Annotated in this window: 109 protein-coding genes (2 of these 109 cut by a window edge); 60 read left to right on the top strand and 49 right to left on the bottom strand. The window is 67.9% G+C overall.

Features of this window, described 5'->3' with window-relative positions; genetic code table 11:
* Window positions 1-2,730: the 5' end (the start) of a condensation domain-containing protein gene (locus Q0A27_RS06000; RefSeq protein WP_291474147.1), read on the bottom strand. 3,981 nt of this gene lie to the left of the window's left edge; 2,730 of the gene's 6,711 nt are visible here — the first part of the coding sequence; its start codon is at window positions 2,728-2,730; its stop codon lies off the left edge, out of view.
* A gap of 86 nt (window positions 2,731-2,816) precedes the next feature.
* Between Q0A27_RS06000 and Q0A27_RS05995 the strand changes: the two genes are divergently transcribed.
* Window positions 2,817-3,068, top strand: coding sequence for a phosphopantetheine-binding protein (locus Q0A27_RS05995; RefSeq protein WP_291474146.1), 252 nt, complete (start codon window positions 2,817-2,819; stop codon window positions 3,066-3,068).
* Here Q0A27_RS05995 and Q0A27_RS05990 read toward each other — a convergent pair.
* The gene (locus Q0A27_RS05990; RefSeq protein WP_291474145.1) at window positions 3,065-4,831 is read right to left on the bottom strand and encodes an amino acid adenylation domain-containing protein; all 1,767 of its coding nucleotides are present in this window, start codon (window positions 4,829-4,831) and stop codon (window positions 3,065-3,067) included. The genes Q0A27_RS05995 and Q0A27_RS05990 overlap by 4 nt on opposite strands.
* Window positions 4,828-6,183 (bottom strand): SidA/IucD/PvdA family monooxygenase, encoded by a 1,356-nt coding sequence (locus tag Q0A27_RS05985; RefSeq protein ID WP_291474144.1) that lies wholly within the window; start codon window positions 6,181-6,183, stop codon window positions 4,828-4,830. The genes Q0A27_RS05990 and Q0A27_RS05985 overlap by 4 nt, the downstream gene beginning before the upstream one ends.
* Before the next feature lie 86 nt (window positions 6,184-6,269).
* Here Q0A27_RS05985 and Q0A27_RS05980 point away from each other — a divergent pair, with 86 nt between their 5' ends.
* Window positions 6,270-6,965, top strand: a complete 696-nt coding sequence (locus Q0A27_RS05980; RefSeq protein ID WP_291474143.1) for a GNAT family N-acetyltransferase — start codon at window positions 6,270-6,272, stop codon at window positions 6,963-6,965.
* Between the two features lie 120 nt (window positions 6,966-7,085).
* Window positions 7,086-7,718, top strand: a complete 633-nt coding sequence (locus Q0A27_RS05975) for a GNAT family N-acetyltransferase (protein ID WP_291474142.1) — start codon at window positions 7,086-7,088, stop codon at window positions 7,716-7,718.
* A gap of 21 nt (window positions 7,719-7,739) precedes the next feature.
* Here the strand turns inward: Q0A27_RS05975 and Q0A27_RS05970 are convergent, their stop codons facing one another.
* From Q0A27_RS05970 to Q0A27_RS05960, 3 genes are read right to left on the bottom strand one after another with little or no spacing between them, the layout of a single operon-like run.
* Window positions 7,740-8,882, bottom strand: a complete 1,143-nt coding sequence (locus Q0A27_RS05970) for an acyl-CoA dehydrogenase family protein (protein WP_291474141.1) — start codon at window positions 8,880-8,882, stop codon at window positions 7,740-7,742.
* The gene (gene sfnG / locus Q0A27_RS05965; RefSeq protein WP_291474140.1) at window positions 8,879-9,985 is read right to left on the bottom strand and encodes a dimethylsulfone monooxygenase SfnG; all 1,107 of its coding nucleotides are present in this window, start codon (window positions 9,983-9,985) and stop codon (window positions 8,879-8,881) included. Before sfnG ends, Q0A27_RS05970 begins: the two co-directional genes overlap by 4 nt.
* A 4-nt stretch (window positions 9,986-9,989) precedes the next feature.
* On the bottom strand, window positions 9,990-10,559 hold the full coding sequence (locus Q0A27_RS05960) for a flavin reductase family protein (RefSeq protein WP_291474139.1): 570 nt from the start codon (window positions 10,557-10,559) through the stop codon (window positions 9,990-9,992).
* A gap of 283 nt (window positions 10,560-10,842) precedes the next feature.
* Between Q0A27_RS05960 and Q0A27_RS05955 the strand changes: the two genes are divergently transcribed.
* The gene (locus Q0A27_RS05955) at window positions 10,843-11,889 is read left to right on the top strand and encodes a hypothetical protein (protein ID WP_291474138.1); all 1,047 of its coding nucleotides are present in this window, start codon (window positions 10,843-10,845) and stop codon (window positions 11,887-11,889) included.
* A gap of 580 nt (window positions 11,890-12,469) precedes the next feature.
* On the opposite strand, the gene Q0A27_RS05950 is transcribed toward Q0A27_RS05955, so the two are convergent.
* The 3 genes from Q0A27_RS05950 to Q0A27_RS05940 are packed head-to-tail and all read right to left on the bottom strand — an operon-like array spanning window position 12,470 to window position 16,466.
* Window positions 12,470-13,663, bottom strand: coding sequence for an acyl-CoA dehydrogenase family protein (locus Q0A27_RS05950; RefSeq protein ID WP_291474137.1), 1,194 nt, complete (start codon window positions 13,661-13,663; stop codon window positions 12,470-12,472).
* Window positions 13,660-15,090 (bottom strand): LLM class flavin-dependent oxidoreductase, encoded by a 1,431-nt coding sequence (locus tag Q0A27_RS05945; protein ID WP_291474136.1) that lies wholly within the window; start codon window positions 15,088-15,090, stop codon window positions 13,660-13,662. The genes Q0A27_RS05950 and Q0A27_RS05945 overlap by 4 nt, the downstream gene beginning before the upstream one ends.
* Window positions 15,087-16,466, bottom strand: a complete 1,380-nt coding sequence (locus tag Q0A27_RS05940; protein ID WP_291474135.1) for a styrene monooxygenase/indole monooxygenase family protein — start codon at window positions 16,464-16,466, stop codon at window positions 15,087-15,089. Before Q0A27_RS05940 ends, Q0A27_RS05945 begins: the two co-directional genes overlap by 4 nt.
* 254 nt (window positions 16,467-16,720) lie before the next feature.
* Between Q0A27_RS05940 and Q0A27_RS05935 the strand changes: the two genes are divergently transcribed.
* Both Q0A27_RS05935 and Q0A27_RS05930 read left to right on the top strand, forming a co-directional pair.
* On the top strand, window positions 16,721-17,740 hold the full coding sequence (locus Q0A27_RS05935; RefSeq protein WP_291474134.1) for an esterase-like activity of phytase family protein: 1,020 nt from the start codon (window positions 16,721-16,723) through the stop codon (window positions 17,738-17,740).
* A 4-nt stretch (window positions 17,741-17,744) separates the two neighbouring features.
* Window positions 17,745-18,989: an MFS transporter gene (locus tag Q0A27_RS05930; RefSeq protein ID WP_291474133.1), complete on the top strand. Its 1,245-nt coding sequence runs from the start codon at window positions 17,745-17,747 to the stop codon at window positions 18,987-18,989.
* Window positions 18,990-19,165: 176 nt separating this feature from the next.
* On the opposite strand, the gene Q0A27_RS05925 is transcribed toward Q0A27_RS05930, so the two are convergent.
* The 8 genes from Q0A27_RS05925 to Q0A27_RS05890 all read right to left on the bottom strand — a co-directional run bounded on the left by Q0A27_RS05925 (window position 19,166) and on the right by Q0A27_RS05890 (window position 25,833).
* A complete protein-coding gene (locus Q0A27_RS05925; protein ID WP_291474132.1) occupies window positions 19,166-20,068 on the bottom strand; it encodes a siderophore-interacting protein in 903 nt (300 codons plus the stop codon).
* Window positions 20,069-20,071: 3 nt separating this feature from the next.
* Entirely contained in the window at window positions 20,072-20,908 is an 837-nt protein-coding gene (locus tag Q0A27_RS05920) for an ABC transporter ATP-binding protein (RefSeq protein ID WP_291474131.1), read from the bottom strand.
* Window positions 20,905-22,017, bottom strand: coding sequence for an iron chelate uptake ABC transporter family permease subunit (locus Q0A27_RS05915; protein WP_291474161.1), 1,113 nt, complete (start codon window positions 22,015-22,017; stop codon window positions 20,905-20,907). The genes Q0A27_RS05920 and Q0A27_RS05915 overlap by 4 nt, the downstream gene beginning before the upstream one ends.
* Window positions 22,018-22,085: 68 nt before the next feature.
* Window positions 22,086-23,156: an iron ABC transporter permease gene (locus Q0A27_RS05910; RefSeq protein ID WP_291474160.1), complete on the bottom strand. Its 1,071-nt coding sequence runs from the start codon at window positions 23,154-23,156 to the stop codon at window positions 22,086-22,088.
* A 205-nt stretch (window positions 23,157-23,361) separates the two neighbouring features.
* Window positions 23,362-23,637, bottom strand: a complete 276-nt coding sequence (locus Q0A27_RS05905; RefSeq protein WP_291474130.1) for a hypothetical protein — start codon at window positions 23,635-23,637, stop codon at window positions 23,362-23,364.
* A 143-nt stretch (window positions 23,638-23,780) separates the two neighbouring features.
* Window positions 23,781-24,212, bottom strand: a complete 432-nt coding sequence (locus Q0A27_RS05900) for a hypothetical protein (protein WP_291474129.1) — start codon at window positions 24,210-24,212, stop codon at window positions 23,781-23,783.
* Between the two features lie 617 nt (window positions 24,213-24,829).
* Window positions 24,830-25,204: a hypothetical protein gene (locus tag Q0A27_RS05895; protein WP_291474128.1), complete on the bottom strand. Its 375-nt coding sequence runs from the start codon at window positions 25,202-25,204 to the stop codon at window positions 24,830-24,832.
* 299 nt (window positions 25,205-25,503) lie between these two features.
* Window positions 25,504-25,833: a hypothetical protein gene (locus Q0A27_RS05890; RefSeq protein WP_291474127.1), complete on the bottom strand. Its 330-nt coding sequence runs from the start codon at window positions 25,831-25,833 to the stop codon at window positions 25,504-25,506.
* Window positions 25,834-26,449: 616 nt separating this feature from the next.
* On the opposite strand from Q0A27_RS05890, the gene rplN reads away from it, so the two are divergent.
* Genes rplN through rplE form a run of 3 tightly spaced genes read left to right on the top strand, consistent with a single transcriptional unit; the run spans window position 26,450 to window position 27,711 of the window.
* Entirely contained in the window at window positions 26,450-26,824 is a 375-nt protein-coding gene (gene rplN, locus Q0A27_RS05885) for a 50S ribosomal protein L14 (RefSeq protein WP_014010870.1), read from the top strand.
* Window positions 26,825-26,827: 3 nt separating this feature from the next.
* Window positions 26,828-27,142 (top strand): 50S ribosomal protein L24, encoded by a 315-nt coding sequence (gene rplX / locus Q0A27_RS05880; protein WP_291474126.1) that lies wholly within the window; start codon window positions 26,828-26,830, stop codon window positions 27,140-27,142.
* Window positions 27,142-27,711 carry a 50S ribosomal protein L5 gene (gene rplE / locus Q0A27_RS05875; RefSeq protein WP_291474125.1) on the top strand — a complete coding sequence of 190 codons (570 nt, stop codon included), beginning with the start codon at window positions 27,142-27,144 and terminating at the stop codon, window positions 27,709-27,711. The genes rplX and rplE overlap by 1 nt, the downstream gene beginning before the upstream one ends.
* 342 nt (window positions 27,712-28,053) lie before the next feature.
* Here rplE and Q0A27_RS05870 read toward each other — a convergent pair whose 3' ends face one another.
* From Q0A27_RS05870 to Q0A27_RS05850, 5 genes are all read right to left on the bottom strand, one after another.
* Complete coding sequence (locus Q0A27_RS05870; RefSeq protein WP_291474124.1) at window positions 28,054-29,241, bottom strand: uroporphyrinogen-III synthase; 1,188 nt, start codon at window positions 29,239-29,241, stop codon at window positions 28,054-28,056.
* Window positions 29,238-30,515 carry a uroporphyrinogen-III C-methyltransferase gene (cobA, locus tag Q0A27_RS05865; protein WP_291474123.1) on the bottom strand — a complete coding sequence of 426 codons (1,278 nt, stop codon included), beginning with the start codon at window positions 30,513-30,515 and terminating at the stop codon, window positions 29,238-29,240. Before cobA ends, Q0A27_RS05870 begins: the two co-directional genes overlap by 4 nt.
* A gap of 130 nt (window positions 30,516-30,645) precedes the next feature.
* Window positions 30,646-31,020, bottom strand: a complete 375-nt coding sequence (gene nirD / locus Q0A27_RS05860) for a nitrite reductase small subunit NirD (RefSeq protein ID WP_291474122.1) — start codon at window positions 31,018-31,020, stop codon at window positions 30,646-30,648.
* A 13-nt stretch (window positions 31,021-31,033) separates the two neighbouring features.
* Window positions 31,034-33,670: a nitrite reductase large subunit NirB gene (gene nirB / locus Q0A27_RS05855; protein ID WP_291474121.1), complete on the bottom strand. Its 2,637-nt coding sequence runs from the start codon at window positions 33,668-33,670 to the stop codon at window positions 31,034-31,036.
* 1,172 nt (window positions 33,671-34,842) lie between these two features.
* On the bottom strand, window positions 34,843-38,889 hold the full coding sequence (locus Q0A27_RS05850) for a bifunctional nitrate reductase/sulfite reductase flavoprotein subunit alpha (RefSeq protein ID WP_291474120.1): 4,047 nt from the start codon (window positions 38,887-38,889) through the stop codon (window positions 34,843-34,845).
* A gap of 246 nt (window positions 38,890-39,135) precedes the next feature.
* Between Q0A27_RS05850 and Q0A27_RS05845 the strand changes: the two genes are divergently transcribed.
* Window positions 39,136-40,515 (top strand): MFS transporter, encoded by a 1,380-nt coding sequence (locus Q0A27_RS05845; RefSeq protein ID WP_291474119.1) that lies wholly within the window; start codon window positions 39,136-39,138, stop codon window positions 40,513-40,515.
* Window positions 40,516-40,923: 408 nt separating this feature from the next.
* Here Q0A27_RS05845 and Q0A27_RS05840 read toward each other — a convergent pair whose 3' ends face one another.
* From Q0A27_RS05840 to Q0A27_RS05805, 8 genes are all read right to left on the bottom strand, one after another.
* A complete protein-coding gene (locus Q0A27_RS05840) occupies window positions 40,924-41,205 on the bottom strand; it encodes a hypothetical protein (protein ID WP_291474118.1) in 282 nt (93 codons plus the stop codon).
* A gap of 75 nt (window positions 41,206-41,280) precedes the next feature.
* Window positions 41,281-41,856 carry a hypothetical protein gene (locus tag Q0A27_RS05835; protein ID WP_291474117.1) on the bottom strand — a complete coding sequence of 192 codons (576 nt, stop codon included), beginning with the start codon at window positions 41,854-41,856 and terminating at the stop codon, window positions 41,281-41,283.
* Between the two features lie 38 nt (window positions 41,857-41,894).
* On the bottom strand, window positions 41,895-43,013 hold the full coding sequence (moaA, locus tag Q0A27_RS05830) for a GTP 3',8-cyclase MoaA (RefSeq protein ID WP_291474116.1): 1,119 nt from the start codon (window positions 43,011-43,013) through the stop codon (window positions 41,895-41,897).
* Between the two features lie 201 nt (window positions 43,014-43,214).
* Window positions 43,215-43,994: a respiratory nitrate reductase subunit gamma gene (gene narI, locus Q0A27_RS05825; RefSeq protein ID WP_291474115.1), complete on the bottom strand. Its 780-nt coding sequence runs from the start codon at window positions 43,992-43,994 to the stop codon at window positions 43,215-43,217.
* Window positions 43,991-44,632: a nitrate reductase molybdenum cofactor assembly chaperone gene (gene narJ, locus Q0A27_RS05820; RefSeq protein ID WP_291474159.1), complete on the bottom strand. Its 642-nt coding sequence runs from the start codon at window positions 44,630-44,632 to the stop codon at window positions 43,991-43,993. The genes narI and narJ overlap by 4 nt, the downstream gene beginning before the upstream one ends.
* A gap of 80 nt (window positions 44,633-44,712) precedes the next feature.
* Window positions 44,713-46,365, bottom strand: coding sequence for a nitrate reductase subunit beta (gene narH / locus Q0A27_RS05815; protein ID WP_291474114.1), 1,653 nt, complete (start codon window positions 46,363-46,365; stop codon window positions 44,713-44,715).
* Entirely contained in the window at window positions 46,365-50,105 is a 3,741-nt protein-coding gene (locus Q0A27_RS05810) for a nitrate reductase subunit alpha (protein WP_291474113.1), read from the bottom strand. Before Q0A27_RS05810 ends, narH begins: the two co-directional genes overlap by 1 nt.
* Window positions 50,106-50,204: 99 nt before the next feature.
* Window positions 50,205-51,578 carry a NarK/NasA family nitrate transporter gene (locus Q0A27_RS05805; protein ID WP_291474112.1) on the bottom strand — a complete coding sequence of 458 codons (1,374 nt, stop codon included), beginning with the start codon at window positions 51,576-51,578 and terminating at the stop codon, window positions 50,205-50,207.
* A gap of 185 nt (window positions 51,579-51,763) precedes the next feature.
* On the opposite strand from Q0A27_RS05805, the gene Q0A27_RS05800 reads away from it, so the two are divergent.
* A complete protein-coding gene (locus Q0A27_RS05800) occupies window positions 51,764-52,216 on the top strand; it encodes a molybdopterin-binding protein (protein ID WP_291474111.1) in 453 nt (150 codons plus the stop codon).
* A 34-nt stretch (window positions 52,217-52,250) separates the two neighbouring features.
* On the opposite strand, the gene Q0A27_RS05795 is transcribed toward Q0A27_RS05800, so the two are convergent.
* The gene (locus Q0A27_RS05795; protein WP_291474110.1) at window positions 52,251-52,910 is read right to left on the bottom strand and encodes an NTP transferase domain-containing protein; all 660 of its coding nucleotides are present in this window, start codon (window positions 52,908-52,910) and stop codon (window positions 52,251-52,253) included.
* Window positions 52,911-53,084: 174 nt separating this feature from the next.
* Between Q0A27_RS05795 and modA the strand changes: the two genes are divergently transcribed.
* Genes modA through Q0A27_RS05780 form a run of 3 tightly spaced genes read left to right on the top strand, consistent with a single transcriptional unit; the run spans window position 53,085 to window position 56,003 of the window.
* Entirely contained in the window at window positions 53,085-53,933 is an 849-nt protein-coding gene (modA, locus tag Q0A27_RS05790; protein ID WP_291474109.1) for a molybdate ABC transporter substrate-binding protein, read from the top strand.
* A complete protein-coding gene (locus Q0A27_RS05785) occupies window positions 53,920-54,723 on the top strand; it encodes a molybdenum ABC transporter permease (RefSeq protein WP_291474108.1) in 804 nt (267 codons plus the stop codon). The genes modA and Q0A27_RS05785 overlap by 14 nt, the downstream gene beginning before the upstream one ends.
* Window positions 54,724-54,725: 2 nt before the next feature.
* The gene (locus Q0A27_RS05780) at window positions 54,726-56,003 is read left to right on the top strand and encodes a molybdopterin molybdotransferase MoeA (RefSeq protein ID WP_291474107.1); all 1,278 of its coding nucleotides are present in this window, start codon (window positions 54,726-54,728) and stop codon (window positions 56,001-56,003) included.
* A gap of 6 nt (window positions 56,004-56,009) precedes the next feature.
* Here Q0A27_RS05780 and Q0A27_RS05775 read toward each other — a convergent pair whose 3' ends face one another.
* Both Q0A27_RS05775 and Q0A27_RS05770 read right to left on the bottom strand, forming a co-directional pair.
* Complete coding sequence (locus tag Q0A27_RS05775; RefSeq protein ID WP_291474106.1) at window positions 56,010-56,432, bottom strand: organic hydroperoxide resistance protein; 423 nt, start codon at window positions 56,430-56,432, stop codon at window positions 56,010-56,012.
* A complete protein-coding gene (locus tag Q0A27_RS05770) occupies window positions 56,429-56,908 on the bottom strand; it encodes a MarR family winged helix-turn-helix transcriptional regulator (protein WP_291474105.1) in 480 nt (159 codons plus the stop codon). The genes Q0A27_RS05775 and Q0A27_RS05770 overlap by 4 nt, the downstream gene beginning before the upstream one ends.
* A 139-nt stretch (window positions 56,909-57,047) precedes the next feature.
* Between Q0A27_RS05770 and Q0A27_RS05765 the strand changes: the two genes are divergently transcribed.
* Together Q0A27_RS05765 and Q0A27_RS05760 are read left to right on the top strand one after the other, a co-directional pair.
* Window positions 57,048-57,992 carry a LysR family transcriptional regulator gene (locus tag Q0A27_RS05765; RefSeq protein WP_291474104.1) on the top strand — a complete coding sequence of 315 codons (945 nt, stop codon included), beginning with the start codon at window positions 57,048-57,050 and terminating at the stop codon, window positions 57,990-57,992.
* A 286-nt stretch (window positions 57,993-58,278) separates the two neighbouring features.
* Window positions 58,279-59,166, top strand: coding sequence for a formate/nitrite transporter family protein (locus Q0A27_RS05760; protein ID WP_291474103.1), 888 nt, complete (start codon window positions 58,279-58,281; stop codon window positions 59,164-59,166).
* A 19-nt stretch (window positions 59,167-59,185) separates the two neighbouring features.
* Here the strand turns inward: Q0A27_RS05760 and Q0A27_RS05755 are convergent, their stop codons facing one another.
* From Q0A27_RS05755 to Q0A27_RS05745, 3 genes are read right to left on the bottom strand one after another with little or no spacing between them, the layout of a single operon-like run.
* On the bottom strand, window positions 59,186-60,388 hold the full coding sequence (locus Q0A27_RS05755; RefSeq protein ID WP_291474102.1) for a molybdopterin molybdotransferase MoeA: 1,203 nt from the start codon (window positions 60,386-60,388) through the stop codon (window positions 59,186-59,188).
* Entirely contained in the window at window positions 60,388-60,960 is a 573-nt protein-coding gene (locus Q0A27_RS05750) for an NTP transferase domain-containing protein (RefSeq protein WP_291474101.1), read from the bottom strand. The genes Q0A27_RS05755 and Q0A27_RS05750 overlap by 1 nt, the downstream gene beginning before the upstream one ends.
* Window positions 60,961-61,230: a MoaD/ThiS family protein gene (locus Q0A27_RS05745; protein ID WP_291474100.1), complete on the bottom strand. Its 270-nt coding sequence runs from the start codon at window positions 61,228-61,230 to the stop codon at window positions 60,961-60,963.
* On the opposite strand from Q0A27_RS05745, the gene Q0A27_RS05740 reads away from it, so the two are divergent.
* The 5 genes from Q0A27_RS05740 to Q0A27_RS05720 all read left to right on the top strand — a co-directional run bounded on the left by Q0A27_RS05740 (window position 61,229) and on the right by Q0A27_RS05720 (window position 64,410).
* Window positions 61,229-61,372: a hypothetical protein gene (locus tag Q0A27_RS05740; RefSeq protein WP_291474099.1), complete on the top strand. Its 144-nt coding sequence runs from the start codon at window positions 61,229-61,231 to the stop codon at window positions 61,370-61,372. The genes Q0A27_RS05745 and Q0A27_RS05740 overlap by 2 nt on opposite strands.
* A gap of 414 nt (window positions 61,373-61,786) precedes the next feature.
* A complete protein-coding gene (gene moaC, locus Q0A27_RS05735) occupies window positions 61,787-62,344 on the top strand; it encodes a cyclic pyranopterin monophosphate synthase MoaC (protein ID WP_291474098.1) in 558 nt (185 codons plus the stop codon).
* Entirely contained in the window at window positions 62,341-62,832 is a 492-nt protein-coding gene (locus Q0A27_RS05730) for a MogA/MoaB family molybdenum cofactor biosynthesis protein (RefSeq protein WP_291474097.1), read from the top strand. The genes moaC and Q0A27_RS05730 overlap by 4 nt, the downstream gene beginning before the upstream one ends.
* Window positions 62,825-63,304, top strand: coding sequence for a molybdenum cofactor biosynthesis protein MoaE (locus Q0A27_RS05725; protein ID WP_291474096.1), 480 nt, complete (start codon window positions 62,825-62,827; stop codon window positions 63,302-63,304). The genes Q0A27_RS05730 and Q0A27_RS05725 overlap by 8 nt, the downstream gene beginning before the upstream one ends.
* A complete protein-coding gene (locus tag Q0A27_RS05720; protein WP_291474095.1) occupies window positions 63,304-64,410 on the top strand; it encodes a ThiF family adenylyltransferase in 1,107 nt (368 codons plus the stop codon). Before Q0A27_RS05725 ends, Q0A27_RS05720 begins: the two co-directional genes overlap by 1 nt.
* A gap of 308 nt (window positions 64,411-64,718) precedes the next feature.
* Here Q0A27_RS05720 and fdhD read toward each other — a convergent pair whose 3' ends face one another.
* The 6 genes from fdhD to purF form a co-directional block, all read right to left on the bottom strand.
* Window positions 64,719-65,732: a formate dehydrogenase accessory sulfurtransferase FdhD gene (gene fdhD, locus Q0A27_RS05715; protein ID WP_291474094.1), complete on the bottom strand. Its 1,014-nt coding sequence runs from the start codon at window positions 65,730-65,732 to the stop codon at window positions 64,719-64,721.
* A 28-nt stretch (window positions 65,733-65,760) separates the two neighbouring features.
* Entirely contained in the window at window positions 65,761-68,091 is a 2,331-nt protein-coding gene (locus Q0A27_RS05710; RefSeq protein WP_291474093.1) for an FdhF/YdeP family oxidoreductase, read from the bottom strand.
* Between the two features lie 69 nt (window positions 68,092-68,160).
* A complete protein-coding gene (locus tag Q0A27_RS05705) occupies window positions 68,161-68,445 on the bottom strand; it encodes a DUF6457 domain-containing protein (protein WP_291474092.1) in 285 nt (94 codons plus the stop codon).
* A gap of 21 nt (window positions 68,446-68,466) precedes the next feature.
* The gene (locus tag Q0A27_RS05700; protein WP_291474091.1) at window positions 68,467-69,615 is read right to left on the bottom strand and encodes a hemin ABC transporter substrate-binding protein; all 1,149 of its coding nucleotides are present in this window, start codon (window positions 69,613-69,615) and stop codon (window positions 68,467-68,469) included.
* A 34-nt stretch (window positions 69,616-69,649) separates the two neighbouring features.
* Window positions 69,650-70,351, bottom strand: a complete 702-nt coding sequence (locus Q0A27_RS05695; protein WP_291474090.1) for a nucleosidase — start codon at window positions 70,349-70,351, stop codon at window positions 69,650-69,652.
* Between the two features lie 32 nt (window positions 70,352-70,383).
* Window positions 70,384-71,877 (bottom strand): amidophosphoribosyltransferase, encoded by a 1,494-nt coding sequence (gene purF / locus Q0A27_RS05690; protein ID WP_291474089.1) that lies wholly within the window; start codon window positions 71,875-71,877, stop codon window positions 70,384-70,386.
* A 348-nt stretch (window positions 71,878-72,225) separates the two neighbouring features.
* Here purF and rpsH point away from each other — a divergent pair, with 348 nt between their 5' ends.
* From rpsH to Q0A27_RS05595, 19 genes are all read left to right on the top strand, one after another.
* Window positions 72,226-72,627, top strand: coding sequence for a 30S ribosomal protein S8 (gene rpsH / locus Q0A27_RS05685; RefSeq protein ID WP_291474088.1), 402 nt, complete (start codon window positions 72,226-72,228; stop codon window positions 72,625-72,627).
* Between the two features lie 17 nt (window positions 72,628-72,644).
* Window positions 72,645-73,181, top strand: a complete 537-nt coding sequence (rplF, locus tag Q0A27_RS05680) for a 50S ribosomal protein L6 (protein WP_291474087.1) — start codon at window positions 72,645-72,647, stop codon at window positions 73,179-73,181.
* Window positions 73,181-73,582 (top strand): 50S ribosomal protein L18, encoded by a 402-nt coding sequence (gene rplR, locus Q0A27_RS05675; protein WP_291474086.1) that lies wholly within the window; start codon window positions 73,181-73,183, stop codon window positions 73,580-73,582. The genes rplF and rplR overlap by 1 nt, the downstream gene beginning before the upstream one ends.
* A gap of 40 nt (window positions 73,583-73,622) precedes the next feature.
* Window positions 73,623-74,261 carry a 30S ribosomal protein S5 gene (gene rpsE, locus Q0A27_RS05670; RefSeq protein ID WP_291474085.1) on the top strand — a complete coding sequence of 213 codons (639 nt, stop codon included), beginning with the start codon at window positions 73,623-73,625 and terminating at the stop codon, window positions 74,259-74,261.
* A 2-nt stretch (window positions 74,262-74,263) separates the two neighbouring features.
* Complete coding sequence (gene rpmD, locus Q0A27_RS05665; protein ID WP_020441902.1) at window positions 74,264-74,449, top strand: 50S ribosomal protein L30; 186 nt, start codon at window positions 74,264-74,266, stop codon at window positions 74,447-74,449.
* Between the two features lie 4 nt (window positions 74,450-74,453).
* Complete coding sequence (gene rplO, locus Q0A27_RS05660) at window positions 74,454-74,900, top strand: 50S ribosomal protein L15 (protein ID WP_291474084.1); 447 nt, start codon at window positions 74,454-74,456, stop codon at window positions 74,898-74,900.
* A 592-nt stretch (window positions 74,901-75,492) separates the two neighbouring features.
* A complete protein-coding gene (gene secY / locus Q0A27_RS05655; RefSeq protein ID WP_291474083.1) occupies window positions 75,493-76,824 on the top strand; it encodes a preprotein translocase subunit SecY in 1,332 nt (443 codons plus the stop codon).
* Window positions 76,821-77,366: an adenylate kinase gene (locus tag Q0A27_RS05650; protein ID WP_291474082.1), complete on the top strand. Its 546-nt coding sequence runs from the start codon at window positions 76,821-76,823 to the stop codon at window positions 77,364-77,366. Before secY ends, Q0A27_RS05650 begins: the two co-directional genes overlap by 4 nt.
* 15 nt (window positions 77,367-77,381) lie before the next feature.
* On the top strand, window positions 77,382-78,176 hold the full coding sequence (map, locus tag Q0A27_RS05645; RefSeq protein WP_291474081.1) for a type I methionyl aminopeptidase: 795 nt from the start codon (window positions 77,382-77,384) through the stop codon (window positions 78,174-78,176).
* A 202-nt stretch (window positions 78,177-78,378) separates the two neighbouring features.
* Window positions 78,379-78,600, top strand: coding sequence for a translation initiation factor IF-1 (gene infA, locus Q0A27_RS05640; protein ID WP_014010831.1), 222 nt, complete (start codon window positions 78,379-78,381; stop codon window positions 78,598-78,600).
* Window positions 78,601-78,802: 202 nt separating this feature from the next.
* Window positions 78,803-79,171, top strand: a complete 369-nt coding sequence (gene rpsM / locus Q0A27_RS05635; RefSeq protein WP_014010830.1) for a 30S ribosomal protein S13 — start codon at window positions 78,803-78,805, stop codon at window positions 79,169-79,171.
* Window positions 79,172-79,174: 3 nt separating this feature from the next.
* Entirely contained in the window at window positions 79,175-79,579 is a 405-nt protein-coding gene (gene rpsK, locus Q0A27_RS05630; RefSeq protein WP_014010829.1) for a 30S ribosomal protein S11, read from the top strand.
* Between the two features lie 24 nt (window positions 79,580-79,603).
* Entirely contained in the window at window positions 79,604-80,209 is a 606-nt protein-coding gene (gene rpsD / locus Q0A27_RS05625; protein WP_291474080.1) for a 30S ribosomal protein S4, read from the top strand.
* Between the two features lie 72 nt (window positions 80,210-80,281).
* On the top strand, window positions 80,282-81,295 hold the full coding sequence (locus Q0A27_RS05620; RefSeq protein WP_291474079.1) for a DNA-directed RNA polymerase subunit alpha: 1,014 nt from the start codon (window positions 80,282-80,284) through the stop codon (window positions 81,293-81,295).
* A 68-nt stretch (window positions 81,296-81,363) separates the two neighbouring features.
* The gene (gene rplQ, locus Q0A27_RS05615) at window positions 81,364-81,885 is read left to right on the top strand and encodes a 50S ribosomal protein L17 (protein WP_291474078.1); all 522 of its coding nucleotides are present in this window, start codon (window positions 81,364-81,366) and stop codon (window positions 81,883-81,885) included.
* Between the two features lie 153 nt (window positions 81,886-82,038).
* Window positions 82,039-82,860, top strand: coding sequence for a hypothetical protein (locus Q0A27_RS05610; protein WP_291474077.1), 822 nt, complete (start codon window positions 82,039-82,041; stop codon window positions 82,858-82,860).
* Complete coding sequence (gene truA, locus Q0A27_RS05605) at window positions 82,853-83,722, top strand: tRNA pseudouridine(38-40) synthase TruA (RefSeq protein ID WP_291474076.1); 870 nt, start codon at window positions 82,853-82,855, stop codon at window positions 83,720-83,722. Before Q0A27_RS05610 ends, truA begins: the two co-directional genes overlap by 8 nt.
* Before the next feature lie 662 nt (window positions 83,723-84,384).
* Entirely contained in the window at window positions 84,385-84,633 is a 249-nt protein-coding gene (locus tag Q0A27_RS05600; protein WP_291474075.1) for a hypothetical protein, read from the top strand.
* Between the two features lie 26 nt (window positions 84,634-84,659).
* The gene (locus Q0A27_RS05595; protein ID WP_291474074.1) at window positions 84,660-84,926 is read left to right on the top strand and encodes a hypothetical protein; all 267 of its coding nucleotides are present in this window, start codon (window positions 84,660-84,662) and stop codon (window positions 84,924-84,926) included.
* Window positions 84,927-85,088: 162 nt separating this feature from the next.
* On the opposite strand, the gene Q0A27_RS05590 is transcribed toward Q0A27_RS05595, so the two are convergent.
* Entirely contained in the window at window positions 85,089-86,033 is a 945-nt protein-coding gene (locus Q0A27_RS05590) for a bile acid:sodium symporter (RefSeq protein ID WP_291474073.1), read from the bottom strand.
* 5 nt (window positions 86,034-86,038) lie between these two features.
* On the bottom strand, window positions 86,039-86,821 hold the full coding sequence (locus tag Q0A27_RS05585) for a hypothetical protein (protein WP_291474072.1): 783 nt from the start codon (window positions 86,819-86,821) through the stop codon (window positions 86,039-86,041).
* Between the two features lie 126 nt (window positions 86,822-86,947).
* Between Q0A27_RS05585 and eccB the strand changes: the two genes are divergently transcribed.
* Complete coding sequence (gene eccB, locus Q0A27_RS05580) at window positions 86,948-88,204, top strand: type VII secretion protein EccB (protein WP_291474071.1); 1,257 nt, start codon at window positions 86,948-86,950, stop codon at window positions 88,202-88,204.
* Window positions 88,205-88,498: 294 nt separating this feature from the next.
* Here the strand turns inward: eccB and Q0A27_RS05575 are convergent, their stop codons facing one another.
* Both Q0A27_RS05575 and Q0A27_RS05570 read right to left on the bottom strand, forming a co-directional pair.
* Window positions 88,499-89,548 (bottom strand): S8 family serine peptidase, encoded by a 1,050-nt coding sequence (locus tag Q0A27_RS05575; protein ID WP_291474158.1) that lies wholly within the window; start codon window positions 89,546-89,548, stop codon window positions 88,499-88,501.
* A gap of 71 nt (window positions 89,549-89,619) precedes the next feature.
* Entirely contained in the window at window positions 89,620-90,873 is a 1,254-nt protein-coding gene (locus tag Q0A27_RS05570; RefSeq protein WP_291474070.1) for a hypothetical protein, read from the bottom strand.
* Window positions 90,874-91,096: 223 nt separating this feature from the next.
* On the opposite strand from Q0A27_RS05570, the gene Q0A27_RS05565 reads away from it, so the two are divergent.
* From Q0A27_RS05565 to Q0A27_RS05515, 11 genes are all read left to right on the top strand, one after another.
* Complete coding sequence (locus Q0A27_RS05565; protein ID WP_291474069.1) at window positions 91,097-94,399, top strand: FtsK/SpoIIIE domain-containing protein; 3,303 nt, start codon at window positions 91,097-91,099, stop codon at window positions 94,397-94,399.
* Window positions 94,396-95,523 carry a type VII secretion-associated protein gene (locus Q0A27_RS05560; protein WP_291474068.1) on the top strand — a complete coding sequence of 376 codons (1,128 nt, stop codon included), beginning with the start codon at window positions 94,396-94,398 and terminating at the stop codon, window positions 95,521-95,523. Before Q0A27_RS05565 ends, Q0A27_RS05560 begins: the two co-directional genes overlap by 4 nt.
* 30 nt (window positions 95,524-95,553) lie before the next feature.
* Entirely contained in the window at window positions 95,554-96,327 is a 774-nt protein-coding gene (locus tag Q0A27_RS05555) for a FadR/GntR family transcriptional regulator (protein ID WP_291474067.1), read from the top strand.
* A 147-nt stretch (window positions 96,328-96,474) separates the two neighbouring features.
* A complete protein-coding gene (locus Q0A27_RS05550) occupies window positions 96,475-96,759 on the top strand; it encodes a WXG100 family type VII secretion target (protein WP_291474066.1) in 285 nt (94 codons plus the stop codon).
* A 53-nt stretch (window positions 96,760-96,812) separates the two neighbouring features.
* Window positions 96,813-97,094 carry a WXG100 family type VII secretion target gene (locus tag Q0A27_RS05545; RefSeq protein ID WP_291474065.1) on the top strand — a complete coding sequence of 94 codons (282 nt, stop codon included), beginning with the start codon at window positions 96,813-96,815 and terminating at the stop codon, window positions 97,092-97,094.
* A gap of 197 nt (window positions 97,095-97,291) precedes the next feature.
* Entirely contained in the window at window positions 97,292-97,735 is a 444-nt protein-coding gene (gene rplM, locus Q0A27_RS05540; RefSeq protein ID WP_291474064.1) for a 50S ribosomal protein L13, read from the top strand.
* Entirely contained in the window at window positions 97,732-98,244 is a 513-nt protein-coding gene (rpsI, locus tag Q0A27_RS05535) for a 30S ribosomal protein S9 (RefSeq protein WP_291474063.1), read from the top strand. The genes rplM and rpsI overlap by 4 nt, the downstream gene beginning before the upstream one ends.
* A gap of 255 nt (window positions 98,245-98,499) precedes the next feature.
* Window positions 98,500-99,846 (top strand): phosphoglucosamine mutase, encoded by a 1,347-nt coding sequence (gene glmM / locus Q0A27_RS05530; RefSeq protein WP_291474062.1) that lies wholly within the window; start codon window positions 98,500-98,502, stop codon window positions 99,844-99,846.
* Between the two features lie 108 nt (window positions 99,847-99,954).
* A complete protein-coding gene (locus Q0A27_RS05525) occupies window positions 99,955-100,299 on the top strand; it encodes a hypothetical protein (protein ID WP_291474061.1) in 345 nt (114 codons plus the stop codon).
* Window positions 100,296-101,318 carry a hypothetical protein gene (locus Q0A27_RS05520; protein WP_291474060.1) on the top strand — a complete coding sequence of 341 codons (1,023 nt, stop codon included), beginning with the start codon at window positions 100,296-100,298 and terminating at the stop codon, window positions 101,316-101,318. Before Q0A27_RS05525 ends, Q0A27_RS05520 begins: the two co-directional genes overlap by 4 nt.
* 35 nt (window positions 101,319-101,353) lie before the next feature.
* Window positions 101,354-101,716: a hypothetical protein gene (locus Q0A27_RS05515; protein WP_291474059.1), complete on the top strand. Its 363-nt coding sequence runs from the start codon at window positions 101,354-101,356 to the stop codon at window positions 101,714-101,716.
* Between the two features lie 34 nt (window positions 101,717-101,750).
* Here the strand turns inward: Q0A27_RS05515 and Q0A27_RS05510 are convergent, their stop codons facing one another.
* Window positions 101,751-102,704, bottom strand: coding sequence for an alpha/beta hydrolase (locus Q0A27_RS05510; RefSeq protein WP_291474058.1), 954 nt, complete (start codon window positions 102,702-102,704; stop codon window positions 101,751-101,753).
* Between the two features lie 18 nt (window positions 102,705-102,722).
* Window positions 102,723-102,845, bottom strand: coding sequence for a hypothetical protein (locus tag Q0A27_RS05505; protein ID WP_291474057.1), 123 nt, complete (start codon window positions 102,843-102,845; stop codon window positions 102,723-102,725).
* A 204-nt stretch (window positions 102,846-103,049) separates the two neighbouring features.
* Here Q0A27_RS05505 and glmS point away from each other — a divergent pair, with 204 nt between their 5' ends.
* The 6 genes from glmS to groL all read left to right on the top strand — a co-directional run bounded on the left by glmS (window position 103,050) and on the right by groL (window position 111,326).
* The gene (gene glmS / locus Q0A27_RS05500) at window positions 103,050-104,933 is read left to right on the top strand and encodes a glutamine--fructose-6-phosphate transaminase (isomerizing) (RefSeq protein ID WP_291474056.1); all 1,884 of its coding nucleotides are present in this window, start codon (window positions 103,050-103,052) and stop codon (window positions 104,931-104,933) included.
* A gap of 61 nt (window positions 104,934-104,994) precedes the next feature.
* The gene (alr, locus tag Q0A27_RS05495) at window positions 104,995-106,119 is read left to right on the top strand and encodes an alanine racemase (protein ID WP_291474157.1); all 1,125 of its coding nucleotides are present in this window, start codon (window positions 104,995-104,997) and stop codon (window positions 106,117-106,119) included.
* A 3-nt stretch (window positions 106,120-106,122) separates the two neighbouring features.
* Window positions 106,123-106,704, top strand: coding sequence for a tRNA (adenosine(37)-N6)-threonylcarbamoyltransferase complex ATPase subunit type 1 TsaE (gene tsaE / locus Q0A27_RS05490; RefSeq protein ID WP_291474055.1), 582 nt, complete (start codon window positions 106,123-106,125; stop codon window positions 106,702-106,704).
* A 201-nt stretch (window positions 106,705-106,905) separates the two neighbouring features.
* On the top strand, window positions 106,906-109,275 hold the full coding sequence (gene tsaD, locus Q0A27_RS05485) for a tRNA (adenosine(37)-N6)-threonylcarbamoyltransferase complex transferase subunit TsaD (RefSeq protein ID WP_291474054.1): 2,370 nt from the start codon (window positions 106,906-106,908) through the stop codon (window positions 109,273-109,275).
* Window positions 109,276-109,402: 127 nt separating this feature from the next.
* The gene (gene groES, locus Q0A27_RS05480) at window positions 109,403-109,702 is read left to right on the top strand and encodes a co-chaperone GroES (RefSeq protein WP_291474053.1); all 300 of its coding nucleotides are present in this window, start codon (window positions 109,403-109,405) and stop codon (window positions 109,700-109,702) included.
* A 7-nt stretch (window positions 109,703-109,709) separates the two neighbouring features.
* On the top strand, window positions 109,710-111,326 hold the full coding sequence (gene groL / locus Q0A27_RS05475; protein ID WP_291474052.1) for a chaperonin GroEL: 1,617 nt from the start codon (window positions 109,710-109,712) through the stop codon (window positions 111,324-111,326).
* Window positions 111,327-111,557: 231 nt separating this feature from the next.
* On the opposite strand, the gene Q0A27_RS05470 is transcribed toward groL, so the two are convergent.
* Entirely contained in the window at window positions 111,558-111,905 is a 348-nt protein-coding gene (locus tag Q0A27_RS05470) for a WhiB family transcriptional regulator (RefSeq protein ID WP_291474051.1), read from the bottom strand.
* 425 nt (window positions 111,906-112,330) lie between these two features.
* Here Q0A27_RS05470 and Q0A27_RS05465 point away from each other — a divergent pair, with 425 nt between their 5' ends.
* Window positions 112,331-112,930: a sigma-70 family RNA polymerase sigma factor gene (locus Q0A27_RS05465; protein ID WP_291474050.1), complete on the top strand. Its 600-nt coding sequence runs from the start codon at window positions 112,331-112,333 to the stop codon at window positions 112,928-112,930.
* Window positions 112,927-113,690, top strand: the 5' portion of a protein-coding gene (locus Q0A27_RS05460) for a hypothetical protein (protein ID WP_291474049.1). 73 nt of this gene lie beyond the right edge of the window; only the first 764 of its 837 coding nucleotides appear in the window; it begins with the start codon at window positions 112,927-112,929; the stop codon falls past the right edge of the window. The genes Q0A27_RS05465 and Q0A27_RS05460 overlap by 4 nt, the downstream gene beginning before the upstream one ends.

Raw genomic sequence — 113,690 nt, 5'->3', positions numbered from 1 at the left:
GGCCGGGACCCGGGCGGCAGCCGCCTCAGTCAGCGACACATGGGCGATGAGTTTCAGCGCGCCGGGCGCCCCGAAGGTACCGACGGCGGCACCGGTGATCTCGGGCAGGGCGAGCAGTGCGGCCTCGACCTCGCCGGGTTCGACACGGTGGCCGCGGATCTCCAGTTGGTCGTCGGCACGGCCGAGGAACAGGGTGCCGCGTCCGGGCATCCACCGCACCAGGTCTCCGGTACGGTAGCTGCGGATGCTCCCGTCGCTCCCGTCGATCTCACCGAAGACCTCGGCGGTCTGCTCCGGGCGACCGCGGTAGCCCGGCGCCACCTGCGGCCCGGCGAGGACGAGCTCGCCGACCTCGTTGTCCGGCACGGGTTCACCGTCGGTGTCCAGGATCAGCGCGGTCATGCCCGGCACGGCACGACCGATGGTGACCGGTCCCGGCGTCACGCGCGCGGTGAGGGCGTCCACCGTGGTCTCGGTCGGTCCGTAGACGTTCCATGCAGAGATACGCGACGCTGCGAGCCGGTCCCACAGGGACGCCGGTATCGCCTCACCACCGAGGATGACGGTGCTCACCGCGGAATCGTGGAGCGCACCGGAGTCGATGAGTGCACCGGCGAGCGAGGGGGTGGCGTCGAGCACGGAGATCCGGTCGCGCTGCAGCACGGTACGCACCGCGGCCGGATCACCGACGGTGCCGTGGTCGTAGAGGTGCACGGTGGCACCGGTGAAGATCCAGGCGAGCTGGTCCAGTGCGGCGTCGAAGGAGAAGGACGCCGTGTGCGCGACATGGAGGCGACCGTCGGTGGAGCGTGACCAGGCGTCCGGCCAGAGCTCGGCGGCGTGCCCGGCGAGCAGGGACTCCACGGCGGACCGGGTGATCTCCACGCCCTTCGGGGTGCCGGTGGTACCCGAGGTGTAGAGGAGATAGGCCAGGTCGGGGAGGGCCGCTGCGGTGCTGTCCGTGTCAGTGGTGCGCAGGCCGTTCTCGTCGAGGACCGCGACGGCACCGGAGTCACCGAGGATCTGTGTCCGACGCGCCGCCGGGTGCTCGCGGTCGAGGACGACGAAGGCGCGGTGGGCGCGCCACACGGCCAGGACTGCGACGGCGAGGTCCGGTCCCTTCGGCAGGTCGAGGGCGATGACCGAGCCATCGTCACCGGCACCGGACAGCTCAGTGACCAGGTCCGCGACCTGCCGGTGGACCTCGGCGGCAGTGAGCGAGACCGTGGCGTCGTCACTGACGAGCAGGGGAGCGTCCGCGGTCTCCCAGGCGCTCTCACCGGAGGAACGGACTCCGAGCCGGTCGACGAGTTCGTCGAGGGTGGGGACGACCTCGGGCAGGGGCTCCCCGGCCCGGTCCGCGGCGACGGTGGCACGGAAGGTGGCGTCCCGCAGGCGGACATCGGCCAGCGGGCCGGAGCAGGTGAGGAAGGCACGGATGTCCTCGAGTCGCTGCCGGGCGGTCGCCGCGGGGACGCTCAACGGGTCGGTCTCGAAACCGAGGTCGACGCCACCGTCGGCGGCCGGGGTGACCACGAGGACGAGGTCCTCCGGCGGGCCACCGGCGACATTGCGGAGAACACCGACGGTGCCGGCGAAATCAAGGGAGAAGTCGAAGGTCTTGAGGTTCAGACCGATGCCGTGCAACACCGCCGGGCCACCGGTACCACGCAGGTCGCGGGCCAGTTCGGAGCCGGGGTAGCGCTGGTGGGAACGGACCTCGTCAAGGGCGGAGTGTGCCGCGGCGGCGACCTGCTCCAGAGTGTCGGTGCCGGCCACCGGGAAACGCAGCGGCAGCATGTTCACCAGCATCGCCGGGGTGCGGCGCAGCGGGCCCGAGGTCCGGGCCATCATCGGCATCGCCAGCAGGGCCTCCTGCGAACCGTCGACCCGGGTACCGGTGAACCCGAACTTGCGCAGCCAGGCACCGTAGGCCGCCATGACCAGGTCCGACCAGACCAGGCCGGCGTCCTCGGCACGTGCCCGCAGGTCGGTCATCTCCCCGGCGGAGAGACGTACTGTCGTGGTGATCGAGGTCGTGCCCGCACCGTGGACATGGTCCTCGCGGCCGGTGGTGTCCGGGGCGGGGGTGAGGTAGTCGTGCCAGAACGCGCGGTCTGTATCCCTGTCCGCCGCGGCGTAGGCCAGGTCGGCTTCGACGATCTCGGCGATCGGGGCGAACCTGGTGCGCCGGGCGGCGCGTCCCCCCGCGAGTTCGGTGTAGTGCGCGGCGGTGCGGCGGGTGAGCAGCGCGGCGCTGTACCCGTCGACGATGATGTGGTGGTACAGCTGCACGCACCACACCCGACGCAGCCCGGCGTCATCGGAACCCAGGTCGAGGATCAGGTAGCGGTGCAGATCACCGTCGGTCATGGTGCGCCAGCGCTCACCGCAGGACGCCTTCTCCGCGTCGATGACCGCGTGGGCCAGCAGCACCGGGTCCGGCGCGCTGGAGAGGTCACGGATCTCCGGGCGGGACGCCGGGGTGTCGTCGACGAACTGCCGGGGACCGTCGGCGGTGTCGGTGAAGCGCAGTCGCAGGGTCTCGGACTCGTCTACGGTCAGCCGGACGGCTTCGGCGAGCAGGTCGACGGGGCTCTCCCCGTCCGCGCCGGAGGCCAGACCGTCGAGTTCCAGGACCTCGCCGACGACGTAGTAGGGGGACGTCGGGTCGAGGAGCTGGGCGTTCCAGATGCCGCGCTGGGCGGCACCGAGGTCGAGCAGGGACAAGACAATGACCTTTCAGGTCTGGTGAGGCTCAGTTAAGCCGGGGTGGTAGAGTCCGCGCGGAACAACCGCACAAGGAAAGGTGAAATATGACAGAGCAGGGCACTCTTGACGACCTCATGGCGTCCCTCCGGGTGAAGGTCGCCACGCTGATGAACATCGAGGTCGGCGACCTGGACGAGGACGAGGAGCTCATGGACCAGGGTCTGGACTCGGTCCGCCTCGTCGAGGTCGTCAGCTTCCTGCGGGATGCCGGTTACCAGGCCGACTTCGCCGACCTCGCCGAGGACAGCTCGTTGACCGCCTGGCGTGAACTCCTCGAGGATCTCGGGGAGAACTAGAACAGCTCCGCGAGAGCCTTCCGGTCGAGCTTGCCGTTGTGGTTCATCGGCAGGCTGTCGACCACGAGGATCTTCGAGGGGACCATGTACTCCGGCACCTCGCGCGCGAGCTGGGTGGCCAGTGCGGTGGTGTCGGGAGCATCCGCGGCGTCCTCGTCGGCGATGACGGCGGCGTAGAGCACCTGCGCGCCGCCCTCGTCGGTGGCGACGGCGGCGGCCTGACGCACACCCGGCAGATCCCGGAGGCGGGACTCGACCTCGCCGAGCTCCACGCGGTTGCCGCGGATCTTCACCTGGTCGCCGATGCGGCCCAGGAACTTCAGGATGCGGCGTCCCCCCACCTCGGTCCAGGAGACGATGTCGCCGGTGCGGTACATGCGTCCGCCGTCGGCCTCGGGGTACAGCGAATCGACGAAGACCTCGGTGGTCAGCTCGTCGCGGTTGAGGTACCCCAGGCCCACCTGCGGGCCGGCGAGGCACAGCTCACCGGGGGTGTCCCAGGCGTCACCGGCCGGGTCAACCTCTGTGCCGTCGTCGGCGATGACGTAGCAGGCGACGTTGTCCTCGGGCAGGCCGAGCAGGCTGGCGGTGTCGTCGAAGTCGGCGGCGTTGACCAGTTCGTCGGTGTACTCGATCCAGGTGACGTCCATCGCCGCCTCGGTCGGACCGTAGAGACCGTGCACGCGGCAGCCGATCTCGTCGCGGGAGCGGCGCACGATGTCCGCGGGCACGGCCTCGCCGCCGAAGATCATGTGGCGGATATTGCTGAATGCGCTCAACGGGACGCCGAAGTCGTCGAGGACGTCGAAGATGACGCGCATCAGCGAGGGGACCATCGACATGACGGTGACGTCGTAGCCGGAGATCATCTTCACCAACGCGTCGACGTCACCGGGCCACCAGTCAGGCGCCGGGACGACGACCACGCCGCCGGTGGCCAACGGGCCGATGAGCTCGGCGACGCCCACGTCGAAGCTCACCGGGGCCTTCTGCAGCATGCGGATCGGAGCGGACGCCTCGCCGGCCTCCGTCGTGGAGGTCAGGGCCCGGCCCATCCACAGCAGGTGGGCGGTGACGCCGATGTGCGTGTTCACCGCGCCCTTCGGCGTCCCCGTGGTGCCCGAGGTGTAGATGATGTAGCAGGGGTCTTCACCGCGCACCGGGCGGGACTGCTCGGTCTGGCTGAACGGGCCGGCGGTGGCCCAGGTCGGGTCGGCGGAACCGTCGAGGATCGCGCGACCCAGCGGCGAGTCGTCGGTGATCGTCGCGGTGACGATGCCGGACTTCGCCAGCTTGTCGGCCAGGCCCGCCGGGAGGGACGCCCCACCGAGGGCGAAGGCCGCAGCCGGCTCACAGTCGCCGAAGATGAAGGCGACCCGCTCGGCGGGATAGGAGGCGTCCACCGGGACGTACACCGCACCGGCACGGATGATGCCGGAGACGACGGCGGACATCCAGCCGCAGCGGTTGGCGAGAACGGCGACACGGTCGCCGGTGCCCACACCGCGGTCCCGCAGGTAGCGGGCGACGGCGGTGGCGCGACGGTCGAGCTCGGCGAAGGTCAGCGGACCACCGTCGCCCACGACGGCGGGGTCGTCGGGGTGGGTTGCCGCAGTCTGTGCGAACAGGACGTCGAGCGAGGCCGGCCCGATGTCGACGGTCGGGCCGAAGCGCAGGTCACCGGCGCGTCCGGTGTAGGCGGGGACTGAAGACGCTGAAGACGCTGAAGACGCTGAAGACGCTGAAGACACGGAGGCGGTCACAGGGTGATCCTTTCGGGAGACGGGACAGTGGCGGTAGGGGAGTCGGGGCGGACGCCGAGACCGGTGAGGACACGGTCGGACAGCTCACCCAGGCAGCTGAGGTTGGCGAAGCCGGGACCCTGCCGGAAACCGGCGAAGGCGGGGAGGAAGAGGGTGGGGGACATGCCTTCGAGGGCGAGGTCCTCGCCGATCCGGTCCTCGACGGCCCCGGCGGTGACCGCGCCACCGCAGGCGGAGATCAGCGAGGCGACGGTGCGCTCGTCCATCATCCGGGTGAACCACAGCGGCGAATTACCGCGGGCGTCGATGACCAGGTCGAACAGTTCGGTGCGCTCACCGGTGCGTCCGCCGGGCAGACTCTCGGTGAGATGCACGGCGGTGGCGCCGTCTGCGCCGGGCTCGCTGGTGACCGAGCTGACGCGTCCCCGCAGGTGGCTGACCCGGTCCTCGGCCATGAGGTTGGTCTGCACCCGGGCTGAGAACACACCCCGGTCGCAGCGGGCGATGACGTCTCGACGGGCGTCCTCGTCGAGCGTGGCCCAGGCGCGCGGGTCGGTGTAGATCTCGTTCTCGAAGACGCCCTCACCACGGGAGAAGATCGTCGCGGTCGGCGAGACGACGGCGATGTCCACCACATCGTGGCGGACCACTTCGTCGATGATCGACGCCGCGGTCTCGCCACCTCCGATGACGGCGACACGGCTGGCCGTGGGGAGGCGTCCTTCCCCTACCGCCGACCAGAAGCCGGAGACGGAGAGGACGCTCGGCAGCGGGGCGATGCGGCGGTCGGAGCGTCCTGGCCCGGTCATCATCAGGGCGTCCGCGGTGACGCGGGTGGTGGAGCCGTCGGCGAGGTCGACGGACAGGGACCAGCCGTCGGCGCCGAGGTTGCCGGTGCCGCGGGTATTACGCAGGCCGATGCGGGTGACCTGGCCGTTGACCAGGTTCATGCGGGTGTTCACCGCCGCCCAGCGCAGGTAGTCCGCCCAGAGGTAGTGGCGGGGTGAGGGGTGTCCGCGGTCGACCCAGGAGGCGTAGCGGTCCGTGGCGATGAGGAAGGCGTGCCAGCTCACTGACATGAGTTCGCGGTCAACGCAACGGTTGAGCGGGTCGGTCTCACCGGACCCGGCGATGCGGGTGCGGTAGGGGAAGCCGACGTCCTTGGTGGGGGAGGTGCCGAGCTGGTGGCGTCCGTCGGTCCAGCCTCCGCCGGAACGCCAGTTCCCGCCGATGCCCTGGTAGTCCACGACGGTGATGTCGGGGGTGGAGAGACCGAGGCTGCGCAGGGCGTGCGCTTTGGCCTGGACGGCGACCGCCTTGGGGCCGGCGCCGAGTATGACGAGTGATTTCACGTGGGTAGGCTACCCTGGGAAGGTCACCCTGATCAAAGGTAAAGGGTGGCTAACTTACTACGTCTCCCGAAAGTTGTTGCCGCACCATGTCCCACGACACTACAGAATCTGCCGCTCAGGCGGTGGATCCCGAGGTGGATCTCAGCGTCCTGCACCGCCTGCGCAGCGATGTTCCGTCTGAACAATTTCTCCCCGACCCGCCGCCCGTGCCCGCCGAACTCGGCCACGGGCTCGACGCACACTTCGCGGTCCGCCCCGCCGATCCTGAGCAGGACGCCGCGATGGTCGCCGACTGGATGCGGACCCCGCAGCTCGAAGCCGCGTGGGAGCAGCCCTGGCCCGCCGAGCGCTGGGCCGCGGACTGGCGGGCGAAGCTCTCCACCACGTACTCCGTGCCCGTCATCGTCTCCTACCGGGGCCGCGACGTCGGCTACATGGAGATCTACCGGCCGCACCGCGACGAGATCGGCAAGGTCTACCGTTCGCAGCCGCACGATCTCGGCTGGCATGTCGCCATCGGGGACGCGTCCTTGACCTCCAACGGCATCTTCGGACCGTTCCTGCGCGACCTCACCACGGCGCTCATGGCCGCGGACCCGGAGTGTCGGCTGGTGATCGTCGAGCCGGACGCCGGCAATGAGCGCGTCCACCACGGTCTGCGGGCCTTCGGTGCGGTGGACGCCGGTGAATGGCAGCAGCGTGCAGACCGTCGCGTCCGCCTGTTCCTCTGGCCGGCGGACGGGGAGGATGCCGAGGCCCGGCTGTTCGACCGGGAGAGCTGACCGGGGACTGGCCGAGACTGAACATCCTGTTCAGGATCGTGTGTTAGGGTCGCCTCTGTCGCAGCTCCGGCGACACCCCTACCCCATGTCTCTGTATCCCATCTCCTAAGGAACTCTCCCATGACCGCTTCCCCCTCACCGGTCCTCCCGCGCCTGCGGACCGATCTCCCTCCCTCCTCCATTCTTCCCTCACAGCCCCCGGTGCCGGATCTGACCGGGGGCTTCGCTGATTTCGCACTGCGGGTCGCCTCGCCCTCACCCGGCTCGGGGGACGCCGCCCTCGTCGCCGAGTGGATGTCGCTCCCGCACCTCGTCGAGACCTGGGAGCAACCCTGGGGTCCGGAACGCTGGGCGGAGGACTGGCGCGCGAAGCTGGCGACGACCTACTCGGTGCCGCTGATCCTCACACTGCGCGGGGAGTCGATCGGCTACATGGAGATCTACCGGCCGCACCGCGACGAGATCGGTGCGGTCTACGAGTCGGAGCCGCATGACCTCGGGCTGCACATCGCGGTCGGTGATCCGGCGCTGATCGGGCGCAGGGTGGTCGGCCCCCTGCTCGGTGCCCTGCCTCCGGCCCTGCTGTCCGCTGATCCGGAGTGCCGGGTCGTGGTCGTCGAGCCGGACCACCGCAACGAGCGGATGCATGCGGTGCTGCGTCGTGAGGGGTGGATGGACCAGGGTGAGCGGCAGCAGCGCGCGGACCGGCGGGTGCGGCTGTTCCTCTTCGGGGACGACGCCGCGACGCGGTAGTGCCACCGGCGCTGTGCGCCGCTACAACTGCGGCCCGAGTTGAGGTGCCTCGCCGGTGAGCGCGGCACGGCCCAGGACCGCTGCCTTGTCGCGTCGTCGTTCATGCAGGGTGTGGGTGCGCAGGTCACGCCAGTGGCGGTCGAGCCCCTCATCGCCGTGGCCGGAGGTGCCGCGGGTGCCGGTGAGTTCGAAGATGCGGGACGCCACATCGACCGTCACCGCCCCCGTGGTGGCTTTCGCGGCGGCGACCTGCAGGGCGGTGTCCGCGCGGTCGGCGTCCGTCGGGTCGGGGTGCGCCCACAGGGCGTCGAGCGCCCGGCCGGCCTTCTCCAGGACCGCCTCGGCGGCGAAGCGCTGCGCGGTGAGTTCGCCGGCGAGCTGAGCGGTGAGGTCATCGGGTGCGGAGCCGTTCCCGGCCAGGTCGACCGCCGCATCCAGGGCGGATGTCGCAATGCCCACGTCGATGGCCGTGTGCAGCAGCTGCGCGAACGCCCCGTAGCCGGGAAGTGCGAGTGCGCGGTCGAAGGTGTGGACACGGTGGTCGGGGACCGCGGCGTCCTGGAGGGTGACCGTACCGGAACCGGTGAAGCGCTGGCCGAGGGCGTCCCAGTCGTCGTGGACACGGATGCCGGGGGTGTCTGCGTCGAGGAAGGCGGCGAGGGTCTGCCGGTCCTCGCCGGGGTGCCTGGCGGTGACCGCCAGGACATCGGCGGAGGGGGAGCCGGTGCAGAAGACCTTCGTGCCGGTGAGGGTGTTGGTCTGGAGGACCACCGGATCGCGCTCGGCCTGGGCGTTGGCGATGAGGGTGCCGGCGCGCAGTCGGTCGGCCCAGTACTCCTCGAGGTCGGGGTGGTCGCCGGCGAAAAGCCAGCGGCTGAAGGTGAAGTGCGACTGCGGGATCTGCGCGAGGGAACCGTCGGCGGTGGCGAGGATCCGCAGGGCGTCCGCAATCTGTGACGGCGGCAGTTCCGGGCCGCCGAGCCGTGCCGGAACAGTGGCGGCGAGCAGGCCGGACCCCTTGAGGGCGGTCACGGCCTCGGCTATGCGTCGGGCCCGGTCGGTGTGTGCCGCCCGGTCTGTGTGGCCGGCGTGCGTGGCGTCCCCGGAGACGACGGCAGCCACCGCACGGGCGGCGGTGGCAGGGTCGGTGAGTACAGCGGTCATGCGTTGACGTGGGCGGGGGCAACGGCAGGGGCAGTGGAGTCACTGCGCAGCGGTGTGATGACCTCCTTGCCGAAGCGCTCGACCTCCTCCTGGAAGTTGAGATGTCCGGTGAGAACCAGGTCCGCGCCGATGTTCCGCAGCTCGTCGATCCGGTCGCTGATCTGGTCGGCGGTGCCGATGAGCCCGGTGCGGAAGCCGTCGTTGTACTGCACGAGGTCCTCCAGGGAGGAATTGGCCCACATGCCCTTGCCGTCGGCGGTGGACTGACCGGCCTGCTTGACCGAGGCGGCGAAGCCTTCGACCGCGCCCTGGTCGGCCTGCGCGATGATGTCGCGGAGCTTGTCGTGGGCCTGCTGTTCGGTGTCCTCGAGGATGACGAAGCCGTTGACCCCGATCTTCACCTCGCGTCCGGCGTCCTCGGCATGGCGGCGGACCTGGTCGATCTGGAGCTTCAGCTCGTCGACCGGGGCGCCGTTGAGGAAGTACCAGTCGGCGAAATGTCCGCCGTTGAACTGTGCGGCCGACGAGTTGCCGCCCTGGAACAGCTCGGGGGCGACGGTCGGGTGCGGGCTGATGGAGTAGTCGTGCAGGCGGTAGAAGTCACCGTTGAACTCGGCGTGGTCGCCGGCGAAGATCGCGCGGAGGACCTGCAGGAACTCGCCGGAGCGGCGGTAGCGTTCGTCATGCTCCAGCCAGGGCTCGCCGAACTTCCGGAACTCGTCTTTCAGCCAGCCGGAGACGACGTTGAGGGCGAAGCGTCCGTCGTAGAGCTCACTGGCGGTCGTGGCGAGGTTGGCGAGGACGGCGGGCTGCCAGAAGCCGGGGTGGACGGCGGCGATGACCTTGAGTTTCTCGGTGGCCTCGAGCAGTGCGAGGGAGAAACTGACGGACTCGTGCTGCGACTCGGCACCGTAGGACCCGAGGTAGCGGACCTGCGACAGGGCGTAGTCGAAGCCGACCTGCTCGGCGGTCTGTGCCAGGCGGCGGTTGTAGTCGATGCCCCAGTCGGTGGTCTGCCCGATGTCGGATACGACGAGGCCGCCGGAGACGTTCGGCACCCAGTAGGCGAACTGCAGGTTGTCGGTGATCTGTGCGGTGGACATGGTTCTACAGCTCCCCGACGGTCGTGACCTGCGAACCGTGGAAAACCAACGGAGCGGCGGACGGGGCGTGCTGGGCGACACGGTCGACCTCGAGAACCGCGGTGACGTGGTCGCCGGTGTCGAATTCGTTGACGATGTGGCCGGTGAGGTGGACCGCGGCGTCCTCCAGAAGGACGCTGCCCCGGTCGTTGTCCCAGGAGATGCCGTCGAAGCGCTCGTCGATCGGGCCGGCGAGCTGGCGGACGAGCGGGGCGTGGTCGGCGGTGAGGACGGAGATACCGAGGTGGTCGGCGGCGCGCAGCAGCGGCCAGGAACGGGAGGTCTTCTGGACGCTGACGGCGACGAGGGCGGGTTCGAGGGAGAGGCCGACGTAGGAGCCGACGATGAGGCCGATGGGCCTGCCGTCGACGACAGCGGCGAGGGTGGTGATCGGGGTCGGGATGGACGCCCACGCGGAGCGGAGCTCGGTGGGGGAGAGCGGTGTGGTGGTGCGCTCGGTGGTGTGGTTGGCGGTGGTTGAGTTAGCGCGATCGGCGGTGGTTGCTGTCGGTGCTGCGGAGGTCGGTGCTGTCATGTCCACGAGTAGACCACTCGGTCTGGATCGGACGCCATGATTACCGGAACCCCTGAATGGAAGGGTTCGGGCCGTCCGCTGCGTCCTCCCCGCGCCGGGCTTCAGATCTGCGTCAGGCATGCATCCGGCATTCTGTGGCACGGAATCCGGAATCCGTGCCTGACGCAGATGTGCTGCACGATGTGTGCGGGGAGTTCCGGTGGTTCCGCAGTGCACATGATTCCGCTGACCTACTATGACGGCAGCGCGACAGGGGGTCGTGCACCTGACAACGGGGGAACACATGGCACATGAGCCACAGGAGCGTACCGGGAAAGACGTGCAGGCAGACGCGCGGAGGGATGACCGCACCGATCCGCAGCAGCAGAAGAAGCCGGAACTCTGGACCACTGCCCGGCTGCGCAGGCAGGGCAGGTCCTCGGCCCAGATCGCCGCGGCAGTCGACGAGGGGACGATTCACCGGGTCATACCTGGTGTCTACAGCACGGAACCGCCCAACGACCTGCTCAGACTGCAGGTGCTGAGTCAGCGGCGACGCCGGGGCGTCACCTACACAGGCACCACCGCCGCCCACGTCTACGGGCTCGGTGGCATGGTCTGGCCGGCCACCGGAAGGGTGGACGTGAAAAGCAGCCGGGACGGTGGTGAACTGCTCGTCCTGTCGGTCGGTGCGACGGAGCGTGCGGTGACTGTCGGCGGGGTGTCCGTCACCTCGCCGATCGAGACCGCGGTCGCTCTCCTTGCCACCGGCTGGGACCGGGACAGATTGCGGACCTTCCTGACCACCCGCTACCGGGGAGCGAAGGGCAATGATGTGCTCGCCGAGGATCTGGTGGCGCTTCCGCCCCGGGCCAGGAAGGACGCCGCGTACCTGCTCGACGGCCTGGTCACCGGCACTGCGAGCGGGATGGAGCTGAAGGCAGTGAAGGCGATTCTCGAAGGGCTTGACGGTGCCGACGTCACGGTGACGGTCAACCATGTCGTCGCCGGGTACCGGTTCGACCTCGTCATCGAGGAGGCTGATCTGCTCATCGAGATCGACAGTTTCACCTATCACGGTCCGAGCGGCAGGGATTCGGCGGAGCGGACGTTCGAGCTGGACCGGTGGAAGGGCAACACCGCCGTGCGCGCCGGGTGGATGCTGCTGCGCTTCACCGACGACACGGTGCGGTGGCTCCCGGAACACATGGTCGAGATGGTCGTGGATACGGTGCGCTACAACCGGCGTCATTCCCGGAGCCGTCGACGGCGGACGCTGAAGGAGTTCCTGTTCTCGGACCGGCCGGCATGGTTCTGGCATCCGTTGTTGAAGCCGTCTTCGCGTATGTGAGGGGTGGGGGAGCACCGTCGAGGCGCAGCCGGCGCTGGTCACAGCGGACGGCGTCCGGCATGAGCTGCCGCGTAATCCTGATGCCGGACCGGATGCAGCGGCAGAGTGAGAGGGACGGGATGCACGAACTGCTCGATATCCCTCCTGTTGAGGGCTGACCGTTATGTTCACCGTGGTGCTGGGCGCCTGTGTGATCATTCCGGCCACGCTGAACTACACCATGCTGCGCATCGCGGGAGCTGGTGCATCCGTCGGTCGGAAGAAGGCCTGGACGAAGTGCGCCGCAACATGGTCGGGCTCGGAGCTTCCGAGTATGCAGCGGACAGACGTGTTGACAGCCGTGCGTCAGCAGATCGGCACGAACTGTCGTCCGCCGCTACCTGTGATTCGGAGGCGGTGCCGGTAGGGGCTTCAGTTCTGCGTCAGGCACGGATCCGGCATTCTGTGGAACCGATGTCCGGATTCGTGCCTGACGAAGATGTGCTGCACGGAGGTTGTGGGGCGAGGGTGCTGGTTGGGGCGTACCGGGCTGATGGTGCGACAGGACGCGGGGACGCGGGGACGTCAGCCTCAGTCAGTCTCAGTCAGCCGTACGCACACCGGCGGACCAGGCGAAGGCGAGCCCGTCGCCGGTCAGGTGGTAGCGCCCCACCGCCTGCTGCTTGTAGACCAGCGGGTTGTGCACCGCCAGCGTCCGCGCATTGCGCCAGTGCCGGTCAAGATCCAGCTTCTCGGACGCCACGGACGCCCCACCGGTCTCGAAGGCCTCGGACACGGCGTCCAACACCAGCGGCGCCAGCACGACCTGCGCCTCGGACGACGCCAACTCCGCGGCGTCGATCAGTGCGATGTCCCCGGGGGAGTCGAAGGACGCCGCCACCGCGTCCGCCACCGCCAGGACAGACGCCCGGGCGACCGACGCCGCCGAGTACACCCGCCCGAGCACCGCCTGCACCAACGGATCCTCCCGGGGCAGGTCCGCGGGCGCGTGGCTGAACGTGCGGTCCCGGGTCTCCACCCGGTCGCGGGCGTCATCGGCGGCTCGCCGGGCGATACCGGCCAGGGCGGAAAGGTGGAACAACTGCAGGTAGGCGGTGTCGATGACATGGCCCTCGTCCCCGTATCCACCCTCGGTCACGGCCGCGGCGTCCACCGCCACCCCGGTGAACACGGTCGTCCCGGAGCCGGTGAGTCGCTGGCCGAAGCCGTCCCAGTCGTCGAACTGGTGGACGCCGGGCGCGTCAGCATCCACCAGGACCGTCACCCGACGGCCGTCGAGATCCGCGGCGACACTGATGACATCGGCGTAGAGCGTCCCCGTGGAATAGTACTTCGTGCCGTTGAGCTGGTAGTTCCCGTCATCGGCGGGCGTCAGTCGGGTCTGGTAGCGGTCGACGGCGCCGACGCCCTTCTCCGAGATCGCGTTGCCGTAGATGATCCCCTCCCCGGCACGGCGGAGCCCCTCTGCGTCCCCGGTGGCGAGGAACCCCTCGACCGTGAAGAAGTGGACGCGCAGCGCCTGGGTGAGGTTCGAGTCTGCGGCCGCGAGGTCGGTGAGCTGGGCGAAGGTCTGTCGGACGGTGGCACCGAGACCGCCGTATTCGACGGGGACGCGCAGGGCGGTGAAGCCGGCGTCCCGCAGCAGCCGGACCTGCTCATGGGGCAGTTCTCGGTTGCGGTCACGGTCGGCGGCGCCCAGGGCGATGCTGTCGAGGACGGGGCGGAACCGGGCAGTGAGTTCGGCATCGGTCGGAGTGGGGGAGACGGTGGTCATGGGTGGGCTCCTGTCGGGACGGATGTCGGGGATGCGGTGAGCGCGGGGCGGTAGCGGGCGGCGGAATGGTTGTGGGGGACATGTGGTCCGGCGCCGGTGCGGTCGGCGAAGAGCTTCTCGCGCAGCGTGCCGGGGGCGTAGGCCGTCGGGTACTCGCCGCGGGCCTGGAGCACCGGAACGACATGGTCGATGACGTCACGGAACGTACCGGGTGTCACGGCGTAGGCGAGGTTGAAGCCGTCGATGCCGGTGGCCTCCACCCACTCCTCCAGTTGGTCGGCGACGGATTCGCCGGAGCCGACGACGACCGGGCCCAGCCCGCCGATGCCGCCGAATTCGGCGAGTTCGCGCACGGTCCACTCGCGTCCCTCCTCGCCGGCGGAGCGTTGGAAGGCAGCGACGGCGGACTGGATCGCATTGGACTCGATACCGGCCACCGGGTCGTCGAGGTCGAAGGTGGAGAAGTCGACGCCCATCCACCCGGACATCAGCGCCAGCGCGCCCTCGTGGTCGATGTAGCTGCGGTACTCCGCGGCCTTGGCGCGGGCGGCGTCCTCGGTGGCGTCGGTGATGACGGTGAGCAGGGCGTAGATGACGACGTCCTCGCGCGACCGCCCGGCGTCCGCCAGCTTGTCGGTGAGCGTACGGACGGTGGACGCCAGCGCCTCCTGCGTCGGTGCGGCGACGAACACCGCCTCGGCGTGGGTGGCGGCGAAGGTGCTGCCGCGGGAGGACGCCCCGGCCTGGAAGATCACCGGGGTACGCTGCGGCGACGGTTCGGAGACGTGGATGCCGGGGACCGTGTAGTGCGTCCCCGTGTGGTTGACCGGACGGACCTTCGTCGGGTCCGTGTAGACGCCGGAGACCGGGTCGGCGAGGACGGCGTCGTCCTCCCAGGACCCCTCCCACAGCTTGTAGAGCACTTCGAGGTACTCGTCGGCATGGTCGTAGCGGGCGTCGTGCTCGAAGGTGTCGAGCTGCCCGCGGGACTGCGTGTTCTCCGCCGCCGAGGGCAGGTAGCCGGTGACGACGTTCCAACCGAGGCGTCCGTCGGTGAGGTGGTCGAGGGTGCTGATCCGGCGCGCGAAGGGGAAGGGATGCTCGAAGGCGGTGCCGGTGGTCAGCCCGAAGCCGAGGTTGTCGGTCACCGCGGCCATCGCGCTGACCAGGGGCAAGGGGTCATTGACGGGGGTCTGGGTGGCGGCGCGCAGGGCGGCGTCCGGCGAGGCACCGTAGAGGTCGTAGAGGCCGAGGACATCGGCGAGGAATAGGCCGTCGAAGTAGCCGGTCTCCAGCAGCTGCGCCAGGTCGGTCCAGTAGCGCAGGTCCGTGTACTCACGCGAGTGGTCCTCGGGATGCCGCCACAACCCGGGCGACTGGTGGACCACGCAGTTCATGTCGAAGGCGTTGAATCGGATCCGGGTCATGCGGTGACCTTCGCCGTGGAGTTCCTGAAGGACGCCGCCAGCGCCGCGACATCTTCGGCGGTGCGCAGCGTGAGGGCGGGGGCGGGTTCGGAGAAGAGGGAGAACAGGGCGGTGGCGTAGGCGGGATCGGTGCCGGCGTTGCCGAAGAAGGCACCGGCGACCTCGGCGTACAGCGGGTCACCGAGGAACAGTGAGGTCACGGCCACGCCGGCGGCACCGTGCCCGGCCCAGTGGGTCTCGAAGAGGTCGGTGAGGAGGTCGGCGTCCCACGGTTGTCCGGAGGCCTCGGCAGCGGTCAGTCCCTCGACGAGGGCGGCGACCTGGAAGTCGCCGAGCTGTGCGCCCTGCCCGGCGATCGGGTCGACGGCTATGGCGGTGTCGCCGAGTGCGGCGACGAGATTCCCGCCGTCGGTGTACCCGACGGGGCGCCGCACCCGCGGGGTGACTGCGCCGGCGAGCCAGGAGTGCGGGTCGGCGTCGATGGGACGCAGCCGGTCGAGGTCGTCGGCGACATCGGGTAGGACGCGGTGGTGCAGGTCCTGGAGGATGCGCAGTGACGACTCGGCGTCGGTAGCCTCGGCGAAGGCCTTCTCGGTGGCGGTGCCGGGCTTGGCCCAGGCGAGGATGACCCAGGCGTCGATGCCGTCCTTGTGCAGGTAGGGTCCGACGAAGACCTCGCCTTCCCCGTGCAGGGAGAGCAGGGCGTTGTTGACGCCGGGGACCTCGGCGCGGCCGCTGAAGAGGTGGTCGGAGGAAAGGCCGGCGGCGGTGACGGTGAGGACGCGGCGCTGCGGGCCGGGATAGGGGGTGCGTTCGTGGTCGGTGGTGAAGGCGTCGGCCAGACCGCCCTTGCCGGTGGCGACGAGGGTGAGATCGTGCTCGGCGGCGATGCGGTCGAGGTCGGCCGGGGTGACGCGGGTGACGTGGAAGGCGCTTGCCGTGTCTCCGGTGAGGTCGAGGAAGGCGGCGAGTCGGTCGTCGGCGCGCAGCCGGGCGTCCACCGACTGGGCCTCGTAGGTGTAGCGGGCGGGGAAGCTGTCGACGCCGGACGGGTTGTCCGGGTTGGCGAGGCCGGCGGCGCTGGCACCGAAGTGGGCTGCGGGACTGCCGGCGTAGAGGTCGTCGATGATCTTCGCGTCGGCGGTGCGGGACGCGCCGAAGAGGATCGCGGTGCCGGTGGCGGGGACCTCGTCGCGCAGGGCCTCGCGGGTCCGGTCGGAGTAGAGGTCGACGCGGTATCCGGCGCGGGCCAGGACGAGGGCGGCACCTGCGCCGGCGAGTCCGGCGCCGATGACCGCGATACTGCGCGGTGCGCCGGCGGGGGTGGTCTGGGCGTTTTCGACCGACAGGTTGTCTGGGGTGTGCTGTGTGCTCATGGCCACGAGTAGACCACTCGGTCTGCGTGGGTGCCATGGATCGGCGCGTCCTGAATGGAAGGGGGGTGATCTCCGAGCTTCAGATCTGCGTCAGGCGCGGATCCGGCATTCTGTGGCATGGATCGGGCGATTCGTGCCTGACGCAGATGTGCTGCCGCCGTAGTCTGGGGCGGGTGAGGCAGGCGAGGACAGAGTTCTGAGTGCGGTCGGCGAGGTGGAGGTGGAATATGCGACGGACGGGGTGGACGCTCACAATGTCGGCGGGACTCGCACTGTCCCTGCTGGTGGTGCCGCTGGTCGGCGGCGTGACACAGCTGGTCGAACTGCGCGGTGACACCCCGTTTCAGGACGCCACGCGGGACGCGTACACCGACCTGACCACTCAGATCGAGTACATCGGGACGGTCGACATCACGGCGTCGGACGCCACGCGCCGCGGCATCTTCGCACATGTTCCGGTGGGCGGGATCTCGGGTATCGACTGTGCCGACGGCGGCAGTGGCACCCGCTGCATCGCGATCAGTGACGACCCCGGCCAGCGCGGCCCGGTGCGCGCCTACGACTTCAACCCGGACACGGGGCAGGTGGGGGAGCCGATCGTGCTCACCGATGAACGCGGCGTCCCCTACAAACCCGGCACCATCGACCCGGAGAGTATCCGGTTCGCCGGCACAGGCGAGGAGGCGGGCATCATCTGGACCGCCGAAGGCAGCTCCACGATCACCATCACTGACCGGCAGGGACGAGCGGCAACAACCCTTCCGGTCCAGGACGGTATCCGGCGCAATCAGGGACTCGAAGGCCTCGCCGTCACCGGCGACCCGCAACAGATCATCACCGCCACGGAGTCCGCGCCGGACAACCGCGCCCACCCGGTCATCACGGTCTACGAGGGGGAGCAGGAAGCGGCCTCCTACGACTGGCCCGGTACCGGCATCTCTGAGATCCTCGCCGACACCAGGACCAACGCCGATCCCGGCAACCCGGGGAACCTCCTCGTCCTCGAACGCGGCTACACCGGGGGCAGCGGAAATAGCTCGATGCTCTGGCGCACCACGCTCCCCGGTCCGGGAGGCACCGGAACCGGCGTCCTGAAGCGGGAACTGGTCGCGGACCTCGGTGCCCTGATCGGCCACGACACCGTGGGCAACACCGAGGCGATGACGTGGGCTCCGGGCCGGCGGCCCGGCACCACCGACGAACTCCTCATCGCCACCGACGACAATTTCAGCGACGACCAGCGCGGCGTCCTCCACCGGATCCGGGTACGTTGAGCTGGTGCGCAAGAACCTCTCTCTGCTGTTCCTCCTCCTCGCCGTCACCGTCGCGGCGCTCAATCTGCGCACCGGCATCGCGTCGCTCGGCCCGGTCCTCGATGACGTGCTCGACGCGTTCGGGGCGTCCGGCTCGCTCGCCGGTGCGATCACCGCGATGCCCGGCGTCTTCTTCGGCATCATGGGTCTGGCCGCCGTCCCGCTGGCCACGCGCGTCGGCCTGAGCCGCGCCCTGTTCGGCGGGATGCTGCTGACACTCTTCGGCCTCGCCGTCCGCCCCTGGGTCGGTGATGTCGCGGTGTTCCTGGTGCTCACGGCCTGTGTGGTCGGCGGCATCGCGCTCGGCAACGTACTGCTGCCGGCGTGGATCAAGAGCCATGGCGGACGCCACGCCGTCGTCCTCATGACGCTCTACTCCGCCGGGCTCGGCGCGTCCGGCGCACTCGGCCCGCTCTCGGCGATGTGGTTCTCCGGGGAGAACGCCTGGAAATGGGCACTGTTCATCTGGGTCATCCTCGCCGTGGCGCAGGTGCTGGTCTGGGCGTTCGTGGTGCCGCGGACCGGGCTCGACATCCCCGGTGCAGGGCCGACCTCCGCCACAGAGGAGGATGCCGAGACCGCCCGTCGACTGCGCGAGACCTCCCTCTGGCGGTCGCCGACCGCGCGGTTCCTCATGCTGTTCTTCGGGCTGCAGGCGATGAACGCCTACATCCAGATGGGCTGGCTACCGAAGATCTACACGGACAACGGTGTCAGCTCATCCACCGCGTCCATCGGACTGAGTGTCATCGGTGCGCTGAACATCGTCGGTGGGCTGCTGATGCCGGGCATCATCGCGAGGGTGACGGACCTGCGTCCTGTCCCGGCGGTTTTCGCCGTGCTGACAGGGCTGGGTTATGTGGGGCTGTGGCTGGCGCCGGGGACGGTGCCGCTGCTGTGGGCGGTGCTGCTGGGCATCGGCGGCTGCTGCTTCCCGACGGCCATCGCCCTGATTCCGGCCCGGTCGAGGACACCGCTGGTGACCGCACGACTGTCCGGTTTCGTCCAGCCGCTGGGGTACTTCCTCGCCGGGCTCGGGCCGTTCGTGCTGGGTGTGGTCCATGAGCAGGTCGGGTCGTGGGACGGGATCCTCATCGTCCTGGCGCTCATCGCGGCGCTCATGGGTGTGCTCGGTGTGCTGGCGGGAAAGCGGACCGTCATCGACGACGAGCTCACGGCGACACACTGGCGGGAGCTGGCGGGGCACTAGGTTCTGCACCGGGCGGCGCGCCGGGTCGGGCTCTCAGGGGTGGAATCAGACGACGAGATCAACCCACTGCGCCCGACCTGGCGTATGGAGGGCGTAGAAGAACGCAGGGACGACCCGACAGGTTGTTCTGAGCGCCGGAGACCAACCAGTCGGGTCGTGTGTCCGCGATGATGTATCTACGGACGCGGCCGGCCCTCGATCCAGTAGGCCACCCAGTCGGCGAAGTCACGGTCCACGTCCCACTCGTCGACGGCCATCTTGCGCACGGCCTTCGTCATCCCCGCCTCGCCGGATGCCCACAGGTACTCGGGGGACGCGGCGGGATGCCCGGCGTCGCGTTCACGACGCAGCGCATCACAGATCGCCTCAGCTTCAAGCCCGGGCGCGACATAGAGGATGGACAGCGACCCCACCCGTTCAGTCCACTCCTCAGCCAGCCCCGGTTCCAGCTCCTCGGGGGAGTGGGCGATCACCCGGACGTGGTATTTTACCAGGTCATCGGGGTGGTGGTCCTCGGTGAACTCCAACACGGCCCGGAGCGCGGGCACCGCCGAGGCGTCCGCCACGAACAGGGGACGCGAGGCATGCCGGATCCAGATCCCGTTGCACAGCCAGATCGCCGCCTCGTCCCCGACCGAGGCAGCAGCCACCCACAGTGCACCGGGGCCCGGGTTGTCGTCATGCATCACCACGTCGACATCGATCTCACCGACGGCGTCACCGGAGCTGGTGTCCACCCCGGCGTCCTGCCGGAAGTGCCGCACGGTGTACCAGCGCAGCTCCGGCCGCTCAGACTCCTCCAGTGCGGCGACGGCCGCGCGGATGTTCATACCGTCCGCCTCCAGCTCCGGCACAGTCGAACCCGGCGCCGGCATGAGCAGCCCGAAGTACTCGTCCGGTCCGGTCAGCTCCAGCGACGCAAGCCCGGGACCACGCAGCGTCAGCCGCCGCAGATTCGGCGCGATCTCGGACACCGCCGAGACGGTGACGCGCACCAGGCGCCCGGTCCCGCTCTCAGGCCGGTTCGGGTGGGTGAGCAGTTCAGTGGATGTGACAGCGGATGCGGGGAGCGTGGTCATGGGTTAGTTCTGCACCTTCTTGCCTTTGATGTCGTAGGGGTCGTTCGGCACGATGAGTGGACCACCGACCACCGGGTCCTCGATCACGGTGGCGTCCAGCTCGAAGACATCCTTGAGCAGTTCGGAGGTGATGATCGCCTCGGGCGTGCCGGTGGCGATGAGATCGCCGTCGCGCATGACGACGAGGTTGTCGGAGTAGCGGATCGCCAGGTTGAGGTCGTGGAGCACCATGACCACGGTGCGGTCGAGGTCGCGTCGCAGCCGGTTGACGAGATCGAGCACCTCGATGGAGTGCGCGAGGTCGAGGTAGGTCGTCGGCTCATCGAGGAAGAGCACCTCGGTGTGCTGGGCGAGAACCATGGAGATCCACACGCGCTGGCGCTGACCACCGGACAGGGAGTCCACCGGGCGGTCGGCCAGGTCGAGGACGTCGGTCATCTCCAGGGCGGCGTTGACCTCCTCCTCATCGGAGGAGGACCACTGACGGATCCACGACTGGTGGGGGTGGCGTCCCCGTGAGACCAGGTCGGAGACGATCAACCCGGGTGGGGCGATCGGCGACTGCGGAAGGACGCCGATGGTTTTGGCGATGTCCTTGCGCTTCATCCCTCCGATGTCGGTGTTCCCGAGGTGGACGTCGCCGCCCTGGGAGGGGATGAGGCGTCCGACGGCGCGCAGCAGGGTGGACTTGCCGCAGCCGTTGGGGCCGATGATGGTGGTGACCTGCCCGCCGGGGATCTTCAGCGACAGGTCGGAGATGACGGCCCGGTCCGGGGTGTAGCCGACACGCAGGTTGGTGGCGGAGATGGAGTGGTCGTGTGCGGAGGCGGGGTTCGTCATGAGGTCGTGGTCTTCCGGTTCGTCTTGATGAGCAGGTAGATGAGGAACAGGCCACCCACGGCGGAAGTGAGCAGGCCCACGGGCAGTTCGACGGGCAGCCAGGACTGGGTGATGATGTCGGCGGCGAGCAGCAGCATGGCACCGAACAGGCCGGACGCGATGATCGGTGGCGTGTCTCGGCCGCAGATCAACCGGGCGACCTGCGGGGAGACGAAGGCGACGAAGCCGATCGGGCCGGCCGCGGCGACGGCCATGGCGGCGAGGATGACGGACAGGACCAGCAGCAGTGCCTGGACGATCGTCACGTTCTGGCCGAGTCCCTTGGCCACGTCGGGGCCGAGGACGTTGGCGAACAGCTGGAAGGTGATCCAGACGAACAGCGGGCTGAGCAGCACGACGACCACGAGCACGGGCCGGACGCGTGACCAGTCGGCGGAGTTCAGCGAGCCGGCGAGCCACATCTGGGCGGACGCGGCGTCGTCGATGTTCGCCCGTGTCATGAGGAAGTTGATGAACGCGGAGAGCAGCGCGGAGATGACGATACCGGCCAGCACCAGGCGGAACGGGTCCACGCCACGGCGGTAGGCGAGCACCCATATCACGGCACCGGTGAGGAATGCGCCGATGAGGGACGCCACGGGGATGCCCACGTCGGAGAGCCACCCCACGATGCCGGTGGAGCCGCCGCCGAGGACGATGACGGTCACCGCCGCGGCGGAGGCGCCGGTGGTGATACCCAGTATGTCTGGGCTGGCCAGCGGGTTCCGGGTCACGGACTGGGTCAGTGCACCGGAGATGCCGAGGGCGGAGCCGACGAGGACGGCGGTCAGCGTCCTGGGCATGCGCCAGTCGAAGATGACGAGGTGCTCGATGCGGGAGCCGCCGTTGGTCAGGAGGATCTCGGCGACGCGCACCGGGCTGATCGGGTAGTCGCCGAGACCGAGGGAGACGGCGGCGAGGACGAACAGCACCACGACCATCGCGATGGTGGCGAAGAACTGGCGGGGACGCCACACCGTGGAGATCGGGCCGATACGGAACGCGGGTCGGGCGGCGACCTTGGCGCCGGAGACGTAGCGGTAGACACCGCGCCGACGTTGGCGGTCGATGCGCAGGTCGTCCTGTGCTGTGTCCTGTGCTGTGTCCTGTGCGGTGCCCGGTGTCGTGTTCGGGATACTCACAGTTCCACCACCTTGCGTCGGGTCAGCATCCAGATGAAGATCGGGGCGCCGACGAAGGCGAGGACGATACCGACCTCGAGTTCGCCGGGGCGTGTGATGACGCGGCCGAGGATGTCTGCGTAGATCAGCAGGACCGCGCCACCGAGGGCGGAGTAGGGGAGGATCCACCGGTAGTCGGGGCCGGTGAGGCTTCGCACGAGGTGCGGGATCACCAGGCCGAGGAAGCTGATGGGGCCGGCGGCGGCGGTGGCCGCGGCGGCGAGCAGGGCGATGATGACCATCCCGACAATGCGGGCGCGTCCGGTGTTCACCCCCAGGGCGGTGGCGACGTCGTCACCGAGGTTGAGCAGGTTGAGTGTCGGCCCGGTCATGAAGGCCAGCAGCAGGCCGATGAGGATCACGGGCAGCGCGGTCCAGAAGATGGACATGTCGCGGCCGGCGATGGAACCGACGGTCCAGAAGCGCATCCGGTCGAGGTTGTTCGAGTCGGTGAGCACGAAGGCGGAGATGATCGCCTGGAGCACGGCGTTCATCGCCGCACCACCGAGGATGAGTGTCATCGGATTGACGTTGCCGCCGGAGACGGACGCCAGGGCGAAGACGGCGGCGGTGGCGATACAGGCACCACCGAAGGCCCAGAGTGAGGTGGCCCAGGTGCCGGAGACGTTGAACAGCGCGAACGAGATCACCACGGCGAGGGCGGCACCGGAGGCGATACCGAGGATGCCGGGGTCGGCCAGCGGGTTGCGCGTGTGGCCCTGGATCAGGGCACCGGCGACGCCGAGGGCGGCTCCGACGATGATGCCGATGAGGGTGCGGGGCCAGCGGTACTCGACGATGACCTGGAGGTCGGTGTTGTCGATGTCGTGGTTGCCGATGGCTCCGGGCACCTGCCTGAGCAGTCCCCAGAGGTCGTCCATGGGGATGTTGCGCGAGCCGAAGGCGAGGCTGAGGACGAATCCGATCACCAGCAGGACGGTCAGTCCGATGAGCCCGATCAGTCGTCGGCGTCGCAGGGACGCCGTGGCTGACGGGGCACCGCGGCGTCCGGCTTTCGTGCCGGGCATTCCGGGTGGGTTGCCGTGGGCTGCCCCGGTAGTTGTACCGGTGGTCATGGGTGCGTCGGGACCTTTCGTCGGCTGCAGGACAGGTTAACCTTACGTTCGTGTTGTTTCGGGTGCAACGGAGGGGCCGATACAACGAAACCCCGGCCGGGTGGCCGGGGCGCCCGCATCCGTGGACCTCGTGGAGCGGATGCGGTCAGTTGGTCTGTCAGTTGCCGGTGGCGCCCAGGAAGTCCTGGGTGTCGGAGACGACGTTCTCGACATTGCCGCCGGCCGTGATGAGAGTGTTGACGGCCTTGAGGATGCCGGAGATGCTCTTGGCTGCGCCGGCGAAGGACTCGAGGCTGCCGGCGGCGTCCCCGGAAGGGAGGTTGGTGATGGAGCCGGTGGGGGTGTCTCCGGCGGGCTCGTCGGCTGCGGCGATGCCGGCACCGCCGATCGCGACGACAGCGGTGGTGCTCAGTGCGAGGAGAGTCTTCTTCATCTTCATGGTGTACCTCTGTTGCGGTTCGTGAGGGTCAGGGGTGTGCGCCGGGGCCAACGGAAAAGCCCCGGTCTGAGCCGGGGCTTTCTTCTGTGGACCTCAACGGTGGGGTGGGGTGCGTCGACGAGGACGCGGCTGCTGCCTTAGTTCGGCAGGGTGATGCCCTGCTGGGCGAGGAAGCCGAGGGTGTCGTTGACGACGCCCTGGTAGGCATCGGAGGCGTCGATCACGGCGTTGTAGGCACCGGCGATGGCGGCGACGGAGGCTGCGCCACCGGCGATGGAGGCCAGGGCGGCGAGGGTCTTCTCGTAGTCGATCTGGTCGCCGGTGTAGGAACCGAGGACGTCAGCGCCGGTGATGGAACCGAAGACGTCGCGGTTGGCGGACAGCTCGGCGGAGCCGGCGGTCGGGGCGGAGGAGTCGGGGGTGTCCTCACCGCCGGTGCTTTCGCTGGAGCCGGAGCTGAGATCGGCGCTGGCGGCAGTGTCGTCGTCCTGTGCGGCGGCGACACCGGTACCGGCGATGGCGACGGCGGTGGCGGTGCCGACGGTGAAGAGGGTCTTCTTGAGGGTCATTGGAGAACTCCTGGGAGAGGTGTGGATGTGAGGTCCGCGCTCCACGGTAACCGACCGTGTGTTGCCTGTCCACAGAACCAGTCCTATTTGGTCCGGCTGATCAAAGCTGGGGGAAAAGATGTGACGTCGCGGTCGGAACTGTCGAGTGTCCGGGTGAGAACCGGGGGTGGTTGTCGAGGGTGGACTTCACACAGTTGACTGTGGTGATCTTCTGGAGAGGCGCAACAGAGAGGCTCCGTCAGGAAAGCTCTGCTCAGCCGGGTAAGGGCGCCTGGGCGTGTAGTGGGCGTGTGTCGTGGGGCGTGTCGTGGGCGAGGCCGTTTGCGCGCCCGACCTCGGCTTCTCAGGGTGCGGAGGTGTCTCGGTGTGTGAACGGCCTGGCGGGATTGTCGGGACATGACGGAAGGCTTCGTGGTGGGCATGAATCCCCGACGGGCAACCGGTGACGACCACATAGGCGGGAAGCGGTCACGGTGAATACCGGGTCCGGAACGTGAGCGGATCCCCGGGGATTCGGGGACCCTTGGTCATGAACCGCCGAGAAGAATGACGGTGAACAGACAGAAGCACCGACCTGCGTGAGGTCGGGGCTTAGCGGTGCGGAGGCTGTGAAGGGTTTAGCCCGTGAAGGAGTTGATGAAGGCCTGGGTGTCGGCGGTGAACTCGTCGACGTAGGCCTGGAAGTCCTTCGTGGCGGAGTAGATCGACGGGAGGACCGAAATGGCCCCGGCAACAGCTGCACCGGTGGCGCCCACAGCGATAAGTGCGCTGACCGCCTGCGGGAGGTTGAAGACGCCCTGGTCGTCGCTGGAACCGAAGGCGGCGGCGAGCTGGCCGCCGAGGTCAGCGCCTTCGAGCGAGCTGACGGACGAACCGTTACCTTCGGTCGGCAGCTCGCCGGCGTTGTCCGGGGCGGCGTTGGCGACTCCGGCTCCGGCGACGGCGACAGTGGAAGCGGTGGCGACTGCGAGCAGGCTCTTCTTGATGGTCATGTCTGTGATCCTTCTGGTCACTGGGCCGGGCGGCGTCTGCCGTTATTCCCGGTGGCGGTGGATCCGCCGGACGAGAAGGAACTTAGACGCGTCCTCCCTGTCTGTCGCGGCGAGATTTCCTCCGTCACTTTGCGCCGGGAAACTCGACGAAATCTGCTCTTCATGACTGACGGGAGCTCGTCATACAAACGTTCGGAAGGGGACATCTCCCGGTAACAGAAACGCGAGAACCCCCGCGATGTATCGCGGGGGTTTCGGGGCGTCCGCAGTGAGGCTGCGGAGACTGATTCCGTGAGGGATCAGTTGGGGAGGTACTGGTTGGCCCACTCCTGGAAGTCCTTGATGGCACCGTCGATCTTCGGGAGGAGAGTGATGGAGCCTGCGACAGCGGTGCCGGCCGAGACGATGGCGCCGAGGGCACCGATGGCCAGGCCGAGCTGCGCTTCGCCATTGCCGTCGACGGAACCGAAGGTGGCGCCGAGCTGCTCGCCCAGGTCGAAGTTGTCGAGGGAGCCCTCAGCGGAAAGCTGGGGGGTGTCGGGATCGCTCTGGGCGTTGGCGACACCGGCGCCGGCGACGGCGACGGCGGAAGCGGTGGCAACCGCGAGCAGGCTCTTCTTGATGGTCATGTGACATGTCCTTTACGTCAATAAGGGAGGGGAACGCCGCAACCCAGGCAAGGGTACGTTAACGCGACGTTTCCCCGGATGTTACAGTCGTGTCACGGGAAGAAACCAGAGTGACATACGTCACAAGGGGTGAAAACAGGGGTGGCCGGTACTTGGTGACAGCCCCCGCAGTAATAGTGGCACACGGGCGGAGCATGCCTGGTGGAGACGGTGTTCTGCCCGAAGGTGAATGCTGTTGCCGGCGATGTGAGAAATGTCTCCCGGTGACGGGGACCACCTCTGGATGCGCGTGGTCGTTCGCCACTGTGCACGGCGACAGGCGGAGACCACGGGCGGAGGCGGCGGCTGGGGAGTTCGTGGGGAGGCGGCGTCCTCTGTTATCCCGGAGCGTCCGCCCCGCCGCATATTTGGACTCCGCCACCGCCGGTGGCATACTTGGGCGGTTGCCTGTGGTCCTACGGGCGCGGCCCGTTGTGTCCGACCCTTTCCACTGCAGGAAGAGGCGGAGACCTCCGGGACGCGACATGCCCACCGGACGGCATACAGGCACAGACCGGTGCGTGCGGGACGGAAATCCACACGCACACAGAACTACTAGGTCTACAAGGAGACTCCAGTGATCCAGCAGGAATCACGTCTGCGGGTCGCCGACAACACCGGTGCCCGGGAAATCCTGGTCATCCGCGTGCTCGGCGGATCCACCCGACGTTCCGGCGGCATCGGTGACATCGTCGTCGGCACCGTCAAGGAAGCCACCCCCGGTGGCGCGGTGAAGGCCGGCGACATCGTCAAGGCCGTCGTCGTCCGCACCAAGAAGGAGACCCGTCGTCCGGACGGCTCCTACATCAAGTTCGACGAGAACGCAGCTGTCCTCATCAAGGGCGCCGACAACACCGACCCGCGCGGTACCCGCATCTTCGGCCCGGTGGCCCGCGAGCTGCGCGACAAGCGCTTCATGCGCATCGTTTCCCTCGCCCCGGAGGTGCTCTAACTCATGAAGATCCGTAAGGGCGACAACGTCCTCGTCATCTCCGGCCCCGACAAGGGTGCCAAGGGTCGCGTCATCGAGGCCTACCCGGCCCGCGACAAGGTCCTCGTCGAGGGTGTCAACCGCATCAAGAAGCACGTCGTCAACTCCGCTCCGGAGCGTGGCGCCGAGTCCGAGGGCATCGTCACCCAGGAGGCTCCGATCCACGTCTCCAACGTGATGGTCCTCGACTCCGACGGTAACCCGACCCGCGTCGGCTACCGCTTCGACGAAGACGGCAAGAAGATCCGCGTCTCGCGCCGTAACGGGAAGGACATCTAATGAGCGAGAACTACACTCCGCGCCTCAAGGCCCGCTACAAGTCCGAGATCCGCGACACGCTCAACACCGAGTTCTCCTTCGAGAACGTCATGCTCATCCCGGGCGTGACCAAGGTCGTCGTGAACATGGGTGTCGGCGAGGCTGCCCGCGACTCCAAGCTGATCAACGGCGCCATCAAGGACCTGACCCTCATCACCGGTCAGAAGCCGCAGATCCGCACCGCCAAGAAGGCCATCTCGAACTTCAAGCTCCGCGAGGGTATGCCCATCGGCGCCCGCGTCACCCTGCGTGGCGACCGCATGTGGGAGTTCCTGGACCGTCTGCTGACCGTGGCCCTGCCGCGAATCCGCGACTTCCGTGGCCTCTCCGACCAGCAGTTCGACGGCCACGGTAACTACACCTTCGGTCTCTCCGAGCAGTCCATGTTCTACGAGATCGACGTCGACTCCATCGACCGTCCCCGCGGTATGAACATCACCGTGGTGACCACCGCCTCGAACGACGACGAGGGTCGCGCCCTGCTGCGCGAGCTCGGCTTCCCGTTCAAGTCCGGTCAGAACGCCGAGTAATTCAGCGTCTGCCGCCGTGGCCGGATGATTGTCCGGCCTCCGGTGCTTCACACCGCCCGCTCCTGTGCCTCGTGCACGAGGTGGGCGGTTTTGTGTCGGGTGGGTTGTTGAGGGGTGGTGAACCAGGGGAGTGGCCGGAGATGTGTGCGGTACAGGCGGCGCACACGGCGCGTCGCTCCGGGTCTCATGGGAGGGCACAGAAGTGCAGCAAGTCTGCGGCACTCAGAAATCCGCGTTTCTCTGCCACAGCTGCCGCAATTCTTGCCTGCCGCAGATCTGAAGCCCGTGGGGGCGGGGGGACGCCGTGTGTGGGCGTGAGGCACCGAAAGTCGGCGCCGACCCTCACGCCCCGCGCGAATGGATGGCAGCGAGGTCGGCGTCGTCCAGGGCGAGGCGGTAACCGCGCTTGTAGACGGTCTGGATCAGGTCCGGGGTCTCCAGGGCACTGCGCACCCGTGCGACCGCCACCTCCACGGCACGTTCCGTGGTCTGCCCGTCGGCCCAGCCGTCGGCCTTGCCGCCGACCACACCGGAGGACAGTTCCTCGGCGATCTCCGCCCGGGATCTCACCCGACCCGGCCGGGCGGCCAGGATCCGCAGGACATCTGACCCGGTGCGTCCCAGGGCGTGGAAGGTGCCGTCGAGCAGCGCACCACCGGTACGCATGTGCAGCGGGCCGAAGGCCGTGGCCGTCGCCGTCTCCGGGCCGGCCAGCTGGTTCACTGTCTCACGGACCAGCGCACCGAGCCGGTAACGCTCCGGGACGATGACGTCGATACCACGGGTACGCAGCGGGGCTGCGGTGATAGGGCCCACCGCGCCGAACATGGTGCGTTCGCCGGCGAGCTGGTGGATCGCCGGCAGCGTCCCGATGCGTTCCGCGGTCTTCAGCCAGGCGCGGGCACCCGGGGCGGAGGTGAACAGTACCGCGTCCACCGCCCCGCCGGCGACCAGGCCGGTCGTACGGGCGACGAGGTCCGGGTCCGGCGGCGGACCCCACCGGTAGATCACCAGACCACTGACCTCGGCGCCGGCGTCCTCGAGGATCTGCTCCATCAGCGGATCGCCCTCACCGTGGTGCTGGATGACCACCTTGGCGTCCCGCACTCCCTCGGCCAGCAGAAACTCGGTGATCTCGGCGGAGGTCTCGCTTTCGGCGACCCAGTCGATGTCCAGCCCCACGCCCTGGACCGCGCCGCGGGCCTTCGGGCCACGCACCAGAATCTGGGCGGATCCCAGGGACGCGAGGAGCTCCTCCTGGCAGCCGTCCTGTTCGGTGGCGTCCATCCAACCGCGGAAACCCACACCCGTGGTGACGATCACGATGTCCGGCGGATCATCGATGATCCGGTGGGTGGCGTCCAGCAGCTCGGCGTCGTCGAAGTGCGGGGTGATGGTCAGCGAGGGGGCGACGGTGGTCTCCGCGCCGTGGCGTTCCAGGGCGGTGGAAAGTTCACCGGAGCGACGGTCCACCGGCAGCAGGATGTGGCAGCCGTCGAGGGCGTGGGAGAGCTGACGCGCGCCGCTCATACCGCCACCTCGTCGGCAGTACCGGCGGCGTCGACGGTTGCGGCGTCCAGCAGGCCCTCGCGGGCGGTCTCGCCGATGACGATCACCGCCGGATTGCGCACTCCCTCCGCCGTCGCGACGTCACCGATGGTGCCGAGCGTACCGCGGACGCACCGCTGGTCAGCACGGTGGGCGCGCTCCACCACAGCCACCGGACGCTCCGGGGTGACGCCGGCGTCCAAGGCCGCGGCCGCGAACGACGGCAGCATCGAGGTGCCCATGAGGACGACCACGGTGGTGGCGTCGTCGTGGAGTGCCTCCAGCGTCGCGGGGCCGGGAAGTCGGTGACCGTTCACGATATGTACCGTATCCGCCGTGCCACGGTGTGTCAGCGGTACCCCCGCCGATTGCGGCGCAGCGATGACCGACGATACCCCGGGCACCACGTCCACCGGCACACCGGCGGCCCGGCAGGCCAGGATCTCCTCGCCGCCGCGTCCGAAGACGAAGCTGTCGCCGCCCTTGAGCCGGGCGACCGTCAGACCCCGTGCCGCCCGGTCGACGATGATCCGGTTGATCTCCTCCTGCGGGACCGGATGTCGCCCCGGCGCCTTGCCGACGTCGACGATCTCCACCCGGTCGCTGATCCAGCCCGGGAAACCCGTCGGCCCCAACCGGTCGTGCACGATGACGTCCGCGGACTGCAGGACGCGCTGGGCGCGGACGGTCATCAGGTCGCGGGGCCCGGGGCCACCGCCGAGCAGCACGACGCGTCCGGTGCCGGAACGCACCGGGGTGGTGGGCAGCTCACCGGTGTCCAGCAACTCCTGGATCCGGTCACGGACCTTCACCACACGCCGCGGGTCCGGCGCACCGGTGGAGACCACACCGACGGTGACCTCATCCTCGGTGGCCTGGGCGGCCAGCCGGGCAGAGCCCTCCGTGGCGTGACCGGCATCCACGCACCAGATGCGCAGCCGGTCGGCGGCCTCGGCGACCTCGGCGTCCACCAGGTCAACGCCGGTGGCGGTGTGGACCAGCCAGGCGCCGTCGAGGTCGGACTCGCGGTACCGGCGCGGAATCCAGGTGACTGCGGGGACGCGTCCCGTGCTGTCGCGCTCCTCGGCGAGACTGTCGAGCAGCCCGACCATGTTGTCGGAGAGTCGCGGGGCCACGATGCGCAGCACCGCGCCGGCGTCCCGCAGCCGGGCGGCGCGGCGGGCTGTCACGTCACCGCCGCCGACGAGAACGACAAGTCGGTCGCGGACATCGAGTCCGGTCATCAGAGCAGTCATGGTGTTCCTCCGTGGTCATCGGGGTGGATCGTCATCTATGACCGTAGGAACACCGGATTTCGGGTCACTGTCCCCTCGACTACGGGGCGGGGTCATTTTCCGCACACCCGAAATGCAGGGTGTGTGAGATTCAGCAGTGCACGAGGATCTTGTCCCCGGTGGCCTCCACCGGATAGACCGCGAGGCGGTGGTCGGCGTCCTCCAGGGAATGCCCGTCGGTCAGGCTGAAACGCTGCTTGAGCAGCGGGGACGCCACAGTCGGCTCGCCGTCGACCTCGCCGACGATGCCACGGGAGATCACCGCTGCCCCGGAGTACGGGTCGATGTTGGAGACCGCGAAAACGGTCGAGTCGGGCATGCGTCCGGCGCGGTCGGGTTCGCCGGTAGGGACGCGGAACAGAGCGATCTGGGTGCCGTCGGGCAGCAGGACGCCGGCCCCGAGGTTGTCTTCGAGCTGGTCGGCGCGGCAGACGGTGAAGGTGTGGGCAGCGGTGGTGACAGTCATGACGGGTGCCTCCTCAGGCAGCGGTGGTAGGGGTCGCGGTGGATGTCGGTGTGGATGTCGATGTGGATGCGGTACGGATGCCGGGCAACGGCAGTGGGACCTTGCGGCCGTCCTGCTCACCGAACCGGATGGTCGGGTCGGGGGATTCGGGGGCGTTGACGAAGGAGACGAAGCGACGCAGCTTCTCCGGGTCCTCGAGGACGGCGGCCCATTCGTCGGTGTAGTCCTCGACGTGACGGGCCATGAACTCCTCCAGGTCCGCGGCGATGCCGAGGGAGTCCTCGCAGACCACCTCACGGATGTGGTCGAGCCCGCCCTCGGTCGCCTCCACCCACGCCGCGGTGCGCTGCAGGCGGTCGGCGGTGCGGACGTAGAAACCGAGGAACCGGTCGATGTAGCTGATCAGGGTCTCCTCGTCGAGGTCCGCGGCCAGCAGTTCGGCGTGCCGCGGCGTCGCGCCACCGTTGCCGGCGACGTAGAGGTTCCAGCCGTGCTCCGTGGCGATGACACCGATGTCCTTGCCACGGGCTTCCGCGCACTCGCGGGCACACCCGGAGACGCCCATCTTCAGCTTGTGCGGACTGCGCAGACCCCGGTAGCGCAGCTCCAGGTCCACGGCGAGACGCACCGAGTCCTGCTGGCCGTAGCGGCACCAGTCGGTGCCCACGCAGCTCTTCACCGCGCGCAGTGACTTGCCGTAGGCCTGGCCGGACTCCATGCCGGCGTCCACCAGCCTGCGCCAGATGTCCGGGAGCTGGTCGACGCGGGCGCCGAACATGTCGATGCGCTGGGCGCCGGTGACCTTGACGTAGAGGTCGAAGTCGCGGGCGATTTCACCGACGACGATGAGCTGCTCCGGGGTGACCTGGCCGCCGGGCATCCGCGGGACGACCGAGTAGGAGCCGTTGCGCTGGATGTTGGCGAGGAAGCGGTCGTTCGAGTCCTGCAGGGCGGCGTGTCCGTCGTCGAGGACGTGGTGGGAGGTGTCGAGGGTGGCGAAGATGGACGCCATCGTCGGCTTGCATATCTCGCAGCCGTGGCCGGTGCCGAAGCGGCGGATGAACCGGGGGAAGTCCCGGATCCGGGTGGCGGCGGCGCACTGGAAGAGTTCCTCGCGGGACTGCCGGAAGTGGGCGCACAGGGACTTGTCCTGCTCCACGCCCTCGGCGTCCAGCAGCTGACCCAGCAGTCCGACACACGAACCGCAGCTGGTGCCCGCCCGGGTGCAGGTCTTCAGATCCGCCACGGAGCAGGCGCCGTCGGTGATCGCCTCGCGGATATCGCCCTTGGTCACGGCGTTGCAGGAGCAGATCTGGGCGGCGTCCGGCAGAGCGCTGACGCCGGCGGCTGTCCCACCCGGGGCGTCCCCGTCGGCCGGGGTGAGGAAGGACATCGGGTTCGGCAGGTCCTCGCCGACCATCGGACGCAGCATCGCGTACGCCTGGGCGTCACCGACGAGGACGCCACCGAGGAGCGTGGAGCCGGTGCGGTCCATCACGAGCTTGCCGTAGGTGCCGTTGACCGGGTCATTGACGGTCAGCGGACGTGCGCCCTCGGTGGTGGCGTGGGCGTCACCGAAGCTGGCGACGTCCACCCCGAGCAGCTTGAGCTTCGTGGACATGTCCGGATCTTCGAAGGCGGTGGCGTTGCGGCCGGTCAGGCGGTCGGCGACGATCTCCGCGGTGGTATAGCCGGGGGCGACGAGTCCGTAGCAGACCCCGTCGACCGCGGCGCACTCACCGACGGCGCTGATGTGCGGGTCTTCCGTCTGGCACAGACGGTCAGTGAGGATGCCGCCGCGCGGTGCCTTGGGCAGCGGTTCCGGGGTGGCGGAGTCCGCCAGGGCGTCGATCGGGCGGACGCCGGTGGCGAAGACGACGACATCGACGGTGAGCTCGCTGATGGTCGGGTTCTCCGGGGCGGGCTCGCCGGGAGCGGGGACGGGGGAGGAGAGGGTGAGGGTGAGGTTGTCCCTCTCCGCCGATTCGGCGATGAGGTCGGTGCCGGTGTCGACGTGGACCTCCACGCCGAGCTCGCGGACCTTCTCCGCCAGCAGGACGCCACCGTCAGCGTCCACCTGGATGGGCATCAGACGCGGGGAACGCTCGATGATGTGGGCCTTCGCGCCGAGGAGCTTGAGGGCGTTGGCGGCCTCCAGGCCGAGCAGGCCACCGCCGATGACGGCACCGACGGGCTCGCGACCGACGGAACGGGCGTCCTCGACGATGCGTCGGATGTCGTCGAGGTCGTCGAGGGTGCGGTAGACCGTGCAGCCGGGCAGGTCGTGGCCGGGGACCGGAGGGACCCAGGCGTAGGAGCCGGTGGCGAGGACGAGGTGGTCGTAGCGGACGGTGGGCTGTCCGCCGGCGCCGTCGTCACAGGTGACGGTGCGGGCGTCCCGGTCGATGCCGGTGGCCTGCGCGTGCACGACGTCAACGTGCTCCGGCAGGTCGGACATCTCGAGGAGGGAGCGGTCCCAGGAGGAGACGTAGCTGGAGAGGGCGACGCGGTCGTAGGCGTGGCATTTCTCGCCGGAGATCACGGTGACACGGGCGGACGGGTCGCGGTCGAGGATCTCGGTGACGGTGCGGTGGCCGACCATGCCGAAGCCGACGATGACGGTGTGGGGTGCTGCAGTCGTTGTGGTCATGATGCGAACGTTAAGGCTCTCTTGAAGACATCGACACTGGTGAGCGCACTGTTTTACGGTCGGTTCACGGTGAGGGTGCCGGTGGTGGAACTCGGACACGTCCACGAAACACGGCGTCCCCGGAGGAAATGTGGGCGCTGCGGCGCCCTCTGAGCTCGTACCGCCGTGTCTCTCTGTTCCCCGTCCCTGTTCCGCCGCCTGTGCCCATGGTCCACCCCATGTACGGAAGTAGTGGCGAGGGGCTGTAGTCAGGTACCTGATAACGACCTCTCACCACTACTTCCGTACACCCGTGGAGGTGGACCGACTCCTCGCCACTACTTCCGGACACCAGGTGTGTGGTGGTCTGCGACCGGAACAGTGTTCGGGGTGCGTCTGGCCCTCACCCCGCCACGCCGGTGCAGCAGATCTGCGTCAGGCACGAATCCGGGGTTCCGTGCCACAAAAGTCGTGATCCGTGCCTGCCGCAGTCGTGAAGCTCCGACGAACGGGTGAATGGTCCGGCAGCGCCGTGCTCCTCATGCAGCTACCGGTACCGAGCCTTCTCCTGTGCAGCCACCAGTACCGTGGCGCGGAAGTCAGGTACCTGATTTCCTCCTCTCGGTGCTGGTAGCGACAGTCAAGCCACATCGATTCTGGTAGCTGCAGCGGTAGGGCAGCGGTAGGGCAGTGGCAGGGCAGCGACCGGGCACTGACCGGGCACTGACCGGGCACTGACCGGGCACTGACCGGGCACTGACCGGGCACTGACCGGGCACTGACCGGGCACTGACCGGGCACTGACGGGGCACTGACGGGGCACTGACGGGGCCGGGTGGTTGTCATGGAGGGATCCGCTATCCGGCGGCGCTCCGGACGATCAGCCCTGTCACGACAAGAAACACCCTGCCGGCCGGATCCACAGGTGGATCGCAGTGGTCGGCGGGGTAACCAGGATCGCGACCGACATCCTCGGATGGTTCAGGTAAGAGCCTGAACCGGAGAGGTCGAGCACTTTGTGTTCGGGCAACTCTGGTCGTGTTACCGGCACTGCCGGGGTTGTTTTATGTCCAGCGACGGGCGGATCACTCCGGGAGTTACTGAATAACTGAATAGGCGCAATCGGAGCAACCGGACCGGGCAGGCGGAATCCGGGCAGCGCTCCGCGCGCATCAGCAAGCGACAGGACGCATTCAGTACACGTCACGCACGTACCGCTTCTCCGCCGAGAGCCGGGCGACGAACTCACCGGCCTCCGCCTCGCCCATCGCACCCTGCTCGGCGACGATCTGCCGCAGCGTCCGGTCGACATCGGTGGCCATCCGGGCGGCGTCCCCGCAGACGTAGAGGTGCGCGCCGCGCCCGATCCACTCCCACAGCTCCCTGGCATGACGCCGCATCCGGTCCTGCACGTACACCCGCTCGGATGTGTCGCGGGAGAAGGCGGTGGACAGCCGGGTCAGCGTCCCGTCACTGCGCAGACTGTTGAGCTCTTCGCGGTAGAGGAAGTCCGTCGCCTCGTGCCGCTCGCCGTAGAACAACCAGTTCTCGCCGGTTGCGCCGGTCTGCCGTCGATCCTGGAGAAACCCACGGAACGGGGCGATGCCGGTGCCGGGGCCGATCATGATCATCGGTGCGTCGGCCTGCTCGGGCGGCCCGAAGCTCCGGTTCGGGGAGATGAACAGCCGCACCTCGTCGCCGGATGCCAGGCCAGCGAGCCACCCGGAACTCACACCGCGACGCCGGTGGCCTTCCGTGCTCTTGAAACCCACAGTCGAGACGGTGATCTCCACCCGCCCCGGATCACTCCGCGGCGACGAGGAAATCGAGTACAGCCGCGGACGCAGCGGTGACAGCGTTTCCACCCACTCCTCGGCCGGCACTGTCACCGGGTAGGACGCCAGGACGTCGCACAACTGCCGGCCGTGGGCGTATTCACGCAGAGCCGCGGGATCGTCGGTGAGGGAGCCGAGACCGGACCCCGGGTGCTGGGCATGGATGAGTCGCAGCACCGCCGGGGTGATCGCGGTGATGTCGAGTTCCCCGGTGAGGGTCTCGATGAGGTCGTCGCCGGCGGACGCGTTGAGTCCGGTGCGCGCGAGGAACTCCTCGACGACGGCGGGCCGGTTGCGGGGCCAGACGCCCAGGGCGTCGCCGGCGGAGTAGGTGAGTGTGTCGGCGGGCAGCTCGAAGGCGTAGCGGCGGACCTCGCGGCCGGTGGAGACCGGGTCGCCACTGGTCAGTCGGGTGGATTCCAGTAGTCGGGTGGGTAGCGGGTTGTTACGGGACCAGGTGGATGCGGTGGGGGATGCAGGTGCTGAGGCGGCGTCAGCGGCCACGTCAGCGGCCGCGTCAGTGGCGTCCTCGGCAGTCTCCTCGCCCAGCTCCTCGGAGACGGCGGCGAGCCAGGCGGCCGCGGCGTCCTCGAAATCGGGTTCGCAGGAACCGCGCGGGGCGAGCTGCTGTGCACCGAGGCCGGTGAGCCGCTCGTCGAGACGGCGGGCGAAGCCGCAGAAGTCGGCGTAGGAGGAGTCTCCGAAGCCGAGGACCGAGTAACACAGATCAGCCAGTTCCGGCAGGTCAGACTGCCCGGAAAGAGAGTCCCAGAGGGCGGTGGCGTTGTCCGGGGCCTCGCCGTCACCGGTGGACGCCACGACGAACAGCACCGTGCCCGTCAGTTCGGCCGGGGTGACACTGTCCGCGCACCGTTCCTGCGCCGGGATGCCGGACGCCGTGAGCGCGGCCACGAGATCGGGGACGTACTCCTCGACGGTGCCGGTCTGGGAGGCCCAGACCACGGTCACCGGCGGCTGGTCAGGCTGTGCCTCCGGTGCAGCGGCGGGAGCAGGCGACGTTGCCAGCGGCACCCGGGCGAACAGTCCGGAGAGCACCCCGTCGACCCACGCCCGGTGCGGCTCCGCCAGCGGCGCATGGGGCGGGACGGTGGGGACCGCGTCCGTCGGAGGGGCGAGAGTGAGGGCGTGGACCATGCCGTCGAGCCAGGCACGTTCGGCGACCGTCCAGTCGGCGGTCGGGGCGGCGGCGAGCACTGCAGGCAGGTCGGGCAGATGGGGCACAGTATTCTCCTCGGCGGCTCCGCCAGCGGGAACAGCGGGCGCATCGGGAACAGCAGTCACCGACACCGCACACGCCTTGAACTCGGGCTGCAGGGACTCGGGATCCACGGCGTCACTGGTCACCTCGTTGACCGGGGTGTCCGCGTAGTGCATGGGGATGAAGCAGGTGCCGGGCACGATATCCGGACTGACCAGCGCGCGAGCGGTCACCGCACCGCGTCGGGAACGGACCTCGACCGGATCACCGTCCGCCGCACCGAGGCCCTCGGCGTCCACCGGATTGATCTGCACGAAACTCGACGGGTTGAGCTTCATCAGCTTCTTCACCCGCCCGGTCTTTGTCATCGTGTGCCACTGGTGCGGCAACCGCCCGGTGGTCAGGACCAGCGGGAACTCCTCGTCCGGAGTCTCGGCGGGCGGCAGCCACGGGCGGGCGTGGAAGCGGGCGCGCCGGGTCGGGGTGGGGAAGGCGAGGCGGGGGATGTCGCCGCCGTCGGTGACGAACAGCTCCTGGCTGACCCCGTCATTGAGATAGCGCACCGGATTCCGGCTCTCAGACTCTGGCGCGGCCGGCCACTGCACCGGCCCCTGCCGCAGCCGTCCATGGTCGACTCCCCGCAGGTCCCAGCCCGTCCTCGGATTGTGGAACCGGCGGATCTCGTCGAAGACCTCGGACGCGGAGGCGAAGTCGAAACCGGCGAAGCCCATGGCACGTGCGACCCGGCAGATCAGCTCCCAGTCCGGTAGGGCGTCGCCCGGGGCGTCCAGCAGAGGAGAGGTGAGCGTGAGGTTGCGCTCGGAGTTCACCATCACCCCGTCCGCCTCGGACCACAGGGCGGCGGGCAGCACGATGTCGGCGTGCCCGGCGGTGGCGGTGCCGGCGTAGGCGTCCTGCACGACGACGCAGTCCGCGGCGTCCAGCGCCTCGGCGACCGCGTTCCCGTTCGCCATGGAGGACGCCGGGTTCGAGCAGATCACCCACAGTGCCTTGACCGTTCCGTCCTCGTCGGCCAGGTCGCGGAACAGGTCCACGGTCCCGGAACCGCACCGGTCGTGCAGCGTCCCGGCGGGCAGATCCCAGATCTGTTCGACCTCTGCGCGCTGGTCGGCGTCCAGCACCGTGCGCTGGCCGGGCAGGCCGGGGCCCATGTAGCCCATCTCGCGTCCACCCATCGCATTCGGCTGGCCGGTCAGCGAGAACGGGCCCGCCCCGGGACGGCAGATCGCGCCGGTCGCCAGGTGAAGGTTGCACAGTGCGGTGGTGTGCCAGGTGCCGTGGATCGACTGGTTCAGCCCCATCGTCCACAGGCTGACGAGCTTCCGCGTCCCACCGATCCAGGACGCCGCCTGCTCCAGATCGGCCGCGTCTACCCCGGTGATTTCCGCGACGGTCTCGACCGGGTAGTCGGCGAGATGGTCGGCCATGACCTCCCAGCCCTCGGTGAACTCGGCGATGAAATCTTCGTCGGTGTCGCCGTTGTCCATGATCAGCCGCAGTAGTCCGTTGAGCAGCGCCATGTCCGTGCCCGGCCTGACCTGGAGGAACAGGTCCGCCTTTTTCGCCGTCGCCGTACGCCGCGGGTCCACGACAATGAGTTTCGCCCCCTGCTTCACCCGGTCCATCATCCGCAGGAAGAGGATCGGGTGGCAGTCGGCCATGTTCGCCCCGGTGACGAGGAAGACATCGGCGTGGTCGAGGTCGTCATAGGAACCGGGCGGGCCGTCCGCGCCGAGCGACTGCTTGTAACCCGTCGCCGCAGACGCCATGCACAGGCGCGAGTTCGACTCGATGAGGTTCGTGCGGAAATACCCCTTGGCCAGCTTGTTCGCCAGGTACTGCGCCTCGGTCGACATCTGTCCGGAGACGTACAGCGCCACGGCGTCGTCCCCGTGGTCCTCGCGCAGGGCGGTGAAGCGGGCGGCGACCTCGGCCACCGCGGCGTCCACCGGTGTCTCCTCTCCGTCGACGAGGGCCGCGGTCTGGCGTCCTCCGGAATTCAGCAGGTCGGCGGTCGTCGTGCCTTTGGTGCACAGGCGGCCACGGTTGGCGGGGTGGTCGGCGGTGCCCTTCGCGGAGAGGACGCCATGGTCGTCGCTCGTGAGGGTGAGCCCGCAGCCGACGCCACAGTACCCGCAGACGGTGTCCACAGTTGTTCCGGTCATGATCAGGGACGCTAAGCCCGTTGTATTGCCGGTTCGTCTGGTGCGCGTTACACGACTGGGAACAGGAACTCACGGCGTCCTTCCGTCTCCTGTGAGGACGTCACACCCCGTCACCTGCGCCGATGTGCGTTCGCCGACACCTGGGGGCCGCCACGTGAAGTTCCTGTTTCCGAGTTTCCCCGGGAGGTCCGGACTGCCTATATCTGGGGGAGTCCCTACCTGACCGAGACCGTGAGGAGCCCTTCCGTGACCGTCACCGCCCCCGTCCACAGCCCGCCTGAACCCCACCTCGAGATGAAGGAGGGACGCTGGATCACCAACTGGACCCCCGAGGATCCGGCGTTCTGGAACGGCCCCGGGCGAGCGACCGCCCGACAGAACCTCATCTGGTCCGTCTTCTGCGAGTTCCTCGGCTTCGCCGTGTGGCAGATGTGGTCGGTGACCGTCATCATGCTGCCGCAGGCCGGCATCGACATCACCAGCTCCCAGCAGTTCTGGCTGGTCTCCCTGCCGCCGCTCGTCGGTGCGACGATGCGCATCCCCTACAGCTTCACCGTCCCCATCTTCGGCGGACGCAACTGGACGGTGATCTCGGCTCTGCTGCTGCTCATCCCCACCGTCGCGACGACCCTGGTGCTCTTCGCCGACAATCCGCCGGTGTGGGTGCTGTTCGTCATCGCGGCGACGGCCGGACTCGGTGGCGGCAACTTCGCCAGCTCCATGTCCAACATCACCTTCTTCTACCCGAAGGCCGAGAAGGGGGCCGCACTCGGTGTGAACGCCGCCGGCGGCAACCTCGGCGTGGCCGTCGCCCAGCTGGTCATTCCGGTGGCTGTGTCCGTGTTCGCCTTCGGTGCTTTCGACCCGGCGCTGCCGATGGCCGGCCTGATCTGGATCCCGCTGATCCTGCTGGCCGCGTGGGGCGCCCGCCGCTACATGCACAACCTCACCTCGGCACGAAATGACATCCGGGGCTCGCTCTCGGCGCTGCGCGAGAAGCATCTGTGGATCATCGCCTTCCTCTATGTCGGCGCCTTCGGCTCCTTCATGGGCTTCGGTTCGGTGTTCCCGACCCTGATCAAGACCCAGTTCCCTGACTTCTCCTCCTTCACCGTGGTGGGGGCGACGCTGACCCTGGCCTTCCTCGGTCCGCTGGTCGGTTCGTTGGCGCGCCCCTATGGAGGACGCCTCGCCGACCGTGTCGGTGGAGCGCGGGTGAGCATCGTGGTGTTCGTGTGCATGGCCGTGGTGACCAGCGTGCTCGTGGTGTTGCTCGACAGCATCAGCTTCTCCGGCTACCTGCTGCTGTTCCTGCTGCTGTTCACCCTGACCGGGCTGGCCAACGGGTCGGTGTACCGGATGATCCCGACGGTGTTCGAACTGTCCGTGGCGTCCGATGATCCGGTGGGGCATGAGCGCAAGAGTGCCGCGGCCCTGGGCTACATCGGCGCGGTCGGTGGTTTCGGTGGCTTCGCGATTCCGCAGGTGCTGAACCTGTCGAAGAACACCACCGGTGGCTTCGACACCGCGTTCTGGATCTTCGCGGGGGCGTATCTGCTGATGGCCCTCTTGACCTGGGCGGTGTACCGGCGCCCCGGCACCCGCTTCGCCGCCGCGAATGTGTGAGTGACGGGGCAGGGCCACTGTCTGCTCTGCCCCCACCCGTGCAGCATGTCTGCGGCAGGCACGAATCCGGGATTCCGTGCCACGAAAGTGGCGATTTGTGCCTGCCGCAGACATGAAGCCTTTCCGCAGCTACCGGTACCGGACTTCCTTCGTGCAGCCACCAGTACGTGGGCGCGGAATTCAGGTACCTGATTTCCTCTTCTCGGTACCGGTGGTCGCAGCCAGAGGGCCGGGGGGGGAGAATAGACGGGCGTCGGAGTGGCTGTCACGGGAGACCCGACAGCCGTCGATGCTCCGGACGAGGGGTAGAAGACAGAAAGCGTGCCGCTGCCACCGGACGTCACAGCGGGTCGAGATGACGACGACCACGGAACGTCTACGTCGGGGACCCCTGGGCGTCCCGCCGAACTACCGGGTCATGAGGATCTCCGCGGCGCCGGCGAGCTCGGTGCTCACGGCTGAGAGGTCTTCGGGGGAGGCGGTGTCCAGCAGAGTGACGATGGTCTGGTGCGCCTTCTCGCGGTGCACGCGGTCATCGTCGTCCCACTCACCCGACAGGTGCGCGGAGATGAGGTGCGCGTCATCATCGAGTACCAGGGCAGCGTCGGTCGTCGTGGCAGCGGCTGTGGTCGTGGCATCGATGTAGTCCGACACGATGCCGCGCAGCGACGGCGGAAGAGGGGCTGGCATGGAAGACGATGTCATGCATTCCAGTGTTACCACGGTCACCCGGAACTGCAACCGGGAACGCGCACACCAGACCTCTCACACCCCGAGATCAGGACGGTAGTGGCGCAGCCAGGAGCCGATCTCACCCTGTCGCCAGGACGCCTCGAAGTCGCCGGGGAACAGGGCACCGTCCTTGTCGTGTACCGGCCTGCCGCCACGGAACGCCTCCGGTGCCTCCGTCATCCCGGAGTACCGCTCGACCAGTTTCGGGTCACCCTCCGGGTTGAGGGTGAGCATGGCGTCCCCGACGATGCCCACCCGGTTCGCACCCTTCGGGGTGGTGATGACACGCACGTCACCCCAGCGCATCAGGGTGGTCAGGGTGCCGTCGGTCGCGCGGATCCCGTCCGGGCTGAGGACCAGGCGCTGGTTGTCGCGGTTCGAGGCGTTCTTCAGGTTGCCGAAGAACATGCGGCACAGGATGACGCCGAGGACCGCCCCGAGGATGCAGCCCAACCACAGTTTCCCGACCAGGTAGGTCGTCACGACGGCGGTGGCGACGAACGCGGCGACGAAGGTGATGATGATCAGAGGAAGGGCGCGACGCATCCGGTCGGCGGAGCTCACGACGCTGCGCAGTTCGACCGGGGCGGTGAAGTCTGGGGTAGTCACCGCTTCAGCCTACCGGGGCAGAAGTTGAACACCGGAAACTAACCCCCGATGGCGCTCATCGTGCGCTCGGGCTGCACGTACTCCGGGTCATTGAGCGTTACCTCGTCAGAGCCGTAGGCCCGTGGCTTGAGCATCATCGCGCCCGCCCACACGTCGCAGATTTCCTCGTCGGATGCCCCGGAGCGCATCACCGAGAGCAGGTCCGTCTCCTCGTTGGAGAACAGGCAGCTGCGCACCTTGCCGTCGGCGGTGATGCGGGTGCGCGAACACGCCGCGCAGAAGGACTCGGTCACCGAGGCGATCACACCGACCTTGCCCAGTGCCGGGGAGGACGCGGACGCCTCCTTCGGCCGCACCTCCCACAACTGTGCCGGGGCGGACCCGCGGGGCACCGGGTCAGGGGAGAGGTCGAAACGCTCGGAGAGCCGGGCCCGGACCTCGGCACCGGAGACCAGGTTCTCCTTCGCCCAGGTGTGGTCGGCGTCCAGCGGCATCTGTTCGATGAAGCGCAGCTGGTAACCGCGGGTGACGCACCACTCCAGCAGGTCGGCGGCACCGGTGTCGTTGATGCCGCGCATGAGTACCGCGTTGACCTTCACCGGCTCCAGACCGGCAGCCTTCGCCGCCTCCAGGCCCTTGATGACCTGGGGGAGACGGTCGCGTCGGGTGAGTTCCTTGAACGCCTCGCGGTCGACGGTGTCCAGGGAGACATTGACGCGGGTCAGGCCGGCGTCCACCAGCTCGTCGATGCGCTTGTCCAGACCGATGCCGTTGGTGGTGATGGAGACCGGGATCTCCGGGTGGAGGCGTCGGACGCCGGCGATGATGTCCGCCAGGTCGCGACGGACCAGGGGCTCGCCGCCGGTGAACCTCACATCGCGCGCGCCGAAGATGCGCACCCCCAGGTCGGCGATGCGGACGGCTTCCTCGGCGGTGAGCAGGTTGTCCTTCTGCAGCCAGACCATGCCCTCGGCGGGCATGCAGTAGGTGCAGCGCAGGTTGCATTTGTCGATCAGTGAGATGCGCAGATCGTCGGCGACGCGTCCCCAGCGGTCGGCGAGTGCGCGGGCGGGGGAGGGAGAGTCAGGCACCGGCGAGGTGCGCGTCGACGAGGCCCGCGCGGGGCGCACCACAGGGGTCGGCAGGACGGTGGTCATGTTCTCAACCCCTTTCTCGTGGGTTGTGTCTCGGGCAGGTCTTCGGTATCTCCGGACCCGGTTTCGGTGTCTCCGTCCGCAGGTCAACCGGGTAAACGGCTGCCGTGTCCGGGGGCGGTTCACTGTAGGCCACTGTAACCCCGGGCCGCGTGAGCGACAACGGGAGCGGCCCGGTGGTGCCGTCTCGGACTCCTTGATCCATCACCTCCGCCGCTGGATCCGCTGGTCGAGTTCGCGCTCGGGAACTTCCAGCTGCTCCCAGGCGACCTCCCGCCGGGGCGCGGTTTTCGTCCGCGCGTCGCGGGACCGGTAGACGATGTACGGCCGACTGACATACCCCACCGGGGCAGAGAACGCGTGGACCAGGCGGGTGAACGGCCACAGCGCGATCAGTGAGAAGCCGCAGACCACATGGACCTTGAACTCCCACGGGACATCGGCCATCAGATCGGGGTTGGCCTGGAAGACCATGATCTGACGGAGCCACGGCGAGATCGTCTCCCGGTAGTCGTAGCCGTGCGGGCCGCCGAACACCTGGGTGGATACGGTGGCGGTGAATCCGGACAGGATCGCCACGCCGAGCAGAAGGTACATCACCTTGTCGGAGCGTGACGTGGCCAGGAACACCGTGCGGTTGACGCCGCGGCGGTATATCAGTCCGACCAGCCCCACGATCACTGCGATCCCGGCGATGGTGCCCGGAATGGTGGCGATCAGGTGGTAGGCCGTCTCGGAGACACCCACCGAGGTCGTCCACGATTTCGGGATGGCCAGTCCCATCAGGTGTCCGATGATCACGAACATCATCCCCCAGTGGAACAGGGGGGAGGCGAGGCGCAGGATCCGCGACTCGTAGATCTGGGAGGAGTGGCTGGTCCAGCCGAACTGGTCGGTCCGCCAGCGCCACACCACCCCGATGATGAAGGCTGCGGCGGCGAGCCAGGGGAAGCCGGACCACAGGAAGGTCTCGAAGGGACTCACGGCTGATGCTCCATTCCGGTAGCAGGCAGCGGGGTGCCCAGCCCGACGAGTTCGGACGGGGGACCGCTGCGGACGAGGCGGCGGTAGTTTTCGGCGGTGGCGTCGGACACGGACGGCAGTGCGGAACACACGCAGGTCACCAGCTCCGCATACGGTGAGTCCAGGTCGGACAGTGCTGCGCGGAGCACCTCCAGTCCGTCCCGGTGGGAGGCGAGCATCTCGGTCACCGGGTGCCAGCTGTCCCCCGTGGACTGCGCCGCGGATTCGAGCAGGACACACAGGTGGTCCGGCAGCTCCTCCCGGATCAGCGTGAAGCCGAGGTCCTCGATCTGGCGGGAGAACGCCAGAATCGCCGCGCCCCGTTGGCGGGTGTCGCCGACGGCGTAGTAGCTCAGGGACAGCGAGCACCGGCGACGCTGGTCGAAGGTGGCCACATAGTCCTGCTGGAGGGCCGACGGGCCGTCCACAGCCCGGTCGGTGGCGTACTGCAGGAACCGGGACAACCGTTCGCCTGTCTCCACCGGAAGATCACCGAGCGAGTCGCCGACCGCGGCGAGAATATCCGGCATGCGGTCATCGGGGTAGTCCAGGAGCAGCGCAGCGGACATGAACACCACGCGACGCTGGGCGTCGTCCATGGGGACACCGGCGGCGAACTCCTCGGGCAGGGTGCCCTGGAAATTGCGTCGGGCCTTGCGACGCCGGGGGATCACGGACTTCACCGTCCACCTCCCGGAGCAGTGCCGTGGGAGTCAGGGAACATCGCGTCAGGACGCTCTCCCCTCCAGCTCAGCAGCGAGACCTTGCCGTTGTCCCGGGGTGGGCCGTCATTGCTTCCGCCGCACCCGCACCCACTGCCGCAGGCATCGGGTGCGCCGGGTCCGGGTCCGACATCGCCGGCGAGCTCATGTGCCACCGACCGGGGGTCGGTGGAGCCGAAGGGGTCGAGTTCGGAGATGCCGCGTGGCGACTCTGGGGAGGCGGTGGGGATCACGTAGCGGTCGTCGTACTTGGCGATCGCAAGCAGGTGGTACATCTCCAAGATCTCCTCTTCGGTCATCCCGACTGCGGCGGGGATGGCGGGGTCGGTCTCCTTGCCGAGGTTGACGTCGCGCATGTAACTGCGCATGGCCGCCAGGCGTCGCAGCGACTTCTCCACCGGTCCGGTGTCTCCGGCGGTGAACAGTCCCGCCAGGTACTCCAGGGGGATACGCATCCGGGAGACCGCGGTGAGCAGCACCCGGTGGTTCTCGGCATCGCTACCGGTGGCGGTGACCTTGTCGACGATCGGGGACAGTGGCGGGACGTACCAGACCGACGGGAGCGTCCGGTACTCCGGATGCAGGGGCAGGGCGAGGTCGTAGCGGAAGATGAGGTCGTGGATCGGAGACTGCTGTGCCGCGTTGATCCAGGACGCCGGGATGTTCTCCTGGCGTGCCGCCTCGACGACCTGCGGGTCGCGCGGGTCGAGCAGGAGGGAGCGCTGGGCCTCATAGAGGTCCTGCGGGTCGGGGGTGGAGGCGGCCTCGGTCACCCGGTCGGCGTCATACAGCAGCACGCCGAGGTAGCGGAGTCGTCCCACGCAGGTTTCGGAGCACACGGTCGGCTGTCCGACTTCCAGTCGGGGATAACACAGGGTGCACTTCTCGGCTTTGCCGGTGCGGTGGTTGAAATAGACCTTCTTGTAGGGGCAGCCGGACACACACATCCGCCAGCCGCGGCAGCGGTCCTGGTCGACGAGGACGATGCCGTCTTCAGTGCGCTTGTACATGGCGCCGGATGGGCAGGACGCCACGCAACTCGGATTCAGGCAGTGCTCGCAGATACGGGGGAGGTGGAACATGAAACTGTCCTCGATCTCCCGCTGCACGCTCAGCCCCATCTCTTTCAGGACCGGGTCGGAGTCGATGGTGGCGGGGCTGCCGCCGAGGTTGTCGTCCCAGTTCGACGACCATGTCGGACGGTCGATGGGGCGTCCGTCAAGCCGGGAGTAAGGGTGCGCGGTCGGCTGCGTCTTCTGGTCGGCCGGCGTCGAGAGCAGTTTCTCGTAGCCGTAGGACCAGGGTTCGTAGTAGTCCTGGATGCCGGGCATCCGCGGGTTGTGGAAGATCGTCGCCAGCTTGGTCAGGCGTCCGCCGGCCCGCGGGGTCAGCATGCCGCGACGGTTGAGCTTCCACCCTCCCTGCCAGGTGTCCTGGTCCTCCCAGCCACGGGGGAAACCGACGCCGGGACGGGTCTCGACGTTGTTGAACCACATGTACTCGGTGCCTTCGCGGTTGGTCCACGCCTGTTTGCAGGTCACCGAGCAGGTGTGGCAGCCGATGCACTTGTCCAGGTTCATGACCATCGCGATCTGTGCCATGACACGCATCAGAACTCGACCTCCTGAGAGCGACGCCGGATCGTGGTGACCTCGTCGCGGTTGTTTCCGGTCGGCCCGATGTAGTTGAAGCCGTAGGTCAGGTGGCCGTATCCGCCGGCCACGTGCAGTGGGTTGATCATGATGCGGGTGAGGGAGTTGTGGGTGCCGCCACGACGTCCGGTGTGCTCATTGAGCGGGGTGCCTGCGGTGCGCTCCTGTGCATGGTTCATGATCACCGTGCCGGCGGGGATGCGGTGGGAGACGATCGCCCGGGCGGTGACGATGCCGTTGCGGTTGTGGGCTTCGATCCAGTCGTTGTCGGCCACGCCGATCTTCTCTGCGTCGACCTCGGACATCCAGACGACCTGTCCGCCGCGGGAGATGGAGAGCATGTGCAGGTTGTCGTAGTACTGGGAGTGGATTGACCACTTGTTGTGCGGGGTCAGGTAACGCACCGTCACCTCAGCTTCACCGTTGGCGCCCGTGACCGTTTCGCCGGGGCCGGTCTCGCCGTGCAGGTGGAGCTGGTCCAACGGAGGCCGGTAGATCGGCAGGGACTCCCCGTAGTCGATGAACCAGTCGTGGTCCAGGTAGTAGTGCATCCGTCCCGACAGGGTGTGCCACGGTTTGTCGTAGGCCAGGTTGATGGAGAACGCGGTGTACCGCTGGTTGTCCTTCGTGATGCCGGTCCACTCCGGGGACGTGATCACCTGGGTGGGACGTTCCTTCACCGCGTCCCAGCCGGTGCGTGTGCCCTCGTGATCCTTGATCAGGTCGGTCATGTCGACGCCGACCCGCCGTCCCTGGTTGCGGAATCCTTCGAGGGCCACGGCACCGTTGGAGACACCCGAGAGATGGAGGACCATCTCCGCAGCCTTCACCGCGGTGGTCAACTGCGGTCGTTCACCGGCCGAGGTGTGGCCGGTGCCGTTGAGCAGAGCGAGCTCCTCCACCTGTGTACTGACGTCGTAGGAGGTGCCGTGGGTTCCCGTGCCGAGTTCGGCGGTCAACGGGCCGAGGTGCATCCACTTCTCGTGGATCTTCGTGTAGTTCCGTTCCACCGGTATGAGCTTGGCCATGGACTCGCCGGGCACCAGTGGAGCGTCCTGGTCCGGCACCACGCCACCGGGCATGCTCAGCTCGTCGGGTGAATCGTGGCCGAGCGGTGCGGTGACGACATCGGTCTGCGTGCCCAGCCACTTCTCCGCGAGTGTCGACAGCCGCGCCGACAGATCGCGGAAGAGCTCGAAGTCGGTACGGCTCTCCCACGGCGGATTGATCGCCGCGTTGAAGGAGTGGATGAACGGGTGCATGTCCGTCGTGGACAGGTCGTTCTTCTCGTACCAGGTCGCGGCGGGGAACACCAGGTCGGAGACCAGGGTGGTGGACGTGTTGCGGAAGTCCGCCGTCATCATCAGGTCGAGCTTGCCCTCCCCGGTGCCGGGTGCCGTGTCGCGCCAGGTGATCGACTGCGGACGCTGTCCGGCGGGGAGTTCGTCGGCACTGGCGTCGGAGTCGACGCCGAGCAGGTGGCGCAGGAAGAACTCGGTGCCCTTCGCCGAGGATCCCATGAGGTTCGTCCGCCAGTTCAGCAGGATCCTGGGGAAGTTGTCGGGGTTGTCGGGGTCTTCGGCGGCGAAACGCATGCGTCCGGACTCCAGCTCCCCGGTGATGTAGTCCTTGAGGTCCTTGCCGGCCTCCGCGGCCTGGTCGGCCAGCAGCAGCGGATTGCGGTCGAACTGGGGGAAGGCGGGCATCCAGCCGCGCTTCATGGACTCCACCAGCGTGTCGGACGTCAGCTTGTCGCCGACGGTGCCGCGACTTGCCAGGGGGGACGCCAGCCGCGAGGCCCGGGTGTTGTCGTAGCGCCACTGGTCGGTGGCCAGGTAGTAGAAGCCGGTGGAGATCATCTGGCGCGGCGGGCGGGACCAGTCCAGCCCGAAGGCGTACTGGGACCAGCCGTTCATCGGCCGCAGTTTCTCCTGACCCACGTAGTGGGCCCAGCCTCCGCCGTTGACGCCCTGGGTGCCGCACATGGATGTCAGTGCGAGGAAGGTGCGGTAGATGGAGTCGGCGTGGAAGTAGTGGTTCACTCCGGCACCCATGATGATCTGACTGCGTCCCCCGGATTCGACCGCGTTGCGCGCGAACTCACGGCCGATACGTACGGCGGCGTCGACGGGGACCCCGGTGAGCTCCTCCTGCCAGGCCGGGGTGCCCACAATGCGGGCGTCATGGAAGTCCTCCGGCCAGTCACCGGGCAGGTCCAGCTCGGGACGGGGGACGGCGTAGTGGGCGAGCATGAGGTCGAAGACGGTGGTGACGGTGCGTCTGTTCACGGTGCGGACAGGCACGCCGCGGTGGACGATGCCGGCACCGATCGGCCCCGTACCGGTGGCGTCGGAAGCCTCCGCGTCCAGATCGAAGCGGGGGAAGAGGACCTCGGCGGTGGACGCCGGGGTGCCGTCGGTGATGTCGGCGATGCTCATCACGGGGTCGGCGTGGTCGAGACGGAGGTTCCAGCGTCCCTCGCCGTCGGCACCGTAGCGGTCGGCGACAGTGCCGCCGGGGTCGACGACGCTGCCGTCCGGCTGCATCACCACCAGGCGGTGGGTGGCGTTCTCCGTGGAAGCGAGAGCATCGTCACCGCTGTCGGCGGCGGTGAGGAACTTGCCGGGTGTGCAGGTGCCGTCCCCGTGGTCGTCGAGTTCGACGAGGAACGGCGAATCGGTGTATTTGCGCATGTAGTCGAGGAAGTACGGGGTGCGCTCACCGACGTGGAACTCGCTGAGGATCACGTGCCCCATGGCGAAGGCCAGTGCGCCGTCGGTGCCGGGGGAGATCCGGAGCCACTCGTCGGCGAATTTGGTGTTGTCGGCGTAGTCGGGTGAGACGACCACGACCTTGGTTCCCCGGTACCGGGCCTCGACCATGAAGTGACTGTCCGGGGTTCGGGTCACCGGGATGTTCGAACCCCACATCATCAGGTAGCTGGAGTTGTACCAGTCCCCGGACTCGGGCACATCGGTCTGGTCACCGAAGGTCTGGGGGGAGGCGGGCGGCAGATCGGCGTACCAGTCGTAGAAGGACAGGGCGACGCCGCCGATGAGTTCCAGGAACCGGGTACCGGCACCGTAGGAGATCTGGGACATCGCCGGAATCACGGTGAACCCGTGGATCCGGTCGGGACCGTAGCGACGGATGGTGTAGACGTGTGCGGCAGCGGCGATCTCCACGGCCTCCTCGTACGGTACCCGGATCAGACCGCCTTTGCCGCGTTGGCTGACGTAGGCCCTGCGCTTCACCGGGTCTTCCACGATCTCGCGCCAGGCGAGCACCGGATCGTCGTGGCGTGCACGGGCCTCCCGGTACATCTCGACCAGGACGGCACGGGCGTAGGGGAAGCGGATCCTGGTCGGCGAGTACGTGTACCAGGAGAAGGACGCACCGCGCGGACAGCCACGGGGCTCGTATTCGGGCATGTCGGGGCCGGTGGTGGGGTAGTCCACGGCCTGGGATTCCCAGGTGATCACCCCGTCCTTGACGTAGACTTTCCAGGAACACGATCCGGTGCAGTTGACTCCGTGGGTGGATCGGACGATTTTGTCGAAGGACCATCGGTCGCGGTAGAAACTGTCGGCTTCACGGCCTCCCTGGAGGAACAGCTGCCGTCCGGAGTGGTCGGTTGTTCCGTGGCGCACGTAGGAGCCCATGGAAAATAGTGGGCCGGGGGTGTCGGAAACAGTCATGATATGCACCTCGTCGTAGATGTTTCCTCGCGGTGGTCATCCGCAAGGAGAGTGTGAATCGCATACACTGCAGGTGGAATGCGAGTATTTATTCTGTTTTTATCCGGGGTAGGGGGCGTGTGGCCTGGCGTAGAACATCCACACGAGAACAGTGACCACAACGAAATAGACCACCATTCCCTGGAATACCAGAGTCGAGGAGATTCCGGACAGGAGCATGCCGACCACGAACGGTCCGAAAGCGCCGACTGCACCGGTCCAGCCGATGACTCCTCCGGCCTGGCGGGCGGGCAGGATCATGGGCATCTGTTTGAAGGTTCCGGCGTTGGCGGGGCCGGTGAAGAAGAACAGCGACAGCATCGCCGCCAGGAACCAGGGGAACTGATCGGGATCTGAGGGCTCGAGCAGGAAGGACGCCGCCAACGTGGACGCGGTCATGCCCACACATCCGACGAACGTCCAGATCGCACCGCCGAACTTGTCACACAGTGGACCCCACATAGCCCGGACCAGGGACCCGATCAGCGGTCCGAGGAAGGCGTAGGTTGCTCCGCCCGGGAGGTCGTCGACGGGAAAGGAGTCGGCGAGAGAGGAATCGCGCCCGTAGATCTCGTTGATGAGCAGGCCGAACTGTGCTGCGAAGCCGGAGAATGCTCCGAAGGTCATGAGGTAGACCAGGGTGAGGATCCAGGTGTTGCGGTTGCCGAAGATGTCGATCTGCTGGCGGAAACTTGCCTTGACCGGCACGTCCTTGAGGAAGTGCCAGGCCAGTGCGGCGGCCAGCACAGCCCAGGGGATCATCACGGCGGCAGCGTTGTGGACGAAGAGGAAATCGCCGTCGTTGGTGCGTTGTGGTGTGACGAATGTGATGCCGAGAAGGCCGAAGCCCATGATCCAGGGGCCGAGGAACTGGATCAGCGACATGCCGAAGTTGCCGATGCCCGCCTGCAGTCCCAGGGCCGTTCCTGACCTGCTTTTCGGGAAGAAGTACCCGGTCGAGGGCATGTACCCGGAGAATACTCCGCCGCCGATGCCGCAGAGGAAGGCCAGGGTGAGCAGCCACCCGTAAGGGGTGGAGCTGTCCTGGACGGCGAAGAACCAGCCGAGCATCGGGATGATGAACAGCAGGGAGGACATCGTCACGAGTCTGCGGGTTCCGATGATCGGCGGCAGGAACATGAACACCAGCCGGAACAGACCGCAGGACAGTCCGGGGATGGCGGTGAGCCAGTAGAGCTGGCCGGTGGTCAGGTCGAATCCGATCCGCGTCAGCAGGGGCGCGATGGCGGATACGAGATACCAGGTGGAGAACCCCATAATGAGCGAGAATGTCGAAATTGACAGGGTCCGCCATGCGATACGGGAATCCCAATGATCCTTATCTTCGGGATTCCATCCGTTGATGGTTCTTCCGGACGTGTCGAGTTCGTCCGGTGTGGTCGATCGGCCGTGCAATGTGGCCTGATGGTTCATAGTCGTCACCTGTGTGGATTGTTTGTTATATACTCTCCAACTGCGTCGACACGAATTCTATCAATAGAAATGAATGGAACGGATATGAGATGGATCACACGCAAATTACTCATATAAATCAAGGTCAGAAAGGAAAAGAAAAGTTCAGCAACTCCGATCGATCAGGGCAAGGGGGTACTGCGGCGGTGATCGTCGTCGACGACCGGGTCGCTTCCGGTGACCGCGCGAACCGTTCCGGTGACCGCGCAGTGGCTGACCTCGGCGAATTCGTCCGGGTGCTCGGGTGCACGGTCGTCGAGGAGACGACGCAACAGGTATCCCAGGCGCTGGACACCGCTCTCGAATCAGGGGTCGACCTGGTTCTCACTGTCGGTGGCACCGGATTGAGGACCCGCAGCGTGACGCCGGAGTGCACGGCGGCCCGCATCGGGATGAGAGTCAGTGGTCTGGAGACCCAGATTCTCCTGCGGGGTCTGGAATCGACTCCGTCGGCAGGGCTGAGCCGCGGGATCGTCGGCATCGTCGACCGCGGAGACCGACGCACACTGATTGTCAACGCCGCCGGCTCCCGTGGTGCGGTGGCGGACGCCGTGGCGGTGGTCGGTCCGCTGATCGGCAGCATCACCGAACAGCTGTGAGTGACCGGCCCGGTGCAGCGGCCGGATCAGCGGGTCAGCGTCCGTTCCGGTCCCCGAATCCGTGGGCGAGTGCGTCCTGCCAGGTATCCACGTCCGCGGCGGTCGACGCGGGAAGTTCGACGGTGTCGAGGTTCCCGCGGCCCGTCCGACGCAGCAGCCGCATGACCGAGGTGTTGCGGAGGTCTGTGTCTGCCGCCCGTCGAAGTGGGCCGAACCGGATCAGGCAGAACAGGGGCTGCAACCTGGACCCGGCTGTGCCGACAATACCGATGGTGCCGTGGTTACCGGCGGCGTGCTCCAGCAGCACGGCAACCCCCTGGTGCGGTGCTGTCAGATCAGCGGCGAGCAGCAGCACCAGATCTTCCTCGCCGGCGCCGGCGTCGGCCAGGGCCTCCACCCCAGCGCCGATCGCCGCCGCGGGCCCTGACAGGGGAGGATTCTCACGGACGCGCACAACTCCGGTCGGCAGTTCCGTCTCCGGGCCGACGACGATAAGCGTCTGACAGCCGGCGCAGGCGTCAAGAACCCTGTCGATCAGGCGATGTCCCGCATCGTCCGTGAGCAGGGGCTTAGGCGGGGTTCCTTCCGGCGCGGACGCCGCCAACCGGGACCCTGCACCGCCGGCGACGATGATCGCGTGGACCGGCGGACGTCCGGCCTCGGTGGTCTCCAGAGGGTGGGCGGATTCGGTCATGCCTTCAGCGTAGGCGGCCGTGGTGCTCCCCCCCGGTTCCGGCGTCTCCGTCCGCAGGTCATCGGGGCTATCGGGTGCCGCCTCCGGAGGCGGTCTACAGTAGGTCACTGTAACCCCCGGGCCGTGGGAGCGACAACGGGAGACGCTCAACCGGAACCGTCGAGAGGACCGATGATGACCCGAACCCTGCACCTGTCGCGCACTACAGCGCTGGCACTCTTCGCTGCACTGGCGGCCCTGGTGCTGCTGGCTTCCTGCTCGAACTCGCAGAAGGACAGTGAGAGCGAGGCGACCGCCACCGCCGCGGACACCGGCAGCTCATCCGGGGACATCACCGTCTTCGCCGCCGCCTCCCTGAAGAACGCCGGTGACGACCTGGCCGAGGCCTTCGCCGCCGACGGCCACGAGGGCACCAGCATCACCTGGAACTACGCCGGCTCCTCCAAGCTGGTCCAGCAGATCGGGCAGGGTGCGGACGCCGACCTGTTCATCAGCGCCGATGAGGCGAACATGGAGTCCGCCGAAGACCTCGACGAGTTCGCGGACGCGGACCCGCAGGTCATCGCCACCAACAAGCTCGTGCTCGCCACCGCGCCAGGCAACCTCGGTTCGATCACCGACCTCAATGACCTGAAGACCAACGACAAGCTGCGCATCGCCCTGTGCGCAGACGGCGTCCCCTGCGGCACCCTCGCACACCAGTACCTCGACGACCAGGGCATCACCCTCAAGGCCCCGACCGAGGAGGCGAACGTCTCCGACGTGGCCACCAAGGTCTCCACCGGTGACGTCGACGCCGGCTTCATCTACTCCACCGACGCCCAGGCGCTGCAGAAGAACCTCACCGACTCGCAGGGTCGCGTCATCGTCCTGGACATTCCCGGCATCGAGGACAACAGGTACCCCGCCGCCCTGACCTCCGACGGTGAGACGAACGAGACCGCCTCCGAGTTCCTCGCCTGGCTGCAGACCGACAAGGCCCGCGAGATCCTCGCGGAGTACGGGTTCGGTGCGCCGGCGTAGCGTCCCGGCCGCGCTGATCGCGGTCGCTCTCGTCGCGGTCCTGCTGCTGCTGGGCCCGCTGGTCGCGCTGCTGCTCAATATCCCGTGGGGCCGCGCGGTCGAGCTGATCACCGCCGACGAGGCGACCGAGGCTTTCGGTCTGTCCCTGACCACGGCGCTGGTGTCGACGGTGCTGTGCATCGTCCTCGGCCTGCCGTTGAGTCTGTGGATGGTCGACATGATGCGGCGTCATCCCCGTTGGGGCGACGCCCTCCAACTCATCATCTACGCCCCACTGGTGCTGTCACCGGTGGTCTCCGGCCTGGCCCTGGTCTTCTTCTGGGGACGCCACGGGCTCGTCGGGGAGTGGCTGGACGATTCCTTCGGCGTCCGCGTGGCCTTCACCTCGTTGGCCGTGATCGTGGTGCAGGTCTTCGTCTCCCTGCCTTTCTTCGTCTCCACGACGGTGACCTCGCTGCGCGGGGTGCCGCCGGTGGTGCAGGAGGCCGCCCGGGTCGACGGCGCCTCCCGCTGGCAGACGCTGTGGCGCATCACGGTGCCGCTGGCGGGCCCCGGCATCGCCGCCGGAACGGTCCTCGGTTTCGCCCGTGCGTTGTCCGAGTACGGCGCAACCCTCACCTTCGCGGGTAACGTCGCCGGGGAAACCCGGACGATCCCGCTGCTCATCGAGCTCGGTCTGAGCTCCAATGACATGGATCAGGCGCTCGGTGCCTGCATCCTGCTGCTCGGCATCTATGTGCTGGTGGTGGGTGGGATCGCCACGACCACTCTGCTGAGACGGAAGCGGTGACCATGCACGCACGCCCCCGGACGCCCGAAGAGCACCAGGGCGCCGTACGCACGCTCGTCGGTGACCGACCGGTCGTGGACCTGCCGGTCGCCGACGCCGTGGGCAGGCCCCTGGCGCAGGCGGTGGCGGCTGTCGAGGATTCGCCCCGCTTCGACAACTCCCAGATGGACGGCTACGCCCTGTTTCCCCGTCATCTCGCGGGCGGCACGTTCGTCGTGGGTGAGACCGTCGCCGCCGGCGTGGACCCGGCGTCGATCGCGTTCGGGGAGGACGCTGAGGACACTGAGGACGCTGAGGACACTGAGGACACTGAGGACACTGAGGACACTGAGGACACTGAGGACGCTGGGGACGCCGTGCTCCCGGTCATGACGGGCGCGAAGATCCCCACCGGGGCGGTGGCTGTGGTGCCGGTCGAGCGGTGCGAGCCGCCGGAGTTCCCGTCGACCGGTGCCTGTGTGACGGTGCCGGAGACCCCCGCCGGGCAGTTCGTCCGGCCCCGGGGGTCGGACATCGCCGCCGGTGACGAGCTGCTCGCGTCCTCCCATGTCGTCAATGAACGCACCGTCGGTGTGGCCTCCGCGCAGGGTCTCAGGACACTGCCGGTGCGCGAGCCGGCGAGGGTGCTGATCTGCACCGGTGGCGACGAGATCGGTGACGGCGACGGTGCCGGGACCGGTGCCGCGATGATCCGGGACGCCAACGGGCCGATGCTCACCGCGCTGTGCGAACACCACGGGATGCGGGTCGTCGGGCACGTCCGCACCACCGATGATCCGGTGGCATTCGGTGCGCTGCTGAGGGCCGCGGTCCGACGGAGCAACCCGACCGTGGTCGTGACCAGTGGCGGGATCAGTCACGGCAAGTTCGAGGTGGTGCGGCAGCTGCTTTCGCCGCTGCGAGGGGCGTGGTTCGGGCATGTCGCGCAGCAGCCGGGCGGACCGCAGGGCACGGCCGTCTTCGAGGGGACGCCGGTGGTGTGTCTGCCCGGTAATCCGGTCTCCACGGCGGTGAGCTTCCGGCTGTTCGTCGCACCGTTGTTGGGTGTGGCGTCCTCTCCGGTCACGGCGGTGCTGGACGCGCCGGTGACCGGCCAGAAGCACAAGGACTGCTTCCACCGGGCGGTGCGTTCAGTGGTCGACGGTCGGGTGCTGGTGCGGGCCGTCGGTGGGGCGGGATCACATCTGCTCGCCCAGTCGGTGGAGGCGGACTGCCTGCTGCGCGTGCCGGCGGGGGTGCGGCCCGTGCCGGGTGATGTGGTGGTGGTGTACCCGCTGTAGTGGGGCTCAGTCGTCGGCGACGGTGACGGTGACCTCGATATTGCCGCGGGTGGCGTTGGAATAGGGGCAGACCTGGTGAGCGGCGTCGGCGAGCTCCCGGGCCTGTTCGTGAGGAAGTTCGGGGATGATGACCTCGAGGTGGACGGCGAGCTGGAAGCCGTTGGCGTCGTTCGGGCCGATATTCACGCGCGCGCCGACGGAGGAACCGGTGACGGCGACCTTCTTCGCCCGGGCGACGCCCTGGAGGGCGGAGTGGAAGCAGGCGGAGTAGCCGGCGGCGAAGAGCTGCTCGGGGTTGGCGCCGTTGCCGGAGCCGCCCATCGCGGTGGGGATGGCGAGGTCGAGGTCGAGGCGGTTGTCGGAAGTGGTGACGTGGCCGTTGCGTCCGTCGCCGGTGGCGAGCGCTTCAGCGGTGTAGAGGGTCTTCATGGTGTGTCCTTTCGGTGGTTTCCGGTGGGGGTGTCCGTGTGGGCGTCCCGTGAGACATCCATGGCTGTGTCGCAGACTCCGTGGAGCCGACTGATGAGTGCGCCGGCCTCGGAATCGTCGGTGGTGGTCAGGATGTCGCGGATCTGACCGGGGATGTGGTCCAGGTCGTCGCGCAGGGCGAGGCCCGCTTCGGTGGGGGCGACGGTGGTGACGCGTTCATCGCCGGTGCTCCGGGTCCGGGTGATGTACCCGGAATTCTCCAGCCGCCGCAGGAGAGGAGAGAGCGTGCCGGAATCGAGCTTCATCGAAGCACCCAGTGATTTCACGGTCTGGGGGCCGTCGGTCCAGAGGATGACGAGGACCAGGTACTGCGGGTAGGTCAGGTCCCAGGGGGCCAACAGGGTGCGGTACGCCCGCGACACGGCTTTGGCGGCGGAGTAGAGGGCGAAGCAGCCCATCCTGTCGGTGATTCCCATGACTACGAGTATGGCACCGAATTAGATTGTGTACAACTTAATGGTACACAACTCGTTCTGAGGTGCTGGGGCGGTGCTGCGACGGTGCTGCGGCGGTGCCGGGAAAGAAGCCGGGCAGTGACCCGGTAATCTCGGTCACATGCTCCTCAGCCAACTGACCTACTTCGAGGCTCTCGCCCGGGAACGACACTTCGGCCGGGCGGCGGCGTCCTGCTTCGTGACAACCTCGACTCTGTCCGAGGCGATCCGGAAACTGGAGAAAGAGGTCGGATCACCACTGGTCAACCGGAGCCATTCGGCGTTCCAGGGGCTGACCCACGAGGGTGAGCTGGTGCTGACCTACGCCCGGCGGATCACCGCGGACCAGCGTCATCTGGAGGAGGACCTCGCCGCCGCGCGCGGTGAACTGTCCGCGACGGTGCGGGTGGGCGTGATCCCGGCGGGGACGGGTTGGGCGGCGCGGCTGCTCGACCGGATCGCCGAGGCTAACCCGCGGGTGCGCTTCGACCTGCGTGCGGGGCTGCGCAGTGAGGAAATCGTCGAGGGACTGCGCGCCCACGAGCTGGATGCTGGGATCATCCACACCGCGCCGGAGGTGGTCAGGGGCCAGCGGGTGACAACTGTCGGGTCGGTGCGATTCGCGGTGGTGGGTGTGCCTGCGCTGTTCCGTGAGCGGTTCGGGTCGGTGCCCTCGTCCCTGTCGGGGGCGGACCTGGCTATCTCGCCGGTGGCGGTTCTGTCGCCGGGGATGCTGGCGCGCGAGGAGTTCGACCGGGCGATGTCCGCGCTCGACGTGCAGGTCACGCCCGTGCTGGACTCCGACTCCGTCGCCGCGTTGTTGTCCAGTGCTGAGGCGGGACGCTGGTTCGCGGTCGTCCCGGAATGGGCGCCGCTGTCGGACCGGTTGTGCGCGGTGCCGCTGGTGGATCCGGAGGTGCGGCTCTCGATCGCGGTGTCCAGGCTGGACATCCGGCCGGTGACCTCGGTGGCCCGGGCGGTGGACGCTGCGGCTGCCGAGGTGGCTGCCGAGGTGGCTGCCGAGGTGGCTGCGGAAGTGGAGGCTGCCGGTGGTGCGTCTTCCTGAGTGGTCCCTCGTGAGTTCCCCTCGTGAGCTTCCCGTGTGAATACTCCTCCTCAGTGCGGCGCTTTCGGGGGTGAACTAGGGGGGGCTCCTGTCTGGTTGTATCGCAACCGGTTTCGGTGGGGCCGACCGCTGGACGACTGCGGTGCCTGGCGAGGGGGCATGATGTGGTGCAGGTCACCTGCTGCTTTCCGGGGTGGCGTCCTTCCTTCGTGGTGGGTGAACGGTTGGTGCAGTGGTGGTTGACGGCCGCTCGGCACAACATGACGCCGGGAGTAGTGTCGCCCCGGTGAGCGAGAATGCATCAACCGTGGAAACAGACGCCCAGGAAAGCCCGGCCACCCCGGCTCCGTTGGACGGCGCGGTGAACGCCGCCGCCGACAAGGCCGTCCTCAAGAAGGCGGGACTGTTCGCCGACGATCCGCTGCGCTACTCGGTGCGCGCGATCCTCGCGGGTGTGTACCTGACCCTCGGCACTGCATTCGCCGTCGTCGCCGGCAATGCGGTCGAGGGGGTGGCCGAAGGCCTCGGCGCGGTCGTCTTCGGGATGTGCTTCTTCGTCGGACTGGCCATGATCCTGCAGGTCGGGGCGGAACTGGCGACCGGCACCATGATGTTCATGGTCTTCGGTGTGGTCCGCGGTCATGTCTCCTGGCTACGGGCTGCGGGGATCATCCTGTGGACCGTGGTGCTCAACCTCGTCGGCGCGGTCATTGTCGCGGTGATCCTCGGACAGTCCGGCAAGCTCGGCGGACTCGGGGCCGACCACCTGCTCGCGACCCTGGCCGACAGCAAGCTGACCAAGGGGCCGTGGGGGATCTTCCTCGAGGCGATCCTCGCGAACTTCCTGGTCAACGTGGCCATCGTCGGTGGTCTGATCATGAAGGACTACGCGGGCAAGTTCCTGTTCACCCAGTTCGTCATCGGTGCCTTCGTGGTGCTGGGGCTGGAGCACCTCATCGCGAACTTCTCCCTGTTCATGCTGTCCCTGTTCTGCCTCGGCGACGGTTTCATGGACGGCGCCTCCGTGCTGGACTCGCTGACCTGGGCGAATGTGCTGGACAACTGGGGGATGGCCCTGGTCGGCAATGTCGTCGGCGGCGGACTGCTCGTCGGCGGCGTCTACGCCTGGCTGAATCAGGGGACCTCCAAGGGTGCGCGGCTCTACCGGGACTAGGTCCACCCGGGGCAGCCACCTACAGCGTCAGGAAGTCCACCGGATCACCTGCGACAAGCCCCTCCGACGGCACGACCAGCAGCACATCCCCGGTCGCGTACCCGGTGAGCATGTGCGAATGTGCACCCTCGACCGGGGTGCACACCCGGTCGGCGCCGAGAGCAGCGGGGATCAGCCGCACCCGGTCCCTGTTGAGCGGCTCAACCGACACGGCGCAGACCCCCGAGTGCAGCTCCGAGGACAGGCCCGCGAACGCGGCGACCGCCGGGACCACGAACGAGTGCAGGGCGACATGCGCGGCGAACGGGTTGCCGGGCGCCCCGATGATGAGCTGCGAACCGCGTCGGACGATCAGTGTCGGGTGACCCGGCCGGCACGCCACACCGGACGCCAGCACCTCGCCGTCATCACCAGATGCTGCCCGGGTGATGAACCGACGGGCGAAGTCCTGCCCGGAATGCCCTGAACCACCGGTGACCAGCACAATGTCGGCTTCAATGGTGGAGGGGCGGCGCAGCCAGTACTCCACCGCCACCGGGTCGTCGGCGACAGCCTCGGCAGAGGTCACGACCCCACCCCAGGATTCGACCAGTGCCGGGAAGGACACGGAGAAGGCGTCGCGTACCTCGCCCGGACCGGGCACACCACTGCGCACGATCTCATTGCCCGTGAAGGCGCACACCACCCTCGGACGCCTGGTCACGGTCACCTCATCGACACCCCCGGCCGACAGCATCGCGACATGACGCGGTGTCAGCCGGATCCCGTCGGCCAGTAGGTCGGCCCCGGCGGAGCGTTCCTGACCTGCAGGGCGGATGTCGTTGCCCACTTCGGGCTGCCCGGCGTGCAGCCGGGAACCGTCACAGGTGATCTCGGCGTCCTCGGATCGGACGACGGCGTCCGCCCCCTCCGGAAGAAGAGATCCTGTCAGGACCGGCAGCGCCTCTCCGTCGGAGAGTGCGCCGCCCGTGCGGTGGATGTTGCGTCCTGCCGCGCCTTCGACGGGGGTGGCGAGCAGTCGCCACGGTCCGGTGCCGCGCACAGCGAACCCGTCCATCGCCGAGGACGTGTAGTGCGGCACATCCATGGGGGAGACCACGGCGGACGCCAGGATCCGACCCGCCGCCTCCGCCACCGGAACCTGCTCGGTGCCTCGGCGGGCATGGTCGTGGACCGCGGATTCGACGGCGGCGCGGGCTTCGGACCAGCTGAGAGTGTTCATCAGTCCTGACCGTACCCGTTGCTGTACCCGTGCGCTGCGGCATCGGCCCAGGTGTCGATGTCGGCGATGGTGGGGGCGGGCAGTTCGATCTCGGACAGGTGCAGTTCCTTCACGATGCGCATGACGGGGGCGTCGGTGAAGTCGCCGACGCAGGCGTCCTTCAGGGCGGGGCAGGACGCACGGAAGAGCAGCGGTTGGAGGCGCCCGTCCGCGGTGATGACGCCCGGTCGGTCCAGGGCGGCGACGACGGACGCCGGGTCCGCGAGGTCGGCGGGCAGGACCAGGACATCGCCGGTGTAGTCGGCGGGGATCGCGGTCACACCGGCGGCGATGCCGGCGGCGGGACCTGCGAGCGGCGGATCTTCGCGGACGCGGGTGACGTCGTCAGGGAGAGGCATCTCGCCGGCGACGACGATCCGCCGGCATTCGGGGAGTACGGCGCAGGCGTCGAGGACACGGTCGATGAGACGGCGGCCCGTGGCATCCTGAAGAAGGGGTTTGACCGGGACCTCGGTGGGGGCGGATGCGGCGAGGCGTTCACCGCGTCCACCTGCGATGATCAGCGCGTACATCTATCCTCCGGCGAACGGCGGGAGGACGTCGACGCGCCGGACGGCGCTGAGGTCGACGGTGGTGGCGTCCGGGCGGGTGACCGTGCGGCCGTCGACGAGGAAGCTGCAGCGGTCGAAGATCTGGGCGAGCGTCATGCCGCCGGCGGTGGTTTCGGTGTGGGTGGTGCCGAGGGTGCCGAGCAGGTCGGACAGTGTTCCGGAGGCGTCTGCATTCTCCTGCGGGACGCCGCGTGCGGCCCGGGCGGCGGCGAAATAGTGGATCTCAACCATGGTCGTCCAGTGTAGGCGGCACGTCGCGGCGGGGGAGATTGACATCGCGGCGGGGCGCTACGTCGATGTCGAACTGGAAGAACTCGACGGATTCATGGATGACCTCGCCCAGGAGGTCATAGATGCCAGGCAGCAACGCTGATGCGAAGGATCCGCATGAGTTCGCTGGCCAGGCAGGATCTCCGGGGCATCCTGGACTGGACGGTGGAGCGCTTCAGGGAGGAGGCAATGAGGCGGTACCGGAATCTCTTCGCACGGCGCTCCGTGACCTCGTAGTCGACCCTGATGAGCCGGGACGTCGGCTTCACCCGGAGCTGGGCCAGGGGAAGCGGTCCTGGCATCTCAGACTGAGCCGTGACCGGGTGCGCGATGACCGGGTGTTGTCGCCCAGGGTGTTGTCACCCAGGGTGTTGTCACCCAGTCACATCATCCTACCGGTCTGATGAAGACACACGGTTCGTCGTCGGCATTGTCCATGAATCCATCGACATCGCGCGTCATCCTGGCCCTGGCTCGGGCGAACCCTGACCAGCTCTACCGCGTAATCTGGGCACCTATGAGCAGCACGGAAAACCCCGGGAACACCGGGAACACCGATAACACCGAGAACACCCACCTCACCCACGTCCGTGAGGACGGCTCGGCGCACATGGTCGACGTCACCGCGAAGAACGAGACCAGCCGCACCGCCGTGGCCACCGGCCGTGTCCGCACCAGGGAAGACGTGCTCGACATGATCTTCGACCCTGCCAACGGAGGCCTGCCCAAAGGGGATGCCCTGCCCGTCGCCCGCGTCGCCGGTATCATGGGCGCGAAGAAGACCCCCGAGATCATCCCGCTGTGCCACCCGCTGCCGCTCGGCAGGATCACCGTCGACTTCACCCGGGAGGCGGACGCCGTGCGCATCGAGGCCTCCGTGAAGACCCGCGGCGTCACCGGGGTGGAGATGGAGGCACTGACCGCGGTGACCAGTGCCGCCCTGACCGTCTACGACATGATCAAGGCGGTCGACAAGCACGCCGTCATCGACGACGTCCGCGTCCTCGCGAAATCCGGCGGTAAGTCCGGCGACTGGGATGTGCGTCCCGACGCACCGGGGGATGTGCGGTCATGACCACTGCACTCGTCGTCGTCGCGTCCACCCGCGCCGCCGCCGGTGAGTACGCCGACCGCACCGGCCCGGTCCTGGTCAGTTGGCTGCGCGAGCGTGGCCTGGAGGTTCCGGATGCCGCGGTTGTCGCCGACGCCGACATCCCCGCCTACCTCGACGAGGTTTTCGATGGAGACGCGACCGTTCCTGTCCCGACCATCGTGCTCACCACCGGCGGCACGGGCATCAGTCCGACCGACGGCACCGTCGCCGCCGTGAAGCCACTGCTCACCCACGAACTGCCCGGCCTGATGACGGCCGTCCACCTCAAGGGTCTGGAGAACGGCGTCCCCACTGCGCTGCTGTCCGGCGGCGTGGCGGGTACCGTCGGACGCACTTTCGTCATGACGCTGCCCGGGTCGACCGGGGGAGTGAAGGACGGCATCGCCGTGCTCGACCCCGTGCTCGACCACCTCATCGACCAGCTGGAAGGAGCCGGAGACCATGAGTGACCCCGTGAGCGGACCCGTGAAGGACCCCGCCTACGTCGCCGCGCAGACCGGCACCGTCATCCACACCGCGATCTCCACTGAGCCTCTCGAGACACAACTGGTAGCCGCGAAGGACGCCACGGCGACCGACGCGATGGGCGCCGTCGTCACCTTCGAAGGCACCGTGCGCGACCACGACAACGGCGAAGGGGTGACGCAGCTGACCTACACCCACCACCCGACCGCGGATGCGGTGCTGGCGCGGATCGCCGAGGAGACCGTCGCCGAGTACCCCGAGATCCGGCTCTGGGCCGAGCACCGCAGCGGTGAGCTCGGGATCGGTGACCTCGCTTTTCTCGTGGTCGTGGCGTCCTCCCACCGGGGTCCCGCCTTCGAGGCGGTCGCCGAGTTCGCCTCGCGCGTGAAGTCGGAGGTACCGATCTGGAAGGAACAGGAACATGTTGACGGATCGACTGACTGGGTGGGTCTGTGATGACTGACGAGACTGGCCACCCTGTCGACCACGCCCGGTACCGACGCCAGATCACGCTCGCCGGATTCGGTCTTGCGGCGCAGGAGAAACTGGCGTCCTCCCATGTCGCCGTGCTCGGCGCCGGCGGGCTCGGCTCACCCGCACTGCTCTACCTCGCCGCGGCCGGGGTGGGGGAGGTGACCGTCATCGATGATGACGAGGTCGCCACCTCAAACCTGCACCGCCAGATCATCCATGTCGAGGCCGCGGTGGGGGAGTCGAAGGCGGAGTCTGCGCGCCGGGAGATGCTGGCGCGGAATCGTGATCTGGTGGTCAACGTCGTGGATGCCCGACTGACCTCGTCGAACGCTGTAGAGCTGCTGGGGGACGCCGATGTCGTCCTCGACGGCACCGACAATTTCGCCGCCCGCTACGCCTGCTCCCACGGGTGTGCGGTGCTGGGGATCCCGCACGTGTGGGCGTCCATCCTCGGGTTCGACGCGCAACTGTCCGTCTTCGGTGCACCTGGTCCGCTCTACGAGGATGTTTTCCCGACACCTCCGGCCCCCGGAACCGTGCCCTCCTGCTCTGCGGCAGGTGTGCTCGGCCCGGTCGTGGGAGTTGTGGGGACCGCGATGGCGCTGGAGGCGGTCAAGGTGCTCACTGATATCGGTACACCCTTGACCGGCACGATCGGCTACTTCGACGGTTTGTCCGGCCGGTGGGAGTATATCCCGGTGCATGGTGATCCCGCGGTCGCGCAGCGGGTGAAGAGTGAGCCGACTGAGGTGGACGAGGAACTGGCGGTCGAGCTCTCTGATGACTCTGACATCCCGGATCTCACCGACGCAGTGCTCATGGACGTCCGCGAGCCCGATGAGTTCGAGACCGTGCATATCCCGGGTGCGGTGAACATACCCTTGTCCGTGCTCAAGGGTGGCGTCGACGGTGAGTTCCCTGAGGAGGTCGAGTACGTGGCCGACCGTGCGGCTGAAGAGGGGCGTCCTCTGGTGGTCTACTGCGCCTCGGGTGTGCGTTCGCTGAAGGCGGTCGACCTGTTGGCGGGCGCGGGTATCGCCGCGGTCAACTATCCCGGCGGTATCACCGCGTGGCTGGATCGGCAGTAGAGACCTGAGTGTCAACGGGCTGGTGTTGACGCCTGGTGCCCCGACTTCACTGTCGCCATCAGTACCGTGATGCGGAAGTCAGGTACCTGATTTCAGCATCTCCGTACTGGTGGCTGCACAGAGAGTGCTGGCGCTGGTCGGCCATCTGTCGCAGTGAGGTGGCATCTCCACGTGCTCGGTGGCATCTCTTTCTGTAACCTCGGCCGGTCCAGGCGACATAAGGAGATGCCACATTGCAGGAGGGGATGCCACCGACGTTTCACCAGTAGCCGGACGCCGGGAGGCCAGAACCTCGGAACGCCACCGCGTCAGGACGCCAGCTCACCGGAGTAGAGGTTGAACCTGTCGTCCCGGGTGAAGCCGGTGAGCAGCAGACCGGACTCCTTCGCCATAGCGACGGCCAGCGAGGTCGCCGCGGAGACCGCGACCAGTCCGGAAAAGCCCGCCAGCACGGCCTTCTGCACCAGTTCAAAGGATGCCCGGGAACTCATGACCAGGTAGGTGGCCTTGTCCGGGTCGTCCTCGGGGACATCACCGGGGAGACGATTCTCCAGGAGGAGCGCACCGATGACCTTGTCAGCGGCGTTGTGGCGCCCCACATCCTCGCGGATGACCAGGGGACGCCCATCGGCGGTGAACGCGCCGGCGGCGTGGACGCCACCGGTCTTCCTGAAGGCCTTCTGTCCGCTGGAGAACTGCCGGGGAAGGGAAACGACCAGTTCAGGCGTCGGATGCACCGGCGTCAGCGTGTACCGCTTCTCCTTCATGAGGTCATCGATGGAGGTCGTCCCACAGACGCCGCACGCGGAGTTGGTCACCAGGTTGCGGATCGGGAGCTCCACACCGGGGAGCGACCCGGCGCCCACCGGCAGAGAGGGGCAGGAGTCCCCGGCCGGCGGCTGGACCGGCTGGACCGGCTGGACCGGCTGCGGTGAGTCCGGCGACGCAGGGACGCCGCAGGTGGCGGTCGAAGGGTGTACACCGATATCAGCGACGCTGAACCCCGCCTGATCCCGCAACGACACATCCAGCGTGTTGTACGTGTTCTCACCCAGCGGCCCCACCGCCCCGGCACAGTAGCGCGCCTCCGAAATATCCGCCCGGGAAGTGATGACCCCCTCGGCGTGGAGCAGCCCGTGGACCAGTTCGATGTCGTGGCCCGGCGTCCTCATGGTGGTGGTGAGGTCCGTCCCGTCCACCCGGATCTGCAGCGGCTCCTCGACGGCGAGGGTGTCGGCCCTCGTGTCTACGGAAACACTCCCGTCGGAGCCGTCCTCCAGCCGAACCTTGGTGACCCGTGCCTTTTCCGTCAACCTACCCATGGATCGCCAAATTACCCCTACGGCTCATCTACTTCTCATTCGCAGGCATCGGCGGCATGTCCTCCGCGCGCTTCCCGGTCGGCTCCAGGTGGATGGGCATCGACTTCGAGACCGGGGTGTTGGACTCGTTGGCCGCGTGGTCCAGCGGGATGAGCACATTCGTCTCCGGGAAGTAGGTGGTGCAGCCACCGCGGGAGTGGTCGTACTCCACGACGCGGAAGTCGGGGGCACGGCGCTCGCCGTCCTCCCACACCGACACGAGGTCGACGATGTCGCCGTCGCGCACGCCGAGCTCGCGGCAGTCCGCCGGGTTGATGAGGACGACGCGGCGTCCTCCCCGGATGCCGCGGTAGCGGTCATCCATGCCGTAGACGGTGGAGTTGAACTGGTCGTGCGTACGCACGGTGTTCATCATCAGCTGTCCGGGCAGCAGCTCAACCGGGGAGATCTCGTTGACCGTGATGTGGGCCTTGCCGTCGGAGGTGGTGAACTTCCGCTCGCGGGGGCCGTTGGGCAGGTAGAACCCGCCCGGGTGCTTGAGCTTCTCGTTGAAGTTCTCGAAGCCGGGGATGGTGTTCGCGATGTGGTCGCGCAGCACGTCGTAGTTGTCGATCATCGGCTGCCAGAAGTCGTCGCCGAAGGTCTCGCGGCCGATCGAGCAGAGGATGTCCACCTCGCTCTTCAGGTCCGACTTCCGGTGCGCACGGCGCTTACCGGTGGACGCGTGGACCTTGCCGGCGGAATCCTCGACCGTCACGGACTGGCGTCCGGACTTCTGCATGTCCAGGTCGGTGCGCGAGCGCACCGGCAGAATCAGGGAACGACGCCCCGGCCAGGCGTGGGAGCCGTTCGGCTTGGTCGACAGGTGCACGGTGAGGTCGTTGGCCGCCATGCCACGCTCGAGCACGGAGGTGTCGGACGCGACGCGGACCAGGTTGCCGCCGAGCGACAGGAAGAACTTCACCTTGCCGTCGCGCATGGCCTGCAGCGAGGCGACGGTGTCGTAGCCGTGCTCGCGGGGGACCGGGAAGCCGAACTCCTTCTCGATCGCGGCGAGGAAGCTCTCCGGGGAGCGTTCCCACACACCCATGGTGCGGTCACCCTGGACGTTCGAGTGGCCACGCAGCGGGGCGGTGCCGCAGCCCGGCTTGCCGATGCGGCCGGTGAGCAGCAGGGTGTTCGTCATCTCACGGATCGTGGCGACGGCGTTCTTGTGCTGGGTGGCACCGAGGGTCCAGGTGATGATCGTGGAATCGGCCTTCTCGATGGCGTCCACCATCGCCAGGACCTGGTCGCGCGGGATGCCGTGGGCGCGGGCCAGCTCTTCATCGTCGAGGGACGCCAGGTGGGCTGTCAGATCCTCGTAGCCGGTGGTGTAGGTCTCGATGAACCAGTGGTCGACGGCCCTGTCGCGGGCCACGAGCTCCTTGTTCACCGCGAGGAACAGGGCGCGGTCGCCGTCGAGGCGGACCTGGAGGTAGTCGTCGGCGATCTTCTCCTTGGCGCCCAGGTAGGTCTTCACGGCCTGCGGCTCGCGGAAGGCCATGAGTCCGGCCTCGGGCATCGGGTTGATCGCGATGATCCGCCCGCCGTTCTCCTTGCACCGGGAGTACGCGGTCAGGGCGCGCGGGTGGTTGGTGCCCGGATTCTGGCCGACGGAGATCAGCAGGTCGGTGGTGTGGAAGTCGTTGATCGTCACCGAGCCCTTGCCGAGGCCGAGGGTCGCCGACAGGGCCGAGCCTGTGGACTCGTGGCACATGTTCGAGCAGTCCGGCAGATTGTTGGTGCCCATCCGCCGGGCGAGCAGCTGGATGGCGTAGGCGGCCTCGTTGACGGCCTTGCCGGAGGTGTAGAACACGGCTTCGTCCGGCTCGATGGACTGCAACTCCTCGGCGATCATGGCGATCGCGTCATCCCAGCTGATCGGCCGGTAGTGGCCGTCGCCGGAGTCCCGGTCGTAGACGAGCGGGTGGGTGATGCGTCCGACCTTGCCGAGCCAGTGGTCGGTCTTCTCGCGCAGCTCCTCGACGGTGTACCTCGCCCAGAAGTCGGGGCCGGCCTTGGAGGGGGTGGTTTCCTCGGCGACGGCCTTCGCACCGTTCTCGCAGAACTCGACGATGTTGAGGTCATGCTGGTCAGGCTCGGGCCAGGCGCAGCCGGGGCAGTCGAAGCCCTTGTGCTTGTTGATGGTCAGCAGGGAGGGCACGCCGTTGTTCGGCACCGCATGCTGCATCGCGTGAAGCACGGCGGGGACGCCGGTGGCGACCTTCTCGTTCTCGCTGATCCGCGGGTGATCGTAGCGGTTGGCCACCGGGTTGACCTGGTCGGCGACCGGCGGAAGTCCCTGGACATTAGTCATGTTCCCCATGCTAACCAGGAACGTGACCTGAGTCATATCCGGCGCATCAGGTTCCGCCGAACGGGGGTCTCAGTCCCCGGGATCGTCGCCGGACGCCGCGCGCTCGCGCACTGCAGCGATGAGCTCCGCGGGGTCGGAACCGGCACGCCCGGCGGCCAGACCGATCAGGAAGGCGGTCACCGGTGCGGCAGGACGCGACCGGTCGTGGGCGACGGTGCTGGTCAGCTGGAGGATATCGGCGACGAGGGCGCGTTCCTCGTCGCGGTCGATGCCGAGCTGGTCGGCGACGTCATCGAGCCAGGCGAGCATGGCCGCCTTCTCCTCGGGGGAACCTTTGGCGGGGGTGGAGTTCATGGCGCCTACCATAGGCCGTCGCTAGGACTCGGTGGCCTCGCGGTGGGTATCCGGGTCGTAGAGGGCGGACGCCGCGGAGAGCAGCATCTCACCGGTCTGCGGTCCGAAGCTCAGGGCCTGGGAGTCCGGGATCGCAAGGATGCGACGGTTCTGTCCGGCCTTGGTCTGCGCCACGCCGGGCTTGGTGAGCAGGCCGTCGATATTGCCGGTGGACTGCAGACCGGCGGACATCATGACCAGCACGTCCGGGTCGAGCTTCGCCAGTGCTTCGGCATTGGCCGGCGCCATGTCGGAGATGCCTTTCTCCGCCGCGACGTCCACTGCACCGATGCCCTCGATGAGCTCACTGGTGCCGGAGTCGGGGCCGAGGATGTAGAAGACACCGCCGTCACCGCGGGCGTAGAGGAAGGCGGCGCGCAGCGGGGTGCCGTCTGTGGCGGCGTCCGCCAGGTCCTTGATGGTGGATCGGGCCTCGTCGGCCTCGTCGGCGGCACGCTCGGCGAGCTGCTTACCTTCCTCCGGCAGTCCGACGATATCGGCGACCGTGGTGATGGACTCGGAGACGGCCTCCGCGCCGTACTCCGGGTCCTCCATCATGACGACGGGGATGCCCGCGTCGCGGATCTGCTGGACAGCGTCCTCCGGGCCGATGGACGGGTTGAGGATGATCAGCGTCGGGTCGAGGTTCAGGACCGCCTCGGCGCTGATGGAGTGGCCGCCGTGGGTGACCACGGGCAGGTCGGCGAGGCTGGGTTCCATCGAGGACACGGAGCGTCCGACGATGTTGTCGCGCAGGCCCAGGCCGGCGAGGGTGCGGGAGATCGTGCCCGAGATGTCGAGCGGGACGATACGGGAGACATCGTCGACGGTGACGTCGTTGCCGTCGGAGTCGGTGAGACTGACCGGCAGGGCGGGCTCGGCGTCCTCGGTCACCGGGGTGACGTCGCCGACGTAGGAGGCGTAGGAGACATCACGGGCCTCGGACGCGGCGGGGACGTCGTCGGCGGTGGGGAAGTCCTCGACAGCGGCGTCGAAGCTGGTCTCCTCGGCGTCGCCGACACCGCCGCCGTTCTCCGAGCCGGCACCGCAGGCGGTGAGCCCGACGGTGAGGAGTAGTGCGGTGACAGCGGCAAGAGGACGCCGTCGGCGTCCGGGCAGGAAGACACTCATGGGAATGAATGTAGCAATGATGGTGAGGCAGGCCTTAATCGGCGGTGAGCTCCGGTCGGTGGGGCGTAGTGAGCTGGCCGCGGGTGTGGGCGGCGATCTCGCGGGCCATGCGGGGCAGTTCCTCACGCCAGGAGTTGCCGGCGGAGTCCCCGGCGTCGTCGCTGATCACCTTGATCAACTGCACGGGCACACCGAACCACCGGGCGACCGAGGCGACGGCGTACCCCTCCATGTCGACGATGTCGGCGTCCTCGGCGAGGCGGTCACGGGTGGCGTCGGACTCCACGAAGACATCGCCGGTCGCCAGCGTGATCGTGGACGCCGCGTCCCGCTCGAGCCCGTCGAGGGTGTCCGGCGTGGCGCCGGGGACCGCCGCCTCCGCAGCGAGGTCGAGCGGCGGATACTCGTCGGCCCCGGTGAAGGCGGCGACGGAGGAGTGGGAGAAATCGTGCAGCAGCACCCGGTCGACCCGGTGCACACCCGTCAGTCCCGGACGCAGCGCCCCGGCGGTGCCGATGTTGATGATGCCGCCGGGCAGACCACCGGCGCGCAGGTAGCGGTGCAGACAGTCCGTCAGGGACAGGGTGGTGTGGATCCGGCCGATGCCGGTGAGCAGCACCGGCAGGTCGTCGAGCCCTTCGGTGAGGTGGGTGGCCTCGCCGGCCATCGCGACGACGAGCAGGGGACGGCCAGGGGTGATCTCCCCGTGGTGCAGGACGGTCTCTTTCCCGGTCATGGCTGGTCCTCTCCGGCTCTCTCTGACTCTCTCTAGCTTTCCTGGGCGTCCGCCACCCAGTCGAGGTACTCCTGGGTCACGTTGCCCGTGATGTAGTCGCCGGTGAAGCAGCTCAGGTCCAGGCCGTCGAGGTGCTGGTCGGTCTGACCGTCCATGATCGCCGCCTCCAGGTCGTCCACCTCCTGGTAGATGAGGTGGTCGGCGCCGAGCAGCTCACAGATCTCCGGGATGGTCCGGCCGTGGGCGATGAGCTCGGACTCGGTCGGGATGTTGATCCCGTAGACGTGCGGGTGGCGGATGGGCGGGGCGGCGGAGGCGAAGGTGACCTTGCGGGCGCCGGCGGCGCGGGCCATCTCGATGATCTGGGAACTGGTGGTGCCGCGGACGATCGAGTCGTCGACGAGCAGCACATGCTTCCCCTTGAATTCGGTGGACATCGCGTTGAGCTTCTGGCGGACGCTCTTCTTGCGGACCGCCTGGCCCGGCATGATGAAGGTACGTCCGACGTAGCGGTTCTTGAAGAACCCCTCGCGGTAGTCGATGTTCAGGACTTTCGCGACCTCCATCGCGGAAGGACGCGCCGAGTCCGGGATCGGCATGACGACGTCGACATCCTCGACCGGCATGTGCTCGGCGATGGTCTGCGCCAGCCGGGCGCCCATGCGCAGGCGGGAGTCGTAGACGGAGATGCCGTTCATCACGGAGTCCGGTCGGGCGAGGTAGACGTACTCGAAGGAGCACGGCTTGAGCTGCGGAGTCTCGGCGCACCCGCTGGAGTGGAGCTTGCCTTCCGGGGTGATGAACACGGCCTCGCCGGGAGCGAGTTCACGGACGAGCTCGTAGTTGCCGTTCTCCAGGACCAGGGACTCGGAGGCGACGACCCATTCGTCGTGGGCGTCCGGGTGGACGGACAGCTGCTCGGGGGTGGGGTGGCGGCGTCCCAGCACCATCGGGCGGATGCCGAAGGGGTCGCGGAAGGCGAGCAGTCCGTGGTGGGCGATCAACGCGACGACAGCGTAGGCGCCCTCGATGCGGCGGTTGGTCGCGGAGACGGCGCTGAAGATGCTCTCCGGGGTGAGGTCGGTCGGGCCCGTCGTGGCCTGCAGCTCGGAGGCCAGGACGTTGAGCAGCAGTTCGGTGTCGCTGGAGGAGTTGACGTGCCGGCGGTCGCGGTCGCGCAGTTCCTCGGTGAGCTCACGGGTGTTCGTCAGGTTGCCGTTGTGCACCAGGGTGATGCCGTAGGGCGAGTTGACGTAGAAGGGCTGCTGTTCCTCCTCGGAGGACGCCGCGCCACGGGTGGCGTAGCGGACATGGCCGAGGCCGACGTTGCCGAGCAGGGAACGCATGTCCCGGGTGCGCACGACCTCACGGACCTGGCCACGGGCCCGGAAGGTGTGCAGGTGGCCGCCGGCTTCGGCCGTGGCCATTCCGGTGGAATCCTGTCCACGGTGCTGCAGGAGAAGTAGAGCGTCGTAGATGTCCTGGTTGACCGGGCTGTTGCCGATCATTCCGACGATGCCGCACATGGTTCTGGGTATTCCTCACTGACGGGGTACTGCTCGGGCCGGTGGTGACCCTGAGGAGAATACGCTGTGAGGTGCCCGGACACCGATTCGGGACGGGGTGCAGGCGTCCTTCCGGACGCTGTTTGACCTTGTCGTGCCTGGTTGCTAGCGTAGACAGGTCCTGCGTGTCAGGACCAAGCATTCAACCACTTTGTCACAGGCCCTCCGCCCTCATGCGGCCGCGTCGTCACCAAGGTAGCGAGCAACCCCGGTTACTGAACCAGGGAAGCGTCAGTTGCCGACAAGGACGCGGTTTACGCCCGGGTGGACACGGGAACCGTGGCGAGAAAGGCACAAGGTCATTTCGTCATGACGATGACTGATCCCATCGCGGACATGCTGTCCCGCGTGCGGAACGCGTCCAACGCGTACCACGACAGCGTGTCCATGCCGTCCTCCAAGATCAAGGCCAACATCGCCGAGATCCTGAAGAAGGAAGGCTACATCGCCGACTTCACCGTCGAAGAGGCCGCCAAGGTCGGCAAGCAGCTCACCCTGGAGCTCAAGTACTCCAACAGCCGTGAGCGTTCCATCGCCGGTGTCCGCCGCGTCTCCAAGCCGGGTCTGCGCGTGTACGCCAAGTCCACCAACCTCCCGAAGGTCCTCGGTGGCCTGGGTGTGGCGATCATCTCCACTTCCCAGGGTCTGCTGACCGACCGTGAGGCGACCGAGAAGGGCGTGGGTGGGGAAGTCCTCGCCTACGTCTGGTAGAAGGAGGACGCAGCACAATGTCACGTATCGGTAAGGCCCCCGTGGCCGTCCCCGCCAACGTCACCGTCACCATCGACGGTCAGAACGTCGAGGTCAAGGGTCCGAAGGGCACTCTGTCCCAGGAACTCCCGGCCCCGATCACCGCCGTCCAGGAGGGCAACGAGATTCTCGTTCAGCGCCCGGACGACCACCGCAAGAACCGCTCCCTGCACGGTCTCTCCCGCTCGCTCGTCAACAACATGGTTGTCGGCGTCACCGAGGGTTACACCCAGAAGATGGAGATCTTCGGTGTCGGTTACCGCGTCCAGGCCAAGGGCAAGAACCTCGAGTTCGCCCTCGGTTACTCCCACCCGGTCCTCATCGAGGCTCCGGAGGGAATCACTTTCGCGGTCGACGGAAACACCAAGTTCTCCGTCACAGGTATCGATAAGCAGCAGGTCGGACAGATCTCCGCCAACATCCGTCGTCTGCGGAAGGACGATCCCTACAAGGGTAAGGGCATCCGCTACGAGGGTGAGCAGATCCGTCGCAAGGTCGGAAAGACGGGTAAGTAATGTCTCAGAGCAACGACAAGAAGCGTCTCCCGGTGGGCAAGGACATCTCCACCCGCCGTCGCATCGCACGTCAGCGCCGTCACTACCGTCTGCGCAAGAACATCTCCGGTACCGCCGAGACCCCGCGTCTCGTCGTCCACCGCACCTCCCGTCACATGCACGCCCAGCTGATCGACGATGTCGCCGGTCACACCCTGGCCGCTGCATCCACCACCGAGGCCGATATCCGTGCCATGGAGGGTGACAAGAAGGCCCGCGGTGCCCGCGTCGGCGAGCTCATCGCCGAGCGCGCCAAGGCTGCCGGTGTCGAAACGGTCGTCTTCGACCGTGGCGGCTACCAGTACCACGGTCGCGTCGCCGCTCTGGCCGACGCAGCCCGCGAAGGTGGTCTGAAGTTCTAATGCGCAACGACAAGATTTTCACCGACGGAAGGACTGCGTGATGTCGGAACGTGATCGTAACGGCGGACGCACCGCCGACAGCAACAACAACCGCGGTGACAACCGTGGTCGTGGCCGTGACGACCGCCGTGGCGGTAACCGTCGTGGTCAGGATGATGAGCGCTCGCAGTACCTCGAGCGCGTCGTCACCATCAACCGTGTCTCCAAGGTCGTCAAGGGTGGTCGTCGCTTCAGCTTCACCGCTCTCGTGATCGTCGGCGACGGCCAGGGCATGGTCGGCGTCGGCTACGGCAAGGCCAAGGAAGTTCCTGCCGCGATCCAGAAGGGTGCCGAAGAAGCTCGCAAGAACTTCTTCCGCGTCCCGATGATCGCCGGCACCATCACCCACCCGGTCCAGGGTGAGGCTGCCGCCGGTGTCGTGTGGATGGCTCCGGCCGCCCCCGGTACCGGTGTCATCGCCGGTGGTGCCGCCCGTCCGGTGCTCGAGTGCGCCGGCGTCCAGGACGTCCTGTCGAAGTCCCTCGGCTCCGACAACGCCATCAACGTCGTCCACGCCACCGTGGACGCCCTCAAGCAGCTGGTCCGGCCCGAAGAGGTCGCCGCCCGCCGTGGCAAGACCCTCGAAGAGGTCGCCCCGGCCGCGATGCTCCGTGCCCGCGCCGCAGGACAGGGAGCGTAACCATGGCACTGAAGATCACCCAGCGTAAGGGTAAAGTCGCCACCAAGCCGAAGCAGCGTGAGTCGCTGCGCTCGCTCGGCCTGAAGCGTATCGGACACTCGGTCGTCCGCGAGGACACTCCGGTGGTCCGCGGTCAGATCAACACCGTGCGCCACATGGTCGAGGTCGAGGAAGTTGCAGGGGAGTAAGAACATGAGCGAACCCATCAAGCTCCACGACCTGCGTCCGACCAAGGGTGCCAACACCGCCAAGACCCGTGTCGGTCGTGGTGAGGCATCCAAGGGTAAGACCGCCGGTCGCGGTACCAAGGGCACCAAGGCCCGCAAGCAGGTCTCTGCCGCCTTCGAGGGTGGCCAGATGCCGCTGCACATGCGCCTGCCGAAGCTCAAGGGCTTCAAGAACCCGGCCAAGGTCGTGTTCCAGGTCGTCAACGTCTCCGATCTGGAGGCCGCCTTCCCGAAGGGCGGCGACGTCACCGTCGCCGACATCGTTTCCGCCGGTCTCGTCCGGCCGAAGCAGCCGGTGAAGGTCCTCGGCAACGGTGAGATCTCCGTCGCGGTCAACGTCACCGCCGACAAGTTCTCCAAGTCCGCTGTCGAGAAGATCCAGGCCGCCGGCGGTTCCACCACCGAGGCCTAGTCTTCACAGTCCCGACTGTTGTCACTGCCAGGCACTGACAGGCACTGACAGGCACTGAGCCCCGTTCCCCCACTCGTGGGGGAGCGGGGTTCTGTCATGTCCGGGGGGGGCTTCAGGTCTGCGGCAGGCACAGAGTCGGGATTCACTGCCACAGAAAGCCCGATCTGTGCCTGCCGCAGACATGAAGCACCGGCGAACAGGGAGGGACAGAGAGGAACAGGGAGATACGGGGCGTACCGGGAGCCGAACCGGTTAGACCGGCGGGCGAGAGGCGACGGGACGCCACAGTGCCCCGCGGAACCCCGTCACATCCACCGTCACGCATCCGCCGGGGCAGCACTTGTGGAGTAGACCTGAGGGCGGCGTCCTGTAACGTTCTGAACTGCACGGACAGTCGCGCAGGGGGACAAACTTACCCGCCGACGGGGCACAGAAGAGGTCACCCCTGCTATCCTGTTGCAGTTGTCCAATATCCGCCGCCGGTCAGCCATGCCCGGGGACGGAAACACCATGTAGACCCATCGACACCGTCGACGCCCCGCCTCTCTCACGCGCAGGACGCCACCGACAGTGATCGAGCCAGGAGGCAAATGTGACCGCCATACTCTCGGCGTTCCGGGATGCCGATCTGCGCAGGAAGATCCTCTTCACCCTGGGGATGGTCATCCTGTACCGGATCGGCTCTCAGATCCCGACGCCCGGTGTTGACTACGCGACAGTCACAGAGCAGGTCCGTAACCTGACCGAAGACGGCCAGACCAGCATGTACAGCCTGATCAACCTGTTCTCGGGTGGCGCGCTGCTGCAGTTGTCGATCTTCGCGATCGGTATCATGCCCTACATCACGGCGTCCATCATCGTGCAGCTGTTGACCGTGGTCATCCCGCGGTTCGAGCAGCTGAAGAAGGAGGGGCAGTCCGGTCAGGCGAAGATGACCGAGTACACCCGCTACCTCACCGTCGCTCTCGCCCTGCTGCAGTCCTCGGGCATCGTGGCCCTGGCGAACAACAAGCAGCTGCTCGGCTCCGGCCAGCAGGTGCTGCAGGATGATATCGGCATCTTCGGCATCGTCACGATGGTCGTCATCATGACCGCCGGTGCCGTGCTCGTGATGTGGATCGGTGAGCTGATCACCGACCGCGGCATCGGCAACGGCATGTCCCTGCTGATTGTCGCCGGTATGGCCACCCACCTGCCGGCCCAGGGCATGAACATCCTGCAGGACTCCGGCGGATTCGTCTTCGCCGGTGTCGTCGTCGCGATGCTCGTCCTGGTCGTCCTCGTCGTCTTCGTCGAGCAGGGCCAGCGACGGATCCCGGTCCAGTACGCCAAGCGCATGGTCGGTCGCCGCCAGTACGGCGAGACCTCCACCTACCTGCCGCTGAAGGTCAACCAGGCCGGTGTTATCCCGGTGATCTTCGCGTCCTCCCTGTTGACTGTCCCGATCCTCATCACCCAGATCATCCAGTCCGGTGGCGGCGAGCAGGCGGACAACTGGTGGAACCGCGATGTCATGAACATCCTGACCGACCCGTCGGACTGGCGCTACATCGTGTTCATGGCCGTCATGATCATCTTCTTCGCGTTCTTCTACGTGTCGATCCAGTACGACCCCAACGATCAGGCCGACAACATGAAGAAGTACGGTGGATTCATCCCGGGCATCCGTCCGGGCCGGCCCACCGCCGAGTACCTCGGCCGGGTCATGAACCGTCTGCTCGCGGTCGGTTCCGTGTACCTCGCTGTGATCGCGATCATCCCGAACCTCGCCCTGTCCGCCGGAATCACCTCCGACGGAGGGGGTAACGGCCTCGGAGCGTTCGGCGGTACCGCTATCCTGATCATGGTCTCGGTCGCTCTGACCACCGTCAAGCAGATCGAGTCCCAGCTCATGCAAGCCAACTACGAAGGATTCCTCAAATGAGACTCGTTCTCCTCGGCCCGCCCGGTGCGGGCAAGGGCACCCAGGCGGCCATCCTCGCGGACGCGCTGCAGGTTCCGCACATCTCCACCGGCGACCTGTTCCGCGAGAACATCGGCAAGGAGACCGAGCTCGGCAAGCTGGCCCAGTCCTACATCGACGCCGGCAAGCTCGTCCCGACTTCCGTCACCGCCGACATGGTCCGGTCCCGCCTCGCCCAGGACGACGCCGCTGACGGCTTCCTCCTGGACGGTTTCCCGCGCACCGTCGAGCAGGCCGAGATCCTCGGCGAGATGCTCGGCGAGTCCGGTGAGAAGCTCAACGCGGTCATCAACTACCAGGTCTCCGAGGACGTCGTGGTCGAGCGCATGCTCTCCCGCGGCCGCAAGGACGACAACGAGGAAACCATCCGTACCCGGCTCCAGGTCTACCGCGACGAGACCGCGCCGCTGATCGACTTCTACAGCGACATCATCGTCGACATCGACGCCGAGGGCACCGTCGAGGACATCTCCTCGACCACCCTCGATGCGCTGGACCGCTAGAAAGCAGCAGGTACCGTGGGATTCCGCCGTTCACACAAGGTCATCCGGGGCAAGTCCCCGGCCGAGCTCGATGCCATGCAGGCAGCGGGCGAGATCGTGGGCAAGGCGCTGCAGGCCGTGAAGGCCGCCGCGAAGCCCGGCGTGAGCACACTTGACCTGGACGCTGTCGCCGAGGCGACGATCCGGGACGCCGGGGCCTACCCGACGTTCAAGGGTTACGGCGGATTTCCGGGGAGCATCTGCTCCTCGGTCAACGACATGATCGTCCACGGTATCCCGGACGAGAAGACGGTCCTCAAGGACGGCGACCTCGTCTCCATCGACTGCGGTGCGACCCTCGACGGCTGGGTCGGCGACTCGGCCTGGACCTTCGGTATCGGCGAGATCGCCGAGAACGTCCGCCAGCTCAACGAGGCCACCGAGTTCGTCCTCTACGAGGGGCTCAAGGCGATGGTCCCGGGTAACCGGCTGACCGATGTCTCCTGGGCGCTCGAGGAGGCGACTGCCGCGGCGTCCACGAAGTTCGGCGTCCCGCTGTACATCGTCGACGGCTACGGCGGTCACGGCATCGGGCACGAGATGCACGAGGACCCGTACCTGGCCAATGAAGGACGCCCTGGCAAGGGGCCGTCCATCGAGGTCGGTTCCACCCTCGCCATCGAGCCGATGCTGGCACTCGGGACCATCGACTCCTACGTCCTCGACGACGACTGGGGTGTGAAGACTCTGGACGGGTCCTTCGCCTCCCACTGGGAGCACACTGTCGCGGCCACCGCTGAAGGCCCGCGCATCCTCACTCCACGCTACTGAGTCTTTTCCGGGGTAGAGACCGGGGTCAACGGGGTGTGAGCCGGTATTGGCGCTGGGGCGCGTCATGCCGTAGACTCTTCCTCTGGTGTACACGCGGGTCGTCACGATCATCTGCGGGTACATCGTCCGAACAAGACTGTGTGGTCAGGCTACGGCTCCGGCACCTGCCGGCAGGCTGCCCTGACCTGGAAAAGTGGAGGATATGGCTAAGAAGGAAGGCGCCATCGAGGTCGAGGGCAAGATTGTCGAGCCCCTGCCGAACGCGATGTTCCGTGTGGAGCTGGACAACGGGCACAAGGTGCTCGCCCACATCTCCGGCAAGATGCGTCAGCACTACATCCGTATCCTTCCTGAGGACCGCGTGGTCGTGGAGCTCTCGCCCTACGACCTGACCCGCGGGCGCATCGTCTACCGCTACAAGTAGACCTGCCCTACCTGTCGTTCCGGCACATCTGTCCGGCACAAAGACATTCGCCTCCGTACACCATCCGTGGACGCCGCCGACGTGCGGATTCCACGGGCTCACCTCCGGCCGCGGCGGCCGGAGCCCGGCGTCCTTCCCTCAGGGAGGACGCCGGGATGTGTGGGGAGCAAACCGCCGCTCAAAAACCGGAAGGAACTGCCACATGGCACGCCTTGCTGGTGTTGACCTCCCGCGCGACAAGCGCATGGAGGTTGCACTCACCTACATCTACGGCATCGGCCCCGCCCGTGCCGCCGAGCTGCTGGAGAAGACCGGCATCTCCCCCGACCTGCGGTCCAAGGACCTCACTGACGAGCAGGTCTCCGCTCTCAAGGACGTCATCGAAGGGACCTGGAAGGTCGAGGGTGACCTCCGCCGCGAGGTCGCCGCGGACATCCGTCGCAAGATCGAGATCGGCTGCTACCAGGGTCTGCGCCACCGTCGTGGCCTCCCGGTGCGCGGTCAGCGGACCAAGACCAACGCTCGTACCCGTAAGGGCCCGAAGAAGACGATCGCAGGAAAGAAGAAGTAACAGATGCCTCCGAAAGCACGCGCTGGCGCGCGCCGTACCGGCCGTCGGGTAGTCAAGAAGAACGTCGCCCACGGTGCCGCGTACATCAAGTCCACCTTCAACAACACCATCGTCTCCATCACGGACGAGAAGGGTGCTGTGATTTCCTGGGCGTCCTCCGGCCACGTCGGCTTCAAGGGCTCCCGCAAGTCCACCCCTTTCGCCGCTCAGATGGCTGCCGAGTCTGCCGCCCGTAAGGCGATGGAGCACGGCATGAAGAAGGTTGACGTGTTCGTCAAGGGCCCGGGCTCCGGTCGCGAGACCGCCATCCGTTCCCTGTCCACCGCCGGCCTCGAGGTCGGTACGATCTCCGACGTGACGCCCCAGCCGCACAACGGCTGCCGTCCGCCGAAGCGTCGCCGCGTTTAATCAGGAAAGGACAGGAAACAGATAATGGCCCGTTACACCGGTTCAGCCACCCGTAAGTCCCGTCGTCTCCGCGTCGACCTCGTCGGCGGAGACCGCTCCTTCGAGCGTCGCCCGTACCCGCCCGGACAGGCCGGTCGAGGACGCATCAAGGAGTCCGAGTACCTCACCCAGCTGCAGGAGAAGCAGAAGGCCCGCTTCACCTACGGCGTCATGGAGAAGCAGTTCCGCCGCTACTACGCCGAGGCGAACCGTCGCCCCGGTAAGACCGGCTCGAACCTGGTCATCCTGCTGGAGACCCGTCTCGACAACGTCGTCTACCGTGCCGGCCTCGCCCGCACGCGTCGTCAGGCACGTCAGCTCGTCTCCCACGGTCACTTCACCGTGAACGGCAAGAAGATCAACGTGCCGTCCTTCCAGGTCTCCCAGTACGACATCATCGACGTCCGGGACCGTTCCCGCTCGATGCTGTGGTTCGAAGAGGCCCAGGAGAACCTGCTCGACTCCGTCGTCCCGGCCTGGCTGCAGGTCGTGCCGTCCACCCTGCGCATCCTCGTGCACCAGCTGCCCGAGCGCGCTCAGATCGACGTTCCGCTGCAGGAGCAGCTCATCGTCGAGTTCTACTCCAAGTAAGGAACCGTCCGGTTCCCTCTGTTCACCTCATGTGGCGTCAAATAGCGGACGCCGAGAAGGAGAAATACCCCGATGCTGATTTCCCAGCGCCCCCAGCTGACCGAGGAGTACATCAGCCCGGCACGGTCCCGGTTCGTCATCGAACCGCTCGAGCCCGGCTTCGGTTACACCCTCGGTAACTCCCTGCGTCGTACCCTGCTGTCGTCCATTCCCGGCGCTGCGGTGACCTCCATCCGGATCGAGGGTGTGCTCCACGAGTTCACCACCATCCCGGGTGTCAAGGAGGATGTCTCCGACATCATCTTGAACATCAAGTCCCTGGTCCTTTCCTCGGACTCCGATGAGCCGGTCACCATGTACATCCGCAAGGAGGGGCTCGGTGCCGTCACCGGTGCCGATGTCGTCGTTCCCGCCGGCGTGGAGGTCCACAACCCCGACCTGCACATCGCGACGCTGAACGAGCAGGGCAAGCTGGACATCGAGCTCGTGGTCGAGCGCGGTCGCGGCTACGTCCCGGCCGCCGCCACCACCGGTGAGATCGGCCGTATCCCGGTCGACCAGATCTATTCCCCGGTGCTGAAGGTCAGCTACAAGGTCGAGGCGACGCGTGTTGAACAGCGCACCGACTTCGACAAGCTGGTCCTCGACGTGGAGACCAAGAACTCCATCACCGCCCGCGACGCGATCGCGTCCGCCGGTGGAACCCTGGTGGAACTCTTCGGCCTGGCCCGCGAGCTGAACACCGAGGCTGAAGGTATCGAGATCGGCCCGTCCCCGCAGGAAACGGAGCACATCGCGGCCTACAGCCTGCCCATCGAGGATCTCGACTTCTCCGTCCGCTCCTACAACTGCCTCAAGCGTGAGGACATCCACACGGTCGGCGAGCTCGCCGCCCGCACGGAGTCCGATCTGCTGGACATCCGGAACTTCGGTCAGAAGTCCATCAACGAGGTCAAGGTCAAGCTCGCTGAGCTGGGCCTGGGTCTCAAGGACGCGCCGGAGGGCTTCGACATCAACAGCATCGAAGGCTACGACGCCGAGACCGGCGAGTTCCTGGACACCGAGGGCGAGGACATCGCCGAATAGAGGCATGACCGGTACCGGTCACCTGCCTGGAGCAAGCGCTCACCAGAAAACATTCACGAGGAGAAGTTATGCCTACCCCGAAGAAGGGTGCCCGCCTCGGCGGATCCGCTTCCCACCAGAAGAAGATCCTCGCCAACCTGGCTGCTCAGCTCATTGAGCACGGCGCCATCAAGACCACGGACGCCAAGGCCAAGCTGCTGCGCCCGTACGTCGAGAAGATCATCACCAAGGCCAAGAAGGGCACCGTGGCGGACCGCCGCAACGTCCTGAAGCTCATCACGGACAAGGAAGTTGTCGCTTACCTGTTCAACGAGCTCGCGCCGAAGTTCGAAGGTCGCAACGGCGGTTACACCCGCATCATCAAGCTGGAGAACCGTAAGGGCGACAACGCCCCCGTCTCCCAGATCTCGCTGGTTCTCGAGGAGCTCGCCTCCTCCGAGGCCGAGCGCGCCACCAAGGCCGCCGCCAAGGCTCCGGTCGAGGAGGCCCCCGAGGTCGAGGCTGAGGAGTCCACTGACGCCGACGCCGCGGCCGAGGCCGCCGAGGTCGAGGCTGAGGACGCAGCCGAGGAGACCGCCGAGGAGAAGTAGTTCTCCTGCGGCTGTCCTTCCCGGCCATCCCATTGACGACGCCCGTCCCTGCATGACGCAGGGGCGGGCGTCGTCGTGTTGTGGGGTTGCTGGTGGTGAACAGGCAGGTGCCTCACAGGGGAGGGGCGCGCGCCCGCTGCTAGAATCAGTGCAATGTCTCCGCGGTCCACCCTGCACAACCCCGTCTCGTACCGCACCGCCGGCGTCCTTCTGGTCGTCAGCGGTGTGCTGCTGATTGTCGGGCAGGTCGTGGGTATTATCCGGTGGAAGGGCATGTACTCGCTGACCGAGAACAGGTCCTCCGACCTTATGGCGTCGGAGTGCGGCGTCCTGCGGGATGATTCCGGAGTGCGGTTCGTGTGCAACCCGGTGAGTACGTTCACGACCACGATGGTGATCTGTTCCGGAATCGCGGTGATCCTCGCGAGTCTGCTCATGGTGCTCGCAGCGCGGCGGGAGGGTGACCGTGGTGTCTACGGGACGTCGTTGCTGCTGGGCCTGGCCGGCCTCCTGACATTGGTGACCACCATGTTCACCGTGGATGGCCATCCGCGGATCCACGACGCGTCTCTGCTGCTGTACCTGTTGGCGATGTGGGCGACGATGGAGGTCCTCGTCGATTCGGCGACGCGGCATGCCGAGACCACCGGCGACGCGCACCCACTGATCTACGGTGCCTATGTGCCGATCACGCGTGTCATGGAGTTCTTCTCGATCGTGGGTGCACTGACCCTGATCTTCTCCGGACGCGACGTGATGCCCGGCGCGTTCGAGCGGGTGGCGCTGGACACCCTGACGGTCTGGGTCGTGGTCTTCGGCCTGGGACTGTTCAGTCTGGGTGGCGCAGCGGACCGCGAGCGGATGCGCGTCGTGGAGATGGAGAAGCAGCAGCGGTCCGGACGCGTGGAGGCACCGGGTCCGTCGCTGAGCCCGGCGGCGATGGCCGGGTTCGGACGGGAGACGACGGGTGAGTGATCTGGTGGAGGGTACGGAACTCGTGCGGGTGCGTCTGGACGTCGCCTACGATGGCACGGACTTCCACGGCTGGGCGAAGCAGAAGGGCCCGCAGTCGCAGTTGAGGACTGTGCAAGGTGTGTTGGAGGAAAAGCTCTCGCTGGTCTTCCGCACCCCGGTCGAGCTGACGGTGGCAGGACGCACCGACGCCGGCGTTCATGCGACCGGACAGGTCGCCCATGTCGACGTGCCCGCGTCGGCGTTCGGCCAGCGGTCGCTGGAGCAGCCGTCAGATCTGGTGCGACGGCTGTCCCGGATGCTCCCGGCCGATGTGCGCCTGCACGGGGCGTCTGCTGCCGCCCCGGGGTTCGATGCGCGGTTCTCTGCGCTGCGCCGCCACTATGTCTACCGGGTGACGACGTCGATGGCAGGGCCGTCACCGTTGCGGGTCCGGGACACCGCGCAGTGGCGCCATCCGGTGGACCTGTCGGCGGTGCAGTCGGCGTCCGACGTGCTGGTCGGACTGCATGACTTCGCGGCCTTCTGCAGGTACCGCGAAGGTTCGACGACAGTGCGCGACCTGCAGTCCTTTGAATGGCGGGACGTGTCGACGCCCACGGAGCCGGAGACCTATGAGGCCTCGGTCGTGGCGGACGCCTTCTGCTGGTCCATGGTCCGCTCGCTGGTCGGCGCGGTCCTGACGGTGGGGGAGGGACGCCGCTACGAGGGGTTCGCGTCCTCCCTGCTTCAGGAACGTTCCCGGTCGTCCAAGGTGCCGGTGGCGCCGGCGTGCGGTCTGAACCTCGTGGCCGTCGACTATCCGGCGGACGCGGAACTGGCGACGCGCGCCGAGGAGACACGCACGAAGCGGGAGCCGGTGTAGAGGGCCGGTGCCTGGGGACTGCCTGGCGCAGCCGAGTGCGGCCCGGGCGTGGTCGGGGTTGTCAGGGTAGTGCTCGAGGTGTTGCAGGGAAAGTGTTGTCAATCTTCGGTTGCAGCACCTTTGACGACCTGGTGTTCTCCCGGAAACAGGACGTCTGTCCTGGTAACACTTCGGCATGTCGCCGACGAGTGGCCGGTCCTTAGCAGAACAGTCGACCGGGCGAAGCGACAGCGGTGCGAAGATTCTCTGCATACGCGTGCGGGTTGAGGACGTCGTCGAAGGTCCGTTGGACACTGCGCAGTGAGGTGTGGACGGAGGCCGCCAGATCGGCGGCGCTGCGGTTGCCGCCGGGGTCGAAGCGGACGGCCTCGGCGATGCGTCGGCCGGATCACTGGTGGGGGTGGGGAGATTGTCGTTGACCTTCGGGGCATCCTCAACGAGGAGCTCGCCCACGACCAGGACCACGAGGACGACCTGCGGGACTTCACGCTCTACGGCGGCGGTTCGCGCACCGATGCCGAGCACCGTGACCTGTTCGCCCGGGCGGGGTGTGGCGGACGTGGAGCAGTCGACCGTGGGCTGGGGCTTCACCCTCTACCGGCTGGGGTAGTTGACCCTGTTTCCCCATTGCCCACATAGGACGATGGGGCTGGATTGGGGTTATGGGTGCACCATTTGTCACCACGGACAAGCGTGGCCGGGTATCTCTCGGAACACGCCACGGAGACGAGACCTTCATCGTCGAGGAGACCGTCGGCGGCAGCGTCCTGCCGACCCCGGCGAAGACTGTCTCGGCGGTCGATGACTACATCGTCCACGACCCGAAGATCCTTGCTGCCCTGGCGGAGGAGCCTACTTCCGACAACACCGTGCCTCGGCGACGTCGGCCAAGGAACGGAGAGGGTGACTGATGGGGGACATTCAGGGGGAGGGTCCTGTGCTGTCCATTTCGGCAGCCGGGAGTCCGGACGAGCTGTACGGAAATGATCCTGCTCTCGCGAACCGGGTCGATGACCTACTTGACGAGATCGAGGACCAGATCGCGGACGATGACGCGCATTTCCAGGTCTTCGACAGTCCCGACGGGATCCGGTACTCGAGGAAGATCGCGACCGTGGGCCGAAGCTCAGCTGTGGTCGTGTGGAGTGCACGGCACCCGCAGCGGATGGTCGCCATCGAGAAACTGCCCGACGGGCTGATCTGAGCTGAGGGCAGGTAACGCGGGAAAGTGTTACCGGTCTCCCGCGTGCAGCAGATCTGACGACCTTGGGTTTTGCTGACAGCAGGACTCTTGTCCTGGTAGCACTTCGGCGGTGCGGCGGAGAAGCGACCGGATCAGTAGAGGACCCCGGGGGAGGGAACCTCGTCACCGCACCAGCTTCGGCACCACCCGCACCATCGTCACCATGACGAGCAGCTCGACCAGCGTCTGCGTCACCACCACCAGCGGTGACAGGTCATAGGCAGCCGGCAGGGCGAGGACCAACGGCAGCACCACCAGAGAGTTCCTGGTGACCGCGGTGAAGACCACCGCCCGGCGGGACGCCATCTCCAGTCGTGCGATCCGGGAAGCCGCACCACCGATCAGTGCCATGGCAAGTGGGAACACCACATACACCGGCACCACGACCACCAGGTCACGCCACCGGTCGGAGACGCCGTCGATCTGGGACGCTACGACCACCGCCAGGACCACCATCATCAGCGGCACCATCAGGTCGGCGAAAAGGTCGGAGAAGAACCACCAGCGTGCCCACTGGGTGGCCCCTGCCGCGACCAACGGCACCACGATCAGCCAGACGAACGCCGAGACGAACGGTCCCGTCTCGATCGATTCGACCACCTCGGCCCCGGCGAACAGACGTAGCCACACCGGCAGCAGCACCATCTGCGCCAGCATGAGCAGGGGAGTCGCGGCCAGTAGGCGGTCTGCTGCACCACCGGCCAGCCCGGTGAACACGATCACGTAGTCCACGCACGGTGCCAGCAGCACGAACAGTACCCCGACCAGCAACGCCCTGTCGGACGCGATGAACCTGGTCAACACCCACACCACCAGGGGGACGCAGAGGAAGTTCACCACGAAGACGGTCACCAGGAACCGCCAGTCCCGCAGGGCGTGTCCGATCCGGCCGAAGGGTACGGCGAGGAAGGTGGTGTAGAGCAGCAGCCCCAGGGCCGGGTTGATCGCCTGCTCCGCGGGGGACGCCACAGACGGGACCGACAGCCCGACCACTGCACCCACAAGCAGCGCGCACAGATACAGCGCGACCTGGTGGTCGTTCATCCAGGTGGCGAGGTGGCTGCGCATGGGGATCAGCGTAGCGGCAGCCGACGGAAGGGGAGTGTCGTCTCCCCGCAGCGCAGCTGTCCGGCGTCCAGGTCCACGGTGAGGTCGACCGCGATGCTGTCGGCCAGCGCAGCAGCATCCTCGCAGACCACTACCCGGCAGGTCTGCGGATGCCACGCTTCCCGCCACGCCGCCACCGTGGACACCACCGCCACATCTGCGCCCGCCACCGGTCCCACCGTCCGCCCGGTCACCGCCACCGTCGACACGACCTCCGCCGCCCTGGCCCCGCTGACCAGCACCGTGGCGCCCGGCGGCAGGTTCACCGTCACCGGTTCACCCGATGCATCCGTCCCGACCATCCAGCCGGGCACTGCGTCCACCGCCACATCACCGGTCACCTCACGCGCACCGGCGGGCAGTCCCGGCACCGCGCGGGCCAGCAGGCCACAGCCGGCGGCAGCGAACGGCACCCGCGCGGCGTCCTCCGGAAGAACTCCGACCAGGACCCGACCCGATGGGCGGGTCAGCGCGGCAAGTCCGGCGTAGGAACGCTGTGTCGGGCCGTCAGGCTTCGGCGGAGGTACCTGCACCACCATGGGCAGGTCAGCCCGCAGACCTGCGGCGAAGCGGTCCAGCAGCTCCCCGTCACACACCACCTGATCCCGCGCACCCCACAGATCGTGGTGCGGCGGGTGCACGTGGAACCACGCCCGCTCCGGTGTGTGTTCTGCGACGAGTCGACCCAGCCGGTGGCGTCCCCACCAGGCCGCTGTCCCTGTCCCGATCACGGCCACGGCGGCCGTCACTGTTCCCCACACAAGAGCTCCCCTGTCATGTATCTTTCTCAGCAGAATGTACATCACGGTGCGCCGCGGGGTCGGCGCATCGGGGGATTTCCGGGGCGCCCCGGGGGAATGTCAGGGGAGAACCACATGAGAACGACAGGCCTGCAGGTCTCCGGCTATTCCTTTCTGCTGCGGCGGATGGAGCTCGCGCTGGTCACCGGCGACCCACGCATGGCACATGATCCACTACGCACCCAACGACGCGCGGTCGCCGTCGGCGTGTTGCTCGCCCTGCTCGTCGCCGGCGGAATGCTGCTGGTCGCGATGCTGCGTCCGGCACCGTCGGTGGGGGACGCCGCCCTGGTCACCGATGAATCCGGGGCGCTGCACGTACGCCTCGGGGACGCCTTCCACCCGGTGACTAATGTGGCCTCGGCACGGCTGCTGCTGGGGTCGGCGGAGTCGCCGTCGAAGACCACCGCATCGAACCTGGCCGGGTTCGAGACCGGTCCGCCGGTCGGCATTCCGAACTCCCCGGGGCTGGTCCCGGTCACCGACGGTGAGGCTGACGGGTGGGCGCTGTGCGGGTCGACGGTCGTGGCTGCGTCCTCGTTGGAGGACGCCGGGCCGCAGGTCCTTGCCGCTCCATCGGGTCACTGGCTGGTCGTCGAGGGGGTGCGGATGCTCATTCCGGACGCCGGTCCCACCGTCGCCCGGGCACTCGGGGCAGTGCCGGTGCCGGCCGATGATGAGGTGGTGACGGTGCTGCGGCGTGGCCCGGATGCGGCGCTGCCGGCCGGTCGGTCCGGGTTGGACGCCCCCTTCGATGCGCAGGGGACGCTGGTGACCGCGGGGGAGCGGGCCTTCCTCGTCGCCGACGGTGGGTTGGCCGAGGTCACGGGGACGCGCCGGGCGGTCGCGGAGGCTCTCGCCGGTGCACCGGTGGTCTCTGACCTGGGGACCGTGTTGGAAGCTCCCGGGACGACGGCGCTGGAACAGTTGCCGGTGGAGGTGTCGTTCCGTGAAGTCGGTGGAGTATGCGCGGGGTCGACACTGGTGGAGGAGCCGGAAAAGACGTCGGGAGAGGAGCGGGACGGACACTATGCGGGTCCACGGGGAACCGTTGCCGTGGTGACCGAGCGGGGACTGGCCCTGGTCAGTGAGTCCGGGGTGCGGTACGCGGTGCCGTCGCCGGAGGAGCTCGCCGCGCTGGGGCTGCTGGATGACGGCGAGCTGCCGGTGCAGGTGCCGTGGCGGGTGATCGAGCCGCTGCCGGACGGTGGTGAACTGTCCGTCGAGCGGGCCCGGCTGACTGTTGAGGCGGGGTGGTGGGTGAGGCCCGAGGATAGCCCGCAGCCCGCTGGGGCAGAAACGACCCTGCCCCACCACCGGGACAACCGGTGACGGGGCAGGGTCGTAGGAGCAGTTCAGCAGAACTCGTCCTAGATGCTGCCGGTGACGGAGCCGACGACCTGGTTGAGGGCGTGGGCCACGCCGGAGATACCGGTGGTGAGGATGGAACCGACGGTGTTGACGATGGTGGAGATGGCGTCGAGCATGGAATGCCTCCTGTAAGGCGTCGTGTGAATGAACGGCAGCGGATCCGCTGCACTGGAAATGAGGCTACGGACCCTTCCGGTCTGTTCACTGGAGTCCGCCTGCGGGGACCGTGGCAGGTGCGTGACAGTCCCTGGAAAATCACCCGCGAGGACGCCGCGCCACCGCCACGCCGAGTGCCCCGACCAGCACCAGTGACAGCAGAGCCAGTGGAACACGCAGCTCAACGTTCTCGTCCGAGGCAGCGACCAGGTCCACCGCGTCATCCCAGGGAGCGTCCCGGTCGCCCGCCACGGGCTCATCGTCCATCACCGATGCGACCGCCGCCGCCGGATCGATCACCGGCACACCACCGGACCGGGCCGTGTCGACGAGCACCGACCGCACCTGCGCCGCCGAGTGCTCCGGACGCACCTGCCACACCAGCGCCGCAGTGGCAGAGACCACCGGAGCCGCGAAACTCGTGCCCGCGAACGGGTCGGGATCACCCACGATGGTCACCTCACCGGCAGCAGTGCGCAGCACCGTGGACACCGGACCACCCGGCGCGACCAGGTCCACCCACACCCCGGGCACCGAATAGTCGGCGACCACACGGCCGAGCCCCAGATCGTCCAGCCGGGACGCGTCGGCGACCCGGGCGTCCACCCCGCCGACCGTGAGGACGCCGGGCAGTGACGCGGGGAACGGCATCTGCCCCTCGGCACACTGTCCGGAATTGCCGGCCGCGGCGACGATGAGCAGCCCGGCGTCTTCTGCATCGGCGACCGCCCGGCGCAGTTCGACGGTGTCCTGGCAGGCCACCAGCGACATGTTCACGATCTTCACCTCGGGGTGCTCGCGGGCGTGGGCGACGGCACGTTCCAGGGCGTCGACCAGTCCGGCGACCGTGCCGGAGCCACGGTCGGTGACCTGGCGGTGGGAGACCACCCTCGCGCCGGGGGCCACGCTGCGCAGGACTCCGGCGACCGCCGTCCCGTGCAGGACGCAGTGGTCCAGATCCCCGTCCCGACCGGGGAGGACGCCGGGGGAGGAGGCACCGGTGTCCACCAGGGCGATCGAGACACCGGCACCGGTGGCGACATCGTGGGGCAGCGGCACATCCACCGGCAGCGCGTCACCGGGCTCAGGAACCCCGCACTGTTCGAGACTCTCCTGTGCGGTGGCCACCGGCGCCACAGCGACCGGCATGGCCGCCACGAACAGGAGGGCAGCGCACATCACCGTCGACCCGTGTCTTATCCGGTACCTCACCCGGTACTTCACCCGATCCCCCTGACCAGGTCGAAGACACCGGTGGTCGCGATGAGCAGCGGCACCGCGACCGCGAAGGCGACGGTCTCCAGGATGTCGATGACCCGGCCAGCCAGCGGGGAGGTGATCTTCACCGCGGGCAGGATCACCGGCAGCAGGGCCACGGCCGGCCACGGGGAGGTGCAGTGCACCAGGGTCCACACCGCGACGGTGACCGCGGTGACCGTGACCGTCACCGCGTGGGCCGGTCGGCAACCGCGGGCAGACAGGCCGGTCACCGCGACCGTCAGACAGGCCGCCACGGCGATCCACCCGGGCGTGGAACCCGGCGGGATGAGCTGGACCACGCCCGCGACGATGACCACACAGCAGGCGATGACCAGTACTGCGTGAACCTGTCGGGCCCGGTCAACGGCGGCGTCCTCGGAGTCTCCGGAGGTGGCCCTCTCTTCGGCCGACCTGGCGTCCTGTCGGCGCAGCCGGTCCGCCGCGGCGAACAGGCCCGTCGCCGGGATCCTCGGCAGCGGCACCCCGGCCAGTCCCAGGGCGGTCTGCCCGGAGACGACCAGGCCGGTCATCCCCGCCAACACCGTCAGCCCCGGCCAGAAGTTCACCGCCGCGGCGACGGCGAGGACCACGGTGACCACCCGTTCGGGTCCCGACCGCCACACCGCGCAGGCTGCGAGGACGCAACCGGTGAGTACATTGACCTGCACCCCGGCGCTGAAGGCGAGCAGGGCGGCCAGGGCCGTGAATCGCTTCTCGTGCAGGCTCGCTGCAGCAGCCGCCACTGCGAGAACCAGGGTGAGTACGGTGCACAGCAGTACCGTCGGACCGGCCGGATCCCCGGCACCGTCGAGCACACTGCGCGCCCGGTCGCTGATCTCGAGGGGATGCCACACCGGTACCCCGGGGCTGAACGGCGGCAGGACCAGGGTGGATGCCGCCGCCAGGAAGGCCGCGACCCACACCGAGGGATTGGCCGGCAGATCACCGCTGAGCCGGCCGACCGTGTCTGTCGGTGGAGCGGGCACTGTGGCGCGTGCCAGGGTGAGACGTTCCCCGGGGCGCACCCCGGCCGCATCGAGCCCGTGCTCGGGTCGCAGCACTCCGGACGGCCCACTGAGCTGCCAGTGTTCGCCGGGTGTGGCGTCCACCAGATGGGGCAGGAGTTCGGTGACCGGGACGGTCCCGGACACGGTGGCGTCGAGGACGCGTTCGCGCCCACGGTCGTCGACGACGGTGATACTGACGGCGATCACTGGTGGATTCCCCCTGGTGGATGATGCTGTGACAGGTACCGCGGCCCCCGGTGGCGCGGTATGTGAGGGCAACTTTAGGCGATAAACATTCCGCGTGCACCGGGATTGCGGTATTGTCGCCGAACACAGGCGTAAGCCAGAGATCATGTTGTCGGGGGTCCGGGGCCACAGGGGGCGCGGGCAGGGTCGATGACGGGGACTTTTTCATCCGAGGGGACAGCCGGTGCAGACGCAACCACCACCATCACTGCCGAAGAACAAGCAGCCGTTCCTGCGGCTGCTCATGCCCGCTGTCATGCTCGTCGCCGTGCTCGGCATGGTCGCCGCGATGATGCTCTCGGGGATGGCCCGCAGCCCGATGACCTTCATTTTCCCTCTGATGATGATCGGGTCGATGGTCATGATGTTCCAGCCCGGCGGCCAGGACGTCGACGAGATCCGACGCAGCTACCACCGCCATCTCGACGCGCTGACCGACGGCGTCCGGCGCGCCCGGCACACACAGCGGGTGGATGCCGAGCGCCGTCACCCTCACCCGCAGGCACTGTGGACCCGGGCGGCCGAGGGGATCGACGGGCAGGATGTCGAACCCGGCGTCGTGCGTCTCGGTACCGCCGTCCAGGCCCCCGCTGACCCGATCGACATCCCGGTCGACGTGCCCCCGGAAGATCTGGAGCCGGTGTGCGCGATGAGCCTGCGCGACCTGGCGACCCGGCATGCCACCCTCGACGCCCCGGTGGCGGTCGACCTGCGGGAGTTCCCGGTCGTCGCGGTGACCGGACCCGGGGCATCCGACCAGGTCAGAGCCATGCAGGGTGCGCTGGTACTGCAGGATCCGGGCGTCGTGGGCATCGACGGCCCACATGACCGGTGGCTGCCGCACGACGGCGCGCTGCGGATCAACTTCCGCTACAGTGCCGAGGTCGATTCACCTGCGCACCAGGCATCGGCACCTGCGCGCTGCACGGTCGTCGCCGACCCGGACGAGGCCGCCGAGGAGACCGCCCGGACCCGCGGCCTGCTGCTCCACTCCGACGGGGAGGTGCTCTCCGCGTGGACCGTCGACGGCTGGCGTCCCTTCGCCACCGCCGACCGGCTCAGCGACGTCGAACTCGCCGCCCTGTGCCGCGCCCGCTGTACCCGGCGCAGCGAGACCTCCCTGCTCGACCTGCCCGGTGGTGACCTGCGCGCGCCGATCGGCCGGGCCGGTCAGTCACCGGTGTACCTCGACATCCGGGAGTCCGCCAAGGGCGGCATCGGCCCGCACGGGCTGTGCATCGGCGCGACAGGGTCGGGCAAGTCCGAGCTGCTGAAAGCCGTGGTCACCAGCTTCGCCCACCACCACAGCGCAGAGGAACTGAACTTCGTCCTCGTCGACTTCAAGGGTGGTGCCGCCTTCGCCGGCCTGGAACGCCTGCCGCACACCGCCGCGGTGATCACGAACCTCTCCGAGGAGGCGGTGCTCGTCGACCGGATGCAGGACGCTCTGCTCGGCGAGATGCACCGTCGCCAGGAGACCCTGCGCGCCGCCGGCCTGACGACCGCCACCGAGTACAACCGGCGACATCCCGGCGAGATGCCTTCACTGTTCATCGTCGTCGACGAGTTCTCCGAGCTGCTCCACGCCCGTCCGGAGTTCGCCGAGGTCTTCGCCGCGGTCGGACGCCTCGGCCGGTCCCTCGGCCTGCACCTGCTGCTCGCCAGCCAGCGGTTGGAGGAGGGGCGCCTGCGTGGCCTGGAATCCCACCTCAGCTACCGCATCGCACTGCGGACCTTCTCCGCGGCCGAGTCCCGCGCCCTCATCGGCTCCACCGCCGCCCACGACCTGCCGGCCAACCCCGGTGCCGCGATCCTCGCCGAGGCCGGCGGGGCAGGCCAGGTGCGGTTCCAGTCGGCCTATGTCTCCGGTCCCGAGGTGCCGGCCGATCGACGCATCATCCGCGAACTCGGGGTGGAACCGGAGGCGACCGGCACGACGATGGACCTCGTCGTCGACCGGCTGGCCGGGCCGAACCTGCGTCCGATCTGGCTGGATCCGCTGCCCACCGACCTGCCGGCCAGCCGTCTTCTGGGAGCAGCGGAACACGACAGCGTCCCGTTGTGCGTCCCGGTCGCCCTGGAGGACCTGCCCTTCGACGGTGAACAACGACGCCTCGACATCGACCTGCGTCGTCGCCACTGGGCCGTCGTCGGCTCACCGGGCACCGGCAAGACCACCCTGCTGCGCACCCTCACCGTCGGGCTCGCCCTGACCAGCCCTTCTGTGGCGGTCTACATCCTCGACCCCGGCGGTTCCCTGGCCTCCCTGACCCGGCTTCCGCAGGTCGCCGCGGTCGTAGGCGCCGACCGGGTCGACCGGCTGCTCGATGAGTTGGAGCAGGACGCTTCTCCCGGTGTCACCCACCGCGTCCTGCTCATCGACGGGGTGGACACCCTGGGCGAGAGCGACCGTCGGCTCGCCACGCTGGTGGCCGGTGGCCTGGGACGTGGCGTCCACGTGGTCGTCACCGCGCTGCGCTGGACCTTCCGGCCCAGCCTGCGTGACCTGCTCACCGGGACCGTCGAGCTGAAGATGACGCCGACGGACTCCACGTTCCGTGACACCCAGCGCAGCCTGCCCGATGTGCCGGGTCGCGGCGTCTCCCCGGCAGGACGCCATATCCAGGTCGCCCATTCCGACGAGGAGGCCGTCGAACACGCCCGTCGGGTCAGTACGGCCCGTAGCGAACCTGACCTGCAGATGAAGCTGCTCCCGGAAAGGGTGTCCGCCACCGCAGCCGGTCCCGCAGAGCCCCGGAAGGTCGTCCTCGGCGTCGGCGGTCCCACCCTCGGTACCGTGACCTGGGACCCGGCGTCCTCCCCACATCTGACCGTGGTCGGTCAGGCCCGGTCCGGGGTGACGACCACGCTCCGCACCGTCATCGCCGGACTCGCAGATCCGGACGCGTGGGAGGAGGGGAGTGCGGAACTGCTCGTCGCCGACGGACGCCGCGGACTGCTCGGTGTGCCGGGCTACCGCTCCCCGGTGTCCTTCACCGACGAACTCACCCGCTGGGCCAGGGTGCTGCGCGAGAGGATCCCGGCCGACGTCACCACGCTGAGCCCGCAGATGCTGCGCGACCGCAGCTGGTGGACCGGCCCGGAACTCGTGGTCGTCGTCGACGACCTCGACCATTCGACCGACCTCGCTTCGGCACTCGACATCCTGGTGCCGCTGCTGCCCCATGCCGCGGACATCGGCCTGCACCTGGTCACCGCGCGGCGCAGTGCGGTGATGGGGCGCAGCACCTACACTCCGCTGCTCCAGGGGGTGCGCGACAGCACCGCCTGGGTGCTGCTCTCGGCGCCTCGGGAGGACGGTCCGGTCGCAGGTCAGGTGCTACGGCCCAGCACACCGGGGCGTGGCGTCCTCGTTGTCGGGGACGCCGTGGAACTGCAGGTCGCTGTGGCGGAGGAACCGACAGTGGATGAGACAGTGGATCAGACAGGGGATCAGACAGGGGATCAGACAGGGGAGAAAGAGTGAACGCGACAGGAATGACGGTGCAGGCGGTGTCGCTGGTGGAGTCCGGCATCCTCGTCAACGGATGGACGGTGACCGACCTGCTCAGCGGGTTCAGCGTCCGGTGCGACGCGCCGGGCGACAGCACAGGTCTGCTCTGGCGGGGCTCCACCGTGCCGCTGAGCAAGTTGGAGGCGGTCCGTGAACTCGTCGCCGAGGCACTTGAGGAACGCGCGGCGGACCCGGACCTCACCGATCCTAATCCGCGGACGCCACGGGTCCGATTCCCCTGGGGCGTGGGCGAATCCACCACCGATGTGCTGGTCACCGGGGAGAACGCTGCGACAGTCGCCGCCTACCTGCGCACCGTCGGGGTGCGGGCACGGTGCGTGGATCCGGACACCGCGCTGCGCCTTGCCGCAGACCTGGAGATGGCGCGTGCCGAGCTCGCTGAACTGGAGGGCGGGGAGCTGGAGGAGGAACCTGAGCAGGAGTTGGTGGACGCGGAGACTGACGCGGAACGCCCACCGGTGCGCCAGGCACTGCTCGCCGTCACCGCTGTTGTCGTGGTACTGGTCGGTGTCCTGGCCGTGGCAGGCATCCTCCGACGGGGCGGGGACGAGTCTGTCGCCGCCGCACTGCCGACCGGGGCGACCTCCAACGTGGTGCCGACGCCGGAGCAGGAGTCTGTGGCCGCCGCGCCCACAGACGACGCACTGTTCGCCGACCCGGTGCGCCGCGGCGACGCCACCCCGGAGCACATCACCGAGCGTGCGGACATCCCCGTCAACGCCGACCTCGACGGCTGGACCCTGCGCGAGGCCACCGACCGCCGTGAGATCTGGATGTCGGACGACCCGGACGCCCGCATCCTCGTCGCCGCCACCCCGACCCCGCTGGGCACCCAGGAAGAACTCGACGCCCGACTGCTCACCGGCCTCGCCGACATGCCGGCGGCGAAGGTCACCTCGCAGCACCCGGTGGACTACGCGGAGGACAGCGGACGGTCGACCACCCGCTGGCAGGTGCGCCTCATCGACGGCCACCAGGTCTCCGTCGGCTGCCAGTACCGGGCGGGCACCGCAGAGGAGACCGCAGGACGCCTCGCCGCCTGTGACAGGTTCACCGCCACCGCCCGGGTGGGGTGAACCGGCGCTCACCGTGGTAGAACCGACGGCATGTCAGAAATCTCAGACTCCGGGCGTCCTGCACCTCGGACCAGCACCCACTCGCTGGTCGTCGAGGCGATCGAGAACCGGATCCTGTCCGGGGCACTCGGCGTCGGCGACATGCTTCCGCCGGAGCGTCAGCTCGCCGAACAGCTCGGCGTGAGCCGAGCGGCAGCCCGCGAGGCGATCCGGGTGCTGGAGAGCCACGGCGTACTCGAGTCCCATGTCGGCTCCGGTGCCCGTGCCGGGACATTCATCACCTCGATGCCGACCACGGCACTGAGCCGATTCCTGAAACTGCATGTAGCGCTCAACAACTTCGCCCTCGACGAGGTCGTCCAGACCCGCATGATCCTCGATGTCGAGAGCGCGCGCATGGCCGCCGAACACCGCGACCCCGAGATGCTCGAACTCATGGAGCAGGAGCTCGCCGCCATGGACGGGGACGAGGAGGCCGACGGTGCCGACAGTGCCGACAGTGCCGACAGTGCCGAGCTGAGCCGGGAGGACTTCGGGGACGCCGACACCCGCTTCCACGTCGCCCTGGCCCACGCTGGCGGCAACCGTCTCTTCGCCGACATGACGCAGGCGATCCGCGAGTCACTGCGCGCCCCGCTGCTGGAGGGCTACCGGGCGCGGGAAGACTGGACCGCCATGCAGGCCACACTGCAGTACCAGCACCGCGCGCTGCTCGATGCGGTGACCCGGGGGGACGCCGACCTGGCCGCGGAACTCGCCGCCGAACACGTCCGGACGTCGTACCAGGTGCTGTCCGGGAAGTGATGTCGGCAGGGAGTAATTTCGGCAGGGAGTAATTTCGGCGGGGAGTAATTTCGGCGGGGAGTGAACCGGACGGGGGTCTGTGGAGTCTAACTAGGGGACGGCCTCGACAGGGGCCCGGAACCTACACAGAAATATGAGGGGGAAGCCATGAGCTTCAGGACAACCACCGACGTCATGCATGCCACCGCGGGGAAAGTGGACACGGTCAACGACCAGGTACAGGCCGAACTGAACCGGCTGCAGGGCACCGTAGATTCCGTGCAGGGGGTGTGGCGGGGCGAGGCGCAGGCGTCCTTCGGGAATCTGATGGTCCGCTGGAACGACGCCGCCCGCGAGCTGCGCGCGGCACTGACCGGCATCGCGGAGAACATCCGCGGCAACGCCCGGTCCTTCCAGCAGGTCGAGGATGACAACGTCGCGGCGTTCCGCTGACCGGCACCCACCAGAACTCCACCACAGATCAGCCACAATCCGAGGAGACAGCAATGATCCAGTACGACTTCGCCATGATCGCCCAGGCGGCCGCCGACATCCGCGCGACCAGCCGCAACATCAACGGAATGCTCTCGCAGCTCAAGGGTGACGTCGCCCCGATGGTCGCCGAGTGGGAGGGGACGTCCGCCGTGGCCTACCAGGACGCCCAGCGCCGGTGGGACAACTCCCTTGAGGAGCTCAACATGGTGCTCGACTCCGTCGCCCGTACCGTCGACGACGCCAATGCGCGGATGAGCCAGATCAACACCAGCGCAGCGAACAGCTGGGCGTGACGGTCACGGGCGTCCCCACGGGTTTGGCACACGTGACCGGGGGGGAGTACTGTCTTTCAGGTTGCGGTCACCCCGGTGTATGCCCCGGTGACCGGTCCGCGGGTCTCAACCGGCCGCCGCGGGCACCCCGGAAACACGGTGAAAGCCTGATTCAGGGCAGACGGGCCGGCAGCTCCATGAAGACAAGGAGTCCTTAAGTGACTACTTTCCACCCGAAGAGCGGTGACATCACCCGTAAGTGGTACGTCATCGACGCCACTGACGTGGTTCTGGGCCGTCTCGCCACCCATGTTGCAGGTCTGCTGCGCGGCAAGGGCAAGGCCATCTACGCCCCGAACACCGACTGCGGTGACAACGTCATCATCATCAACGCCGACAAGGTCGCGATCTCGTCCAACAAGCGTGACCGCGAGTTCCGTTACCGCCACTCCGGTTACCCGGGCGGTCTGAAGACCATGTCCCTGGGCCGCTCCCTGGAGCTGCACCCGGAGCGCGTCGTGGCTGAGGCGATCACCGGCATGATGCCGCACAACCGTCTCTCCCGCCAGTCCGTGAAGAAGCTGCGCGTCTACGCCGGTGCCGAGCACCCGTTCGCCGCCCAGCAGCCCGAGACCTACGAGATCAAGAAGGTGGCCCAGTGAGCGACAACGAGAACTACGAGGCCACTGAGGCCGTGAGCGAGGAGTTCGTCGCCACCATCGGTGACACCGTCGCTGAGGTCGAGGAGACCGACGAGGCCACCCCGGCCGTCGCCGATCTCTACGAGGGCCCGATCCAGACCGTCGGTCGCCGCAAGGAGGCCGTCGTCCGCATCCGTATGGTTGCCGGCTCCGGCCAGTTCACCTGCAACGGTCGCACCCTGGAGGACTACTTCCCGAACAAGCTGCACCAGCAGCTGATCAAGGCTCCGCTGGTCCTGCTGGACCGCGAGAACCAGTTCGACTTCCAGGTCAACCTCAAGGGCGGTGGCCCCTCCGGCCAGGCCGGCGCGATGCGTCTGGCTATCTCCCGTGCCCTGAACAAGTACAACCCGGAGGAGCGGGCCGCCCTGAAGAAGGCCGGCTTCCTCACCCGTGACGCCCGTGCGGTCGAGCGCAAGAAGGCAGGTCTGCACAAGGCCCGTCGCGCCCCGCAGTACTCCAAGCGCTGATTGTCCGGGGCCCTGCGCCCCGCCTGTCAGCCCTGGTGGGCTGTGTCCCGGTTCTTCCGGGCAGAGACGCCGTCCATGGCGCACCCCGTGTGCGCCGTGGGCGGCGTCTCGCTGTGTCCGGGTCGCGGGTGTGCCCGCATCGCGCAGCCTGAGGCTGTTCCGTCACCCGCTCGAACAGCCTCTGGCTGCGTGATGCCGACACAGTCCCGGCACCGACACCGGAACTCGCACCCCCGCCCACTAGACTGGCTCCCCATGAGCAGACTTTTCGGAACTGACGGGGTGCGCGGTCTGGCCAACCGTTCCCTGACCGCCCCCCTCGCCCTGCGGCTGGGGGCCGCTGCGGCACGCGTCCTCACCGAGACCACGACGGGCTCCCAGCGTCGACCGGTCGCCGTCATCGGACGCGACCCCCGCGTCTCCGGCGAGATGCTGGTCGCGGCACTCTCGGCCGGCATGGCGTCCCAGGGCGTCGATGTGCTGAACGTGGGCGTGCTGCCTACCCCGGCGGTGGCCTTCCTCACCGACGACTACGGCGCGGACATGGGTGTGATGATCTCGGCGTCCCACAACCCGATGCCGGACAACGGCATCAAGTTCTTCGCCGCCGGCGGCCACAAGCTCGACGACACCGTCGAGGACGAGATCGAGGCTGCCATGCTGGAGCTGAAGGAGTCCGGCCCGACCGGCGCCGGCATCGGCAGGATCATCGAGGAGTCCGGTGACGGCCTGGAGCGCTATTTGTTCCACCTGGCCTCCTCCGTGCCCGCACCGCTCGACGGAATCCGAGTCGTCGTCGACTGCGCCAACGGTGCCGCCAGCGAGGCCGCCCCGCAGGCCTACGCCCAGGCCGGGGCGGATGTGGTGGCGATCCACAACCACCCGAACTCCTACAACATCAACGACGACTGCGGTTCCACCCACATCAACGTCGTCCGGGATGCCGTCCTGGAGCACCACGCCGATCTCGGTCTCGCCCATGACGGGGACGCCGACCGCTGTCTTGCGGTGGACTCCGAGGGCAACATCATCGACGGTGACCAGATCATGGCGATCCTCGCGGTGGCGATGAAGGAATCCGGCGAGCTGCGCAAGAACACCCTCGTCGCCACGGTCATGTCCAACCTGGGCCTGACCCTGGCGATGAAGGAGCAGGGTATCGAGCTGCGCCGCACGAAGGTCGGTGACCGCTACGTGCTCGCCGACCTCAACGCCCAGGACCTGTCCCTGGGTGGCGAGCAGTCCGGCCATGTCGTCATCCCCGCGCACGGCACCACCGGTGACGGCACGCTCACCGGCCTGTCGATCATGGCCCGGATGGCGGAGACCGGTCGTACCCTGCGCGAACTCGCGTCGGTGATGACTGTGCTGCCGCAGACCCTGGTCAATGTGCCGGTCGAGGACAAGGAGCGGATCCACACCTCCCCGGTCGTCGCCGAGGCCGTCGCAGCGGCGGAGAAGGAGCTGGGCGAGACCGGCCGGGTGCTGCTGCGCCCCAGCGGCACCGAACAGGTTTACCGCGTGATGGTGGAGGCCCCCACCGCCGCCGACGCCAAGAAGATCGCCGGGCAGTTGGCCGCGGTGGTCATCTCCGAGGGCTGATATTTCCCGGCAGTATTCGTGGTGGTGCGGGAACCTTCCGGGCCCCGGTGGAGTCAAACAGGGGTATGACTGTCCGCCACCGGGGCGTGGCAGGGGAGGAGGACCACTGTGAGGGCACATACGGACCGGATGTCCGTCGATCCGGACCGGGGAAGGGACGCCGTCACCGCCGCTCTGGCCGCGGTCGACGCCGCCGGACCGGGGACGCGACCGGAGACATCACCAGCGACGCCGTCCGCGGCGTCCTTCGGTCAGGGGCTGGGGATCAGGGGTGCGGCGGTCGTCGCGCTGTTGGCCGGTGCGCAGGACACCCGCGCGGAGCACCTGCGCCGGATCCGGGCAGGACTGGAGGACGCACAACGGTCGGTGCAGCGTATCGCCGGTGCGGACCACCGGTCGGCCGGGACGGTCGCAGACACCGGACGGACGACCGGCGGGGGTGGTCTCCGGTGACCACCGTTGCCAGGGCCGAGACGGACGCCGCCCTCGGTACACTCGCCGCCACCGCGGAGCAGACCGGCTGTCCGCCGGAACCGGTGCGCCGGATGTGCGAGCTGGGGGAATTCACCCGGGGTCTGGACACCGCCACCATCACCGCGGTCGCCGGTGCCGGTGGCACGGTCGTGGACTCGGCGGCTCAGATCGCTCCACTGGTCACCGAGGCCGCCGGGGTGATCGAAGGTATCGGCGGCGGGGTGCCGAGCCAGGGACTCTGTGACGCCGGGGACGCTCTCGTCTCCCACAGTGGACTCTGGCAGGACGCGGTGAGCTCGGTGGGCAGCTGCGCCGGGGCGATGGACCAGCTGACCGCAGGGTGCGCGGAGGAGATCAGTGCTTTCGTCGAGGACGTGTGCGGGTTGGCGTCCACCGCACTGGCGTGCGGTGCCGGTGATGCCGCCGCCGGCATGGTGCAGGGGGCGGTGACGGTGGTGTCCGACATGCTCGGTCAACGCAACAACGGCCTGGAGGCGCTGGTCGACATCACAGTCGGTGACTGTTTCCCGGCCGCCGACGACATGCTCATCGCCGGTGCCGGCGGGGCGGCAGGTCTGGCCGTCGGGGGCGGTGCCGCAGTCGCCGTCGGTGGCGCGTTGGAGATGGCCGCGGAGTTCACCGTGGAGTCCGCCGGGGAGCCCGCCGCCGGGCCGTCCGACTGCCCTGAACCGGCACCCGAGCCGACCTGTCCTGAACCGGAGCCCAGCGTGGACCCGGTCCACGGCTTCGACAAGACCGACCGGCTGCCGGACGCCACGGGCGCCCCGACTGTCGTCGCCGAGGTGGGCACCGCCCCGGCCGCGGAGGACACCCCGCCGGTGTCACCGGCAGCTGTCGGGGAGACCCCGGAGACTGCATCAGCCGGGGATGCCGGGGATGCAGGGGACGTCGCGACCGACGGGTGGAACCCGGACATCTGGACGACCGACGCCGGCGTATCCACCGGCACCACGCCCGAGTCCGCCGACGCCTGGTGACCGCCACCGGGCCCATCTGAAACAGGAGAGAGACCATGACAGATTCCGTGACAGGCACCGCGACAGGCACCGCGACAGGTGCTGTGTCAGAGACTGCACGCCCCACACAGATGAGTGACGCCCACCGGGCGGTGATGGACGAATACCTCGGCAGCATGCGTCGGGCCAGCGAGGACTTCGTCGAGGCCTACCGTGCCCAGACCGAGGTGCTGCGGAAGTTCACCGCAGAGGTGGAGGCGGTGATGGCGGACAAGGATCTGCCGGACACCCTCCGTCGCAGCCTGGAGAAGGTCGCCGGACAGGCGGACCGGGACGGGAATGCCGAGGCACCCCACCGGATCCCACCGGCCCGGCAGGGCAGGTCCCCCGACGACCTCTTCAATGCCCGGTTCCCCTGAACCGGGCGGCCCGTAACGGGCCACCGACCACAGGTCAGCGGTGAAGGATAGCGTCCTGCAGCTTCTCACCCGGGTCGAAGAACTCGGGGAAGGACTCGAACAGTTCCCGACGCGTCGCCGTCGAGGTTCCCTTGATGTCGGGGAGATCCGCACCGAACCGGTGCAGCGGAGTGAAGGCTTTCGCCTCCCCGTTTTCCACCGCGCCGTCGCCGGCGATGAAGCCGATGATGAGTGCACGCACCAGCTCCTGGACTGCGAACTCGAGACCCGCGCCACCGATGCCGACCTTGCGCAGCACCGGCTCGCTGAACCCCGCCGGGCTGCCCTTGAGGATCTTGCGGTAGCCCACCGGGCCACGCCAGTTCGCGGCGAGACGTCCCGCATTGCCTGTGGGTACTGAACCGGGGCGCCCCGCCTCCAGCACCAGGCCGGGCGCCTCCACGACACGGGCGGCCTCGTAGCAGCTGGGGGTGGTGTCCGACGGGTACACGGCGATGACGCCGGCCAGGGACGGGGTGTCACCGGAGCTCGGCGTGGTGACCGGACGGCCCGCCGCCGCGAGCACCGCAGTACCGGCACCCATGCCGTGACCGGCGAGGTACAGACGGTTGACGTCGACGACCGTGGCGCCGTCACCGAGCTTCACGCCGGCGAGGATCTTCAGTGAAGATTCCAGGTCGGCGGCGAAGCCGCGGTGGTCAGGCCGGAAGCCGGTTTCGGTGTCCGGAGCTGCGACGGCGATGCCCCAGCTCGCCAGGTTCCGCAGCGTGACGTGGTAGGCGTCTGCCGAGATCCGCCAGTCGTGCGCGAACACCAGACCGGGCACCGAGGTGCGCTTCCTGCGTCCGGAACGACCGGCGCCACCGGACCCGTTGACGGGTACGTAGACCCGCCCCGGCAGTCCGGCGACACCGAGGTCGCCGACATGGACGTCATAGGGACCGGGCCTGCCGAGGCGGGCGATCAGGTTCTTCACATTCTCAGCCACGGTCACAATGATAGGGGATCAGAACGGCAGCAGTGCCCAACCGCCGGGAACCTGGACGAACTGGCCGCCCTGACCAGCGACACGGGGATTGCCGAAGTCGGCCGGGGTCAGCTGGTAGCCACCGACGGCGAGAGTCTTCATTCTTCATTCCGGACAGTTCTTTGTGAGTCAGATGGACAGGGGATCCTGGTAGGGGTCGGAAGCAGGATGCTTCCGGGGAAGAACATCAGGACCGTCACGTCCGAAGTCCATGGACGGAACATACGGGTTCCCTACCAGTCGACCGGACACCCTCAGGCACACCGGAGTAACCCCCGGAACGACTGTCTCGGTAGGGTGGTGCGCATGTGTGGAATCGTTGGTTACGTCGGAGATGCGGCCCGTAACGTCAGTGCCCTCGACATCGGTCTGGACGCTCTGGCGCGGATGGAGTACCGGGGGTATGACTCCGCCGGAATCGCGGTGGTGCGCCCCGGTGATCTCGAGGTGGAGAAGAAGGCCGGCAAGCTGGCGAACCTGCTGGACCAGATCGACGCCGCCGGCGGCCGGGACAGTGAGCGCTTCGCCGGTGCGACCTGCATCGGCCACACCCGCTGGGCCACCCACGGCCGGCCGAACGACACGAACGCCCACCCGCACGTCTCCTTCGACGGCAAGGCCGCGATCGTCCACAACGGCATCATCGAGAACTTCGCCGAGCTCCGCGCGGAGATCGAGGCCGCCGGCATCGAACTGACCAGCGAGACCGATTCCGAGGTCGCCGCCCACCTCGTCGCCCTGGCCTACAACGGCGGCCCGACCGCCGGTGACTTCGAGGCGTCCGCCCTGGCGGTGCTGCGTCGTCTCGAGGGTGCCTTCACCCTTCTTTTCACCCACGTGGACGCCCCGGGCAAGATCGTCGCCGGACGCCGCTCCACCCCGCTGATCGTCGGTGTCGGCGAGGACGAGATGTTCCTCGGTTCCGATGTCGCCGCCTTCATCGCGCATACCCGGAAGGCCGTCGAGCTCGGCCAGGACAATGTCGTCGTCATCACCAAGGACGACTACCGGGTCATGGACTTCGACGGGACGCCCGCCGAGGGCCGCCCGTTCGACATCGACTGGGACCTGGAGGCCGCCGAGAAGGGCGGTTTCGACTCCTTCATGATGAAGGAGATCTTCGAGCAGCCCGCCGCCATCCGCGACACCCTCGCAGGCCACTTCGTCGACGGACGTGTCGTCCTCGACGAGCAGCGCATCTCCGACGAGGACCTGCGCCAGGTGGAGAAGGTCTTCGTCGTCGCATGCGGCTCGGCGTACCACTCCGGCCTGCTCGCCAAGTACGCCATCGAGCACTGGGTGCGGCTGCCTGTCGAGATCGAGGTCGCCAGCGAGTTCCGCTACCGTGACCCGGTGCTCGACAAGCAGACCCTCGTCGTCGCCGTCTCCCAGTCCGGTGAGACCGCCGACACCCTTGAGGCCGTCCGCCACGCCAAGTCCCAGGGTGCGCGCGTCCTGGCGGTGTGCAACACCAACGGTTCGCAGATCCCGCGTGAGTCGGATGCCGTGCTCTACACGCACGCCGGCCCGGAGATCGGTGTGGCGTCCACCAAGGCCTTCCTCGCCCAGATCGCGGCGAACTACATCGTCGGCCTGGCGCTGGCGCAGGCCCGTGGCACAAAGTACCCCGACGAGATCGAAGACATCTTCGACCAGCTGGAGGCCATCCCGGCGAAGATCGAGAAGACCCTCGAGCTCAAGGACCGGATCCACGGCCTCGCCGAGCAACTCGGCCCGATCCGGACGATGCTCTTCCTCGGTCGCCACGTCGGCTACCCGGTGGCGCTGGAGGGCGCGCTCAAGCTCAAGGAGCTGGCGTACATCCACGCCGAGGGCTTCCCCGCCGGTGAGCTCAAGCACGGCCCGATCGCGCTGATCGAGGAGGACCTCCCGGTCGTCGTCGTGGTTCCCTCCGCGCAGGGACGCGAGATCCTGCACTCCAAGATCGTCACGAACATCCAGGAGATCCGGGCCCGCGGCGCGAAGACCATCGTCATCGCCGAGGAGGGCGACGAGTCGGTGAAGCCCTACGCGAACTTCCTGCTCGAGATCCCGGCGTCCGGCACGCTGCTGCAGCCGCTGCTGTCCACGGTGCCGCTGCAGTTCCTGTCGGCCGAGATCGCCCGCCAGTGCGGCAACACCGACATCGACAAGCCCCGTAACCTGGCCAAGTCGGTCACCGTCGAGTAACCACCACACAAGACGAAGGAACGGAACCACGGACACCACGCACGTCCTCGCTGAAACAGTCATCGACCTCAATGCGGTGGCGCACAATGTGCGCACGCTGGCGGGGCTCGTCGCCCCGGCGGGCGTCATGGCCGTGGTGAAGGCCGACGGCTACAACCACGGCATGGCCGATGTGGCCCGCACTGCAGTGGACGCCGGCGCTGCAGAGCTCGGCGTCGCCACGCTCGGTGAGGCCCTTGCACTGCGGGACGCCGGGGTCAGTGCCCCGGTCACCGCGTGGATATGGATCGTCGGGGAGGACCTGCGCGGTGCCGCCGAACAGGACATCACCCTCGGGATCCCCTCGCTGGCACACCTGGAGGCCGCTGTCTCCACCGCCGCCGAGTCCGCCGCAGCAGGACGCCCGCTGAAGGTCGGCCTGATGGTGGACACCGGGCTGTCCCGCTCCGGCATCAGCCCGACGGAGTGGCCCGCCGCCCTGGATGCCGCCGAGGCCGCCGTCGACGCCGGTCTGCTCGATGTCACCGGTCTGTTCTCTCACTTCGCCAGTGCGGACGACCCGCTGTCCCCGACGACGGATCTGCAGGAGAAACGCTTCTCCGCCCGCATCGGCGAGTGCCGTGCCCGCGGCATCGACGTCCCGGTCAACCATATCGCGAACACCCCGGCGGCTCTGTCGCGGGTGGATCTGCGCCACGAGATGGTGCGTCCCGGCGTCGGGATCTACGGGGTGGACCCGTGTGCGATCCCCAGCGGTGTGGAACTGCGTCCCGCGATGACGTTGCGTGCGAAGGTCGTCACCACCCGTGTCGTGGAGAAGGGCGAGGGTGTCAGTTACGGGCACCACTGGATCGCCCCGGAGGACCACCGCACCGCCGTGGTCGCCATGGGCTACGCCGACGGCCTGCCCCGGGCGATGTCCGGCAACTTCGGCGTGACGATCGACGGTACGTGGTACCCGCAGATCGGCCGGGTGTGCATGGACCAGATCGTCGTGGACCTCGGACCGGTGGCCGCGGAAGGGCCGGGCGCGTCGGTGCGCCCCGGTGACTGGGCGGTCATCTTCGGCGAGGGAGGACGCAGCGTCCGCGAGATCGCGGACGCGGCGGGCACCATCGACTACGAGATCCTCACCATGCCGCGTGGCGGCCGTGTGGCCCGCCGGACCATTCCCGTGGGGGAGTGAACCATGGGCGTGGATGTCACCGCCGACTTCACCGCCCCGTCCGGGACGGTGCCGGCATCCTCTGCGGAGGCCATGCGTCAGTTCGGCGAGCAGCTCGGTGCGGTTCTGCAGGCCGGCGACGTGGTCGTGCTCACCGGGCCCCTGGGGGCCGGGAAGACCACCTTCACCCAGGGGCTTGTCCGTGGCCTGGGGGCGAAGGGTCGCGTGCAGTCGCCGACCTTCACCATCATCCGGGAGCACAAGGCCGGTAGCCGCCCCGACGGGACGCCCGGTGTCGGCCTGCTCCACATGGACGCCTACCGGCTGCTCGGAGACGCGGTGCACACCGCCGTCAGCGAGGAGGGCGCGGACATCCCCCGCGAGGCGGTGCTCGACATCCTGGAGTCCCTCGACGTCGACGATGACCTGGGGGACCGGGTGCTCGTCGCGGAGTGGGGCAGAGGAGTGGTGGAGACCCTGTCGACCCGGGTCATCGACGTGGAGATCGTGCGTGATGAAGGCGCAGAGGAGACTGATGCTCTCGCTGATGACGATGAGCCACGTGACCTGCTGTGGACCTGGATCGACAGAGGCAAGACTCATTAATTACTCCCCCTGTGTTTAACCCCCGACGGGGGTTTCCGGAAGAAATCGGGTGCAAGGGATTGTGTAGATGACGCATCACGTGCATAATGGGTCTCGGATCACTGTGAGGGGTGTATCCAACAGGAACCCCGCTGCAAATGGAGAGTGCAGCGGGGTTCCGCCTTATCTTCACCGGGGGCGGGGGAAGTAGAATCCGTGGTCATGCATGTTCTCGCGGTCGACACGTCCACCTCCTACGTCGTCGCCGGGGTGGTCGACATCCCCGACAACTTCTCCGGCGCCACAGGCATCCCTGCCACTCCCGCCGTTCTCGCCCACCGCACCGAGCTGAATCCGCGTGGGCACATGGAGGTGCTGACCCCGAACATCGTCGACTGCCTCGCCGAGGCGGGCCTGTCCCCGGCCGACCTGGACGCTGTCGTCGTCGGCACCGGACCCGGTCCGTTCACCGGTCTGCGGGTCGGCATGGCCACCGGCGTGGCCTTCGGCGAGGCGCTGAACATCCCGGTCCACGGCGTCGAGAGTCACGTCGCCACAGCCTGCGCGGCAGAAGAGCAGGGGCCGGTCCTCGTCGTCTCCGACGCCCGACGCCGGGAGTGGTACTGGTCCGTGGTGGACGCCACCACCGCCCACATCACCGACGGTCCTACGGTGACCGCCCCCGGCGTCCTCACCGAGCGGCGCCCGGGCGCGACCGTGCTCGCCACCCGTGAGATCGCGGCGAAGCCCGATCTGGTGCCGGCCTCCTGGACCGTCACCGACGAGGACGCCCACCCCACCCCGGAAGGGCTGGTCATCGCGGCCCTGCGCCGCCACACCCTCGCCGGACTCCGACGCCCCGGCGATCCGCTGCGTGCGCTCTACCTGCGCCGCCCGGACGCCGTCGAGCCGACCCGCAGGCCGGTCTCCGAGGCGCTCGACTTCAGCGGCGTCGATCTCGCCGAGGCCGTCGGTACCCCGGTCGTCGCCGCACTGACCGTTGAGGACGCCGAGGCCTGCGCCGCCATCGAGGAATCCGTCTTCGCCGGCGACTCCCCGTGGTCGGCCGCGGTCTTCCGTTCCGAGATCGCCGCCCCGCACACCCGCTATATCGGCCTGTTCCGGGAGGGCACCCTGCTCGGCTTCGCCGGCCTGGCCATGGCCGGTCCGCCGGACGACCCCGAGTTCGAGGTCCACACCATCGCCCTGTCCCAGGACGCCCGGGGCCACGGCTGGTCGAAGCTGCTCATGGACCCGCTGATCGAACTCGCCGACCGTCACGGTGGCCCGGTGTTCCTCGAGGTCCGTACCGACAATGAGCCCGCCGTCGGCCTCTACCGTGCCTACGGGTTCGACGTCACCGGCACGAGGAAGGGCTACTACCAGCCCTCCGGGGCGGACGCCTTCACCATGCACCGCCCGGCGGCCGCGCAGCCCTCCGTGGCGACCGACAATGCCGGAACCCCTGCGTCCACCCCGCGCATCATCTTGGGGATCGAGAGCTCCTGCGACGAGACCGGCGTCGGCATCGTCGAGCTTGGGGAGCGCGAGGGGCAGACCCGCGTCACACAGATCAGCAACCGCGTGGCGTCCTCCATGGAGCAGCACGCCCGGTTCGGCGGTGTGGTCCCCGAGATCGCCTCGCGTGCACACCTGGAGGCACTCGTCCCCACCTTGCAGGCAGCCCGCGCCGACCTGGAGAAGGCCACCGGACGCACCCGCCCGGACGCCGTCTCCGCGACCGTCGGACCGGGTCTGGCCGGTGCACTGCTCGTCGGTGCCGCCGCGGCGAAGGCCTGTGCCGCGGCCTGGGAGGTGCCCTTCTACGGGGTCAACCACCTCGGCGGTCACGTCGCCGTGGACACCCTCCACACCGGCGACACCTACGGCACCGACCGGGACAAGGACATCCCCGATGACCTGCCCCATGCCGTCGCCCTGCTGGTCAGTGGCGGTCACACCCAGATTCTCGAGGTGCACGGGGTGGGTAAACCGATGGTTGAACTCGGCTCCACCCTCGACGACGCCGCCGGCGAGGCCTACGACAAGGTCGCCCGGCTGCTCGGTCTCGGCTACCCGGGCGGCCCGGTCATCGACCGGCTCGCCGCGAACGGTGATCCGGCCGCCGTTCCCTTCCCTCGCGGCCTGTCGAAGAAGTCCGACCCGGTCTACGACTTCTCCTTCTCCGGGCTGAAGACCGCGGTCGCCCGCTTCGTCGAACAGGCGGGACGCCACGGTGAGACCGTCGCCGTCGAGGACCTCTGTGCGTCCTTCCAGGAGGCGGTGGTCGACGTGCTGACGGCCAAGGCCGTGAAGGCCTGCCGCGACACCGGGGCATCCGTCCTGCTGCTCGGCGGGGGAGTGTCGGCGAACCGTCGGCTGCGTGCCCTGGCCGCCGCACGCTGTGCGTCCGCCGGGGTGACGCTGCACGTCCCCCCGCTGCCGCTGTGCACCGACAACGGCGTGATGATCGCGACGCTGGCCGCCCACCTCATCGGGGCGGGGACCGCGCCGAGCGGGCTGCGGGTGGCGACCGACCCGTCGATGGACGTCGAGGTTCCGGTGCTGGCACTCGGAGAGGTTGAGCGTTAGCACTCAACCGGGGTAGAGTGCCAAGAGGTTGCAAGACACACAGTTGTTCACCCGCGACGACGGCTGTGCAGGCTCACCAACCGGCACAAGCAAACTCATTCGGACTGAATACACGGAGGTATTCATCGTGGCCAACGTCAACATCAAGCCCCTCGAGGACCGCGTCCTCGTCCAGATCGTCGAGGCTGAGACCACCACCGCGTCGGGTCTGGTCATCCCGGACTCCGCCAAGGAGAAGCCGCAGGAGGCCACCGTCGTGGCCGTCGGACCGGGCCGCTGGCACGATGACGACGACCGCATCCCGATGGACGTCGCCGTCGGCGACACCGTCGTCTTCTCCCGCTACGGCGGCACCGAGCTCAAGTACGACGGCCAGGAGTACCTGCTCCTGAGCCAGCGCGACATCCTCGCCGTCATCGAGAACTAGGAGCCCCATGTCGAAGCTCATCGCATTTGACCAGGAGGCCCGCGAAGGCCTCCAGCGCGGTGTCGACACGCTGGCGGACTCCGTGCGCGTCACCCTCGGCCCCAAGGGCCGCAACGTCGTGCTCGACAAGGCCTTCGGTGGCCCGACCGTCACCAATGACGGTGTCACCATCGCCCGCGACATCGACCTCGAGGACCCCTTCGAGAACCTCGGTGCCCAGCTGGTGAAGTCGGTCGCCATCAAGACCAACGACATCGCCGGTGACGGCACCACCACCGCCACCCTGCTGGCACAGGCCCTCATCAACGAGGGCATACGGACCGTCGCCGCCGGCGCCAACCCGCTGGAGCTCAACCGTGGCATCGACGCCGCCGCCGAGAAGGCCCTGGCGTCCCTGCGCGAGCGTGCCCGGCCGGTCGCCGACAGCACCGCGATCGCCAACGTCGCCACCGTCTCCTCCCGTGACGCCGAGATCGGCGCCAAGGTCTCCGAGGCCATGGAGAAGGTCGGCAAGGACGGCGTCCTCACCGTCGAGGAGTCGCAGTCCATCTCCGACGAACTCGTCGTCACCGAAGGTGTCTCCTTCGACAAGGGCTACCTGTCCCCCTACTTCGCCACCGAAGAGGAGACCGGACACGCCGTCCTGGAGAACGCTCTGGTGCTCCTCGTCCGCGAGAAGATCAGCTCCCTGCCTGACTTCCTGCCCGTCCTGGAGCAGGTCGCCAAGTCCGGCAAGGAACTGTTCATCGTCGCCGAGGACGTCGAGGGTGAGCCGCTGCAGACGCTCGTCGTGAACTCCATCCGGAAGTCCATCAAGGCCGTCGCCGTGAAGGCGCCGTACTTCGGTGACCGCCGGAAGGCCTTCATGGACGATCTCGCCGTCGTCACCGGCGGTTCCGTCGTGGACAAGGAGATCGGCGGCAACCTCTCCGAGGTGAAGATCGAGGATCTCGGCACCGCACGCCGGATCACCGTCACCAAGGACGAGACCGTCATCGTCGACGGTGCCGGCACTGCCGCGGACCTCGAGGCCCGCCGTACCCAGATCCGTTCCGAGATCGAGAAGACCGATTCCACCTGGGACCGGGAGAAGCTCGAGGAGCGTCTGGCGAAGTTGTCCGGAGGTGTCGCCGTCATCCGTGCCGGTGGTGCCACCGAGACCGAGGTCAACGAGCGCAAACTGCGCATCGAAGACGCCATCAACGCCGCCCGTGCCGCTGCCCAGGAAGGTGTGATCGCCGGTGGCGGTTCCGTCCTGGTGCAGATCGCCGCGGAGCTCGACGAGTACGCCGCGTCTTTCGAGGGCGACCAGGCCACCGGTGTGAAGGCTCTGGCCCGTGCACTGCGCCGTCCCGCCTTCTGGATCGCCGACAACGCCGGCCTCGACGGTGCCGTGGTGGTCTCCAAGATCGCTGAGCACGCCAACGGTGAGGGCTTCAACGCCGCCACCGGTGAGTACGGCGACCTGCTGGAGCAGGGCATCATCGACCCGGTGAAGGTCACCCATTCCGCGGTCGTCAACGCGACCTCCGTGGCGCGGATGGTCCTGACCACCGAGACCGCTGTCGTGGAGAAGCCGGCTGAGGCTGCCCCCGCCGCGGCCGGCCACGGTCACCACCACTAGGTGTCGCGTCGCCGGGCTGTTTCGCCCGGCACTGGACACGCAGAGAGGCACGGTCCCCGAAACGGGGGCCGTGCCTCTCTGCTGTGCGTGGTCGTTGATCGCTGTCGTGACGGTCATCCGGTTCGGCTCTGCGCCATCCGGCTGTGTCGATCCCGGCAGGAAACCGTCACAACCGGATGGCGCAGGACGCAACGCGATGGCGCAGGGTGGGGCAGAGCCGGTGGTGGCGTCTTACGCGGAGACGCGGACCTCGCGGGCGGTGCGGCTGACTCCGCCGCTGACGCGACCGACGACCCGACCGGTGCGCTGTCGGCGGTCGGCGGCGGCGCGCTCGGACTCGCTCATCCCACCCCAGATGCCGTAGACCTCGCCGACGGCCAGGGCGTGGTCGCGGCACTGTGCCAGCACCGGGCACTCACGGCAGATCGCCTTGGCGCGGTGCTCACGCATCGCACGGGCCCGGCCACGCTCACCGTCCGGGTGGAAGAACACGGCGGAGTCTGCACCCCGGCAGGCACCGCGGAGCTGCCAATCCCAGAAGTCAGAGGTCGGTCCAGGAAGCTGGCTCGGCTGCGGCATGGTGGTTCTCCTCGTGTCGGGGTCTGTGCGGATCTTTCCCGGGATCACGCTGTCGTGATCCGATGACCACAGCTTCGCCGCCGTTCGTGAACGTCACGTAACAGCCTGTTGTTGAGAAGATGTCGAATGTTCGGACCGTGTGTCCGCAACCGGGTAGCCCCTGTGTGTCCCGTATTTCGTCAGGAAACACACGTTAGGACAGGTTTCCGGCCGCGGCAGCGCGAAATGTCACGTTCTACCCCGTTCCGGGGGTGATCTGGGGGGAAGTGCTTTCAGAAACGATGTTGTCGACGCTCTCTCTGAGCGGCTGTCGGGCGTTCGCTCAGTGTTCGTACGGTGCCGTTCCACAGCCGGACCTGTGGTAATTTTCACCGGTGGCCCTGTCATGAGAGGGGGCGTTGAGGGCGACAGACGAAGACAGGACGATGAAAGCTACTGACGACACGGACGAACAGCTCTCGCGGCTGGTCCCGTCAGCGGTGAACGGGGACCGGAGAGCACTCCAGCAGGTCATCGACATCATCCATCCTGCTGTCCTCCGCTACTGCCGCCTGCGCATCCCCGCCACGCGGTACCCCACCCCTGAGGACCTCACCCAGGAGATCTGCCTCGCCGTGGCGAAGGCCCTGCCCGGGTACAGGGAGGAGGGGCGCCCCTTCATGGCCTTCGTCTACCGCATCGCCGCGAACAAGATCGTGGACGCCCGCCGCTCCCAGGGACGCGACCTGTCGGTGCCCACCGACGAGATCCCGGACAATGAAGTCACACAGGACACCCCGGAAACGCTGACACTTGACCGGAGTTCGTGTAACGAAGTCTCAGACCTGCTCGATGTGCTGGGAGAGAAGGCGCGCAGGATCGTCTCCCTCAGGGTCTTCGGCGGTTACTCCGCCGAGGAGACCGCAGCCATGGTCGGCTCGACGGCCGGAGCGGTGCGAGTCGCACAGTTCCGGGCGCTGGCGAAGATGCGGGCGGTCCTTGAGGAACGTGACGGCGGGCACGAGGATGCGAGGACACAGGAATGAACGACCGGGACATGGAGAGCGTGAACGGCGCCGGAGATGCCGACGCCGTCATCAGGCTCGACAGGCTGCTGGACGCAGTTGCCGCGGGGGAGCGACCCGAGACCGATGACCGGCTTCTCGGTCTGCTCGCTGACGCCCGTGCGGAGCTGGACGCGGCGGACACCGCCGCCCCGGTGACCCCGCCGGACATCAACGCCCTGCTGGACGCTGATGCGGCGGTCACCCCGATCGACTCTGGGCGTCACCGTCGCGGCCTGGGGTTCACCGGCCGTGCTGCGGCGGCCGGCGGTATCTCGGTCACCGGCATGGTGATCGCCGGTGGTGTGGCCGCAGCCATCGCCGTCGGTGGATTCGGTGTCGCCGCCTACCACGGTGCGATCCCGGGCATCCCCGCCCGCAACGAGGTCGTCGATGGGCGGCAGAACCACCCGGAGGATGAGACGGTCGTGGGGTCCGGGTCCGAGCGGTCCTCGACCCCCGGTGCGTCCTCGTCCTCCGCGTCCGAGTCCGCGAGCGATGAGCCCTCGGAGTCCGGGACCACCAGTGCCACGGAGAGCGACGGCTCGTCCACCGGCACGGAGAGCAGCACGGACCCGACCGAGGGCGGCGGGACCACGGAGCCCACTGAAGGAACGGACGAGTCCGGGGAGCCCAGCGACCCGGACGGGACGGAGGCCCCCGGCGAGGGGGAGGACCCTACCTGGACTGAGCCGGAGACGCCGGGTGGGACGTCCGACGCCGACGTGCCGTCGGAACCGGG

The organism is Corynebacterium sp., assembly GCF_022712275.1.
Lineage (GTDB): Bacteria > Actinomycetota > Actinomycetes > Mycobacteriales > Mycobacteriaceae > Corynebacterium.
The sequence above is the reverse complement of the archived record's forward strand: the minus strand, read 5'-3'. Positions and strand labels throughout refer to the sequence as shown.

Bases quoted from the DNA above. Each gene is read 5' to 3' on its own strand.
- Q0A27_RS05995 (WP_291474146.1), top strand. From the start codon at position 2,817: ATGACAGAGCAGGGCACTCTTGACGACCTCATGGCGTCCCTCCGGGTG.
- Q0A27_RS05980 (WP_291474143.1), top strand. From the start codon at position 6,270: ATGTCCCACGACACTACAGAATCTGCCGCTCAGGCGGTGGATCCCGAG.
- Q0A27_RS05975 (WP_291474142.1), top strand. From the start codon at position 7,086: ATGACCGCTTCCCCCTCACCGGTCCTCCCGCGCCTGCGGACCGATCTC.
- Q0A27_RS05970 (WP_291474141.1), bottom strand. From the start codon at position 8,882: ATGACCGCTGTACTCACCGACCCTGCCACCGCCGCCCGTGCGGTGGCT.
- sfnG (WP_291474140.1), bottom strand. From the start codon at position 9,985: ATGTCCACCGCACAGATCACCGACAACCTGCAGTTCGCCTACTGGGTG.
- Q0A27_RS05960 (WP_291474139.1), bottom strand. From the start codon at position 10,559: ATGACAGCACCGACCTCCGCAGCACCGACAGCAACCACCGCCGATCGC.
- Q0A27_RS05955 (WP_291474138.1), top strand. From the start codon at position 10,843: ATGGCACATGAGCCACAGGAGCGTACCGGGAAAGACGTGCAGGCAGAC.
- Q0A27_RS05950 (WP_291474137.1), bottom strand. From the start codon at position 13,663: ATGACCACCGTCTCCCCCACTCCGACCGATGCCGAACTCACTGCCCGG.
- Q0A27_RS05945 (WP_291474136.1), bottom strand. From the start codon at position 15,090: ATGACCCGGATCCGATTCAACGCCTTCGACATGAACTGCGTGGTCCAC.
- Q0A27_RS05940 (WP_291474135.1), bottom strand. From the start codon at position 16,466: ATGAGCACACAGCACACCCCAGACAACCTGTCGGTCGAAAACGCCCAG.
- Q0A27_RS05935 (WP_291474134.1), top strand. From the start codon at position 16,721: ATGTCGGCGGGACTCGCACTGTCCCTGCTGGTGGTGCCGCTGGTCGGC.
- Q0A27_RS05925 (WP_291474132.1), bottom strand. From the start codon at position 20,068: ATGACCACGCTCCCCGCATCCGCTGTCACATCCACTGAACTGCTCACC.
- Q0A27_RS05920 (WP_291474131.1), bottom strand. From the start codon at position 20,908: ATGACGAACCCCGCCTCCGCACACGACCACTCCATCTCCGCCACCAAC.
- Q0A27_RS05910 (WP_291474160.1), bottom strand. From the start codon at position 23,156: ATGCCCGGCACGAAAGCCGGACGCCGCGGTGCCCCGTCAGCCACGGCG.
- Q0A27_RS05905 (WP_291474130.1), bottom strand. From the start codon at position 23,637: ATGAAGAAGACTCTCCTCGCACTGAGCACCACCGCTGTCGTCGCGATC.
- Q0A27_RS05900 (WP_291474129.1), bottom strand. From the start codon at position 24,212: ATGACCCTCAAGAAGACCCTCTTCACCGTCGGCACCGCCACCGCCGTC.
- Q0A27_RS05895 (WP_291474128.1), bottom strand. From the start codon at position 25,204: ATGACCATCAAGAAGAGCCTGCTCGCAGTCGCCACCGCTTCCACTGTC.
- Q0A27_RS05890 (WP_291474127.1), bottom strand. From the start codon at position 25,833: ATGACCATCAAGAAGAGCCTGCTCGCGGTTGCCACCGCTTCCGCCGTC.
- rplX (WP_291474126.1), top strand. From the start codon at position 26,828: ATGAAGATCCGTAAGGGCGACAACGTCCTCGTCATCTCCGGCCCCGAC.
- rplE (WP_291474125.1), top strand. From the start codon at position 27,142: ATGAGCGAGAACTACACTCCGCGCCTCAAGGCCCGCTACAAGTCCGAG.
- Q0A27_RS05870 (WP_291474124.1), bottom strand. From the start codon at position 29,241: ATGAGCGGCGCGCGTCAGCTCTCCCACGCCCTCGACGGCTGCCACATC.
- cobA (WP_291474123.1), bottom strand. From the start codon at position 30,515: ATGACTGCTCTGATGACCGGACTCGATGTCCGCGACCGACTTGTCGTT.
- nirD (WP_291474122.1), bottom strand. From the start codon at position 31,020: ATGACTGTCACCACCGCTGCCCACACCTTCACCGTCTGCCGCGCCGAC.
- nirB (WP_291474121.1), bottom strand. From the start codon at position 33,670: ATGACCACAACGACTGCAGCACCCCACACCGTCATCGTCGGCTTCGGC.
- Q0A27_RS05850 (WP_291474120.1), bottom strand. From the start codon at position 38,889: ATGACCGGAACAACTGTGGACACCGTCTGCGGGTACTGTGGCGTCGGC.
- Q0A27_RS05840 (WP_291474118.1), bottom strand. From the start codon at position 41,205: ATGCCAGCCCCTCTTCCGCCGTCGCTGCGCGGCATCGTGTCGGACTAC.
- moaA (WP_291474116.1), bottom strand. From the start codon at position 43,013: ATGACCACCGTCCTGCCGACCCCTGTGGTGCGCCCCGCGCGGGCCTCG.
- narJ (WP_291474159.1), bottom strand. From the start codon at position 44,632: ATGGACGACGCCCAGCGTCGCGTGGTGTTCATGTCCGCTGCGCTGCTC.
- narH (WP_291474114.1), bottom strand. From the start codon at position 46,365: ATGCGTGTCATGGCACAGATCGCGATGGTCATGAACCTGGACAAGTGC.
- Q0A27_RS05810 (WP_291474113.1), bottom strand. From the start codon at position 50,105: ATGACTGTTTCCGACACCCCCGGCCCACTATTTTCCATGGGCTCCTAC.
- Q0A27_RS05805 (WP_291474112.1), bottom strand. From the start codon at position 51,578: ATGAACCATCAGGCCACATTGCACGGCCGATCGACCACACCGGACGAA.
- Q0A27_RS05795 (WP_291474110.1), bottom strand. From the start codon at position 52,910: ATGACCGAATCCGCCCACCCTCTGGAGACCACCGAGGCCGGACGTCCG.
- modA (WP_291474109.1), top strand. From the start codon at position 53,085: ATGACCCGAACCCTGCACCTGTCGCGCACTACAGCGCTGGCACTCTTC.
- Q0A27_RS05780 (WP_291474107.1), top strand. From the start codon at position 54,726: ATGCACGCACGCCCCCGGACGCCCGAAGAGCACCAGGGCGCCGTACGC.
- Q0A27_RS05775 (WP_291474106.1), bottom strand. From the start codon at position 56,432: ATGAAGACCCTCTACACCGCTGAAGCGCTCGCCACCGGCGACGGACGC.
- Q0A27_RS05770 (WP_291474105.1), bottom strand. From the start codon at position 56,908: ATGGGAATCACCGACAGGATGGGCTGCTTCGCCCTCTACTCCGCCGCC.
- Q0A27_RS05765 (WP_291474104.1), top strand. From the start codon at position 57,048: ATGCTCCTCAGCCAACTGACCTACTTCGAGGCTCTCGCCCGGGAACGA.
- Q0A27_RS05755 (WP_291474102.1), bottom strand. From the start codon at position 60,388: ATGAACACTCTCAGCTGGTCCGAAGCCCGCGCCGCCGTCGAATCCGCG.
- Q0A27_RS05750 (WP_291474101.1), bottom strand. From the start codon at position 60,960: ATGTACGCGCTGATCATCGCAGGTGGACGCGGTGAACGCCTCGCCGCA.
- Q0A27_RS05740 (WP_291474099.1), top strand. From the start codon at position 61,229: ATGGTCGTCCAGTGTAGGCGGCACGTCGCGGCGGGGGAGATTGACATC.
- Q0A27_RS05745 (WP_291474100.1), bottom strand. From the start codon at position 61,230: ATGGTTGAGATCCACTATTTCGCCGCCGCCCGGGCCGCACGCGGCGTC.
- moaC (WP_291474098.1), top strand. From the start codon at position 61,787: ATGAGCAGCACGGAAAACCCCGGGAACACCGGGAACACCGATAACACC.
- Q0A27_RS05730 (WP_291474097.1), top strand. From the start codon at position 62,341: ATGACCACTGCACTCGTCGTCGTCGCGTCCACCCGCGCCGCCGCCGGT.
- Q0A27_RS05725 (WP_291474096.1), top strand. From the start codon at position 62,825: ATGAGTGACCCCGTGAGCGGACCCGTGAAGGACCCCGCCTACGTCGCC.
- Q0A27_RS05720 (WP_291474095.1), top strand. From the start codon at position 63,304: ATGACTGACGAGACTGGCCACCCTGTCGACCACGCCCGGTACCGACGC.
- fdhD (WP_291474094.1), bottom strand. From the start codon at position 65,732: ATGGGTAGGTTGACGGAAAAGGCACGGGTCACCAAGGTTCGGCTGGAG.
- Q0A27_RS05710 (WP_291474093.1), bottom strand. From the start codon at position 68,091: ATGACTAATGTCCAGGGACTTCCGCCGGTCGCCGACCAGGTCAACCCG.
- Q0A27_RS05705 (WP_291474092.1), bottom strand. From the start codon at position 68,445: ATGAACTCCACCCCCGCCAAAGGTTCCCCCGAGGAGAAGGCGGCCATG.
- Q0A27_RS05700 (WP_291474091.1), bottom strand. From the start codon at position 69,615: ATGAGTGTCTTCCTGCCCGGACGCCGACGGCGTCCTCTTGCCGCTGTC.
- Q0A27_RS05695 (WP_291474090.1), bottom strand. From the start codon at position 70,351: ATGACCGGGAAAGAGACCGTCCTGCACCACGGGGAGATCACCCCTGGC.
- purF (WP_291474089.1), bottom strand. From the start codon at position 71,877: ATGTGCGGCATCGTCGGAATGATCGGCAACAGCCCGGTCAACCAGGAC.
- rpsH (WP_291474088.1), top strand. From the start codon at position 72,226: ATGACGATGACTGATCCCATCGCGGACATGCTGTCCCGCGTGCGGAAC.
- rplF (WP_291474087.1), top strand. From the start codon at position 72,645: ATGTCACGTATCGGTAAGGCCCCCGTGGCCGTCCCCGCCAACGTCACC.
- rplR (WP_291474086.1), top strand. From the start codon at position 73,181: ATGTCTCAGAGCAACGACAAGAAGCGTCTCCCGGTGGGCAAGGACATC.
- rpsE (WP_291474085.1), top strand. From the start codon at position 73,623: ATGTCGGAACGTGATCGTAACGGCGGACGCACCGCCGACAGCAACAAC.
- rpmD (WP_020441902.1), top strand. From the start codon at position 74,264: ATGGCACTGAAGATCACCCAGCGTAAGGGTAAAGTCGCCACCAAGCCG.
- rplO (WP_291474084.1), top strand. From the start codon at position 74,454: ATGAGCGAACCCATCAAGCTCCACGACCTGCGTCCGACCAAGGGTGCC.
- Q0A27_RS05650 (WP_291474082.1), top strand. From the start codon at position 76,821: ATGAGACTCGTTCTCCTCGGCCCGCCCGGTGCGGGCAAGGGCACCCAG.
- infA (WP_014010831.1), top strand. From the start codon at position 78,379: ATGGCTAAGAAGGAAGGCGCCATCGAGGTCGAGGGCAAGATTGTCGAG.
- rpsM (WP_014010830.1), top strand. From the start codon at position 78,803: ATGGCACGCCTTGCTGGTGTTGACCTCCCGCGCGACAAGCGCATGGAG.
- rpsK (WP_014010829.1), top strand. From the start codon at position 79,175: ATGCCTCCGAAAGCACGCGCTGGCGCGCGCCGTACCGGCCGTCGGGTA.
- rpsD (WP_291474080.1), top strand. From the start codon at position 79,604: ATGGCCCGTTACACCGGTTCAGCCACCCGTAAGTCCCGTCGTCTCCGC.
- Q0A27_RS05620 (WP_291474079.1), top strand. From the start codon at position 80,282: ATGCTGATTTCCCAGCGCCCCCAGCTGACCGAGGAGTACATCAGCCCG.
- rplQ (WP_291474078.1), top strand. From the start codon at position 81,364: ATGCCTACCCCGAAGAAGGGTGCCCGCCTCGGCGGATCCGCTTCCCAC.
- Q0A27_RS05610 (WP_291474077.1), top strand. From the start codon at position 82,039: ATGTCTCCGCGGTCCACCCTGCACAACCCCGTCTCGTACCGCACCGCC.
- Q0A27_RS05600 (WP_291474075.1), top strand. From the start codon at position 84,385: ATGGGTGCACCATTTGTCACCACGGACAAGCGTGGCCGGGTATCTCTC.
- Q0A27_RS05590 (WP_291474073.1), bottom strand. From the start codon at position 86,033: ATGCGCAGCCACCTCGCCACCTGGATGAACGACCACCAGGTCGCGCTG.
- eccB (WP_291474071.1), top strand. From the start codon at position 86,948: ATGAGAACGACAGGCCTGCAGGTCTCCGGCTATTCCTTTCTGCTGCGG.
- Q0A27_RS05575 (WP_291474158.1), bottom strand. From the start codon at position 89,548: ATGCCGGTCGCTGTGGCGCCGGTGGCCACCGCACAGGAGAGTCTCGAA.
- Q0A27_RS05555 (WP_291474067.1), top strand. From the start codon at position 95,554: ATGTCAGAAATCTCAGACTCCGGGCGTCCTGCACCTCGGACCAGCACC.
- Q0A27_RS05550 (WP_291474066.1), top strand. From the start codon at position 96,475: ATGAGCTTCAGGACAACCACCGACGTCATGCATGCCACCGCGGGGAAA.
- Q0A27_RS05545 (WP_291474065.1), top strand. From the start codon at position 96,813: ATGATCCAGTACGACTTCGCCATGATCGCCCAGGCGGCCGCCGACATC.
- glmM (WP_291474062.1), top strand. From the start codon at position 98,500: ATGAGCAGACTTTTCGGAACTGACGGGGTGCGCGGTCTGGCCAACCGT.
- Q0A27_RS05515 (WP_291474059.1), top strand. From the start codon at position 101,354: ATGACAGATTCCGTGACAGGCACCGCGACAGGCACCGCGACAGGTGCT.
- Q0A27_RS05505 (WP_291474057.1), bottom strand. From the start codon at position 102,845: ATGAAGACTCTCGCCGTCGGTGGCTACCAGCTGACCCCGGCCGACTTC.
- glmS (WP_291474056.1), top strand. From the start codon at position 103,050: ATGTGTGGAATCGTTGGTTACGTCGGAGATGCGGCCCGTAACGTCAGT.
- tsaE (WP_291474055.1), top strand. From the start codon at position 106,123: ATGGGCGTGGATGTCACCGCCGACTTCACCGCCCCGTCCGGGACGGTG.
- tsaD (WP_291474054.1), top strand. From the start codon at position 106,906: ATGCATGTTCTCGCGGTCGACACGTCCACCTCCTACGTCGTCGCCGGG.
- groL (WP_291474052.1), top strand. From the start codon at position 109,710: ATGTCGAAGCTCATCGCATTTGACCAGGAGGCCCGCGAAGGCCTCCAG.
- Q0A27_RS05470 (WP_291474051.1), bottom strand. From the start codon at position 111,905: ATGCCGCAGCCGAGCCAGCTTCCTGGACCGACCTCTGACTTCTGGGAT.
- Q0A27_RS05465 (WP_291474050.1), top strand. From the start codon at position 112,331: ATGAAAGCTACTGACGACACGGACGAACAGCTCTCGCGGCTGGTCCCG.